98 protein-coding genes, 6 tRNA genes and 1 pseudogene (1 of these 105 running past the window's edge) are annotated in these 115,343 nt (G+C 64.0%); 67 read left to right on the top strand and 38 right to left on the bottom strand.

Annotated features, from left to right (window positions below; genetic code table 11):
* On the bottom strand, positions 1-308 hold the beginning of the coding sequence (locus tag J3489_RS20480; protein ID WP_207001060.1) for a cupin domain-containing protein. 928 nt of this gene lie to the left of the window's left edge; only the first 308 of its 1,236 coding nucleotides appear in the window; its start codon is at positions 306-308; its stop codon lies off the left edge, out of view.
* A 32-nt stretch (positions 309-340) separates the two neighbouring features.
* Here J3489_RS20480 and J3489_RS20475 point away from each other — a divergent pair, with 32 nt between their 5' ends.
* The gene (locus J3489_RS20475; RefSeq protein WP_207001058.1) at positions 341-880 is read left to right on the top strand and encodes an FKBP-type peptidyl-prolyl cis-trans isomerase; all 540 of its coding nucleotides are present in this window, start codon (positions 341-343) and stop codon (positions 878-880) included.
* Here the strand turns inward: J3489_RS20475 and J3489_RS20470 are convergent.
* The 4 genes from J3489_RS20470 to J3489_RS20455 form a co-directional block, all read right to left on the bottom strand.
* A complete protein-coding gene (locus tag J3489_RS20470; RefSeq protein WP_207001057.1) occupies positions 860-2,125 on the bottom strand; it encodes a hypothetical protein in 1,266 nt (421 codons plus the stop codon). The two genes, J3489_RS20475 and J3489_RS20470, sit on opposite strands and share 21 nt — an antisense overlap.
* A gap of 7 nt (positions 2,126-2,132) precedes the next feature.
* On the bottom strand, positions 2,133-4,805 hold the full coding sequence (gene mutS / locus J3489_RS20465) for a DNA mismatch repair protein MutS (RefSeq protein WP_207001056.1): 2,673 nt from the start codon (positions 4,803-4,805) through the stop codon (positions 2,133-2,135).
* Positions 4,806-4,947: 142 nt separating this feature from the next.
* On the bottom strand, positions 4,948-6,246 hold the full coding sequence (lplT, locus tag J3489_RS20460; protein ID WP_207001055.1) for a lysophospholipid transporter LplT: 1,299 nt from the start codon (positions 6,244-6,246) through the stop codon (positions 4,948-4,950).
* A 187-nt stretch (positions 6,247-6,433) separates the two neighbouring features.
* Complete coding sequence (locus J3489_RS20455) at positions 6,434-7,234, bottom strand: inositol monophosphatase family protein (protein WP_207001054.1); 801 nt, start codon at positions 7,232-7,234, stop codon at positions 6,434-6,436.
* A 402-nt stretch (positions 7,235-7,636) separates the two neighbouring features.
* Here J3489_RS20455 and J3489_RS20450 point away from each other — a divergent pair, with 402 nt between their 5' ends.
* Both J3489_RS20450 and cysE read left to right on the top strand, forming a co-directional pair.
* Positions 7,637-8,482: an RNA methyltransferase gene (locus J3489_RS20450; protein ID WP_207001053.1), complete on the top strand. Its 846-nt coding sequence runs from the start codon at positions 7,637-7,639 to the stop codon at positions 8,480-8,482.
* Between the two features lie 249 nt (positions 8,483-8,731).
* Positions 8,732-9,499, top strand: coding sequence for a serine O-acetyltransferase (gene cysE, locus J3489_RS20445; protein ID WP_207001052.1), 768 nt, complete (start codon positions 8,732-8,734; stop codon positions 9,497-9,499).
* A gap of 6 nt (positions 9,500-9,505) precedes the next feature.
* Here the strand turns inward: cysE and J3489_RS20440 are convergent, their stop codons facing one another.
* From J3489_RS20440 to J3489_RS20425, 4 genes are all read right to left on the bottom strand, one after another.
* The gene (locus tag J3489_RS20440; protein WP_207001051.1) at positions 9,506-10,345 is read right to left on the bottom strand and encodes a UDP-2,3-diacylglucosamine diphosphatase; all 840 of its coding nucleotides are present in this window, start codon (positions 10,343-10,345) and stop codon (positions 9,506-9,508) included.
* 2 nt (positions 10,346-10,347) lie between these two features.
* A complete protein-coding gene (locus J3489_RS20435) occupies positions 10,348-10,842 on the bottom strand; it encodes a peptidylprolyl isomerase (RefSeq protein WP_207001049.1) in 495 nt (164 codons plus the stop codon).
* Positions 10,843-10,944: 102 nt separating this feature from the next.
* Complete coding sequence (locus J3489_RS20430; protein WP_207001048.1) at positions 10,945-11,526, bottom strand: peptidylprolyl isomerase; 582 nt, start codon at positions 11,524-11,526, stop codon at positions 10,945-10,947.
* A 42-nt stretch (positions 11,527-11,568) separates the two neighbouring features.
* Positions 11,569-12,279 carry a tetratricopeptide repeat protein gene (locus tag J3489_RS20425; protein ID WP_207001047.1) on the bottom strand — a complete coding sequence of 237 codons (711 nt, stop codon included), beginning with the start codon at positions 12,277-12,279 and terminating at the stop codon, positions 11,569-11,571.
* A 239-nt stretch (positions 12,280-12,518) separates the two neighbouring features.
* Between J3489_RS20425 and cysS the strand changes: the two genes are divergently transcribed.
* The 7 genes from cysS to J3489_RS20390 all read left to right on the top strand — a co-directional run bounded on the left by cysS (position 12,519) and on the right by J3489_RS20390 (position 20,132).
* Positions 12,519-13,916, top strand: coding sequence for a cysteine--tRNA ligase (gene cysS / locus J3489_RS20420; RefSeq protein ID WP_207001046.1), 1,398 nt, complete (start codon positions 12,519-12,521; stop codon positions 13,914-13,916).
* A 47-nt stretch (positions 13,917-13,963) separates the two neighbouring features.
* Positions 13,964-14,962 (top strand): DNA-3-methyladenine glycosylase family protein, encoded by a 999-nt coding sequence (locus tag J3489_RS20415; RefSeq protein ID WP_207001045.1) that lies wholly within the window; start codon positions 13,964-13,966, stop codon positions 14,960-14,962.
* 111 nt (positions 14,963-15,073) lie between these two features.
* On the top strand, positions 15,074-16,045 hold the full coding sequence (locus J3489_RS20410; RefSeq protein WP_207001044.1) for an acetyl-CoA carboxylase carboxyltransferase subunit alpha: 972 nt from the start codon (positions 15,074-15,076) through the stop codon (positions 16,043-16,045).
* A 48-nt stretch (positions 16,046-16,093) separates the two neighbouring features.
* Positions 16,094-17,515: a tRNA lysidine(34) synthetase TilS gene (gene tilS, locus J3489_RS20405; protein WP_207001043.1), complete on the top strand. Its 1,422-nt coding sequence runs from the start codon at positions 16,094-16,096 to the stop codon at positions 17,513-17,515.
* Between the two features lie 402 nt (positions 17,516-17,917).
* Positions 17,918-19,168: an aspartate kinase gene (locus J3489_RS20400; RefSeq protein ID WP_207001042.1), complete on the top strand. Its 1,251-nt coding sequence runs from the start codon at positions 17,918-17,920 to the stop codon at positions 19,166-19,168.
* 150 nt (positions 19,169-19,318) lie between these two features.
* Positions 19,319-19,412: transfer RNA gene (locus tag J3489_RS20395), tRNA-Ser, on the top strand.
* Between the two features lie 366 nt (positions 19,413-19,778).
* Positions 19,779-20,132, top strand: a complete 354-nt coding sequence (locus tag J3489_RS20390) for a hypothetical protein (protein WP_207001041.1) — start codon at positions 19,779-19,781, stop codon at positions 20,130-20,132.
* A gap of 109 nt (positions 20,133-20,241) precedes the next feature.
* On the opposite strand, the gene fabI is transcribed toward J3489_RS20390, so the two are convergent.
* Positions 20,242-21,033 (bottom strand): enoyl-ACP reductase FabI, encoded by a 792-nt coding sequence (gene fabI, locus J3489_RS20385; RefSeq protein ID WP_207001038.1) that lies wholly within the window; start codon positions 21,031-21,033, stop codon positions 20,242-20,244.
* Positions 21,034-21,155: 122 nt separating this feature from the next.
* On the opposite strand from fabI, the gene J3489_RS20380 reads away from it, so the two are divergent.
* The 5 genes from J3489_RS20380 to J3489_RS20360 all read left to right on the top strand — a co-directional run bounded on the left by J3489_RS20380 (position 21,156) and on the right by J3489_RS20360 (position 28,033).
* Complete coding sequence (locus J3489_RS20380; protein WP_207001036.1) at positions 21,156-23,108, top strand: extracellular solute-binding protein; 1,953 nt, start codon at positions 21,156-21,158, stop codon at positions 23,106-23,108.
* Positions 23,109-23,184: 76 nt separating this feature from the next.
* A complete protein-coding gene (locus J3489_RS20375) occupies positions 23,185-24,225 on the top strand; it encodes a microcin C ABC transporter permease YejB (protein WP_207001034.1) in 1,041 nt (346 codons plus the stop codon).
* A gap of 246 nt (positions 24,226-24,471) precedes the next feature.
* Positions 24,472-25,584: an ABC transporter permease gene (locus J3489_RS20370; protein ID WP_207001033.1), complete on the top strand. Its 1,113-nt coding sequence runs from the start codon at positions 24,472-24,474 to the stop codon at positions 25,582-25,584.
* Positions 25,581-27,224 (top strand): ABC transporter ATP-binding protein, encoded by a 1,644-nt coding sequence (locus tag J3489_RS20365; protein WP_207001032.1) that lies wholly within the window; start codon positions 25,581-25,583, stop codon positions 27,222-27,224. The genes J3489_RS20370 and J3489_RS20365 overlap by 4 nt, the downstream gene beginning before the upstream one ends.
* A gap of 125 nt (positions 27,225-27,349) precedes the next feature.
* Positions 27,350-28,033: a C40 family peptidase gene (locus J3489_RS20360; RefSeq protein ID WP_207001031.1), complete on the top strand. Its 684-nt coding sequence runs from the start codon at positions 27,350-27,352 to the stop codon at positions 28,031-28,033.
* Between the two features lie 191 nt (positions 28,034-28,224).
* Here the strand turns inward: J3489_RS20360 and J3489_RS20355 are convergent, their stop codons facing one another.
* Entirely contained in the window at positions 28,225-29,199 is a 975-nt protein-coding gene (locus J3489_RS20355; protein ID WP_207001030.1) for a patatin-like phospholipase family protein, read from the bottom strand.
* A 379-nt stretch (positions 29,200-29,578) separates the two neighbouring features.
* Here J3489_RS20355 and gltX point away from each other — a divergent pair, with 379 nt between their 5' ends.
* The 7 genes from gltX to J3489_RS20320 all read left to right on the top strand — a co-directional run bounded on the left by gltX (position 29,579) and on the right by J3489_RS20320 (position 32,555).
* Positions 29,579-30,988: a glutamate--tRNA ligase gene (gltX, locus tag J3489_RS20350; RefSeq protein WP_207001029.1), complete on the top strand. Its 1,410-nt coding sequence runs from the start codon at positions 29,579-29,581 to the stop codon at positions 30,986-30,988.
* Positions 30,989-31,111: 123 nt separating this feature from the next.
* Positions 31,112-31,187, top strand: a tRNA-Ala gene (locus J3489_RS20345).
* A 140-nt stretch (positions 31,188-31,327) separates the two neighbouring features.
* Positions 31,328-31,403 (top strand) — tRNA-Glu (locus J3489_RS20340).
* 80 nt (positions 31,404-31,483) lie between these two features.
* A tRNA-Asp gene (locus tag J3489_RS20335) sits at positions 31,484-31,560 on the top strand.
* Between the two features lie 62 nt (positions 31,561-31,622).
* Positions 31,623-31,698, top strand: a tRNA-Glu gene (locus J3489_RS20330).
* Positions 31,699-31,776: 78 nt separating this feature from the next.
* Positions 31,777-31,853 (top strand) — tRNA-Asp (locus tag J3489_RS20325).
* A 237-nt stretch (positions 31,854-32,090) separates the two neighbouring features.
* A complete protein-coding gene (locus J3489_RS20320; RefSeq protein ID WP_207001028.1) occupies positions 32,091-32,555 on the top strand; it encodes a GNAT family N-acetyltransferase in 465 nt (154 codons plus the stop codon).
* A gap of 37 nt (positions 32,556-32,592) precedes the next feature.
* Here the strand turns inward: J3489_RS20320 and J3489_RS20315 are convergent, their stop codons facing one another.
* Positions 32,593-33,456, bottom strand: coding sequence for an AraC family transcriptional regulator (locus J3489_RS20315; RefSeq protein WP_207001027.1), 864 nt, complete (start codon positions 33,454-33,456; stop codon positions 32,593-32,595).
* A 248-nt stretch (positions 33,457-33,704) separates the two neighbouring features.
* Between J3489_RS20315 and rraA the strand changes: the two genes are divergently transcribed.
* Positions 33,705-34,199, top strand: a complete 495-nt coding sequence (rraA, locus tag J3489_RS20310; RefSeq protein ID WP_207001024.1) for a ribonuclease E activity regulator RraA — start codon at positions 33,705-33,707, stop codon at positions 34,197-34,199.
* 271 nt (positions 34,200-34,470) lie between these two features.
* On the opposite strand, the gene aceB is transcribed toward rraA, so the two are convergent.
* Both aceB and J3489_RS20300 read right to left on the bottom strand, forming a co-directional pair.
* Complete coding sequence (gene aceB, locus J3489_RS20305) at positions 34,471-36,063, bottom strand: malate synthase A (protein ID WP_207001022.1); 1,593 nt, start codon at positions 36,061-36,063, stop codon at positions 34,471-34,473.
* Positions 36,064-36,133: 70 nt separating this feature from the next.
* Positions 36,134-36,901 (bottom strand): haloacid dehalogenase type II, encoded by a 768-nt coding sequence (locus J3489_RS20300; RefSeq protein ID WP_207001020.1) that lies wholly within the window; start codon positions 36,899-36,901, stop codon positions 36,134-36,136.
* A 157-nt stretch (positions 36,902-37,058) separates the two neighbouring features.
* On the opposite strand from J3489_RS20300, the gene J3489_RS20295 reads away from it, so the two are divergent.
* Both J3489_RS20295 and J3489_RS20290 read left to right on the top strand, forming a co-directional pair.
* Positions 37,059-37,961, top strand: coding sequence for a LysR family transcriptional regulator (locus J3489_RS20295; protein WP_207001018.1), 903 nt, complete (start codon positions 37,059-37,061; stop codon positions 37,959-37,961).
* Between the two features lie 174 nt (positions 37,962-38,135).
* Positions 38,136-38,570, top strand: coding sequence for a universal stress protein (locus tag J3489_RS20290; protein ID WP_207001016.1), 435 nt, complete (start codon positions 38,136-38,138; stop codon positions 38,568-38,570).
* Between the two features lie 247 nt (positions 38,571-38,817).
* Here J3489_RS20290 and aceA read toward each other — a convergent pair whose 3' ends face one another.
* The 3 genes from aceA to J3489_RS20275 all read right to left on the bottom strand — a co-directional run bounded on the left by aceA (position 38,818) and on the right by J3489_RS20275 (position 42,766).
* Entirely contained in the window at positions 38,818-40,125 is a 1,308-nt protein-coding gene (gene aceA / locus J3489_RS20285; protein WP_207001014.1) for an isocitrate lyase, read from the bottom strand.
* 391 nt (positions 40,126-40,516) lie between these two features.
* Entirely contained in the window at positions 40,517-42,085 is a 1,569-nt protein-coding gene (locus tag J3489_RS20280) for a DEAD/DEAH box helicase (RefSeq protein ID WP_207001012.1), read from the bottom strand.
* Between the two features lie 411 nt (positions 42,086-42,496).
* Positions 42,497-42,766: an acyl-CoA-binding protein gene (locus J3489_RS20275; protein ID WP_207001151.1), complete on the bottom strand. Its 270-nt coding sequence runs from the start codon at positions 42,764-42,766 to the stop codon at positions 42,497-42,499.
* 308 nt (positions 42,767-43,074) lie between these two features.
* Here J3489_RS20275 and tsaB point away from each other — a divergent pair, with 308 nt between their 5' ends.
* From tsaB to J3489_RS20255, 4 genes are read left to right on the top strand one after another with little or no spacing between them, the layout of a single operon-like run.
* A complete protein-coding gene (tsaB, locus tag J3489_RS20270; RefSeq protein ID WP_207001150.1) occupies positions 43,075-43,839 on the top strand; it encodes a tRNA (adenosine(37)-N6)-threonylcarbamoyltransferase complex dimerization subunit type 1 TsaB in 765 nt (254 codons plus the stop codon).
* Positions 43,836-44,330, top strand: a complete 495-nt coding sequence (gene rimI / locus J3489_RS20265; protein WP_207001010.1) for a ribosomal protein S18-alanine N-acetyltransferase — start codon at positions 43,836-43,838, stop codon at positions 44,328-44,330. Before tsaB ends, rimI begins: the two co-directional genes overlap by 4 nt.
* On the top strand, positions 44,317-45,309 hold the full coding sequence (locus tag J3489_RS20260; protein WP_207001008.1) for a uracil-DNA glycosylase: 993 nt from the start codon (positions 44,317-44,319) through the stop codon (positions 45,307-45,309). The genes rimI and J3489_RS20260 overlap by 14 nt, the downstream gene beginning before the upstream one ends.
* Positions 45,306-46,298, top strand: a complete 993-nt coding sequence (locus tag J3489_RS20255; protein ID WP_207001006.1) for a DUF1853 family protein — start codon at positions 45,306-45,308, stop codon at positions 46,296-46,298. Before J3489_RS20260 ends, J3489_RS20255 begins: the two co-directional genes overlap by 4 nt.
* 74 nt (positions 46,299-46,372) lie before the next feature.
* On the opposite strand, the gene thiD is transcribed toward J3489_RS20255, so the two are convergent.
* Both thiD and lplT (J3489_RS20245) read right to left on the bottom strand, forming a co-directional pair.
* A complete protein-coding gene (gene thiD / locus J3489_RS20250) occupies positions 46,373-47,179 on the bottom strand; it encodes a bifunctional hydroxymethylpyrimidine kinase/phosphomethylpyrimidine kinase (RefSeq protein ID WP_207001004.1) in 807 nt (268 codons plus the stop codon).
* A gap of 121 nt (positions 47,180-47,300) precedes the next feature.
* Entirely contained in the window at positions 47,301-48,608 is a 1,308-nt protein-coding gene (lplT, locus tag J3489_RS20245; protein WP_207001002.1) for a lysophospholipid transporter LplT, read from the bottom strand.
* Between the two features lie 217 nt (positions 48,609-48,825).
* Here lplT (J3489_RS20245) and alr point away from each other — a divergent pair, with 217 nt between their 5' ends.
* From alr to J3489_RS20230, 3 genes are all read left to right on the top strand, one after another.
* On the top strand, positions 48,826-49,896 hold the full coding sequence (gene alr / locus J3489_RS20240) for an alanine racemase (RefSeq protein WP_207001000.1): 1,071 nt from the start codon (positions 48,826-48,828) through the stop codon (positions 49,894-49,896).
* Positions 49,897-49,945: 49 nt separating this feature from the next.
* Entirely contained in the window at positions 49,946-51,322 is a 1,377-nt protein-coding gene (gene radA / locus J3489_RS20235) for a DNA repair protein RadA (RefSeq protein ID WP_207000998.1), read from the top strand.
* Positions 51,323-51,465: 143 nt separating this feature from the next.
* Positions 51,466-51,732 (top strand): DUF2866 domain-containing protein, encoded by a 267-nt coding sequence (locus J3489_RS20230; RefSeq protein WP_207000996.1) that lies wholly within the window; start codon positions 51,466-51,468, stop codon positions 51,730-51,732.
* Positions 51,733-51,760: 28 nt separating this feature from the next.
* Here the strand turns inward: J3489_RS20230 and J3489_RS20225 are convergent, their stop codons facing one another.
* Together J3489_RS20225 and J3489_RS20220 are read right to left on the bottom strand one after the other, a co-directional pair.
* Complete coding sequence (locus J3489_RS20225; RefSeq protein ID WP_207000994.1) at positions 51,761-52,807, bottom strand: CaiB/BaiF CoA transferase family protein; 1,047 nt, start codon at positions 52,805-52,807, stop codon at positions 51,761-51,763.
* A gap of 52 nt (positions 52,808-52,859) precedes the next feature.
* Positions 52,860-54,809 carry an ATP-binding cassette domain-containing protein gene (locus J3489_RS20220; RefSeq protein WP_207000992.1) on the bottom strand — a complete coding sequence of 650 codons (1,950 nt, stop codon included), beginning with the start codon at positions 54,807-54,809 and terminating at the stop codon, positions 52,860-52,862.
* A gap of 124 nt (positions 54,810-54,933) precedes the next feature.
* On the opposite strand from J3489_RS20220, the gene J3489_RS20215 reads away from it, so the two are divergent.
* Positions 54,934-55,413, top strand: a complete 480-nt coding sequence (locus tag J3489_RS20215) for a glutathione peroxidase (RefSeq protein ID WP_207000990.1) — start codon at positions 54,934-54,936, stop codon at positions 55,411-55,413.
* A gap of 83 nt (positions 55,414-55,496) precedes the next feature.
* On the opposite strand, the gene cls is transcribed toward J3489_RS20215, so the two are convergent.
* The 7 genes from cls to dapC form a co-directional block, all read right to left on the bottom strand.
* Positions 55,497-56,936, bottom strand: a complete 1,440-nt coding sequence (cls, locus tag J3489_RS20210; RefSeq protein WP_207001148.1) for a cardiolipin synthase — start codon at positions 56,934-56,936, stop codon at positions 55,497-55,499.
* 187 nt (positions 56,937-57,123) lie between these two features.
* Positions 57,124-57,774, bottom strand: a complete 651-nt coding sequence (locus J3489_RS20205; protein ID WP_207001146.1) for a lysoplasmalogenase — start codon at positions 57,772-57,774, stop codon at positions 57,124-57,126.
* 20 nt (positions 57,775-57,794) lie between these two features.
* Complete coding sequence (gene prmB / locus J3489_RS20200; protein WP_207000988.1) at positions 57,795-58,679, bottom strand: 50S ribosomal protein L3 N(5)-glutamine methyltransferase; 885 nt, start codon at positions 58,677-58,679, stop codon at positions 57,795-57,797.
* An 18-nt stretch (positions 58,680-58,697) separates the two neighbouring features.
* Positions 58,698-59,846, bottom strand: coding sequence for a succinyl-diaminopimelate desuccinylase (gene dapE, locus J3489_RS20195; protein ID WP_207000986.1), 1,149 nt, complete (start codon positions 59,844-59,846; stop codon positions 58,698-58,700).
* Between the two features lie 188 nt (positions 59,847-60,034).
* Positions 60,035-60,400 carry an ArsC family reductase gene (locus J3489_RS20190; RefSeq protein ID WP_242540157.1) on the bottom strand — a complete coding sequence of 122 codons (366 nt, stop codon included), beginning with the start codon at positions 60,398-60,400 and terminating at the stop codon, positions 60,035-60,037.
* A gap of 77 nt (positions 60,401-60,477) precedes the next feature.
* Positions 60,478-61,305: a 2,3,4,5-tetrahydropyridine-2,6-dicarboxylate N-succinyltransferase gene (gene dapD, locus J3489_RS20185; RefSeq protein ID WP_207000982.1), complete on the bottom strand. Its 828-nt coding sequence runs from the start codon at positions 61,303-61,305 to the stop codon at positions 60,478-60,480.
* Between the two features lie 118 nt (positions 61,306-61,423).
* Positions 61,424-62,641, bottom strand: coding sequence for a succinyldiaminopimelate transaminase (dapC, locus tag J3489_RS20180; protein WP_207000979.1), 1,218 nt, complete (start codon positions 62,639-62,641; stop codon positions 61,424-61,426).
* A 342-nt stretch (positions 62,642-62,983) separates the two neighbouring features.
* On the opposite strand from dapC, the gene J3489_RS20175 reads away from it, so the two are divergent.
* The 3 genes from J3489_RS20175 to J3489_RS20165 all read left to right on the top strand — a co-directional run bounded on the left by J3489_RS20175 (position 62,984) and on the right by J3489_RS20165 (position 68,952).
* Positions 62,984-63,949 (top strand): DMT family transporter, encoded by a 966-nt coding sequence (locus tag J3489_RS20175; protein WP_207000977.1) that lies wholly within the window; start codon positions 62,984-62,986, stop codon positions 63,947-63,949.
* 158 nt (positions 63,950-64,107) lie between these two features.
* Positions 64,108-67,626 carry a chromosome segregation protein SMC gene (gene smc / locus J3489_RS20170; protein WP_207000976.1) on the top strand — a complete coding sequence of 1,173 codons (3,519 nt, stop codon included), beginning with the start codon at positions 64,108-64,110 and terminating at the stop codon, positions 67,624-67,626.
* A gap of 93 nt (positions 67,627-67,719) precedes the next feature.
* Positions 67,720-68,952 (top strand): cell division protein ZipA C-terminal FtsZ-binding domain-containing protein, encoded by a 1,233-nt coding sequence (locus J3489_RS20165; protein ID WP_207000974.1) that lies wholly within the window; start codon positions 67,720-67,722, stop codon positions 68,950-68,952.
* Between the two features lie 111 nt (positions 68,953-69,063).
* Here the strand turns inward: J3489_RS20165 and J3489_RS20160 are convergent, their stop codons facing one another.
* Positions 69,064-69,900: an alpha/beta fold hydrolase gene (locus J3489_RS20160; RefSeq protein ID WP_207000972.1), complete on the bottom strand. Its 837-nt coding sequence runs from the start codon at positions 69,898-69,900 to the stop codon at positions 69,064-69,066.
* Between the two features lie 254 nt (positions 69,901-70,154).
* Here J3489_RS20160 and ligA point away from each other — a divergent pair, with 254 nt between their 5' ends.
* Both ligA and def read left to right on the top strand, forming a co-directional pair.
* Positions 70,155-72,203: an NAD-dependent DNA ligase LigA gene (gene ligA, locus J3489_RS20155; protein WP_207000970.1), complete on the top strand. Its 2,049-nt coding sequence runs from the start codon at positions 70,155-70,157 to the stop codon at positions 72,201-72,203.
* Positions 72,200-72,733, top strand: coding sequence for a peptide deformylase (gene def / locus J3489_RS20150; protein ID WP_207000968.1), 534 nt, complete (start codon positions 72,200-72,202; stop codon positions 72,731-72,733). Before ligA ends, def begins: the two co-directional genes overlap by 4 nt.
* A gap of 108 nt (positions 72,734-72,841) precedes the next feature.
* Here the strand turns inward: def and J3489_RS20145 are convergent, their stop codons facing one another.
* From J3489_RS20145 to map, 3 genes are all read right to left on the bottom strand, one after another.
* Entirely contained in the window at positions 72,842-74,497 is a 1,656-nt protein-coding gene (locus J3489_RS20145) for a pseudouridine synthase (RefSeq protein ID WP_207000966.1), read from the bottom strand.
* An 84-nt stretch (positions 74,498-74,581) separates the two neighbouring features.
* On the bottom strand, positions 74,582-77,155 hold the full coding sequence (locus J3489_RS20140) for a [protein-PII] uridylyltransferase (RefSeq protein ID WP_207000964.1): 2,574 nt from the start codon (positions 77,153-77,155) through the stop codon (positions 74,582-74,584).
* A 77-nt stretch (positions 77,156-77,232) separates the two neighbouring features.
* Entirely contained in the window at positions 77,233-78,039 is an 807-nt protein-coding gene (gene map, locus J3489_RS20135; RefSeq protein ID WP_207000962.1) for a type I methionyl aminopeptidase, read from the bottom strand.
* Between the two features lie 484 nt (positions 78,040-78,523).
* Between map and rpsB the strand changes: the two genes are divergently transcribed.
* The 16 genes and pseudogenes from rpsB (at position 78,524) to J3489_RS20055 (ending at position 94,760) form a co-directional block, all read left to right on the top strand.
* A complete protein-coding gene (rpsB, locus tag J3489_RS20130; RefSeq protein WP_207000961.1) occupies positions 78,524-79,276 on the top strand; it encodes a 30S ribosomal protein S2 in 753 nt (250 codons plus the stop codon).
* Between the two features lie 172 nt (positions 79,277-79,448).
* Positions 79,449-80,330 carry a translation elongation factor Ts gene (gene tsf, locus J3489_RS20125; RefSeq protein WP_207001144.1) on the top strand — a complete coding sequence of 294 codons (882 nt, stop codon included), beginning with the start codon at positions 79,449-79,451 and terminating at the stop codon, positions 80,328-80,330.
* Between the two features lie 220 nt (positions 80,331-80,550).
* Complete coding sequence (gene pyrH / locus J3489_RS20120; RefSeq protein WP_207000960.1) at positions 80,551-81,264, top strand: UMP kinase; 714 nt, start codon at positions 80,551-80,553, stop codon at positions 81,262-81,264.
* Between the two features lie 91 nt (positions 81,265-81,355).
* Complete coding sequence (frr, locus tag J3489_RS20115; protein WP_137332151.1) at positions 81,356-81,916, top strand: ribosome recycling factor; 561 nt, start codon at positions 81,356-81,358, stop codon at positions 81,914-81,916.
* A gap of 61 nt (positions 81,917-81,977) precedes the next feature.
* Positions 81,978-82,760 carry an undecaprenyl pyrophosphate synthase gene (uppS, locus tag J3489_RS20110; protein ID WP_207000959.1) on the top strand — a complete coding sequence of 261 codons (783 nt, stop codon included), beginning with the start codon at positions 81,978-81,980 and terminating at the stop codon, positions 82,758-82,760.
* Positions 82,754-83,575, top strand: a complete 822-nt coding sequence (locus tag J3489_RS20105) for a phosphatidate cytidylyltransferase (protein WP_207000958.1) — start codon at positions 82,754-82,756, stop codon at positions 83,573-83,575. The genes uppS and J3489_RS20105 overlap by 7 nt, the downstream gene beginning before the upstream one ends.
* 10 nt (positions 83,576-83,585) lie before the next feature.
* Positions 83,586-84,791, top strand: a complete 1,206-nt coding sequence (locus J3489_RS20100) for a 1-deoxy-D-xylulose-5-phosphate reductoisomerase (RefSeq protein ID WP_207000957.1) — start codon at positions 83,586-83,588, stop codon at positions 84,789-84,791.
* 174 nt (positions 84,792-84,965) lie between these two features.
* The gene (gene rseP / locus J3489_RS20095; protein ID WP_207000956.1) at positions 84,966-86,393 is read left to right on the top strand and encodes an RIP metalloprotease RseP; all 1,428 of its coding nucleotides are present in this window, start codon (positions 84,966-84,968) and stop codon (positions 86,391-86,393) included.
* A 76-nt stretch (positions 86,394-86,469) separates the two neighbouring features.
* Positions 86,470-88,773 (top strand): outer membrane protein assembly factor BamA, encoded by a 2,304-nt coding sequence (gene bamA / locus J3489_RS20090; protein ID WP_207000955.1) that lies wholly within the window; start codon positions 86,470-86,472, stop codon positions 88,771-88,773.
* Positions 88,774-88,811: 38 nt separating this feature from the next.
* On the top strand, positions 88,812-89,345 hold the full coding sequence (locus J3489_RS20085) for an OmpH/Skp family outer membrane protein (protein WP_207000954.1): 534 nt from the start codon (positions 88,812-88,814) through the stop codon (positions 89,343-89,345).
* 20 nt (positions 89,346-89,365) lie between these two features.
* The gene (gene lpxD, locus J3489_RS20080; protein WP_207000952.1) at positions 89,366-90,436 is read left to right on the top strand and encodes a UDP-3-O-(3-hydroxymyristoyl)glucosamine N-acyltransferase; all 1,071 of its coding nucleotides are present in this window, start codon (positions 89,366-89,368) and stop codon (positions 90,434-90,436) included.
* 149 nt (positions 90,437-90,585) lie between these two features.
* Positions 90,586-91,041, top strand: a pseudogene (gene fabZ / locus J3489_RS20075) (3-hydroxyacyl-ACP dehydratase FabZ); the annotation flags it as partial.
* Between the two features lie 147 nt (positions 91,042-91,188).
* Complete coding sequence (gene lpxA, locus J3489_RS20070; protein ID WP_207000950.1) at positions 91,189-91,977, top strand: acyl-ACP--UDP-N-acetylglucosamine O-acyltransferase; 789 nt, start codon at positions 91,189-91,191, stop codon at positions 91,975-91,977.
* Between the two features lie 3 nt (positions 91,978-91,980).
* On the top strand, positions 91,981-93,150 hold the full coding sequence (lpxB, locus tag J3489_RS20065) for a lipid-A-disaccharide synthase (RefSeq protein ID WP_207000948.1): 1,170 nt from the start codon (positions 91,981-91,983) through the stop codon (positions 93,148-93,150).
* Positions 93,147-93,899: a ribonuclease HII gene (gene rnhB / locus J3489_RS20060; RefSeq protein WP_207000946.1), complete on the top strand. Its 753-nt coding sequence runs from the start codon at positions 93,147-93,149 to the stop codon at positions 93,897-93,899. Before lpxB ends, rnhB begins: the two co-directional genes overlap by 4 nt.
* 75 nt (positions 93,900-93,974) lie before the next feature.
* Positions 93,975-94,760, top strand: coding sequence for a TrmH family RNA methyltransferase (locus J3489_RS20055; RefSeq protein ID WP_207000944.1), 786 nt, complete (start codon positions 93,975-93,977; stop codon positions 94,758-94,760).
* Between the two features lie 80 nt (positions 94,761-94,840).
* On the opposite strand, the gene ppsR is transcribed toward J3489_RS20055, so the two are convergent.
* On the bottom strand, positions 94,841-95,656 hold the full coding sequence (gene ppsR / locus J3489_RS20050) for a posphoenolpyruvate synthetase regulatory kinase/phosphorylase PpsR (RefSeq protein WP_207000942.1): 816 nt from the start codon (positions 95,654-95,656) through the stop codon (positions 94,841-94,843).
* Positions 95,657-96,295: 639 nt separating this feature from the next.
* Here ppsR and ppsA point away from each other — a divergent pair.
* From ppsA to J3489_RS20035, 3 genes are all read left to right on the top strand, one after another.
* The gene (ppsA, locus tag J3489_RS20045) at positions 96,296-98,701 is read left to right on the top strand and encodes a phosphoenolpyruvate synthase (protein WP_207000940.1); all 2,406 of its coding nucleotides are present in this window, start codon (positions 96,296-96,298) and stop codon (positions 98,699-98,701) included.
* A 132-nt stretch (positions 98,702-98,833) separates the two neighbouring features.
* Positions 98,834-99,280 carry an NfeD family protein gene (locus J3489_RS20040; RefSeq protein ID WP_207000938.1) on the top strand — a complete coding sequence of 149 codons (447 nt, stop codon included), beginning with the start codon at positions 98,834-98,836 and terminating at the stop codon, positions 99,278-99,280.
* A 36-nt stretch (positions 99,281-99,316) separates the two neighbouring features.
* On the top strand, positions 99,317-100,255 hold the full coding sequence (locus tag J3489_RS20035; protein WP_207000936.1) for an SPFH domain-containing protein: 939 nt from the start codon (positions 99,317-99,319) through the stop codon (positions 100,253-100,255).
* Positions 100,256-100,270: 15 nt separating this feature from the next.
* Here the strand turns inward: J3489_RS20035 and smpB are convergent, their stop codons facing one another.
* Positions 100,271-100,717 carry an SsrA-binding protein SmpB gene (smpB, locus tag J3489_RS20030; RefSeq protein WP_207000934.1) on the bottom strand — a complete coding sequence of 149 codons (447 nt, stop codon included), beginning with the start codon at positions 100,715-100,717 and terminating at the stop codon, positions 100,271-100,273.
* A 108-nt stretch (positions 100,718-100,825) separates the two neighbouring features.
* Between smpB and J3489_RS20025 the strand changes: the two genes are divergently transcribed.
* Both J3489_RS20025 and J3489_RS20020 read left to right on the top strand, forming a co-directional pair.
* The gene (locus J3489_RS20025; RefSeq protein WP_207000932.1) at positions 100,826-101,263 is read left to right on the top strand and encodes a type II toxin-antitoxin system RatA family toxin; all 438 of its coding nucleotides are present in this window, start codon (positions 100,826-100,828) and stop codon (positions 101,261-101,263) included.
* A gap of 5 nt (positions 101,264-101,268) precedes the next feature.
* Complete coding sequence (locus J3489_RS20020) at positions 101,269-101,592, top strand: RnfH family protein (RefSeq protein ID WP_207001142.1); 324 nt, start codon at positions 101,269-101,271, stop codon at positions 101,590-101,592.
* A gap of 87 nt (positions 101,593-101,679) precedes the next feature.
* Here the strand turns inward: J3489_RS20020 and J3489_RS20015 are convergent, their stop codons facing one another.
* Positions 101,680-102,654, bottom strand: a complete 975-nt coding sequence (locus J3489_RS20015) for a DMT family transporter (protein WP_207000930.1) — start codon at positions 102,652-102,654, stop codon at positions 101,680-101,682.
* A gap of 353 nt (positions 102,655-103,007) precedes the next feature.
* Here J3489_RS20015 and guaB point away from each other — a divergent pair, with 353 nt between their 5' ends.
* The 4 genes from guaB to J3489_RS19995 all read left to right on the top strand — a co-directional run bounded on the left by guaB (position 103,008) and on the right by J3489_RS19995 (position 108,409).
* Complete coding sequence (gene guaB, locus J3489_RS20010; protein ID WP_207000928.1) at positions 103,008-104,468, top strand: IMP dehydrogenase; 1,461 nt, start codon at positions 103,008-103,010, stop codon at positions 104,466-104,468.
* Between the two features lie 6 nt (positions 104,469-104,474).
* The gene (locus tag J3489_RS20005; protein ID WP_207000926.1) at positions 104,475-105,194 is read left to right on the top strand and encodes a hypothetical protein; all 720 of its coding nucleotides are present in this window, start codon (positions 104,475-104,477) and stop codon (positions 105,192-105,194) included.
* A 194-nt stretch (positions 105,195-105,388) separates the two neighbouring features.
* Positions 105,389-106,972 carry a glutamine-hydrolyzing GMP synthase gene (gene guaA, locus J3489_RS20000; protein ID WP_207000924.1) on the top strand — a complete coding sequence of 528 codons (1,584 nt, stop codon included), beginning with the start codon at positions 105,389-105,391 and terminating at the stop codon, positions 106,970-106,972.
* Positions 106,973-107,263: 291 nt separating this feature from the next.
* Positions 107,264-108,409: a hypothetical protein gene (locus J3489_RS19995; protein ID WP_242540155.1), complete on the top strand. Its 1,146-nt coding sequence runs from the start codon at positions 107,264-107,266 to the stop codon at positions 108,407-108,409.
* Between the two features lie 111 nt (positions 108,410-108,520).
* On the opposite strand, the gene J3489_RS19990 is transcribed toward J3489_RS19995, so the two are convergent.
* Positions 108,521-108,709 (bottom strand): cupin domain-containing protein, encoded by a 189-nt coding sequence (locus tag J3489_RS19990; protein ID WP_207000922.1) that lies wholly within the window; start codon positions 108,707-108,709, stop codon positions 108,521-108,523.
* A complete protein-coding gene (locus J3489_RS19985) occupies positions 108,706-109,686 on the bottom strand; it encodes an AraC family transcriptional regulator (protein WP_207000920.1) in 981 nt (326 codons plus the stop codon). The genes J3489_RS19990 and J3489_RS19985 overlap by 4 nt, the downstream gene beginning before the upstream one ends.
* Before the next feature lie 88 nt (positions 109,687-109,774).
* Between J3489_RS19985 and J3489_RS19980 the strand changes: the two genes are divergently transcribed.
* Positions 109,775-110,080 carry a carboxymuconolactone decarboxylase family protein gene (locus J3489_RS19980; protein ID WP_207000918.1) on the top strand — a complete coding sequence of 102 codons (306 nt, stop codon included), beginning with the start codon at positions 109,775-109,777 and terminating at the stop codon, positions 110,078-110,080.
* 143 nt (positions 110,081-110,223) lie between these two features.
* Here the strand turns inward: J3489_RS19980 and J3489_RS19975 are convergent, their stop codons facing one another.
* Positions 110,224-111,861: a sigma-54 interaction domain-containing protein gene (locus tag J3489_RS19975; protein WP_242540154.1), complete on the bottom strand. Its 1,638-nt coding sequence runs from the start codon at positions 111,859-111,861 to the stop codon at positions 110,224-110,226.
* Between the two features lie 397 nt (positions 111,862-112,258).
* On the opposite strand from J3489_RS19975, the gene J3489_RS19970 reads away from it, so the two are divergent.
* The 3 genes from J3489_RS19970 to J3489_RS19960 all read left to right on the top strand — a co-directional run bounded on the left by J3489_RS19970 (position 112,259) and on the right by J3489_RS19960 (position 114,933).
* Positions 112,259-112,642 carry a DUF485 domain-containing protein gene (locus J3489_RS19970; RefSeq protein WP_207000914.1) on the top strand — a complete coding sequence of 128 codons (384 nt, stop codon included), beginning with the start codon at positions 112,259-112,261 and terminating at the stop codon, positions 112,640-112,642.
* Positions 112,639-114,174 (top strand): solute symporter family protein, encoded by a 1,536-nt coding sequence (locus tag J3489_RS19965; protein WP_207000912.1) that lies wholly within the window; start codon positions 112,639-112,641, stop codon positions 114,172-114,174. The genes J3489_RS19970 and J3489_RS19965 overlap by 4 nt, the downstream gene beginning before the upstream one ends.
* 72 nt (positions 114,175-114,246) lie before the next feature.
* A complete protein-coding gene (locus J3489_RS19960; protein ID WP_207000910.1) occupies positions 114,247-114,933 on the top strand; it encodes a haloacid dehalogenase type II in 687 nt (228 codons plus the stop codon).
* The last annotated feature ends 410 nt before the right edge of the window (positions 114,934-115,343 follow it).

Below are 115,343 nucleotides of genomic sequence, written 5' to 3'. Positions count from 1 at the left end.
GGCAGATCGTGCGGCGCGAACGGCCCGTGCTTGAGTTGCCAGGCACCGCGGAAATGGGTGATCAGCCGGGATTCCACGTCGTCGCTGTCGGCCAACTCGAACAGTTCGTCGCGTGCCAGCGGAGGCACGATGCCGGGAACGGCTTGGCGGATCAGCAGCGGCTTTTTCTGCCAGTACCGGCGCATGAATTGCGACGGCGTAAGATTGCCCAGCAAAGGTGTAGGCACGTCGGCAAGCGGGGGCGAAACAGTTGTCTTGGCGGTGGCCGACGCGGTGCCGGCCAGGTGGTCTAGGGGCCGCTTGGGCATCGTATAATGGCAAACGTATTTTGGAGAATCGAATGAAAATCGCAAAGAACACCGTCGTATCGGTCGCTTACAAGCTGTCGGATGCACAGGGCAATCTGATTGAAGAAAGCGACGAGCCGATGGTCTATCTGCACGGCGGCTATGATGGCACGTTCCCTAAGATCGAGGAAGAACTCGACGGTCGCGAGCCCGGTTTCCAGACCCAGATCCAGCTCGAGCCGCAAGACGCCTTCGGCGAGTACGACCCGGATCTCGTGAAGGTCGAGCCGCGCAACCGTTTTCCCGAGCCGCTCGAAGTCGGCATGCAGTTCGAAGGCACGCCGGAAGAGGGCGATGAGGATGTCGATTCGCTGATCTACACCGTCACCGATGTCGCCGAGGATAAAGTCGTGCTCGACGGCAACCATCCGCTCGCCGGCATGGCGCTGCGTTTCGCGCTGACCGTCAAGGAAGTGCGCGAAGCCACCCAGGACGAGATCGAACACGAGCATGCGCACGGCGCGGACGGCCTCGAAGTCATCGACGAAGACGATGACGACGAGACCGGCGACTCACGGCCCACGTTGCACTGACGAACTTGCGGGCTCGGCGCTCTCAGGCGCCGAAGCCTGCGACGAAGGATGAGCGGGCGCCGGCAAGATGGGCGGCGCGCTTTGATTATCGTCTGGCAGGATCGGCGGCTCGGACATCGGCAGCGCCGGCATCAATCCTGACGCGTCGGGCACCGGCGGCACGGCCGGCTCTTCGCTCGGCACCGTCTGCGGCGCGATAGGCGCCGGTAGATTTCGCGGGGCATTCCTCACGCTTACCCTGAACGGCGGCTGCTTGCCGAAATCCGCGTCGATTTGAATCCATTGCGTCAGACGTTCGCGAGGTGCAATGGCGATGCGTGTCAGATTCATGACGCGTCCGCCCTTGTCGTTGTGAAGCGGCTGGTCGATCAGGAAGCCGCCCGCCAGGCGCCGGTCGTCGTAATGGACCAGCAGCACCGGTCCGCGAAACGTCTCCGCGAGTTTCACGAGGCTGCGCTTGAACTCCAGATAGCCGTCGCGCGGCCGCGCACGGCCAAACCGCAGCCACGGGAAGCGTTCCGGATGTTCGTACTGCTTCAGATCGGGGTCGCCCTGGATGAAAACGACTACCGCGCGCGCGTCACGGCGCTTCGCATATTCGGCCGCATGTTCTAGCCAGAACGCGGTCGCGACCGCGCGATCTTCAAATTCTCCGTTGCGTCCGCCCGCGCTCAGGTAGTGGTTGTTTTCGCCGGGCACGTTCAGGCCGATGAACACCGTATCGCCAATCTGCCAGCGGACATTCTCGCGGTAGGGGCGAAAGCGTGCGACTTCGCTTTCACGGGTGAGGGCAAGGGCGTTTTGGCCCATCGACGTCGAATCGGAAAGCAGCGTCTGCCGCAGAAAGTCGAGCCGTTCAACTGCGTCGTAGCCCCCCGCCTGCGGCTGGCTGCAGGCAACCCAGTCGTGCCCGCCCGGGATGAAGAAGAGCGGCGCCCGCGACGTTTCGAGCACTTGCTGCCGCGCTTCGTAGAGCGAGTCGCGGCACGCTTCTGACGCGCTTTTTAGGTTGCCGTCATAGACGATGAACGACATCTGCTTGTCGAGCCCGATCGCTTCGAGAAGACGCTGCGTCGGCGCTTCGTCGGCTGAGTCTTGCAACGTGCTGCCGACGACGGCGAACGTGTAGCGCGGTACGGCCGCGTCTGCTTGCCGAACCGGCGTCAGGCAGCACGCGAGCGCGACGGCAAGCGCCGCCGCGCTGTGCATCAGGGAGGGACGTCGGTGCCGTTCCTTGGCCCGCATGCGGCGCTTAGCGTTGCGCATCCTGCGCGGCGCTTGCGAGATCGTGCAGTTCGTAAAGCAGATCGAGCGCGTCGCGCGGTTTCAGATCGTTCGGATCGATCGAACGCAGCTTTTCGAGTGCGGGGTGCAGGTGCGCTGCGGGCGGGCCATCCTCGGTATCGTCCGGCGCGTCTTCCAAGTAGACGGGATCAGCGAACAAATCGAGCTGCGGCGTCGCGTGCCCCACCGATTGTTGTTCTAGATACGCGAGGTGTTTGCGCGCGGCGCGAATCACGGGCGACGGCACGCCGGCCAACTGCGCGACCTGCAAGCCGTAGCTCTGGCTCGCGGGACCTTCGTTGACGGCGTGCAGGAAAACGATCCCATGCCCGTGTTCGACGGCGGACAAGTGAACGTTCGCCGCGTGCGCGAATTCGGTTGGCAGCTGGGTCAACTCGAAATAGTGCGTAGCAAAGAGGGTGTAGCAGGCGTTGTGCGAGAGCAGGTGGCGCGCGATGGCCCACGCGAGCGCGAGGCCGTCGAATGTCGACGTGCCGCGGCCGATTTCGTCCATCAGCACGAGACTCTGCGGCGTCGCGTCGTTCAGGATCGCCGCGGCTTCCGTCATTTCGACCATGAACGTCGAGCGGCCGCCCGCCAAGTCGTCGGCGGCGCCGATGCGCGTGAAGATGCGGTCGATCGGACCGAAGCGCGCGCGCCGGGCGGGCACGTAGCTGCCGGCATAAGCCAGCAGCGTGATCAACGCGGTCTGGCGCATGAACGTCGATTTGCCGCCCATATTGGGGCCGGTGATCAACAGCAGCTTGCGATCGGTGGAGAGGCGGCAGTCGTTCGCGATGAACTGTTCGACTTGCGCTTCGACGACCGGATGCCGACCTTGCTCGATATCGATGCCGACCTCCGCGGAGAATTCCGGTGCGACCCAATCGAGCGCGCGGGCCCGCTCGGCAAGCGCGGCGAGCAGGTCGAGCTCGGCGAGCGCCGTGGCGACGCGCTGGCAATCGGCGATGAACGGCAGCAGCGATTGCAGCAGCGCGTCGAAGAGCGCGCGTTCGCGGGCGAGCGCACGCTCTTGTGCGGAGAGCGCCTTATCCTCGAAGGTCTTCAGCTCGGGCGTGATATAGCGCTCGGCGTTCTTGAGCGTCTGGCGGCGGCGATAGTCGTCCGGCACTTTGTCGGTCTGGCCGCGCGTGACTTCGATGTAGAACCCGTGGACCTTGTTGTACTCGACGCGCAAATTCGCGATCCCGGTGCGGGTGCGTTCGCGCGTTTCGAGGTCGATCAGGAATTGTCCGCAGTTCTCCGAAATATCGCGCAACGCGTCGAGATCCGCATCGTAGCCGCGGGCGATCACGCCGCCGTCGCGGACCATGGCCGCCGGTTCGGCGGCGACTGCGCGAGTCAACAATTCGACGCAGCCGGCCGGGGGCTCGAGCTCGGCGTCGACGCGCGCGAGGGCTGCGGCGTTCGCGACGACGGGCGCCAGTTTTGCGCGCAGCGCCGGCAGCGACACGAATGTATCGCGCAGGCTCGACAGGTCGCGCGGACGCGCCGACAACAGCGCAAGCCGCCCCGTGATCCGCTCCACATCCGCAATCTGACGCAACGCGCCGCGCAGCGCGTCGAGACTTGCGTCGATGGGCGCATCGAGCAGCGCGCCGATCGCCTGCTGTCGCGTTTGGGCGACCATCGCGTCGCGCGGCGGATGATGCAGCCAGTGACGCAGCAAGCGGCTGCCCATCGCCGTGCTGCAGGTGTCGAGGAGGGAGTACAACGTCGGCGATTCGGTGCCGCGCAATGTTTCCGTCAATTCGAGATTGCGGCGTGTCGCCGGATCGAGGCCGATGTATTCGGATTCGTACTCGACCTTGAGGCTGCGCACGTGGCGCAATTGCTGGCCTTGCGTTGCCGACGCGTAGAGCAGCAGGGCGCCCGCTGCGCCGCACGCGCTCGTCAGCGTTTGCGCGCCGAAGCCGTCGAGTCCCGCAACGCCCAGCTGGTCGCACAGGCGCTGTGTGCCCGATGCAACGTCGAAATGCCACACGGGCACCCGCGTCAGCGCGCCGGCCGCGCTGGCCGGCGTGAAGCCTGCGGGCGTGTCGGACACGAGGATTTCGGCCGGGCGAATGCGTTCGAGCGCGGCGCCGACTTGGTCGGGCGCGACTTCTGCGAGGCGGAGCGCGCCGCTCGCGAGGTTGAGCCACGCAAGGCCCACGTTCGTCACGACTCCGCGCTTGTTGTGGCCCGGAGAGAGCGCGAGCAGATAGACGTCGCTCTTGTCGGACAGCAGCGCGGCGTCCGTGAGCGTGCCCGGCGTGACGACGCGCACGACCTTGCGTTCGACCGGGCCCTTGGACGTTGCCGGGTCGCCGATCTGCTCGCAGATCGCGACCGATTCGCCGAGCTTCACGAGCTTCGCGAGGTACTGCTCGACCGCGTGATGCGGCACACCCGCCATCTTGATCGGGTTGCCTGCAGACGCGCCGCGCTGCGTGAGCGTCAGGTCGAGCAGGCGAGCGGCTTTTTCGGCGTCGTCGAAAAAGAGCTCATAGAAGTCGCCCATTCGATAAAAGACGAGCGTGCCGGGATGCTCCGCTTTAATGCGAAGGTACTGCTGCATCATCGGCGTGTGCTGCGCTACGTCGCTGGCAGCGCCGGCCGCTTCAATTGGATTGCCCATCGTGTTTGTTTGCTTTGGCTATATAGGGCGAGAGTTTAACCCGCGCACGTCGGGCACGAACCCTGGACGAATGGCCAACGCGAACGTTTCGCCAGACGTCCCGGGAAATCCGCAGCCGGGCTGCCGCGTCCCGCTCCGTCACTCATTCTTCGACGAGCGCGCGCAGATCCACCTTGCGCGCGTTGGCCGCGCTCTTGCGTTTCGCGAGCCAGATCATCAGGCAGATGAAGCTGCCGAAGATGACGATGATCCACTGCGCCGGCACCTTCGCGGTCAACAGCAGCGCGTAGGCGCCGAGCATCAGCAGCACGGCGAGATTCTGGTTGAAGTTCTGCACGGCGATCGAATGACCGGCCGAGAGCAGCGTAGCGCCGCGATGCTGCAAGAGCGCGTTCATCGGCACGATGAAGAATCCCGCCAGGCCGCCGAGGCCGATCATCAGCGGATACGCGAACACGATATAGAACGGCGCGAAAAGGCTGCCGAACCGCAAGCCCGCGCCAGGCGGGAAGAGCCCCTTGCTGTAGAACGCCATCCCGACGGCGACGAGTCCTGCGGCGATCCCCACCGGCAGCACCTTTAGCGAGCGTACGAGCGGAATCCAGGTCGCCGCGGCTGCCGCGCCGACCGCAATGCCGATGCCCGTCACGCCCTGCATCACTGCGGCCTTCGACAACGACAACCCCAAGTTCGACGCAGCCCACTTGAGGACGAGCAACTGCAGCGTGACGGCCGCGCCCCACATTAGCGTCGTGACCCATAGCGCGATCTGCGCAAGCTTGTCGAGCCACAGCACGTTGAAGCAGTGCACGAAGTCGCCGACGAGCTTGCCGGGCTCGCGCAGGCGGTTCGCGTAGCGCGCCCCGGTGTCGGGAATGTCGATGTTGATGAGTGCCGCCACCAAGTAAGTCAGCATGACGGCGAGCATCGCCAGGTCGGCGGCCGAATGCACGAACGGCCAATGCACGCGCGCGACGAAACGCTCGGCGAGGGGGCTGATCAGTGCGCCGCCCATCATCGTGCCGATGATCGTCGAGAGCACGGTGGCCGATTCGAGCCATGCGTTCGCCGCAATCAGCCGCTCGGGCGGCAGCAGCTCGGTGAGAATCCCGTATTTGGCGGGCGAATAGGCGGCGGCGCCGAACCCGACCACGCCATACGCGATCATCGGATGGACGCCCGCGATCATCAACAGGCAGCCGCACGCTTTCAGCGCGTTCGACGCGAACATGACGTGACGTTTTTGCAGCGCGTCGGCGAATGCGCCGACAAAAGGCGCCAGCAAGACGTAAGAGATCGTGAAGAAGATCTGCAACAGCGGCGTGACCCAGGCGGCAGCCTGCATCACGCTGAGCAATGCGATCGCAGCGATCAGCAACGCGTTATCGGCGAGCGACGACACGAACTGAGCGGCGATGATCGTATAGAAGCCTTTTTTCATGAAGCGCGGGACCCATGCTGTGTGCCGCCGCGGTTTTGGCCGCTGCGGCAAGCATCGAAATCGAAGCGTGCGCGAAGCATGCCGGCACCCTGGCTGGGGCAGCGAGGAGCGGGTAGCACGAGCGCGGGGACCTGCAACACGGTCTTGCAACAAAAAAAGCGGCCGGGGCCGCTTTCATTGCCTCGCGTCAGGCCGCTTGCCGGGTACGGCTGTAGGGGCTCAGGATCGGCACCATTTGTGCGTACACCTTCGGGTTCCCAGTGACGATTTCACCGAGATGCAGGAAGTCGGAGTCGCCCGTGTAGTTGCCGACGAGGCCGCCGGCTTCCGTAACCAGCAGGCTGCCGGCCGCCATGTCCCACGCGCTGATGCCTTGCTCGAAAAAGCCGTCCATGCGGCCAGCGGCGACGTTGGCGAGATCGAGTGCCGCAGCGCCGGGGCGGCGCAGGCCCGTGCACGCTTGGGTCATTTCGGCGAACAGGCGGCAATACGCGTCGAGGCCGTCCTTTTCGCGGAACGGAAAGCCCGTGCCGATCAGCGAGTCGGCAAGCCGATCGCGTCGCCCGACGCGGATGCGCCGATCGTTCAGGTAGGCGCCGCGGCCGCGCGATGCCGTGAAGAGATCGTTGCGCGTCGGGTCGTAGACGGCGGCCTGCGTGACGATGCCCTTGTGCGCAAGCGCGATCGAAACGCAGTAGTACTGGAAGCCGTGAATGAAATTGGTCGTGCCGTCGAGCGGATCGATGATCCACTGGTACTCGGATTCGTTCTCCGAGCGGCCGGATTCTTCGGCGAGGATGGCGTGGTCGGGGTAGGCAGTCTTCAGCGTATCAATGATTGCCGCTTCCGATGCCTTGTCGACCTCCGTGACGAAATCGTTGTGCTGCTTCTTGCTGACCTGGATCAGATCGAGATCGAGCGAGGCGCGGTTGATGATCTGTCCGGCGCGACGGGCGGCCTTGACGGCGATGTTGAGCATGGGATGCATGAGCCTGGTTCCTTGTGCCGGGAAGGCGCGAGCGCTGCCCGGTAATGAGCTAAACCGGCCGGAACGCGTGTACGGGCACGAATTCCGTCGACGGAGACGAATTGAAGAAGAGCAGGGCGCGGGCTGCGGGCCAATCGACGACGGCGTGCGGCGCGCGCGAACGGCGTGATTTTACCCGACTCGGGCGCATTCCGGCAGAGCGCCGCGCGCCCGAGGCACCCGGCCTTGACCGGTTCGGCTTGACTTCAGTCTGCGGGTACTCGTGTAACAGGCGCAACCTGGCCGAACAGCAGATTGGGTTCGTCTGAGGTTGGCGATACCATACTCACTTCATCGTCAATTCGGGCAGGTCCCCCGGCGAGCTTGCCGTTGGCTGCTTTTCACGGTTTTCATCGGGTCATCTTGAACCATTCAAACACACCGCATCATCGGCCCGGCAGCGAACCGTCGGGCGGCGCTCCGTCCTCGGCAACCGATTGCGCCGGCTCGCCGCGCGGCGGCTTTACCTCGACGCGCTTCGTGCTCGTCGAGCCGAGCCACCCCGGCAATGTCGGCGCCGCGGCGCGCGCGCTCAAGACAATGGGCTTTTCGCGGCTGGTGCTCGTCTCGCCGCGGGTTGCGCACGTGCAGAGCGATCCGGAAGCGATCGCGATGGCGAGCGGCGCCGACGATGTGCTCGCTTCCGTCCACGTCGTGCCCACGCTCGCCGATGCGCTGACGGGCGTGCACTGGTCGATTGCGCTCACGGCGCGGCTGCGCGAGTACGGTCCGCCGCAACTCGCGCCGCGCGCGGCCGCGATGGAGGCATGCCGGCACGCGGCGAACGGCGATATCGCGCTAGTGTTCGGCAATGAGCGCACGGGCCTTTCGAATGAAGACGTCGAGCGCTGCAGCGCGCTGGCGCATATCCCGGCCAATCCCGCCTATAGCTCGCTCAATCTCGCGCAAGCCGTCCAGGTCTTGTGCTACGAGCTGCGCATGGCGTATCTCGGCGAATCGGGCCTCGAGGCCCCGGCCCCCGCCGACACCGGTGGCCCGCGCGCGTCCAGCGACGAGATCGAGCGGATGTTCGTCCATTTGGAGAACGCGCTGATCGCGCTGGCGTTTCTCGATCCCGCGAATCCGAAGAAGCTGATGTCGAGATTGCGGCGGCTTTTCGCGCGCTCGGGGCTCGAGCGCGAGGAAGTGAACATCGTGCGCGGCATCGCCAAGCACATCTTGCTCAAGGCGCGCGGCACGGAGAAGTGATGGCGGGCGCGAGGACTTCGGAGCGCCGGTTTCAGCGATTTTCGCGCCATTGCGGTGCATCGCGCACTACGCCTTCCGGCTTGCGGCAGCGCCGAATACCCCCGCGCGCGTTGTGGCGAAAAAGGGCGGCCAGCACGTCCGCAGGCTTCGCCCTACAATCGGTCCGTTCGTCATAAGCAAATCTGCGGATCCGCTATTCCGTGCTTTCGCTGTCGCGCGCCGCGACCGTTTTACCTAACGATCACGATCATGTTCACGAGACTTCGCGAAGACATTGCCACGATCCGCGAGCGCGACCCCGCCGCTCGCAGCGCCTGGGAAGTACTCACGTGCTATCCGGGCCTGCACGCGCTGGTGCTGCACCGAGTCGCGCACACATGCTGGCGCGGCAAGCGCCGCTGGCTTGCACGCTTCGTTTCGCAGTTCGCGCGCTTCCTGACAGGCATCGAAATCCACCCCGGCGCGACGATCGGCCGGCGCGTATTCATCGATCACGGGATGGGCGTCGTGATCGGCGAGACGGCAGAAGTCGGCGACGACTGCACGATCTACCAAGGCGTGACGCTCGGCGGCACGTCGCTCACGCGCGGCGCCAAGCGTCACCCGACGCTCGCGCGCGGCGTGATTGTCGGCGCTGGCGCAAAGGTGCTGGGCGGCTTCACGATCGGCGCCGAAGCGAAAATCGGCTCGAACGCGGTCGTCGTGAAGCCTGTGCCGGCGGGCGGCACGGCGGTCGGCAATCCGGCGCGCGTCGTGATGCCCGCCGATACCAAGCGCACGCAGCACAGCATGGCGTTCTGCGCGTACGGCATCACGCCGAACGCGGACGACCCGGTGTCGCTGGCTTTGCACGGGCTGATCGATCACGCCGCGAAGGAGACGCAGCGAGTCGACGAAATCGTCGCTGCGCTCGAGCGGCTCGGCGCGCGTCTCGAGGCGCTGCAGGGCGCGGACGCGGCGCTCGTCGACTTGCGGCGCCTGTCGGCGGCGATCGGAGGGAAAGCGGTCGGGCAGTGATGCCCGTCAGTCGAGCGGAAACGCTCGAATGCCTTCGGCGTCGATGCGAAGGTAGCCGCCGCGCCGCTTGCCGTGGTCGAGATCCCAGTCCGGCAAGACCCAGCGCGTGCCGCCGTGTTCCTGATGGCGTGCGGGACGGTGCGTGTGGCCGTGAATCATGGTCGTCGTCCGGCTCGACTTGAAGAGCGTTTCCACCCCTTCACTCGTGACGTCGTAGAGCGGCGAAACCGGCCTGATGCGTCCTTCCTCGCTCGCGCTGCGCATCCGTTCGGCAAGCGCGCGGCGCCATTTGAACGGCCAGGCGAGAAAAAGCAGTTGCGCCGCGCGGCTGCGCGCAAAGCGGCGAAAAGTCTGATATTTGCGGTCTGAGGTGCAAAGTGCGTCGCCGTGTGCGAGCACGATGCGCGCGCCGAACGCGGTCATGACGAACGGATCGGGCAGCCAGATCGCGCCGGCCGCTTTCATAAAGCGCTTGCCGAGCAGGAAATCGCGGTTGCCGTGCATGATGTAGAGCGCGATACCGCGCTCGGACAGCGTGTGCATCAGCGTCGTCATGCGCGCGGCGAAAGGATCGGCCGCGAGCATGTCGTCGCCGATCCAATATTCGAACAGGTCGCCGAGAATGAAGACAGAATCGGCGTTGTCGGCCGTCACGCGGACGAAGTGATCGAACGCGGCGACCGTGCGCGGGATCGCCTCGCTCAAATGGAGGTCGGAGATAAAGAGGAGCGGGCGCGGCGCGTGCGGACGCGTGTGACCGACTTCGCCCGGCACGCCCGCCGCGACGCTACGTGGCGTATCCTGCCGCCCCGCAACGCTCTTCTCCCGTAAGAGAGTCGTGCTCAATCTCAATCGACGATGACAGCCTTTTCGATCACGACATCGTCAACGGGCACGTCCTGATGAAAGCCCTTCGAGCCCGTTTTCACCTTCTTGATCTTGTCGACGACGTCGAGCCCTTCGACGACTTTGCCGAACACCGCGTAGCCCCAGCCTTGCGGCGTCGGTGACGAGTGGTTCAGGAAGTCGTTGTCGTTCACGTTGATGAAAAATTGTGCCGTAGCCGAATGCGGATCGTTCGTGCGCGCCATCGCAATCGATCCCGTCACGTTCTTCAGGCCGTTGTTCGCTTCGTTGTCGATCGGTGCGTCGGTCTGCTTTTGCTTCATGCCCGGCTCGAAGCCGCCGCCTTGAATCATGAAGCCGTCGATCACGCGGTGAAACACCGTATTGTCGTAGTGGCCTTTTTTCACGTAGTTCAGGAAGTTCTCGACCGACTTCGGCGCCTTCTCGGCGTCCAGTTCGAGCTTGATGATGCCGTGGTTCGTATGCAGTTCGACCATGATTCGATCCTTGAGTAGGGGGTGAGGGAGCGGGCGGGGCCGCGCGAACTACGCCATATTTCACTAAGTTAGCGCGTTCCCGCCGGTTGCGTTAGCTGACGCTTATTTTGAAACGACGCTGGCCGATTCGATCACGATCTGGGTTTGCGGGACGTCGGACATCGGGCCGCGCGTCGCGGTCGGCGTGCCCTCGATCTTCTTGACGACATCCATGCCGGAGATCACCTTGCCGAACACCGCGTAGCCGTTGCCGTCCGGGTTCGGATAGTCGAGGCCGGCGTTGTCGACGGTATTGATGAAGAACTGCGCGGTGGCCGAGTTCGGGTCGCTCGTGCGGGCCATCGCGATCGTGCCGGCCGTATTCTTCAGCCCGTTCTTGCTTTCGAGCGGAATCGGCGCGCGCGTCGGCTTCTCGGCGTAGCTCGCCGTGTAGCCGCCACCCTGGATCATGAAGCCGGGAATCACGCGGTGGAAGATCGTGCCGCTGTATTGGCCGGATTTCACGTAGTCGAGGAAGTTGGCGACGGTCTTCGGCGCCTTCTCGGGGTACAGCTCGACGCGGATGTCGCCGTCCGTCGTCTTGATGAGGACGGTCGGATGCGCGGCGGGCGCGGCCGTTTGCGCAAAGGCGGGAGCGTTCGCGATCAGAGCGGCGCTGCCGAGCGCCAACAACAAGCTTTTCATGAAATTCCTCAGGGTGGAGAAAATGGGAGCCGCGTGCGTCGCTTATTGCGACGGCGCGACGTAAGGCGGCAAGGCCAGCGACCCGTTCGAGCCGGCGCCGTACTGGAACGACGGCGAGGAGGTGACCGGGAACGTCGGCGTGGGAGCCGAAACCGGCGCTGCCGCTTTCGCAGTCTTCTTCGCCGACGCAGGCGGAGAGATCACTTTCTGGAGGTCGGCAAGGCGTTGCGCGGTCGCGCCGCTCGCATGGCCGAACGACTGGGCGCGCTTGTACGACTCGGCGGCAAGCCGCAGGTACAAGTCGCCGAGATTTTCGTACGCGAGGCCGTAGCTTGGGTTGGCTTTGACGGCCGTCACGAGCGCGGCGCGTGCATCGTCGTAGCGGCCTTCCTTTGCGTAAAGCGCCGCCAGGTTGTTGTAGGGCTCGGGCAGTTCCGGATAGGTTTGCGTCAACTCGACGAATTGCTGGATCGCTTCGTCGTCGCGATTCAGCTGCGCGAGCACGGTGCCGCGCTTGAACTTCGCCTGCGCGTCGCGCGGGTTCGTCTTGATGCGTGCGTCGAGCTGGGAAAGTGCCTCATTCCAGTTCTGGCCGGCGATCAACGCGTCGATCTGGGGCGTGCCGTCGGCTACCGCCGTCGACACTTGTTGCGCGTGCGCGGCGATGCCCGGCAGCGCAGTCAGAGCAATGCCGCACAGCATGGCCGCGGCAAGGGTCGCAGCGCGGGGCGCGCGGCCGCTGGAAGGTTTCATAGGCTCAAGTCGGGATGTTATACTGCGGCCCATTCTAACAAAACGTCCGCCAGTTTCCTCGAACGGCAGACTGTCTATCGCCACTCGTGGTCGTCTCCGCCTCGATCGCAGTTTGACCGCAGCTTCAAGCGTTCACGCTCGCGCACCGGTTCTGTCACATGCGCCGCGCCCGCCATGTGCTTCGAATGCGCGGCGTGCGGCGCCAAGTGCGGATATCTCTCGGCCTTCGCATCGTCTCTATGGAATCTCTGCGCATCTACAACACGCTCGCGCGTGACAAGCAACTATTCGTTCCGCGCCGCGCGGGCGAGGTGCGGATGTACGTCTGCGGGATGACGGTGTACGACTATTGCCACGTCGGCCACGCGCGCGTGATGGTCGTGTTCGACATCGTGCAGCGGTGGCTGCGCGCCCTGGGCTATCAAGTCACTTACGTGCGCAACATCACCGATGTCGACGATAAGATCATTCGCCGCGCTGTCGAGAACGGCGAGACGATCAAGGCGCTGACCGACCGGTTCATCGCCGCGATGCACGAAGACGCGGATGCGCTCGGCATCGAGCGTCCTGACATCGAGCCGCGTGCAACCGATTTCATCCCGCAGATGCTTGGCATGATCGAGCGGCTCGAAGCAAACGGTTATGCGTATCGGGCCAAAGACGGCGATGTCAATTATGCAGTGCGCAAGTTCGCGAACTACGGCAAGCTGTCGGGCAAGTCGCTCGAAGATTTGCGCGCGGGCGAGCGAGTGGCGGCGAATGACGCAAAGGAAGATCCGCTCGATTTCGTGCTGTGGAAAAGCGCGAAACCCGACGAGCCGGCCGATACGATCTGGGAGTCGCCATACGGACGCGGCCGTCCCGGCTGGCATATCGAATGCTCGGCGATGAGCTGCACGCTGCTCGGCGAGCATTTCGACTTGCACGGCGGCGGCCAGGACCTGCAGTTTCCGCACCATGAGAACGAAATAGCGCAGAGCGAAGGCGCGACGAATCAAACCTTCGTCAGTTATTGGATGCACAACGGTTTCGTTCAGATCGACAATGAAAAGATGTCGAAATCGCTCGGCAACTTCTTCACGATCCGCGACGTGCTCGCGAAATACGATGCGGAAGTCGTGCGTTTCTTCATCGCACGTGCGCATTATCGTTCGCCGCTCAACTATAGCGATGTGCACCTCGACGACGCTCGCGCAGCGCTTACGCGTCTATATGTTGCTTTGAAAGAGGCGGGTGCCGACGATAGGCCGCTCGACTGGACCGAAGCGCATGCGCAGCGGTTCCGCGCGGCGATGAACGATGACTTCAATACGCCGGTAGCGGTGTCGGTGCTGTTCGAATTGGCGGGTGAGGTGAATCGCACGCGCGACGCAGCGCTTGCGCGTCAGTTGAAGGGGCTTGCGCAAGTCGTCGGCCTGCTTGGCCGCGATCCGCGCGCGTTCCTGCAGCAGGCGGGCGGCAGCGCGAACGAAGCGTCGCTCGACGTCGCCGCGATCGAAGCGCAGATCGCCGCGCGCGTCGCCGCGAAGCAGGCGAAGAACTATGCCGAAGCAGACCGGATTCGCAATGCATTGCTCGAAGCCGGAATTGCGCTTGAAGACAAACCGGGCGGGTTGACCGAGTGGCGCCGCGTATGAGCGCGCATCGGAAATCCCTCTGATCGACTCGCCAGGCAGGAGGCAAGATGGCAACGGCCAGGAAGGCGCCGGCTAAACGGGCGGCGCCGCAACAATCCGCGGCAGCAGTCAAGACGGCACGCGCGCGCAAGACGGGCGTGTCGAAGGCATCGCCGGACGACGGCAGTCAGGTGCCCCCCCTAAAGAAGGCGGTGGCCAAAACGGCAGCCGCTAAACGTTTGCTCAATGGCAGCGCCGGGCGTGCGACGAAGTCGGCGCGCGCATCGAAGGGGAAAGCGGGCAAGCCCAACGGTTCGGCAGGCTCTGCCGAGGTTCAGGAATTCGCACGCGATAACGCGCACGACGGCGAGGTCGTACGCAAGACCCGTGCGGGCTCGACGCCGGAAGCGGCCGTGCCGGTGCAGATCAGCGGCCTGACTCCGGCCGTCACGCGTCCTCCGTACTGGGACGGCGCTTGCGCAGACCTCGTCAAGCGCGATCGCATTCTCAAGAAGCTGATTCCGAAGTTCGGGCCGGTGCATCTCATCAACGGCGGCGATCCGTTCGTCACGCTCGCGCGGTCGGTCGTCGGCCAGCAGATTTCCGTGCAGGCGGCGCAGGCCGTGTGGGAGCGCATCGAAGCGGTCTGCCCGAAGCTTGCGCCGCAGCAGTTCATCAAGCTCGGCCAGGAACAGCTGGCCGGTTGCGGCCTGTCGAAGCGCAAATCCGAATACATTCTCGATCTTGCACAGCACTTCGTATCGGGCGCTCTGCACGTCGACAAATGGATGTCGATGGAAGACGAGGCGGTCATTGCCGAGCTCACGCAAATTCGCGGCATCGGCCGCTGGACCGCGGAGATGTTCCTGATCTTCAACCTGTCGCGGCCCGACGTTTTGCCGCTCGACGACCTTGGCCTCATTCGCGCGATCAGCGTCAACTATTTCAGCGGAGAACCGGTCACGCGCAGCGAGGCGCGTGAAGTTGCCGCGAATTGGGAGCCGTGGCGCACGGTTGCGACCTGGTATATGTGGCGCAGCCTCGATCCGCTCGCGAATCGCGAATGACGCGCCTGCACCGGCTATCGATATCTTATAATTGATAGTTGCGATCTGATCTTGACGCTGGCGGGCGCGGTTAGAATACGCGCTGCCCGGCAAGTCCAAGGATTCGAACAAATGAAAACTACATTTCTGGATTTCGAACAGCCTATCGCTGAACTCGAAGCGAAGATTGAAGAATTGCGCTTCGTGCAGGACGATTCCGCTGTCGATATTTCGGAAGAAATCGAGCGGCTGTCGAAGAAAAGCCAGCAGCTCACGAAGGACCTCTACGCGAGCCTGACGCCCTGGCAGGTTTCGCAAATCGCGCGTCATCCGCAGCGTCCCTACACGCTCGACTACGTCAATGAGCTGTTCACCGATTTTCATGAACTGCACGGGGACCGCTCGTATGCGGACGATTTGTCGATCATCGGCGGTCTCGCGCGTTTCAACGGCCATCCGTGCATGGTGATCGGCCAGCAGAAGGGCCGCGATACGAAGGAGCGCGCGGCGCGCAACTTCGGCATGCCGCGTCCGGAAGGCTATCGGAAGGCCGAGCGTCTCATGCGTCTTGCCGAGAAGTTCGGTTTGCCGATCTTCACGTTCATCGACACGCCGGGCGCGTATCCAGGCATCGGCGCGGAAGAGCGCGGGCAGTCGGAAGCGATCGGCCGCAATCTATATGTGATGGCCGAGCTCAAGACGCCGATCATGGCGACCGTGATCGGCGAGGGCGGCTCGGGCGGCGCGCTCGCAATCGCGGTAGCCGACAGCGTGCTGATGCTCCAGTTCTCGACCTACTCGGTGATTTCGCCGGAAGGCTGTGCGTCGATTTTGTGGAAGAGCGCGGCCAAGGCGCCGGAGGCCGCCGAGGCGCTGGGCTTGACCGCGCATCGTCTGAAGGCGCTCGGTCTCATCGACAAGATCGTCAACGAGCCGCTGGGCGGCGCGCATCGCGACCCGAAGGGTATGGCGGCGCTGCTGCGCCGCGCGCTCGCCGACACACTGCGCCAGTTCCAGGGCATGAGCACGCAAGACCTGCGTGAGCGCCGCTTCGAACGTCTGATGGCGTACGGCAAGTTCAAGGAAACGACGCCGGGCGCATGACGCGCACCGGCGGCTCGTTCTCGCTCGGGCGCTACGCGCCTTGCTGCCGTGACTTCCTCTGCTGACTCCGCTGCCGATCGCATCGTTCTCGAAGCGATCGGCAGTGCGCTTTCAGGGCTGCCCGATGACGCACGTATTGCGCTCGCGTACAGCGGCGGACTCGATTCGACGGTGCTGCTCGACGCAGCGGTGCGCGTGGCCGGTCCGGCGCGCTGTGTCGCGCTGCATGTCCACCACGGCCTCAGCCCGAATGCGGATCAATGGCTTGCACATTGCGAGGCGACGGCGCGCGCGCACGGCGTGAGCTTCGAGGCGCAGCACGTCGAAGTGGCGCGCGCCCCCGGCGAGAGTGTCGAAGCGATGGCGCGCGACGCGCGATATCGCGCGCTCGATGCCATGTGTGCGCATCATGGCGCCGTCGCGCTTTGGCTCGCCCAGCACGCCGACGATCAAGCCGAGACCGTGCTGCTGCAATTGCTGCGCGGCGCGGGCGTCGCCGGGCTCGCGGCGATGGCGCCGCAGCGCGTCGAGGGTGCGTCGACGGTGCCGCGTGTGCGGCCGCTGCTCTTTCTGCTGAGAGGACAGCTCGAGACCTATGCGCAGACGCACGGACTTCGCTGGATCGACGACGAATCGAACGCGGACACCCGCTACGCGCGCAATGCGCTACGCCACGAGGTCATTCCGGCGCTCGCCGTGCATTTCCCCGGTTTTCGCGATGCGCTCGCGCGCGCGGCGCGGCATGCGGCGAGCGCGCAGCGCCTGCTCGACGACCTTGCCGAACTCGACATGCAGACGGTTTCGTCCGATGAAGGCCGCGCTTTGTCGCGCGCTGCGCTGCTCGCGCTGGATGACGAGCGAGCGCTGAACGTCATCCGCTTTTGGATGCGCTCGCTCGGCATGCCGGCCGCCTCGACGGGGCGTCTCACCGATGCGTTGCGCCAGTTGCGCGACGCACGCGACGAGCATCGCTTGCGTGTCGATCACGCAGGGCAATGTCTGCGCTTGTATCGCGATCACGTCTATTGGGAAGCGGGGGATAGCGCGGATCCGGCCGACGAAACCGCAATCGAGGCCAGGGCGCCAAGCGAGTTGATCTGGCGAGGCGAGGAGGTCTGGCGTTTGCCGCTCTGGCGCGGCTCGCTTGTTTTTGTGCCCGTCGCGGACGACGACCCTGGCGCCGTCCCTGAAGCGCTGCTTGCGCACGCGCCGTTGTCGGCTCGCTCGCGAGCGGGTGGTGAGCGCATGCGCGTGGCGCCGCACGGCCGGACGCGCACGCTGAAGAACCTGTTCCAGGAACTCGGCGTGCCGGCGTGGAAGCGGGACGTACCGGTTGTCTACTGCGGCGGCCAACTGCTCTTCGTCCCGCTGATCGGCGTGAACCGCGAAGCGCTGCGCGGCCAACCGCCGCTACTGACGGGTCAGCCGCGCCGGCGTATCGAATGGCGCCCCGATTTGCTGATCACTTGATGAGAAGGCGGCATTGGGGCCGCGTTTCCCACGGCGGGCGGCGATACCCCTCGAATGCGTGCAAATCCTTTGCGCACAAGCCTTTGGGCGCGTTTTTCCGCGGCGTCCGGCTTGTCTTTTCGGCGTCGATCGAGTACGCTCAATCGTTTGCTCAATCCGCTTTTGCTGCCGCCCGCGCATCATTTTTGCGTATTTAGCGGCCCTTTGCGGTCTCTTGCATCTATTTAACGAGCAAACCCGCGCATGCCCAGCGGCAACTCGTGCATGCCTTCGCCGCCACCCTTCGTCGTCGTCCTAAGCTCACAAGGCGTGTGACCGAACGGCGGTCTTGCGGTCCGTTGAGCGCATTCAGCACGTTCAGCACATGAAGCGGCGCGGTCACTCTTCCAGTTCAGAACGACAATGGCACTCATCGTACATAAATACGGCGGCACCTCGATGGGCTCGGTCGAGCGCATCAAGAACGTCGCCAAGCGCGTCGCGAAATGGCACAAGGCCGGCCACCAGATGGTCGTCGTGCCGTCGGCGATGTCCGGCGAAACCAACCGTCTCCTCGGCCTCGCGAAAGAGATCACGAGCCAGCCGAGCCCGCGCGAACTCGACATGATTGCGGCCACCGGCGAACAGGTCAGCGTCGGCCTCCTGTCGATCGCGTTACAAGAACTCGGCGTCGAAGCCGTGAGCTACGCCGGCTGGCAGGTCCCGATCAAAACCGACAGCTCCTTCACGAAAGCCCGCATTCACACGATCGACGACGAGCGCGTAATGCGCGATCTCAACGACGGCAAAGTGGTCGTCATCACGGGCTTCCAGGGTGTCGATCCCGAAGGCCACATCACGACGCTCGGCCGCGGTGGTTCCGATACCTCGGCGGTCGCGGTCGCGGCCGCTTTGAAGGCGGACGAATGCCTGATCTATACCGACGTCGACGGCGTCTATACGACGGACCCCCGCGTCGTCGACTGCGCGCGCCGGCTCGATCGCGTGACGTTTGAAGAAATGCTGGAAATGGCAAGCCTGGGTTCGAAGGTCTTGCAGATCCGCTCGGTGGAATTCGCCGGCAAATACCAGGTGAAGACGCGCGTGCTGTCGAGCCTGACCGATCCGCAGATCTCGCTCGAAGAGGAAATGACGTCGGGCACCCTGATCACTTTTGAAGAAGACGAGACCATGGAAAAAGCAGTCATCTCCGGAATCGCGTTCCAGCGCGACGAAGCCCGCATCGCGGTGATGGGCGTGCCCGACAAGCCGGGCATCGCGTATCAGATTCTCGGCCCGGTGGCGGATGCGAATATCGATGTCGACATGATCATCCAGAACCAGAGCGTCGAAGGCAAAACCGACTTCACGTTCACGGTCGGCCGCGGCGACTACCAGCGCGCGATGGACATTCTCGTCAATCAAGTGAAGGGCCACGTGAACGCCGAACAGGTGCTGGGCGATCCGAAGGTGTCGAAGGTGTCGGTGGTGGGCGTGGGCATGCGCTCGCACGTCGGCATTGCGAGCACGATGTTCCGCACGCTGTCGGAAGAGGGCATCAACATCCAGATGATCTCGACCTCCGAAATCAAGATCTCGGTGCTGATCGACGAGAAGTACATGGAGCTCGCCGTGCGTGCGCTGCATAAGGCATTCGAACTCGATCAGGCGTAACACAAACGAGGCAGGCGGCGGTGTGCGCAACACCTGCGAAGCGGATCGTCAAACCTGGCGGTAAAATTGCGCCATAAGTTTGACCTTCGTTCGCGAACCCGCTATCATCTTGGCTTCGTCGCGCTGACTCCCTGCGCGAGCGAAGGTTTGGGAGACGTGGCCGAGAGGTCGAAGGCACTCCCCTGCTAAGGGAGCATCTGGGCCAAAACCTGGATCGAGGGTTCGAATCCCTCCGTCTCCGCCAGCAATGGCGGCGAAACCCCGTAGAACTGCTGTTCTACGGGGTTTTGTTTTTTTGGAGCGCGGAATTTCCCTCCGTGTTTCGTTAGCCGCTTCATATTCATTTTTTTAATTCGGATAGCCAATCAAATACCTCCTCGATGAAGGAAGTGGAAAGATGCGCGAGGGGCCAGTCGGCGGCATGTTATCCATGTTCGGTCTGCCTTCGCGCGAGTAGTTTGGTTTGAAAACCACACCGTGTAACGAAACGTAACGCCAATTGGCTGCGGCGATCTTGTGCATCAGTAGTTACAAGTTTGAAATACGCCGGCCTGGGTCGGTACGCTATATTGCACTCAGCAACACCACATTTCGCACAAAAGGTGAGTTCATGAAATCCGCACGCATTCTTTCGCTGCTCGTCGGGGGTTTGGCAATTGGCGTTTCGAGCGCCGCCATGGCGCATGTGGACGTCGGCATCAATATCGGCATTCCGGCGCCGGTGTATGTCGCGCCTGCTCCGGTTTATGCACCGCCGCCCCCGCCGCCGGTCGTCTATCAGCCGGCGCCCGTGTATGCCGCGCCGGTCTATGGCGGCCCGGCGATCGTGATCGGCTGGCATGGCGACCGCTACTGGGATGGTCGTCGCTATTGGGATCGCGACGATTGGTATCGCCATCATGGTGGCCCGGGCTACGGCTGGCATGGTGATCATGACCGCGGCCACGGCTGGCACCGAGATTGACGCGGCTCCGGTGTCGCCCGCGTGAGACGAAAAAACCGCCCCTTCATTCAGGGCGGTTTTTTTTGTGGTGCCGACGAGAATTCTTCAAACACCGTCGGCGATTTTGCGTTTATTCGCCGGCTGCGGCCATCCCGCCGACCACCGCGCTGAAGCCGCTATCGACGTGCATGATCTCGGCCGTCACGCCGCTCGCCAAATCCGACAGCAGGAATGCGCTTGCGTTGCCGACTTGTTCGATCGTCACGTTGCGCTTGAGCGGCGCGCTCTCTTCGACGAACTCGAGGATCTTGCCGAAACCCTTGATGCCGCTCGCCGCGAGCGTCTTGATCGGGCCGGCCGAGATCGCGTTCACGCGAATGCCTTTCTTGCCGAGCGAAACGGCGAGGTAACGCACGCTCGCTTCGAGTGCGGCTTTCGCCATGCCCATCGTGTTGTAGTTCGGAATCGCCTTTTCGGCGCCGAGGTAGGAGAGGGTCAGCAATGCGGCATTTTCCGAGAGCATCGGCAATGCGGCTTTTGCGAGTGCCGGGAAGCTGTACGCGGAGATGTCGTGTGCGATGCGGAAATTCTCGCGCGTCATGCCGTCGAGGAAATCGCCCGCGATCGCTTCGCGCGGCGCAAAGCCGATCGAGTGAACGAGGCCGTCGAGGCTCGGCCAATGGTCCTTGAGCGACGCGAAGAGCGCGTCGATCTGCGCATCGTCCGCGACATCGCACGGGAACACGAGATTGCTGCCGAACTCGGCGGCGAATTCGGTGATGCGATCCTTGAAGCGATCGCCGACGTACGTGAACGCCAACTCGGCGCCTTCGCGTTTGCAGGCCTGCGCGATGCCGTAAGCGATCGAACGGTTCGACAGCAGTCCTGTCAGCAAAATGCGTTTACCAGCGAGAAAGCCCATGAATTCTCCTAATGAAGTCGGCGCGCCGTGCCGTCGCGCGAAAGGGTGCGTCCGGCCGGCCGGTGCGGGATTTTGGTTAGAATTCTCTCATATTGCAATCGCCAACTGACCAATAAACCAATATGACGACTGGCTCGCGCGGGGCCTCTCCACGACGCGTGCAACGGCGCGCGCTCTTCGGCGCGTGTTTGCGCGCCCGCCTTTTGCATCGCACACACGCGCTTGCGGCACGTTTTCTGATCGCCGTCTGTTCGTCGTTTGCGCTGTTCGTGCCGCATGCGGCGCACGCCGTCTACGCGATCGCGCAATATGGCGAGCCGAAATATCCGCCGGACTTCAAGCACTTCGATTACGTGAATCCGGGCGCGCCGAAAGGCGGCACGCTGGTGCTCGCGAACCCGGACCGGCTCACGAGCTTCGACAAATTCAATCCGTTCACGATGCGCGGCAATCCGGCGCCCGGCATCGGCATGCTGTTCGAAAGCCTGACGACCGGCAGCTCCGATGAGGTCGCTTCCGCGTACGGCCTGCTTGCCGACGACATCCGAATCGCGCCGGACCGCATGTCGGTCACGTACCATATCAATCCGCGCGCGCGCTTTTCGAACGGCGACACGGTGACGGCGAACGACGTCAAATTTTCGTTCGATACGTTGACGAGCCCGCAAGCCGCGCCGCAATTCTCGGCCTTCTTCGCGGATATCAAACGCGCGGTGGTCGTCGATCCGGCGACGATCCGCTTCGAGTTCCGCCAGCCCAACCGCGAGTTGCCGCTGATTGCGGGCGGCATGCCGGTGTTTTCGCACAAATGGGGGTTGAAGCCCGACGGCAGCCGCACTCCGTTCGATCAGCTTGCGTTTCAAAAGCCGCTCGGCAGCGGGCCGTACTTGATCGAAAGCTACTCGAACGCGCGGACGATCACCTATCGGCGCGATCCCTCCTATTGGGGGGCGTCGCTGCCCGTGCGCGTCGGCACCAATAATTTCGAGCGCATCACCTACAAGCTCTACTCGGACAGCACGGCGCGGCTTGAAGCGTTCAAGGCGGGTGAGTACGACGCGCTCGTCGAATATATTGCGCGCAACTGGGTGCGGCGCGACGTCGGCAAGCGCTTCGACGACGGCGAGCTGATCAAGCGCGAATTCCGGCATCACAACGGCGCCGGCATGCAGGGCTTCTTCATGAACCTGCGTCGGCCGCTCTTCCAGGACGTGCGCGTACGCAAAGCACTCGATCTCGCGTTCGACTTTGAGTGGCTTAACCGCCAGCTGTTCTTCGGCGGCTATACGCGGCTCGACAGCTACTTTGCCGATAGCGACATGCAGGCGACAGGCATGCCGAGCGCCGGAGAATTGGCGCTGCTCAATCCGTTGCGCGCGCAACTGGATCCCGCCGTGTTCGGCCCGATGACCCTCCAGCCGGATACGGACCCGCCCGATTCCCTGCGGGCGAACTTGCTGAAGGCGCGCGCGTTGTTGGCGGAGGCCGGCTGGACCTACCGCGACGGTGCGTTGCGAAATGCGAAAGGGCAGCCGTTCACGTTCGAGATTCTCGACGACAGCGGCTCGGGCGGCGCCTTCGAGCCCGTGGTGACGGCGTACACCCGCAATCTGGCCAAGCTCGGGATCACGGTGAACTTCCGCACCGTCGATTTCGCGCTGATCCAAAAGCGCTACGACGCTTTCGACTACGACATGACGACGATCCGCTGGCCGGGCACTCCCGTGCCGGGGCAGGAGCAGGTCAGCCGCTTCGGCAGCAAGTCCGCCGACGAGCAAGGCTCGGACAACATGCTGGGCCTCAAGTCGCCCGCAGTCGACAAGCTTCTCTCCGCGCTGGTCCATGCACAGACGCGCGAGCAACTGACCGATGCCGCTCGTGCGCTCGACCGTGTGCTCATGCATGGCTACTATGTGGTGCCGCACTGGTACAGCACGACGCACCGGATCGCGTACAAGCGCGAGCTCGCGTATCCGAAGACGTTGCCGCTGTACTATGAGGCGAACGACTGGATCATATCGACGTGGTGGTTTGCGCGGCCGTCGTCCACGCAGGCGGCGGACGAGGCGCATTGATATCTGCGCGTCTGCTGAAACTTCCGATCCTGCTTAACGTTATTGCTCGTTTATTGCCTGTTCAGGGTGGCCGTCCATGTGGAGCTACATTCTCAAACGCGTGCTGCTGATGATCCCGACGCTGCTCGGCGTGTTGACCGTCACGTTCGTCGTGATCCAGTTCGTGCCGGGCGGCCCCGTCGAGCAGGCGACCTATGAGTTGCGCAAGGGCCAAGCGGAAGGGCACGCGCCTTTCGGGCTGCGCTCGCACACGGGCGTCGACGCTCAACAGATCGCGCAGTTGAAAGCGCTTTACGGTTTCGATAAGCCGCCGCTCGAACGCTATTGGCTGATGCTCTCGCGCTTCGCGCGCTTCGATCTCGGCCAGAGTTATTTTCACCACCAGAGCGTGTGGTCGTTGATCGTGTCGAAGCTGCCGGTGTCGATCAGCATCGGCTTATGGACTTTTTTTCTCACGTACCTGATATCGGTGCCGCTCGGCATCGCGAAAGCCGTGCGCAACGGTTCGTCGTTCGACCTCGTGTCGAGCCTCATCGTGCTCATCGGTTACGCGATTCCGGGTTTCGTGCTCGGCGTGCTGCTGCTCGTGCTGTTTGGCGGCGGGTCGTTCCTGCAGTTGTTTCCCTTGCGCGGCCTTACGTCCGATAACTTCGCGCAGTTCAGTTTGGGCGGCAAGATCGCTGACTATCTGTGGCACATCACGCTGCCGATCACGGCTTCGGTGGTCGGCAGCTTTGCGGTCGTCACGATGCTGACGAAGAACGCCTTTCTCGACGAGATCCACAAGCAGTACGTGCTGACTGCGCGCGCGAAGGGTCTCTCCGAGCGCCGTGTGCTTTGGAAACACGTGTTTCGCAATGCGATGCTGCCGCTGATCGTCGGTTTTCCGGCGGCGTTCATCGGCGCGTTCTTCACCGGGAGCCTGTTGATCGAAACGCTTTTTTCGCTCGACGGCCTTGGCTTGCTGTCGTACGAATCGGTGGTGCGGCGCGACTATCCGGTCGTGCTCGGCACGCTCTATCTCTTCACGCTGATCGGGCTCGCGACGAAGCTCATCTCCGATCTCTGCTACGTCTGGGTCGATCCGCGAATTCAATTCGAACAATTGGAGCGATGAAATGACACAGCCCTCACGCCCACTTCGTACGCTGCCCCCTCCCCCAATCCCCCAATTCCCCAATCCCCCAATCCCCCAAGGGGACTTCCTACGGGGCGGAGGACTTCCTACGGGGCGGGGGACTTCCTACGGGGCGGGGGACTTCCTGCGCCCCGAAGCAAGTGGCCTTGGGCCGCGGGGCGGGAGACTTCCTTCGGGCCGCGAGGGGGGCGTCGGTACGCTTGGGGCGGCCCGGCGCGTACCGACATGAGCCGAGTCCGTCCCCGCAACGATAGCGACGCGCGAGTCCGCACCGAGCCCGCGCGCGCGTTTGTGTCGCCTTCGCCTGTGCGTCGCGTGTGGCTGCGCTTCAAGCGGCAGCGCCTCGGCTACTGGAGCCTCATCATCTTCGTCGTCGCGTTTATCGCGAGCCTGGCAGGCCCGCTGTGGTCGAACGACAAGCCGCTCGTCGTCCGCTATGACAGGCACCTTTATTTCCCGATCGTCAGGACGTACGCGGAGACGACCTTCGGCGGCGATTTTCCGACGCCGGCCGACTATCTCGATCCCTATGTCCGGCACCGGTTCGATGCGCCCGGCAACTACGCGATCTACCCGCCGAATCACTACTACTACGACACGCTCAACTACTTCTCGAACCAGCCGAACCCGGCGCCGCCGTCGCGCGAGAACTGGCTCGGCACCGATGCGCAGGGGCGCGATCTGTTCGCGCGGCTACTGTATGGCTTTCGCGTTTCGGTCGAGTTCGGCCTCGTGTTGACGTTCATCGGCACGGTGGTCGGCATTCTTGCGGGCGCGGTGCAGGGGTACTTCGGCGGACGAATCGATATCGTCGGGCAACGGTTGATCGAGATTTGGAGCTCGCTGCCCGAGCTCTATCTGCTGATCATCTTTGCGTCGATCTTCGAGCCGAGCTTCCTGCTGCTGATCGTGCTGCTGTCGCTGTTCGGATGGATCGGCTTGTCGGACTACGTGCGCGCGGAGTTCCTGCGCAACCGCACGCAGGATTACGTGCGTGCGGCGCGCGCGATGGGCCTGTCGAACTGGCAGATCATCTGGCGCCATGTGCTGCCCAACAGTCTCACGCCCGTCATCACGTTTCTGCCGTTCCGGATGAGCGGGTCGATTCTTGCGCTGACGAGCCTCGATTTCCTCGGCCTCGGCGTGCCGCCGCCGACGCCGAGCCTCGGCGAATTGCTCGCCCAGGGCAAGGCGAATCTCGACGCATGGTGGATCTCGCTCTCGACGTTCGGCGTGCTCGTCGCGACGCTGCTCTTGCTGACGTTCATGGGCGACGCTTTGCGCAATGCGCTCGATACGCGGATCGCCGACGCGATGCGCGCCGGAGGTAATCAATGAGCGCGCCGATCACACCGGACGCGAATTCGAACGCCGCCGCCGCAGGCGAGCCGTTGCTCTCGCTCGAGGGCTTGCGCGTGAGCTTCGGCGACACGCTCGCCGTCAACGATGTGACGCTGGCGATCGGGCGCGGCGAGCGCGTCGCCCTCGTGGGCGAGTCGGGCTCGGGCAAGAGCGTGACGGCGCTCGCCATCCTGCGTCTCTTGCGCGACGCCGAAGTGAGCGGTTCGATCCGTTTTGCGGGACAGGACCTGACGCAAAAGAGCGAGCGCCAGATGCGCGGCCTGCGCGGCTCCGATATCGCGATGATCTTCCAGGAGCCGATGACGGCGCTCAACCCGCTCTACACGATCGGCGACCAGATCGCGGAGACGATCGTGCTGCACGACGGCGTGTCGCAAGCGGAAGCGAAGAAGCGGGCGATCGCGCTGCTGGCGCGCACCGGTATCGCCGAGCCGGAAAAGCGTGTGAACAGCTACGCGCACCAGTTGTCGGGTGGCCAGCGGCAGCGCGCGATGATCGCGATGGCGCTCGCGTGCCGTCCGCGTCTCCTGCTCGCCGACGAGCCGACGACGGCGCTCGACGTCACGATCCGCGCGCAGATCGTCGACCTGCTGCTGGAGCTGCAGCGCGACGAGGCTGAAAAGCGCGGGATGGCCGTGCTGCTGATCACGCACGACCTCAACCTCGTGCGCCGCTTCGCGCACCGGGTGGCGGTGATGGAGCGGGGCGTGCTGGTCGAGAGCGGTCCGGTCGAGCAGATCTTTTCCGAGCCCCAACATCCCTACACGCAGCGCCTTCTGAACAGCCGGCCGCAGCGCGCGGTCGAGCCGGTCCTGCCGATCGCACCGGTCCTGCTCGCAGCACGCGGCGTTTCGGTCGCGTTTCGCACGAAGCTGCCGGGTTTTAGCGGCTGGTTTCGCTCCGGACGGTTCACCGCTGTCGCGAACGCGAACGTGACGGTGAAGCAAGGGGAGACGCTCGGGATCGTCGGCGAATCGGGCTCGGGCAAATCGACGCTCGCGATGGCGCTGCTCGGCTTGCAACGTACGTCGGAAGGCGAGGTCGAGTTTCAAGGCCGGCCGCTCGCGAGCTATCGCGGACGCGAGCAAACGGTGTTGCGCTCGAATATGCAGGTCGTATTTCAGGACCCATTCAGCTCGCTGTCGCCGCGGCAGACCATCGAGCGGATCGTCGGCGAAGGCCTCGCGCTGCACCGTCCGCAGCTCGACGCCGCCGCGCGGCGCGAAAAAATCATCGCGGTGCTGCGAGAAGTGGGGATGGATCGTACGGCGCTCTCGCGCTATCCGCATGAATTTTCCGGCGGGCAGCGTCAGCGGATCGCGATTGCGCGGGCGCTGGTGCTCGAACCGCGCATCCTGATTCTCGACGAGCCGACGAGCGCGCTCGACGTGTCGATCCAGCAGCAAGTGCTGAAGTTACTTGCCAATCTGCAGAACAAATACAACCTCGGTTTCGTGTTCATCAGCCACGATCTCGAGGTGATCGGCGCGATGGCGCATCGCGTGATGGTCATGCAGGATGGATTGATCGTCGAAAGCGGGGATGTCGAAAAAATCTTCTCCGCTCCGGCGCATCCTTACACGCGAAAGCTACTGAAAGCGGCATTGCAAGCCTGATTTGTCCCAATGACCGGGTTATCTCAATTGTATTTTTTAATTTGTTTTGACATTTCTATACTTGCTGGCTAGTATCGTCCAAACTTTTCGCTGTCCACTGATTCTTAAGCAAAATCTACCGACCAATGCAGCACCGATACCTAGCCCAGGTTTGTACGCGAGCCGTGACCGGGATGTTCATCGGCGTACTGATGGCCGCAGCTCCCGGCGCGTTTGCCGACGAAGTAAGCAGTTTCAATCAGAATGCCGCAAATTTGACTCAGACCGGGTCGCATTCGCAGTCTCCCGATCCTTCCCTCAATTTCCAAGCGGACACCGCGGCTCCTTCGGCCGGCGGTGCGAAGTCGTTTCTGTCGGGCATGGCCGGCAAGGCTGGCGACGTCGTCGTCGGCGCGCTGAACATGATCGGCGTGCGCTACCGCTGGGGCGGCAATACGCCTGATTCCGGCCTCGATTGCAGCGGCTTCGTGCGCTACGTGTTCCAGGACACGCTCGGCCTTGCCCTGCCGCGCCGCGCCGAGGAAATGAGCCGCGTCGGCGAAAAGGTCCGTATGAGCGACCTGAAGCCGGGCGATCTCGTGTTCTTCAACACGATGCGCCGCACGTTCTCGCACGTGGGCATCTACATCGGCGACAACAAGTTCGTGCATTCGCCGTCCACTGGCAGCACGGTCCGCGTCGACGATATGGACGACGGCTACTGGGAAAAGCGTTTCACGGGCGCGCGCCGCATCGAGACGCAGTTTCAGGTGAAGCCCGACGATTTGCGCCAGCGTGTGAATGCGGCGCTCGGCGGGAACGGCAACTAAGGCTGCGCTAACGGTCGGTTTTGCGTGACCGCCAGCTCGTTTGATTGCGGCTGAATCGAAAAAGCCTGCTTCGATTGAAGCAGGCTTTTTGTGTGTCGACCCGAGTTAGCGCTTTAGCGGTTACTCGGGTCCCATGCAAGGCGTTTTGCTCGGGTTCGACTTGAGATCGCTCGCGGCCCTCTCGCGGCCCGTTACGCGGCCGCTGCGCGGCTCGCAGCCAGCTTGCGCTGCAGCTCCGGGAAACTTTTCGCAACCGCTTCCTCGCCCGCCAGAATGGCCGCATTGCGCTGGCCAAAATCGCTGCCCCCCATCGCCGCGAGATTCGGGCGAATCACGAAGTCGGCATACTTTTCGAGCTCGTAGGTCTTGATCGTCTGCCCCATGATCGTGAAGGTCTGGAGCAGGACGTCGAACGAGCTTTGCGTGAGTGCGGATTCGGGGCGCGCCGAGATGTCCACGGCGATCACGAAGTCCGCGCCCATCTTGCGCGCGAACGATGCCGGCACGGGGCTCACCAGGCCGCCGTCGACATACTCGTGTCCGCCGATCTTCACCGGCTCGAATATCGACGGCACGCTGCACGACGCCCGTACCGCGATGCCCGTGTTGCCGCGCTGGAACAGGATCGGCTGGCCGGTCCTCAAATCGGTCGCGACGATGCCGAGCGGCTTGACCATCTTCTCGATCGGACGGTTATTGAGCGTCGTGTTCAGGTAGCTCTGCAGGGCGACGCCTTGCAGAAAACCGCGCGCGCGAAACGGCATTGCCCAGTCGCTGATCGACGCTTCATCCATCGTCAGCGCGAGCTTGTTGATCGCGATCCCGCTCATGCCGGACGCGTACAGCGCGCCGACGACCGAGCCCGCGCTCGTGCCGCACACAATGTCGACCTGGACGTTGCGTGCTTCGAGGGCCTTGATCACGCCGATATGCGCAAAGCCGCGCGCCGCGCCGCCACCGAGCGCAAGCGCGACGCGAATCGGGCGCTCGCGCGTCGTAGCGGCCGGCTGCGGAACTGCTGGCTGCGCGGCGGTCGTGTTGTTGGACGCCGTGGCGGCCGATTCGCCGTTGGTCTTGGTGGCGGTCGAGGCGCAGGCGGACAATACCGCCGATGCGCATGCAAGCGAGAACGTGCGGCGGGTGAGGCGAGGGGACGAAGGCTTCAACGATTTCTCCAGCGGCGGCGCGCAGCCCGGAGTTCGATCCGGGCGGACGTTCGGCAGTTACCGCATTGGCGCCGCGATCAAGCAAACATGGCCGCGTGTCAGTTGGCGGCGCTATCGCGCCGGGCACGTGACGCGGCGCGCGCACATCATAAAACAAAGCGCGGCACGCGGATCGCGACATGGAGAAAAGAGGCTGCCGGTTATAATTGTCGTTTGTTTTTGAATCGGTTCGTTGCGCGCCACCGACGGTATTTGCCGGTGGCTTTGTCGATCGATGAGTCGACCAATGCGTCGATCAATGAGTCGATGAACGACCCAGGCAGCGCGCAACGGCATTCGCACGCTTTCACGCGTCTCGCTTTCGAGTTTCAAATCGCCTATGACCACATCCGTTCGCACCCGCTTTGCACCGAGCCCAACCGGCTTCATCCATTTGGGCAACATCCGATCTGCGCTGTACCCATGGGCGTTCGCGCGCAAGATGAAGGGGGCGTTCGTGCTGCGGATCGAAGATACGGATGTCGAGCGTTCGACGTCCGAGGCCGTCGATGCGATCCTCGAGGGGATGGCGTGGCTCGGCCTGGACATCGACGAAGGTCCGTTCTATCAGATGCAGCGCATGGACCGATATCGCGAAGTGCTCAAGCAGATGGTCGATCAAGGGCTTGCGTACCCGTGCTACATGTCAACGGAAGAGCTCGATGCGCTGCGCGAGCGTCAGCGTGCTGCCGGCGAGAAGCCGCGCTACGACGGCACCTGGCGTCCGGAGCCGGGCAAGACGCTGCCGGCGCCGCCTGCGGGCGTCGAGCCCGTGCTGCGTTTCAAGAACCCGCTGACGGGCGTCGTCGCGTGGGACGATGCGGTGAAGGGCCGTGTCGAAATCTCGAACGAAGAACTCGACGACCTCGTGATCGCCCGGCCGGACGGCACGCCGACCTACAACTTCTGCGTGGTCGTCGACGATCTCGACATGCGCATCACCCACGTGATTCGCGGCGACGACCACGTGAACAATACGCCGCGCCAGATCAACATCTTGCGCGCGCTCGGCGGGGAGGTGCCCGTCTACGCACACCTGCCGACCGTGCTCAACGAGCAGGGCGAAAAGATGAGCAAGCGCCATGGTGCGATGAGCGTGATGGGCTATCGCGATGCGGGCTATCTGCCCGAAGCGGTGCTCAACTATCTGGCGCGCCTCGGCTGGTCGCACGGCGACGCCGAAGTGTTTTCGCGCGAGCAGTTCATCGAGTGGTTCGATCTCGATCATCTCGGCAAGTCGCCGGCGCAATACGATCAGGACAAGCTCAACTGGCTCAACAATCACTACATCAAGGAAGCGGACAACCCGCGTCTTGCCGAACTGGCTAAACCGTTCTTCACGCAACTCGGGATCGATGACGCCACGCTCGCAAACGGCCCGGACCTGATCGGCGTCGTCGAGTTGATGAAGGATCGTGCAACGACGATCAAGGAGATCGCGGACAACGCCGCAATGTTCTATCGCGCTTCTGCTCCGGACGCCGAGGCGCTCGCGCAGCATGTGACCGACGCCGCGCGTCCGGCGCTTGCCGAACTCGCGGCGGCACTGCGCTCGGCCGAGTGGACGAAGGAAGGCATCTCGGCCGCATTGAAGGCGACGTTGGCTGCGCACAAGCTGAAGATGCCGCAACTGGCGATGCCAGTGCGTTTGCTCGTCGCGGGCACGACGCATACGCCGTCGATCGATGCGGTGTTGATGTTGTTCGGGCGCGATGTCGTCGTGAGCCGGATCGAGAAGGGGCTCGCGTAAGCGTTATCGCGGGAGATTCATGCAGGCTGGAAAAAGCTGCATGCAAAAAATTTCGCATCGGAAGCGAAGCGGGGTATTTACAAAATAGAAATCGGTCTCTACAATCTCGCTTCTGTTCTGCGAGGGGGTATAGCTCAGCTGGGAGAGCGCTTGCATGGCATGCAAGAGGTCAGCGGTTCGATCCCGCTTACCTCCACCATCTGAACACGTGAAGTCGTTTTGCAAAGCAGTATGCGGCGGTAAAAAGGACTTCACAAGCAGTATTTAAGCAGTTAGAATGGCGTTCTTCGCAGTTGACGGAAGTTAGCGGCGAAAACGAGGCAGATCTGCAAAGATTTTGTCCCCTTCGTCTAGAGGCCTAGGACATCACCCTTTCACGGTGAGTACAGGGGTTCGAATCCCCTAGGGGACGCCAAAACATCGGCGTCGCTTCGGAAGAGAAGCAGCGCAGCTTGTGAGAATCGACCGACGCTCACAAGCCATGGTGTCAAGACTGGAGTGGTAGTTCAGTCGGTTAGAATACCGGCCTGTCACGCCGGGGGTCGCGGGTTCGAGTCCCGTCCACTCCGCCAGACAAAGCCCGTTCAGGTTACGCTTGAACGGGCTTTTTCGTTAAAGGTGTAAGCAGTACGTTGTCCCCTTCGTCTAGAGGCCTAGGACATCACCCTTTCACGGTGAGTACAGGGGTTCGAATCCCCTAGGGGACGCCAGAACATCGGCGTCGCTTCGATAAGAAGCAGCGCAGCTTGTGAGAACAGACCGACGCTCGCAAGCCACGGTGCAAAACTGGAGCGGTAGTTCAGTTGGTTAGAATACCGGCCTGTCACGCCGGGGGTCGCGGGTTCGAGTCCCGTCCGCTCCGCCAAATAAGAAACCCGTTCAAGCCCAAGCTTGAGCGGGTTTTTTGTCGACCCGAGTTAGCGCTTTAGCTGTCGGCCGGAGTTAGTGCTTCAGCACTTACTCCGGCCCCATGCAGAGCACTTACTCGGGTCCCATGCAACGCCGTTGCGGCGCATGCCCTCAGTCCGGGACAAACCGCACTTGCCAGCGCGTGCGGGCTGCCTTAACGTGGGCTGCGTAACGTCTTCCGTTTGCTGCAGCGATGCTCGATCCGACCGACGTCCCGTTACCGTTCCATCTGCGTGAAGCCTCGCCCGACGATTTCGAATTCGCCGAGGCGCTGACGCGCAACAACATGGGCGGCTATTACAAGCGCCATCATCTGATTTGGCGTGCCGACCTTTTTCTGGCGAGCTGGCGCGAGTCGGAGAACTTCATCCTGGAAGAGAACGGCGAGCCGATCGGCGTGCTGCGCATTACCGAGGAAGGCGACTCGCTGCATATCCGTGATGTGCAAATCGCCGAAGGGCATCGGCGCCAGGGCGCTGGCACCTATCTCCTCGATACCTCGCATCGCTGGGCGCGCGCGCGCGGCTTGCGCGAGTCGCAGTTGCGCGTGTTCGTCGACAACCCCGCGGCGCGGCTCTATCTGCGCATGGGGTATCGGGTCGCGGGCCCGCGGCTGGCGCAGTTGGGGGCGATCCGGCATATGGTGCGGCGCGTTTGACGCGTTGCGTTGGATGCGTGCGATCCCGAGTGCGCGATTACGTGTCGTCGTCGGCTGGATCGCCGATCCGGCGCTCGGTGCCGCGCATCATGAACGCGCGTGGGCTTTCGCCGAACGCCCGCCGGAACATCGCCGAGAACGCGCTCTGGCTTTGATAACCCAATTCCTGCGAGACGTGCGACAGCGCCCGCCCTTGATGCAAGAGCGGTATCGCGCGCGCCAGCACGGCTTGCTGACGCCATTGCGAAAAGCTCATTCCCAGTTCGTTGCGAAAGAGTCGCGCGATCGTGCGCGTGCTGGCGCCGACGCTCGACGCCCAGCGCTCGAGCGGGTCCGCATTCGCGGGATTGGCGAGCAGCGCTTCGCACAGCGCGCGAAGGCGTTTTTCGCTCGGCATCGGCACCGATAGCGGCAGCGGCACCGAGCGCGTCAGCTCGTCGAGTGCGAGCGCGCCGAGAAGGCGCTCGCGCGCCGCTGGCAATTCACGCGTATCGAGCGCGGCGATGACCTCGCGCAGCAACCCCGACACTTCGACGACACGGCACGCGTTGAGCCCCGGCGGAACGGCCGACTCGTCGATATAGAGCGTGCGCAGGTACGCATCCTCGACGATCACGACTTCGTGGTTGATGCGCGGCGGCACGAAGATCGCGCGCGACGGCGGGACCATCCAGGTGCTGTCCGCGACGCCGAGTCGCAACACGCCTCGCGACGCATAAGCGAGCTGCCCCCACGAGTGGGTGTGCTGGGCGATCTGCTCGCCGGCAGGCAGCGGACGCGAGCGCACGCGGATCGGATGCTCGAGCGTAGGGGCGAACTCGGGCGGGATGTCCGCGAAGTGAACGCGCGTCGAAGGGCCGGCGGGGGCGGGGTGGGTGGACGAGGCAGCGGACTGAATCATGGTCGTCGCAGATAGCCGGATGGATCGGCCGAAATTCGCGGCGAGCGGCGCGCCGCAACACACGAAGATGAAAGCCTGCCGGCATTGGGCCGCAGGCTCGTGATGTACGTCGACTGGCGCGTATATTGTATGTGGATTGTCCGGGCCGTGCGGCCCGGTTCATCTGTCGACGAAACCGGTCCGTAAGCCTGCGGCCGAAGCAGCGGGGCATAATCGGTTTGACGCAGTCCATTCGAATGGAGAAGCGCATGACGTTTGCAACGACGGATCTTTGCGACGCGCACGAGGATCGACTGGCATCGGGCGCGCTGCGTGTGCTCGAACCGGTGTTCCGTTCCTTCGGGCGCGCGCAGGTTTTTGGCGGCCGGGCTGTCACGCTGAAATTGTTCGAAGACAATTCGCTCGTGCGCTCGACGCTCGAGCAACCGGGGCATGGGCGCGTGCTCGTTGTCGACGGAGGGGGGAGCCTGCGTTGCGCGCTGGTCGGTGGCAATCTCGCGCAAATCGGGGAGACGAATGGCTGGGCCGGTGTCGTGGTCTACGGCTGCGTGCGCGATACGCTGGAACTGAACGCCTGCAACATCGGCATCCGCGCGCTCGCGGCGCATCCGCAGCGCAGCCAGAAGCGCGGCGCGGGCGAGCGCGACGTCCCGGTGTGGCTGCCGGGCTCGGTCGTGCGGCCGGGGGATTGGGTGTACGCGGATATCGACGGCGTGCTGATCAGCGACGCGCCGCTCACATAATCGACTGGGACGAGAATTGCGGCGCGAACAGCGCTGCGGTCTCCCCAATCGCTGAACCAACGGCTGGCCGCAAGGCCATTTCGCGAACCGCACGCGAATCGAATCCGGCGACTGGGTCGAATACCGGCTCGCACGCGACGCGTCGTCCGGCCTCAAATACGGAAGCTGAAAAGAACAAGGCGCCGCGACTGAGCGGCGCCTTTTCACTTCCGGCTCGTGCCGCTCGACGCTGCGGAGGGACGCGCGAAATGCGGCGTCCCTTCGCCGTCGGTCAAATTTCTTCGTAAAGCGGCAGCGTCAGGAATTCGGTGAAGTGTTCCGACGTCGACATCTTCTGGAAGATGACGGCCGCGCGCTCGTACGGCTTCGTATCGCCGCCGACGGTCTTCTTCACGTTCTCCAGTTCGATCTGGGTCAGCTCGCTCACGAGTTCGGCCGTGACCTTGCGGCCGTCTTCGAGCTTGCCCTTCGGCGAGCGGATCCATTGCCAGACTTGCGAGCGCGAGATTTCAGCCGTGGCCGCATCTTCCATCAGGTTGTGGATCGGCACGCAGCCGTTGCCTGCGAGCCATGAGCCGAGGTAGTGAATCCCGACGTTGATGTTGTTGCGCAGGCCCGCTTCGGTGATCGGCGCTTCCGGACGGAAGTCGAGCAGATCCTTGCCCGCCACCAGCACGTCGTCGCGCTGCTTGGCGATCTGGTTCGGCTTGCCGCTGAGCACCTTGACGAACTCTTCCATTGCGATCGGCACGAGGCCCGGGTGCGCGACCCAGCCGCCGTCGTAGCCGTCGCCGGCGTCACGCGCCTTGTCGGAACGCACGCCGGCCATTGCCTTCTCGTTGGCCTGCTCGTCGCTTTTGATCGGGATCAGCGCGCTCATGCCGCCGATCGCCGGCGCATGGCGCTTGTGGCAGGTCTTCAAGAGAAGCAGCGCATAGGCGCGCATGAACGGTACCGTCATCGTGATCTGCACGCGGTCGGCCAGGCAGAAATTCGTGTCGTTCTTGAACTTCTTGATCGCCGAGAAAATGTAGTCCCAGCGGCCCGCGTTCAGGCCCGAGCTGTGCTCGCGCAGCTCATACAGGATTTCGTCCATTTCGAACGCGGCGACGATCGTCTCGATCAGCACCGTCGCGCGGATCGTGCCGCGCGCAATGCCCACGGCCTCCTGCGCCATCACGAAGATGTCGTTCCACAGGCGCGCTTCGACGTGGCTTTCCATCTTCGGCAGATAGAAGTAGGGCGCCGTGCCGCGTGCGAGCTGTTCCTTCGCGTTATGAAACAGGAACAGCGCGAAGTCGAACACGCCGCCCGACACGCGCTGGCCGTCGACCGTCACGTGCTTTTCGTCGAGGTGCCAGCCCCGCGGACGCACGATCAGCGTGGCGATCTTGTCGTTGAGCTTGTACGACTTGCCGTTCTGCTCGAGCGAGATCGTGCGGCGCACGGCGTCCTTCAGGTTCAACTGGCCGGTGATCTGGTTGTCCCAGTTCGGCGTGTTCGAATCCTCGAAGTCGGTCATGTAAGCGTCCGCGCCCGAGTTCAGCGCGTTAATGATCATCTTGCGCTCCACCGGACCGGTGATTTCGACGCGGCGGCATTCGAGATCCTTCGGCAGCGGCGCGATCTTCCAGTCGCCGTCGCGGATCGCCTGCGTTTCCTTGAGGAAATCGGGGCGCTCGCCGGCATCGAGCCGCTTCGTGCGCTCGGCGCGCACCTTCAAGAGCGCCTGTCGGCGCGGCTCGAACGCGCGGTGCAGCTTGGCGACGAGTTCGAGCGCGTCGCGCGTCAGGATCGTTTCAAAACCGGGCTGGATCGCACCGGTGATTTCCATGCCTTGCGGCAACGACAGCGTGTTCGCCATGGGATGCTCCTTGGTCGGTCAGATGACAAAGTACGGATAAAAATTGCGCGGATGCTCGCTTCGAGTCGACTCAACCGCCAGGGCTGTGGCGGCTGCGGCCGGGACTCTTGTCGGGCGGCGCAAGGTTTTCGATGAAATCGAGCAGGTCGGCCATGCCGCCGCCCGTGCCGTGGGGAATCACCCCCAACTCTTCGGCGGGCGCGCCCGCGCGATTGATCCAGAAAGTGGTGTAGCCGAACCAGCCCGCACCGGCGGCGTCCCAGCCGTTCGATGATACGAACACGATGTCGCGCGCCGTCGCGCCGAACGCCAGCGGACCGAGCGCATACGCGGCGGGAGCCGGCTTGTACGCGCGCACCGCATCGACGGACAGCACACGGTCGAAGAGGCCCGTCATGCCGGCGCTCTTCACGGCGATGTCGAGCATCTGCGGATTCCCGTTGGACAGGATCGCCAGTCCGATGCGCTCGCCGCCCGGGCGCATCTCGCGCAGCCGGCGCAACACGGGCACGGTGTCGGGATAGGCGGACAGGCACGCGTATTCGTCCATCAGGCGCTTTTCGCCTGGCATGTCGAGATCGAGGCCGAGCTTGCGTGCGGCGTAGCGCAACGCGTCGAGCGTGATGTTCCAGAACGGCTGATAGCGGGCGCCCGCCGGATCGGCCAGCGTGCGCAACTGCGTGTATTCGATTTGCTTTTGCCGCCACAACTGCGAGAGCGCGTCGCCGTGGCCGGGAAACATCTGCTCCGCCGCAGCGACGACCGAGTGCACGTCGAACAACGTGCCGTAGGCGTCGAAAATCACTGCTTTGGGGAGGGGTGTCGTTGTGGCCGACATTGCCATGCGCTCCTATCAGAGGTCGAGACGAATTGTATTAGTGATCGCTTGCACTTAAAAAGCGCGGAAACATCACTTGATCTTTTACTTTTACCACCCTAATCTGTTCATCGACATTTTTATGTAACTATTTTTTGGACCGCCGCAGTCCCCGCCCATGCCTCGTTTCAAGCAGATCGAAACCTTCGTCGCCGTTGCCGCCAAGGGTAGCCTTTCCGCCGCCGCGCAGGCCGAGGGCGTCGCACCGGCGATCATCGGCCGGCGGCTCGACGCGCTCGAGGAGCGGCTCGGCGTGAAGCTCTTCGTGCGCACGACGCGCAAGCTCACGCTGACCTTCGAAGGCTCGGCCTTCCTCGAAGACTGCCAGCGCATCATCCACGACATGCAGAACGCGGAGGCGAGCGTCTCCGCGGGCGGCGTGAAGGCAAGCGGCCATTTGCGCGTGTCGGCGCCGGCCGGATTCGGGCGCAAGCATGTCGCGCCGCTCGTGCCGGCGTTCACGCTCGCGCATCCGGACGTGTCGATTACGCTCGATCTGTCCGACCGGACGGTCGATCTCGTCAACGAGGGCTTCGACTGCGCCGTGCGGCTCGGCGAATTGCCGGACTCGTCGCTGGTGTCGCTTCGGCTCGGGGAGAACCGGCGCGTGTGCGTGGCGTCGCCGCAGTATCTGGCGCGGCGCGGCATGCCCGAAACGCTTGCCGATCTCGCCCGCCACAATTGCCTCGCGCTCGGCGCGAGCGCCAATCAGCAGCGCGGCTGGGTGTTCCAGCAGGACGGCAAGGTCGTGTCGATCAAGGTATCGGGCACGATGGAATGCTCCGATGGCGCGGTGCTGCACGAATGGTGCCTCGAAGGCCACGGGCTCGCGTGGCGCTCCTGGTGGGAGGTCGGCGCGGATATTGCCGCAGGAAGGCTCGTCAGCGTGCTCGACGCGTTTGCCGCGCCGCCGATCGGCATCCACGCCGTGTTTCCGCAACGGCGCCATTTGCCGTTGCGCGTGCGCTTGTTTCTCGATTTCCTCAAACACACGTACGAGCATTCCAGCTACTGGCAATGACGCTTCATGGCCGCGAGCGGCCACGGGTTTCCGATATGCGGACTGACCCGCAAACCCGCCTTGAGGCGTTTTTCGGCGCACTACAATCGGTTTGAAGGGCCGCGCGAACGCGCGTATGACCGCGGATGCAGCCGCGCGAGCCGATAGCGAGGACAGCCGACGACGGAGAGCGCCATGTTCAAGCACATCCTGGTTCCGACCGATGGTTCCGACCTGTCGCAAAAGGCAATCGACGGCGCGATCGACTTGGCGCAATCGGTCGGCGCGCGGATTACCGCTTATGCGTGCTTGCCGCAATATCCGTACTCGCCGTTTTCCGAGGTCGTGATCGAGCCGCCCGCCGATTTCCAGGAGCGCAGCGAGCGCGAAGCGCGCCAGCACTTGCAGGATGTCGAGGAGGCGGCGCGGCGTGCCGGCGTGGCCTGCGAGAGCCAGACGAGCGTGCATCCGTCGCCGTATCTCGGCATCATCGAAGCGGCGGAGCACGGCGGCTGCGACGTGATCTTCATGGCGTCGCACGGACGGCGCGGGCTCGGCAGCCTCTTGATCGGCAGTGAGACCCAGCGCGTGCTGACCCATACGAAAATCCCGGTGATCGTGTATCGCTGATGAGCGAGGTGGCGCATTTCGTGCGTCGCATTCTTGCTTTTGAACCAAGGACCCGCTGCTCCGTAAAGAAGCGCGCCGGCGGATGTGCCGGCGCGTTCCCTTTCTGTCGACCCGAGTTAGCGCTTTAGCTGTCGGCCGGAGTTAGTGCTTCAGCACTGACTCCGGCCCCATGCAGAGCGCTTACTCGAGTCCCATGCAACGCCGCAGGCAGCGCTGCCCGCATTCGATCGCTTGCGTCAAGCGTCAATCAAGCGACCTTCTTGCTGTCGAAGAACTGCTCGTCTTCGGTCGAGCCGTGCAGGGCGGTCGTCGACGCTTCGCGCTCGACCGTCTGCGTCACCGCGTCGAAGTACCCGGTGCCGACTTCGCGCTGGTGCTTCACGGCTGTGAAGCCCCTTTCGGCCGCCGCGAATTCCGCCTGCTGCAGCTCGACGAACGCGCTCATCTGCTGGCGGGCATAGCCGTGCGCGAGGTTGAACATCGAGTAGTTCAGCGCGTGGAAGCCGGCCAGCGTGATGAACTGGAACTTGTAGCCCATCGCGCCGAGCTCCTTCTGGAACTTGGCGATCGTCGCGTCGTCGAGGTTCTTCTTCCAGTTGAACGACGGCGAGCAGTTGTACGACAGCAGCTTGCCCGGGAACTGCTTGTGGATCGCTTCGGCGAATTTCTTCGCGTATTCGAGGTCGGGCTTGCCGGTTTCGCACCAGATCATGTCGGCGTACGGCGCATAGGCGAGACCGCGCGACACCGCTTGCCCGAGGCCCGGCTTCGTGCGGAAGAAGCCTTCGACCGTGCGCTCGCCTGTGAGGAACGGCTTGTCGTTGTCGTCGACGTCGGACGTGATGAGGTCGGCGGCTTCGGCGTCGGTGCGCGCGATCAGCACGGTGGGCGTGCCGCAGACGTCGGCGGCGAGCCGCGCCGCGGTCAGCTTCGCGACGTTCTCACGCGTCGGTACGAGCACCTTGCCGCCCATGTGGCCGCATTTCTTGACTGAGGCGAGCTGGTCTTCGAAGTGCACGCCCGATGCGCCCGCTTCGATCATCGCTTTCATCAGCTCGAACGCATTGAGCACGCCGCCGAAGCCGGCTTCGGCATCGGCCACGATCGGCGCGAAGTAGTCGATGTAGCCTTCGTCGCCCGGGTTCTTGCCTTCGGACCATTGGATCTGGTCGGCGCGCGTCAGCGTGTTGTTGATGCGCTTGACGACGAGCGGCACCGAGTTCGCCGGATACAGCGACTGGTCCGGGTACATTTCGCCGGCGACGTTCGCGTCGCCCGCCACCTGCCAGCCGGACAGATAGATTGCCTTCAAGCCGGCCTTCACTTGCTGCATTGCCTGATTGCCGGTCAGCGCGCCGAGCGCGTTGACGAACGGCTCGCTATTGACCGCGGCCCACAGCTTTTCGGCGCCGCGCTTGGCGATGGTGTGCTCGACTTGCAGCGAACCGCGCAGGCGCACCACGTCTTCGGCGGTGTAGCCGCGCTTGATGCCTTTCCAGCGCGGATCGGTTTCCCATTGCTGATGGAGTTGCTGTGCTTGCTGTTGACGTGACATGGTGGGCTCCTTGGTTTGCCATAGAGGTGAATCGTCGGAAATCTGTTTGCGGCGAAACTCGGCGGGGGCGCTTCGTTCCGATCAGTCTTATATAAGAGTCTAGGCAAATCGCTGGAGGCGCCATAGCGGCCGACTATACTTTGTCCGATATTTTTATTTCTTTAAAATCAATTGCTTATGTTTTTTATTTCACATTGAGAAATAAGGTTTTCTATCTTGCAATTGGGGCCGTTGTGCCACGCAGCACGATTTTTTACAACTTAAAAAATTTTTTCATATTGTGAAATATGGGTCGGGGCGAAAAAAAACCGGTGCGCTAACACCGGCTTTTCGTCAGACGAAGGCGAATCGATGAGCCGAACGCCTCGTCAATAGGGCTTCATACGGGCAATCAGCTGCCGCGGCGCGCGCCGCGCGGGCCGTCGCCGCGGCGCGCGCTGTAGCCGTCGCGCGAACCGCCAAAACCTTCGCGCGAGCCGCCCGACGGCTTGCCGCTCCAGCCATTGCCGCCGCGCGAGCCGCCGTTGCCCGGCTTGCCGTCGCGATTGCCGCTAAGGCGCCGGCCGTCGCCGCTGCCCGGACGGCCGCGGCCGCCGCCGAAACCGCCGCGGCCGTTCGCCGGCGGCGCTTTGCGCGGCTCGAAGCCTTCGATCACATTGACCGGCAGCGGCGCGCGCACAAAGCGCTCGATGCGCTTCAACGCGCCTTGCTCGGCGTGATGCACGAGGCTCACTGCGATGCCCGAGCGGCCCGCGCGGCCGGTACGGCCGATGCGGTGCACGTAGTCTTCGGCGAACTTCGGCAGATCGTAGTTGAAGACGTGCGTGATGCCGGGGATGTCGATGCCGCGGGCGGCGACGTCGGTCGCCACGAGCACGCGCACGCGCCGCTCGCGCAGTGCGCGGATCGTGCGGTTGCGCGCACCTTGCGGCAGGTCGCCGTGCAGCGCGGCCGATTCGAAGCCCGCGTCGGCGAGCTTGCCGGCGAGCTGGTCGGCGTCGCTCTTGGTCGCCGTGAACACGATCGCCTGGTCGAGGCCGGCGTCGCGCAGCAGATGGTCGAGCAGGCGGTCCTTGTGGTCGCGGTCGTCGACGTAATGCACGGTCTGGGCGATGTTCGTGCGGGATTCCAGGCGCTGCTGGATCTCGATGCGCTCCGGGTCCTTCAAGAGACGGTTCGTTAGCGAGCCGATCTTGCCGTCGAGCGTCGCGGAGAACAGCATCGTCTGGCGCGTGGCGGGCGTCGCTGCAACGATCGTCTCGATGTCGTCGATGAAGCCCATGTCGAGCATGCGGTCGGCTTCGTCGAGCACGAGCATCTGCAGTTGCGAAAGGTCGATGCGGCCGCGCTCCAGGTGGTCGAGGAGACGCCCCGGCGTCGCGACGAGAATTTCAGGGTTCTTGGCGAGCAGCATCAATTGCTGGCCGTAGGCCACGCCGCCGAGGATGCTGACCGTGCGCAGACGCCGCAAGTGCTTGCCGTAAGTCGAGGCGGCGGTCGTCACTTGCATCGCGAGTTCGCGGGTCGGCGTGAGGACGAGGAGGCCCGGGCGTGCGGCGGGCTGCGGACGGCGGCCGCGGCGGTCGCCGTTGGGGTCGCGCGGCTCGCGCGGTTGCGAAGCCTGGGTTTTTTGAAGCTGCGCGAAACGCTCGATCGCGGGCAGCATGAAGGCAGCGGTTTTGCCGGAGCCCGTCGGGCTCGACACCAGCAGGTCGCGTCCGGCGATGCCGGCGGGAATCGCGCGCTGCTGGACCGGCGTCGGCGCCGAATAACCGGCGGCGGTCAGCGCCGAGCAGATTTCCGGCGACAGCCCAAGCGACTCGAAGGTCGGGCCGGCAGGCGCGGCGGAATCGGCAGGAGCGGCAGGCATCGCGGAAGCGGCGGCAGCGAGAGGGGTATCCAAACCGAAGACCTGATCAGCGATGGCGTTCAACGGGCTGGAAGTATTGCTCGAAGTCATGTGAATCCTTGAAACACAGGGTTAGGAACGTCGGCGCCAATCGGCATTACCCAAGTCGTCGGATTCAGCGAGCCAGAGAGCCGCGAGCAAATCGAAAAACGGGGGCAGCTCGCGATAATGAAGGCGAGCTTTCGTTAGAAGCTGTATCGGATGCGTCAACGCCGGTAGTGGCATTGCCGCCAAGCCTGGTACAAGACGGCCCGTTGGGCCTAGGCAGAAGGGGACAGGTTCTAAACTAGATTGGAGCAAAACGCTACGAGGCGCTGCACGACAGCCTCAAAACTCGACCCGTCAGTGAAGCGCAGCTGCATTATAAGGACTTTTGCTGCGGCGCGCCACTAATTTGGGACATGTCTTAGCCGCATTGGGCGTGGCCAAGACATGTGGGTCAGACGGTTCGCCAGGCCAGTCTTAGCTCTGCTCGCCGTTTTTCAGCGAGTCGACGAGTTCCGCGTATTGCTGCTTTGCCGTGTCCCGGGCCGTGCCTTTGAGCGATGCCCATGCCTCGTACTTGTATTTGCCGACGATGTCGGCGAAACCCGGTTTGTCGCCGTGCACGTCGCCTTCGGTTGCCTGCTTGAAGAGGGCGTACAGACGCAGGAGCGTCATGTTGCCGGGCTTTTCGGGCAGTTCCTGTACGTCCGACTGGGCTTGTGAAAAGCGTGCGTCGATATTGCTCATGATGCCTTCCGCAGGGCCGCCCCCAGGGGGCAGCGAACGTGTCGATCCGGAGTAGCGCTTTAGCAGGTACTCCGGTCCCATGCAAAGCAAGTGAGCGTGGGGGTGGTTCATTGCGCCTCCGTGACAAAAGATGGAATCGAGGCGGCCGATCATAGCAAGCAGGCCGGGGCGCCGGCTCGAGCGATTCTTCCAAACGCCAGGGCCCGCGCGACGCTCGATCGTCTGTCAGGGCTGCGCCGCGGCTGCGGGTATTCCCGCGAGCCTCGGCCGAATGGACCAGGTTCGGCTGAGCGGGGCGCCGCATTACAATATCGGGCATGACTCGAACTGTGCTGCTTGCTCTCGATACGTCGACCGAATACTGCTCGGTCGCTCTGCTTTGTTCCGACTCGCCCGCCGATGCTTCGGCCGAGGAACTCCGCACCTGGGTGCGCCATGAAGAAACGGGGGCGGTGTCGAGTACCCGCGTGCTGCCCGCCGTGCGCGAATTGTTCGACGAAGCCGGACTCACGCTCGCCGATTGCGACGCAATTGCGTTCGGCGCCGGGCCCGGATCGTTCACCGGCCTGCGCACTGCGACCGGTGTCGCGCAGGGGCTGGCGTTCGGCCTCGATCTGCCCGTCGTGCCCATCGGCACGTTGCTCGCTTGCGCGGAAGGCGCGCGCCTGCACCGCCCGTCGGTGACGCGCGTCCTGGCCGCGCTCGATGCGCGGATGGAGGAGGTCTATTGGGCCGATTACGCGTGGGATGCGGGCGAGTGGCGCGTGGTGGTACCGCCGTCGCTAGGCACGCCCGATACGGTCGTGGCACCCGACGCCCTGTTCACGCTCGCCGGCAATGCGGCTGCGGTGTTCGGCGAGAGGCTCGGCGTGGCTGCTCGTGCGGAAATCGTCGACGGCGCCGCACTGCCGCACGCGCTGCCGGTTGCGCTCGCGGCATTGCGCGCGTATCGCGCGGGACGCACCGTGCCTGCCGAACTGGCCGCCCCCGACTACGTGCGCGACAAGGTCGCGCAAACCACGACCGAGCGGCTCGCCGCACGGACTGCCCAAAGCGGCGAGGGCGCGCGATGAGCGGCGTGTTGATGGCGGATCGCTATTTGTCGCCGATGACCGACGCCGATCTCGACGAAGTCGTGTTCGTCGAGCGCAACGCCTACGAGTTTCCTTGGACGCGCGGCAATTTCGAAGACTCGCTGCGCAACGGCTATTTCGGACTGTGCATGCGGCACGTCACGGGCGCGCTGATCGGCTATTGCGTGCTGATGCCCGTCGTCGACGAGATGCATTTGCTGAATCTGTGCGTCGCGCCGCAGGCGCAGGGGGCGGGCGCGGGGCTGGCCCTCTTGCGCGAAGCCGTGCGCATCACGCAGCACGAGAAGCTGTCGGGCTTGTTGCTGGAAGTGCGGCCTTCGAATCTGCGGGCGATTCACCTGTACGAGCGCTTTGGCTTCGTTTCGATCGGCCGGCGCAAAAATTATTATCCGGCGCGGCATCGCAGCCGGGAGGACGCGATCGTGATGCGTTTCTTGTTTGCCAAGGAGGGCGCATATGGCGCTTCATGAATCCGCGCTCGACGAACTTGGGCTCGCGCCGATGTGGGTACGGCGCGCTGTCGGCGCAACGGCGGCGGACGAGGCTGCATCCAGTGTGGTCGTGGCGGATCGGGTTGCGGCAGACACCGGGTCGAAGGACGTCGATTTCAAGGACGCCGATGTCAAGGTCGCCGAGGTGGAGGGCGCCGATAAAACGCCAGCAATTCCCGCCACAGTTCTCGAGGCCGAGATCCAGCCTGCGGTCAAGGCGCCGAGCGTAGCCGTGCCGCCAGCCGATCCATTTGGGGGCGACGAGCCGCCGCCGCTCACCGAAGACGACTTCCCTTGGCTCGACGCACAGCCGGTTCCCGCGTTCGAGCCGAACGGGCGGGCCGAGGCCGGCGGGCTTCCGCTCGTGCACAGCCTGGATTGGGACGCGCTCGCCGCACGGGTCGCAAGCTGCGAGCGTTGCGGCTTGTGCGAAAAGCGCACGAACACGGTGTTCGGCGTCGGCGACCGCAACGCCGACTGGATGCTGATCGGCGAAGCGCCGGGCGAGAACGAAGACAAGCAGGGCGAGCCGTTCGTCGGGCAGGCGGGCAAGCTGCTCGACAACATGCTGCAATCGCTCACGCTTGCGCGCGGTACGAATGTCTATATCGCAAACGTCATCAAATGCCGCCCGCCCGGCAATCGCAATCCCGAGCCCGACGAGGTCGCGCGCTGCGAGCCGTATTTGCAGCGCCAGGTCGCGCTCGTCAAGCCGAAGCTGATCATCGCGCTTGGCCGGTTCGCGGCGCAAAGCCTCTTGAAGACGGACGCCAGCATCTCGTCCCTGCGCGGCCGCGTGCACCAGTACGAGGGCGTGCCGGTCATCGTCACGTATCACCCCGCGTACCTGCTGCGCAGTTTGTCCGACAAGTCGAAAGCGTGGGCGGACCTGTGTCTTGCGCGCGATACCTATCGGCACGCCGTGCAGGCGGCCACTTCGCAGGCGAGCCAACCGTGAAAACGCTCGAGCCGGCCGCCAATGCTGCTGCCGCGCTCGACGCGCTGCTCGACTCGCTTGTCGATTCCGCCGTGCGGGACCTCGCATGGCTCATCTTCAGTCCCGATTTGTTGCGCGCGCAACCTCCTGCGGGGATGCTGGCGAGTCCGTTCGAATCGGCAGGCGAGGCATCGGCTACGGTTGCGTGGCTGCTCGCGCTCGATCAGGACGCTCACGATCTGCATCAGAGTCTCGTCGACGCTCATGTGACGCGGCTCGGCCGCTACGCCGAGTGTCTGCTTGGCTACTTTCTGCGCCATGGGCCGGCTGCCCGGCTGGTCGCGGCCAACGTCGCGCTGCGCCGCGCGGGGCGCACGCTCGGCGAATGCGATTTTCTGGTCGAGACCGCGAGCGGCAAGCGCCTGCATTGGGAGCTGGCCGTCAAATGCTATCTGCACGCGGGCGGCGCGCGGGCGTCGATGGCGGATTATGTCGGCCCGAACCTTCAGGATCGGTTCGATCTCAAGTTCACTCATTTGCTCGACCACCAATTGCCGTTGAGCGCGCGCGAGGAATTTGCGTCGCTCGGGCACGGCGGCCCATGGGACGCGCAGATGTTCGTCAAGGGCTGGCTGTTTTACCGGTGGAGCAATGCGCCCGATGCGGCGGTGCAGGTGCCTGCCGAGGTTCATCCGGCGCACGCGCGCGGCTGGTGGCTCGCGCGCAGCGATCTGCCGCGCTTCGCCTCCGGCCACGCCGACGCGTGGGCGGTGCTGCCGCGTTTGGCGTGGCTTGCGCCGCGGCACCGCGCGCCGGTCGATGACGGCGCTGGCGTGGCGGCGCGCCTGCTAGGCTCGGACGCGCTCGCCGAGCAGTTGGCGCAGCAAAGCGGTCCGGCGATGGTAGCCGCTTTCGCGCGCGATGGCGGCGAGTACTGGTTTGAACGTTCGCGCGGTTTCGTCGTGCCGAACGATTGGCCGGAGCGTGCGCTGACGTTTGCTCAGCAGTGAGCGCGGCGGCCGGGAGTCTGGCGAAGAGCGCGTTGCGGCTCACCTCGATAATCGGACTAAGCCGCCAGGCCCGCCTACCACCAGCGATAGAAATGATGAACCGGCCCGACGCCGCTGCCGACATTAAGCCGCGTGCTTTGCTCGAGCGCACCGGTCAAGTAGACCTTCGCATCCGTTACCGCGCTCGCGAGATCGGCCCGCTGAGGAATCAGTGCAGCAATGGCGGACGACAGCGTGCATCCCGTGCCGTGCGTGTTCTTGACCGGGACGCGCGGTCCGCCCAAGCGCAGCGCGCCGCTTGCCTGAACGAGCCAGTCGGGGCTGTCGGCCGACGCCAAGTGTCCGCCTTTCATCAACACGGCCTGTGCGCCGAGCCGAAGCAATGCTTCGCCTTGACGAAGCATTGCCGGCTCGTCGGCGGCCAGCTCGACGCCGAGCAGTGCCGCCGCCTCGGGCAGATTCGGCGTCAATACGCTCGCGAGCGGCAGCAGTTCGTCACGCAGTGCGGCGACCGCGTCCGGTGCGAGCAGCGCGTGGTTGCTCTTCGAGATCATCACCGTGTCGAGCACGACGTGGGGCGGCCGATACTGCCTAAGCGCCGCCGCCACTGCGCGCACGATAGGCGCGTTCGCGAGCATGCCGATTTTCACGGCGTCGATGTGGATGTCGCCGAAGACCGCGTCGAGCTGAGCCGCGACGAATGCGGCGTCCGGCGCATGGATCGCGGTTACGCCGCGCGTGTTTTGCGCCGTGAGCGCCGTGATGACACTCGCGCCATACGCGCCGAGCGCCGAGAACGTTTTCAGGTCGGCCTGAATACCGGCGCCGCCGCCGGAATCGGAGCCGGCGATCGTCAGCACGTTGGGAATCGTCGATGTCATGGCAAGGAAGATCAGGATGGCGCGAACGGCCGATGCGCTTGCACGAAAGGATGTTAGCAGCGGCCGGGGAGGGTGTGCCGCCAGTGCTCCCGGCAAGGCGGCGATGGGCGGCGCCCCGCGCTCAGTGCTTGACTTCGCCGATCAGCGCGACGGAGTCGAAAGAGCGCTGATTCGCCTGATGACGGCGCATTACGAGCCACATCATGACGCAGACGAAGGTGCCGAACAGCACGATCACCGCGGTGACCGGCACGTCGAGCCAGACGAGGACCGCGTACAGGCACAGCATCACGAGCACTGACAGGTTCTCGTTGAAATTCTGCACCGCGATCGAATGTCCCGCCGACAGCAGCACGTGCCCGCGGTGCTGCAGCAGCGCGTTCATCGGCACGACGAAGAAGCCCGACAAGCCGCCGACAAAAATCAGGAACACGTACGCGATGAGCAGGTAGCCGGAGACATGCATGTGGCCGAAGTAGAGGCCCCAGTGCGCCGGGAACAGGTCGCGCGTGTAGAACGCCATCAGCATGACGGCGATGCCCATCGCGATGCCGACCGGCAGCACGGAAAGCGAGCGCTTGAGCGGCACCTTGGCCGCGGCGATCATCGCGCCCGCCGCGACGCCGACCGCGACCACGGCCTGCAGGATCGCCCCTTCGGAAAGCGACATGCCGAGCGACACTTCGGCCCATTTCAGCACGATGAATTGCAGCGTCGCGCCCGCGCCCCAGAAAAGCGTCGTGACGGCGAGCGAAATTTGCCCGAGCTTGTCGTGCCAGAGGATCTGAAAGCAATCGGCAAATTCGGTGATGAGCTTGATCGGCCCGTGCTGCTGCCTCGGATAGCGCGCGCCGGTGTCGGGAATGCGCAGGTTGAAGAGCGCCGCGACCACGTAGATGCCCATGATGAAGAGCATCGCCGCTTCGGCGGGCGTCTCGATGAACGGGATGTTGTGCTTGAGGATATGGGCGGCGATATGCGGGCTGATCAGCGCGCCGCCGAGCACGGTGCCGAGAATGATCGAGCCGACGGTCGTGCCTTCGATCCAGCCGTTGGCGGCGACGAGGCGGTCGGGCGGCAGGAGTTCGGTGAGGATGCCATACTTGGCGGGCGAATAAGCCGCGGCGCCGAATCCGACGATGCCGTAGGCGATAAGCGGGTGCGCCCCGACCAGCATGACCACGCAGCCGACCACTTTGATCGTGTTGGTTACGAACATCACGCGGCCTTTCGGGCGGGAATCTGCGAAGGCGCCGACGAAGGCGGCGAGCACGACGTACGACAGCACAAAAAACAGCTTGAGCAGCGGCGTCATCCAGTTCGGAGCGTGAAGATCTTTCAGCAGTGCGATTGCAGCGATCAGAAGGGCATTGTCGGCCAGCGACGAAAAAAACTGCGCGGCCATGATGGTGTAAAAACCTTTTTTCATCTGATGCGGTGCTGTCCTCGCTGCGGTCGTCCGCCCCGCCCGCGGGTTACGCGTTCGGACTTATTCCGTTCGAAATGGGTTGTGCGCACGGCTTTATATCACGAAAATAGATGTTTTCGGACTAGCGCATCCTCGGTGGTGCTCCCCAGCGGGCCTTTACGGGCATTGAAAACGCACTGTAAGGTCCTGATTTGCAAGTGTCTTCACGAAAAAACTCATGCCGCGCCCCCTTCTAGCCACCATCCATACCGCCGCTCTCGCCAACAATCTCGCCGTTGCCCGCCGTTACGCACCCAATTCGAAGATTTGGGCCGTGGTCAAGGCCAATGCCTACGGGCACGGGCTCGCGCGCGCGTTCCCGGGGCTGCGCGCCACGGACGGCTTTGGCCTGCTCGATCTCGAAGAGGCCGCGAAGCTGCGCGAACTGGGCTGGGCGGGGCCGATTCTGCTGCTGGAAGGCTTTTTCCGGCCGACCGACATCGACGTGATCGACCGCTATAGCCTCACGACGGCGCTGCACAGCGACGAGCAGTTGCGGATGCTGGAGATGGCGCGACTGTCGAAGCCGGTCAATATCCAGTTGAAGATGAACAGCGGCATGAACCGGCTCGGCTATGCGCCCGAGAAGTTCCGCGCGGCCTGGGAACGGGCGCGCGCCTGTCCGGGTGTCGGTCAGATTACGCTGATGACCCACTTCTCCGACGCCGACAGCGAGCGCGGCATCGCGTATCAGCTCGAAATGTTCGAACGCGGCGCGGAGGGGATCGCGGGGGCACGCAGTCTCGCGAATTCGGCGGCGACGCTTTGGCATCCGTCGTCGCACTACGACTGGGTGCGGCCGGGCATCATCCTGTATGGCGCGTCGCCGTCGGGCGTCACGTCCGCTATCGACGGCACCGGATTGCAGCCGGCCATGACGCTCACCTCGGAGCTGATCGCCGTGCAGACGATCGCCAAGGGCGAAACCGTCGGCTACGGCTCGACTTTCACCGCGCCGGCGCCGATGCGCATCGGCGTCGTCGCATGCGGTTATGCGGACGGCTATCCGCGCATCGCGCCGGAAGGCACGCCGATCATCGTCGACGGCGTGCGTACGCGGGTGGCCGGCCGGGTGTCGATGGACATGATCACCGTCGACCTCACGCCGTGCCCGACCGCCAACGTCGGCTCGCGCGTCGAGCTGTGGGGCGCCAATCTGCCGATCGACGACGTGGCGCGCGCCTGCGGCACGATCGGCTATGAGCTGATGTGCGCGGTGGCGCCGCGCGTGCCGATGCGCGCCGAATGAGCGGCGCGCCCGTTTTCCGGAACGACTAAGAAGAAAGCAAAGGCGGCGCGTGGCGAAGCAAAAGACGTTGTACATCTGCACCGAATGTGGTGGGCAGGCTCCGAAGTGGCAAGGGCAGTGCCCCGCGTGCAACGCGTGGAACACGCTCGTCGAGACCGTCGCCGAATCCCCGCATGCACACCGCTTCCAGTCGCTCGCGAAGAGCGCGCCGGTGCAGCGGCTTGCCGATATCGAAGCGGCTGACGTGCCGCGCTTCTCGACCGGCATCGGCGAGTTCGACCGCGTGCTGGGCGGGGGGCTGGTCACCGGCGGCGTCGTGCTGATCGGCGGTGACCCCGGGATCGGTAAATCGACGCTGCTGCTGCAGTCGCTCGCGGGCATCGCGAACGAGCGGCGCGCGCTCTATGTCAGCGGCGAAGAGTCGGCCGCGCAGATCGGCTTGCGCGCACAGCGTCTCGCGTTGCTCGAGCCTGGCGCGAAAGCGGCCGATCTCCAGTTGCTCGCGGAAATCCAGCTCGAGAAGATCCAGGCGGCGATCGAAGCCGAGCGCCCGGACGTCGCCGTGATCGACTCGATCCAGACAATCTACTCCGAAGCGTTGACGTCGGCGCCGGGTTCGGTCGCGCAGGTTCGCGAGTGCGCCGCGCAGTTGACGCGCATCGCTAAGCAGTCGGGTACCGCGATCATCATGGTCGGGCACGTCACGAAAGAGGGCAATTTGGCCGGCCCGCGCGTGCTCGAGCACATCGTCGACACCGTCTTGTACTTCGAGGGCGACACGCACTCGTCATTCAGGCTCGTGCGCGCGTTCAAGAACCGCTTCGGCGCCGTCAACGAACTTGGCGTGTTCGCGATGACCGAGCGCGGCTTGCGCGGCGTCGCAAACCCGTCGGCGCTGTTCCTTTCGCAGCACGAGCAAATCGTGCCCGGTTCGTGCGTGCTGGTCACGCAGGAAGGCTCGCGGCCGCTGCTCGTCGAAATCCAGGCGCTCGTCGATACGGCGCACGTGCCGAATCCGCGCCGGCTTGCGGTCGGGCTCGAGCAGAACCGGCTCGCGATGCTGCTTGCCGTGCTGCATCGCCACGCGGGCATCGCGTGCTTCGATCAAGACGTGTTTCTGAACGCCGTCGGCGGCGTGAAGATTGCTGAGCCTGCTGCCGATCTTGCCGTGCTGCTCGCGATCCATTCGTCGATGCGCAACAAGCCGCTGCCGAAGGGGCTGTTCGTGTTCGGCGAGGTTGGTTTGGCCGGCGAGATCCGGCCATCGCCGCGCGGACAGGAGCGCCTCAAGGAGGCGGCGAAGCTCGGTTTCACCGCGGCGCTGATTCCGAAGGCGAACGCGCCGAAGCAGCCGATCGACGGCTTGCAGGTGCTCGCGGTGGAACGGATCGAGCAGGCGATCGACCGCGTCAAGGAACTCGAATAGACGCGCATCGCCGCCGCAAGCCACCATCCATACAAGTGTAATTCCGGGTAACCAACGCTAAATTTGCTGTAACCCAAGCAGCACGGCGTTTGCCTATTCTTTGCGCACGTGCAATCCGTTTTGCACGGTAAAAGGATGGCGCCTTGAAACAATCTCAAGAAACGGCGGCTGCCCGCACGTTCGACCACCTGCGCGGCTGCCGGGTATCGGACCCCATTCCGCGGCCTTGGGGCGGCGGATGCCGGATCGTCGAGTGGATCGACCCGGAAGGGCGAATTTCGCGGCGCGTGGTCGCCGAAGATGTAACGGCGGCAGAGGTGATCGCGACGATCAAACGTCACGTGGAAGGACGCAAGCACGTGATGTTTGACGACGAGCGCGCGCCGCGGCAAACGCTGCCACGGCGTTGATACGGGGACGCCGGCGGTCTACACGGCCTTATTCGCGGTCCACATGGAAGAGCGCGTGAGTCGCCGCTTCGGCGGCGCTCAGCACCGGCGAAACGCAGCAATCAAGCGGTTCGAGCAGCGCGACCCAATCGTCGAGCGGATGCTCCACGATGATGTCGGCCAGTTCCTGGGTGAGCGCGGCGGCATCGGGGCCGCCGATCGCTTGCCCCAGGCTCCAGTGACGGCTTGCCCAATCGTTGCGATTGAGCGCCCGGCAAAGCCTCTCCCAGAATTTGAGCTCGAGCGCGCCGACCGCGAGCCAGCGGTCGTCCGCGGTGCGGTACAGGTTGTAGCAGGGCACGCCGCCGTTGAGCAGGCCAGCGCCCGCTTGCGGCGTGGCAGGGTCGCCGGTATCTTTGCTCGCTTCGGCCAGGGCGGTTCGCGCGACGATGTTGTTCGCATGTACCGAGTGCGTCATCGACACGTCGATAAAGGCGCCATCGCCCCCACGTGCCACCTTCCACAACGCCGCCAGGATCTGCGTCACGGCGGATAGTGCGCCGCCGAGCAAGTCGGCGATCTGGATGTTCGGGATGGCCGGCGTGCCGTCGCGCGTCTTGATCTGATCGAGCACGCCCGCATAGGCGAGATAGTTGAGGTCGTGCCCCGGCCGCTGCGAGAACGGGCTCTCGTAGCCGTAACCGGTGATCGCGCAATAGACCAGCTTTGGATTGAGAGCGCAAAGCGTTTCGTAGCCGAGCCCCAGGCGCTTCATCACGCCGGGCCGGAAGCTCTCGACGAGCACGTCCGCTTCGCGCACGAGCGCGCACAGCACGGTCAGCCCGGTCTCCGATTTCAAGTCGAGCCGCGTCTCGCGCTTGCCGCGGTTGACGATCTTATAGAACGTGCTCGGCTGGCCGGCGGCCTTGTCCGCCGTGCTTTGCATGATCGCCCGGGCATAGTCGCCGGCGCCGGGTTCTTCGATCTTGAGCACGTCGGCGCCCAGTTCCGCGAGGCGCAGCGTCGCGACCGGGCCGGGCAACAGGCGCGTCAGATCGACGACGCGCAAGCCTTGCAGCGGAGCATGAAGCGTCAAGAGCCACCTCTTGTCGGTCGGTGCCGGCTTGGGCCTGACCAGCGAGGCCCGTCTAGCCGATTTGTTCGAGTTCCTCGTGCGCGTCGAGCCATTCCGCTTCGAGCGTTTCGAGGCGCGCGGTCACATCCGCCTGACGTCTGATCGCATCGGTCAGCTTGGCCTTCATCGCGGGCTCGTAGCTCGCGGTATCGGCGACGAAGGCATCGAGTGTAGCTTTTTCCGCATTCAGCGCGTCCATTTCCTTTTCGATCTTCGCGATTCGCGATTGCAGCGGTTTTTTCAGTTGCGAGAGCTTCTGGCGCGTCTCGGCTTCCTGGCGGCGCTGTTCCTTGCGATTTGCGGCGGAGTCGGCGCTGCCGCTGCCGTTCGACGCCTCCGCGCTCGTCGCAGCCTTGGCGGCCGCGCGCTGCTCGGCGGCGTGCTGCAACAGCCAGTCGCGGTAGTCGTCGAGATCGCCGTCGAACGGCTGCAGGCGGTGCTTCGCGACCAGCATGAACTGATCGGTGGTGGCGCGCAGCAAGTGGCGGTCGTGCGACACGAGGATCAGCGTGCCCTCGAATTGCGCGAGCGCCATCGTCAGCGCGTGGCGCGTTTCCAGGTCGAGGTGGTTGGTCGGTTCGTCGAGCAGCAGCAGATTCGGTTTCTGCCAGATGATCAGCGCGAGCGCGAGGCGCGCCTTTTCGCCACCGGAGAACGGCGCGATCGCCGCGGTCGCCATGTCGCCAGAGAAGTTGAAGCCGCCGAGGAAGTCGCGCAGTTCCTGCTCGCGCGTATCGGGCGCGAGGCGCCCGAGGTGCTCAAGCGCAGAGTCGTCGGGGCGCAGCGTTTCGAGCTGGTGCTGAGCAAAGTAGCCGATACGCAAGCCGCGGCCTTCGCGCGTGTGCCCGGAAAGCGGCGCGAGCGTGCCCGCGAGCGTTTTGATGAGCGTCGACTTGCCTTGGCCGTTCGCGCCGAGAAGGCCGATGCGCTGCCCGTTCTGGATCGACAGCGTAACGCCGCCGACAATCGGAATCTCGCCCGTGCCATCTTCCGTGCGGTAACCGCAGCGCACGTCTTCCATCACCATCATCGGGTTCGGCGCGGCGTCGGGCGTGCGGAATTCGAACGTGAACGGCGATGCGATGTGCGCCGGCGCGATCAGCTCCATCTTTTCGAGCGCTTTCATCCGGCTTTGGGCCTGTCGGGCCTTGGTGGCCTTCGCCTTGAAGCGGTTGATGAAGCTATGCAGATGCTCGATCGTCTTCTGCTGCTTTTCGTACGCGCTTTGCTGCAGCGCGAGCTGCTGGGCGCGCAGGACTTCGAACTGGGAGTAGTTGCCGCCGTAGCGCTTCACTTGGCGGTTCTCGAGATGCAGCGTGACGTTGCACACCGAATCGAGGAATTCGCGATCGTGCGAGATCACGACGAGCGTGCCGGGATAGCGGTGCAGCCAGTCTTCGAGCCAGACGATCGCGTCGAGATCGAGGTGGTTGGTCGGCTCGTCGAGCAGCAGCAAGTCGGACCGGCACATCAACGCCTGTGCGAGATTCAGGCGCATCCGCCAGCCGCCGGAAAAGCTCGCGACGCTCTCGCGCGTTTGTTCGAGCGTGAAACCGAGACCGAGCAGCAGCGCTTCGGCGCGCGCGGGCGCGGTATAGCCGTCGGCATCGGCGAACGCGGCGTGCGCTTCGGCCTCGGCCGCGCCGTCATGGGCCGCCGAGGCCGAAGCGATGCGCGCCTCGATCGCGCGCAACGCGGCATCGCCGTCGAGCGTGTAGTCGAGCGCGGTTTTATCGACCGCAGGCGTTTCTTGCGCGACATGCGCGATCTGCCACGACGGCGGCATCGAAAAATCGCCTGCGTCCGCGTGGAGCTCGCCGCGCAGCACGGCGAAGAGCGTCGACTTGCCGGCGCCGTTCGCGCCGACCAGGCCGGCCTTCTCGCCCGGGTTGAGCGCAAGCGAGGTCGCGTCGAAAAGCGCCTTGGTACCGCGCGCGAGGCTGAACTGATTGAAACGGATCACGGCAGAAGCGGCCTTGCAAAAAGCGCTATTTTAGACCGTGGCGCCTTTATCGGGCATTGGCCGTTCGGAAGAGTCCCAGTCACCGCCTTTTCGCATAGACTGCTGTTTTTCCGAGGGGGGGCGTATGGGGGAGATCTACCAGTTCACCGCGCGCACGCTCGGCGGCGAGACGATCGGGCTCGGCCGCTATCGCGACAAGGTGCTCTTGATCGTCAACACGGCGAGCGAATGCGGCTTCACCCCGCAGTACGAGGGGCTCCAGAAGCTGCATCAGCAGTACGCGGCGCGCGGCTTCGAAGTGCTCGGCTTTCCGTGCAATCAGTTCGGCAAGCAGGAGCCGGGCGACGCGGCGCAAATCGGCAGCTTCTGCGAGAAGAACTTCGGCGTGACGTTTCCGATGTTCGACAAGATCGACGTGAAAGGGCCGAACGCGCACCCGCTCTATCGCTATCTGACCGGCAAGGCGCCCGGGTTTCTCGGCCTCGAGGCCATCAAGTGGAATTTCACGAAGTTTCTCGTCGACCGCAAAGGCGGCGTCGTGAAGCGCTACGCGCCCAGGACGAAGCCGGAGGCGATCGAGAAGGATATCGAGGCGCTGCTATAACGCGTTCTCGTGCGTGGCTGCGACGGCGGCCATGTGGCGCGGTGCATGCCTCGCGGCGCGTGATCTTTTGGCGCTATTGGGCGCTAGAGAATCGGCGAAAAGAGCCGGGCCACGTGCATGGTGACGCGACGCAACGCCGGCGCTTTCCGGTATTCGCTTTGGTCCACCTCGAAGGCAACGGTTAAGTCGCGTGCCAGCATCTTTTCGACTTCGTCGGCAAACGCGCGGTCGATCGTCAGCACCATGATCTCGAAGTTCAGGCGGAACGAGCGGTTATCGAGGTTCGCGCTGCCGATAGCCGCGGCAACGCTGTCGATCAGCACCACTTTCTGGTGCAGGAAGCCCGGGCGATAGCGGAAGATTCTCACCCCGGCGCGCACCAGGTCGTACGCATACAGCTTCGACGCCTCGAACACCACGTAGTGATCGCGCCGGCTCGGAATCAGGATCCGCACGTCGACGCCGCGCATGACGGCCAGTGTCAATGCCGAGAACACGGCTTCATCGGGTACGAGATAGGGCGTCGTGATCCAGACGCGCTCGCGCGCCGCATTGATCGCTTCGACGAAGAAGAGCGAGCCGGTTTCCTGCTTGTCGGCGGGGCCGGTCGCCATCACGAGGCAGTGCATGTCGTCGGCCGGCGGTTCGGCCGGCGGCGGGTCGAAGTGCGGCAGTTGCTGGGTCGCCCAGTGCCAGTCTTCGATGAACACGAACTGGACACTCTGCACGATCGGCCCGCGCATCTCGATGTGGGTATCGCGCCACGGCGACAGGCGCGGAATGCCGCCCAGATATTCGACGCCCACGTTGTGCCCGCCGACGAATGCGCGCAAGCCGTCGACGACGACGATCTTGCGGTGGTTGCGGAAATTGAGCTGGAAGCGGTTGACGAAACGGCGGTTCGTCGCGAACGGATGGATGTCCACGCCGCCTGCGAGCAGCGCCGAGACATAGCTGTGCGGCAGATCGAAACTGCCGATGCTGTCGTAGAGAAAATGGATACGCACGCCTTGCGCGGCCTTTGCGAGCAGCAGCTCCTTGAGCATTTGGCCGAGCTCGTCGTCGCGCACGACGAAGAACTGAACCAGCACGTAGTGCTTCGCGCTTTCGATCGCATCGAGAATCGCGGCGAACGTCGCATCGCCGTTCACGAGCGTACGCACCGAGTTGCCGGGCAGGAACGGCATGCCGCCGAGCTTCGTCAGCGACCGGACGACCGCTTCGCCGAACTCCTCGGTGGCCCGCCCGCTGGAGGCTGTGCTCGTGTCCCACACAGGCGGGTGCGCGCGCGTGCGCAGCAATTCGTTTTCGAGCCGGCGCGCGTCGACGTAGCCCGAGAACTTGCTTCGTCCGAGGAAGAGGTAAGGAATCAGCGTGAAGTAGGGCATCGCCGTTAGCGACACCGCCCAGGCAATCGCCCCCTGCGACGTGCGGGTGTTGAGGATGGCGTGGCATGCCGCGATCACGCCGAGCACGTGAGCGATGACGATGAGACTGCCGAGATGTAGCCAGTCGAATTGCATGAGGCGCGAGAGATTGCGGATTCCTGAAAGTGGCCAGTAGGACCGTGAACGCACGATCCCTATGCATCTTACCGAAGCCGGAGGAATAAGGGCACGGTCGCAGTGAGGCTAGTCGCGCAGCGGGGCTGCGGAGTCTTCAGCGCGCGCCGTAGCCGGGCTCGCGCTTTCGCGCGAGGCTTTCAAGGCCTCAATGGCGCGAAAGAACGCCCGCCGTGATCAGCAATTGCGCCACCGCATACGCGAACCAGATCGCGTACACGCTACCGCTGAATGGTTCGAGGAAGCGGTCGATGCCGATCATCGCGTCGGATGTGACGAACACGAGGCCGCCGAGCGCGGTGGCCGCGCTCGGCAGTTGTGCGGCGAGCGCCAAGCTCGCCATCAGGCACAGCACGAGCGTGTAGGCGCCTACCGGCGCGGCCAGTTCGCGCAATTGCGGGAAAAATACGGCGTACATGACCGCCGCGGCCGCCCACATGAGCGGCAGCGCGAGGCGGCGCCATCCGGCCGGCCTGCCGCAGAGCGGTGCGAGCAACGCGCAATAAGAGAGATGCGCCACAAGGAAAGCGCCCAGGCCGCCGATAAACGAGGCGGGCAGGTCTTGCATCGCGAGCAGCGCATCACCGGCACCGGATGCGGCAAGCGCGGCGCACAGCCAGACGCGTTCGCGGGGGCGCGCGTGATGCAGGGCCGCGAGCGCCAGGAAGCCGCACATCAGCACTTTGGCGATGGCCTGATCGGGATAAGGCGCGTCGCGCAGCGATATTCCGTAGGCCAACGCCGCGCCGGCCGCGACACCCCACAGCCGGCGCACTTCCGAAGGCATGCCGGCGAGCATTGGCCAATCGGTGCCTGGCTTCACGACGGCAGGTCGGCGGCCTGGACCAGGAACACGCTGTCGTCCCCGCCGCTCGTCGAGAGCCAGACGAGATCGAGCCCGCCGAACGCCGCCTCGACATTGGCGCGCTCGTTGCCGATCTCGACGACGAGCACACCGTCGTCGGTCAGCCAGTTGCGCGCTTCCTTGAGAATGCGGCGCACGACGTCCATGCCGTCTTCGCCGCCTGCCAGCGCCATTTCGGGCTCGTGCTTGTATTCGGCCGGCAGCGCGCGCATCGATTCGGCGTTGACGTAGGGCGGATTCGTGATGATCACGTCGTAGCGCCGCTCGGGCAGCGGGGCGAACAGGTCGCCTTCGAAGAGCGCGACGCGATGGTCGAGCCCGTAGTCGCTGACGTTGATCTGCGCGACTTCGAGCGCCTGAGGCGACAGGTCGACCGCATCGACGTCGGCGTTCAGAAACGCACGCGCGGCGAGAATCGCGAGGCACCCCGAGCCGGTGCACAGTTCGAGCACGGCGCCGACCTCGTCCGGATCGGCCACATACGGCTGCAGGCCGTCGTCGAGCAGTTCACCGATGAACGAGCGCGGCACGATCACGCGTTCGTCGACGTGAAAGCGGCAGCCGTGCATCCACGCTTCCTGCGTGATGTAGGCGGCCGGAATGCGCTCGGCCGTGCGGCGCTCGATCACCTTGAGCACGGCGTCGATCTCGGTATCGAGCAGGCGCGCGTCGAGAAACGGATCGAGCGTGTCGAGCGGCAGGTGCAGCGTATGCAGCACCAGGTAAGCCGCCTCGTCGTACGCGTTCGCCGAGCCGTGACCGAAGGCGAGCTGCGCCTCGTTGAAGCGCGACACCGCGTAGCGCAGCAGATCGCGGATGGTGGAAAAGGACGTCGTCATGAGGGGTCTCCGCGGGAATCAGGCGATCAGTTGTTCGAGCACGCGCCGGTAGACGTTCTTGAGCGGCTCGATGAACGCAACGTCGATATGCTCGTCGATCTTGTGAATGCTGCCGTTCGGCGGCCCGAACTCGACGACCTGCTTGCAGATGCGCGCGATGAAGCGGCCGTCGGAGGTGCCGCCTGTCGTCGACAGCTCGGCGGCGACGCCGGTTTCGTCCTTGATCGCTTGTTCGAGCGCGTTCGACAGCTCGCCGCGCGGTGTCAGGAACGGCAGGCCGCTGACGGTCCAGGTAAGGTCGTAGTCGAGGCCGTGCTTGTCGAGGATTGCGTGCACGCGGCTTTGCAGCCCTTCCACCGTGCTCGCCGTCGAGAAGCGGAAGTTGAACAGCAGATCGGCGTGGCCCGGGATCACGTTGCTCGCGCCGGTGCCGCTGTGCAGGTTCGACACCTGCCAGGTGGTCGGCGGGAAGTACGCGTTGCCGTCGTCCCACTTTTCGGCGACGAGTTCGGCCAGCGCGGGCGCGAGCAGATGCACGGGGTTCTTCGCCAGATGCGGGTACGCGATGTGACCTTGCATGCCCTTGACGACGAGCTTGCCCGACATCGAGCCGCGCCGGCCGTTCTTGACGACGTCGCCGAGCGCCGCAGTCGACGTCGGCTCGCCGACGATGCAGTAGTCGAGCGTTTCGCCACGCTTCTCGAGCGCTTCGACGACCTTGACGGTGCCGTCGGTGGCGGGGCCTTCTTCGTCGCTTGTGATCAGAAAACCGATCGAGCCGCGGTGCTGCGGGTGCGCGGCGACGAACTCTTCGCTCGCGACGATGAAGCCCGCGAGCGACGTTTTCATGTCGGCCGCGCCGCGCCCGTAAAGCTTGCCGTCTCGGCGGGTCGGCACGAAGGGCTGCGACGCCCATTGCTCGAGCGGGCCGGTCGGCACGACGTCGGTGTGGCCGGCAAAGACCAGCAGCTTGCCGCGCGAGCCGTCGGGGGCGCCGGTGCCGCGCTTGACCGCCCACAGGTTCGTCACGCCGTGCGACTCGATCGTCTCGCATTCGAAGCCGATCGCTGCGAGCCGCTCGATCATCAATTGTTGGCAATGCTGGTCGTCGGGCGTGACGGACGCGCGCGCGATCAGCTGTTCGGTAAGGGCAAGGGTGGCGGACATGGATTCAGACCACTGACGATCGAAAGATCGACGGATTAGATTAAAAAATGCCGGTGCGCGGGCCGGCAACTGCATGTCGGCGCGCGCCGGGCCGCCCCAAACGCGCTGACATGCCCCTGCTGGGGGCAGCGACCGCAGTGAGCGTGGGGGCGGTTTAATCTCAGGCTACGCGGCCGAACACCACGGCGCTATGCAAAGAGCGTCGCATATTGGTCGGCGGAGAAACCGAGCGTCTTGACGCCGCCGTTCACGACGACGACCGGCCGCTTGATGACCGAGGGTTTGTCGATCATCAGTGCGATCGCGCCGGCTTCCGTTTCGGCCGAGGCCTTGACGTCGTCGGGCAGCGCGCGCCACGTCGTGCCGCGCCGGTTCACGAGCGCGTCGAGCGACACGTCCTTCAGCCAGGTTTTTACGAGCGCAGCTGTGACGCCGGCCTTCTTGAAGTCGTGGAACTCGAACGGCACGCCGTTCTCTTCGAGCCAGACGCGTGCTTTCTTGACCGTGTCGCAGTTCGGAATGCCGTAGACGATCGTCTTCGCCGAACGCTCCAAGGAAGCGCCGGCCCGTCCCAAATTTTCTTGGGCCCCTCGGGGGGCCTGACGCGAAGCGTCAGGTTTGGGGGCACTCATCAATCACCCCGCAGCAGCTCGTTCAAGCCGACCTTCGCGCGCGTCTTTGCATCGACCTTCTTCACGATGACGGCGCAGTAGAGGCTGTGCGAACCGTCTTTCGACGGCAGGTTGCCCGACACGACGACCGAGCCCGCCGGAATGCGGCCGTAGGTGACTTCACCGGTTTCGCGGTCGTAGATCTTCGTGCTCTGGCCGAGGTAGACGCCCATCGAGATCACCGAGTTCTCTTCGACGATGACGCCTTCCACGACTTCCGAGCGCGCGCCGATGAAGCAGTTGTCTTCGATGATGACGGGGTTGGCCTGCAGCGGCTCCAGCACGCCGCCGATGCCGACGCCGCCCGACAGGTGCACGTTCTTGCCGATCTGCGCGCACGAGCCGACGGTGGCCCACGTGTCGACCATCGTGCCTTCGTCGACATAGGCGCCGATGTTCGTGTACGACGGCATCAGCACGACGTTCTTGGCGATGAACGAGCCGCGGCGCGCGATGGCGGGCGGCACGACGCGAAAGCCGCCGGCGGCGAAGTCTTCGGCGCTGTAGTTCGCGAACTTCGACGGCACTTTGTCGTAGAACTGCGAGTAGCCGCCCGCGGCCATCGGTGCGTTGTCTTCCAGGCGGAACGACAGCAGCACGGCCTTCTTCAGCCATTGATTGACGATCCACTCGCCGTCTTGCTTTTCGGCGACGCGCAGCATGCCTTTGTCGAGCTGTTCGATCGCGTGCGCGACGGCATCGCGCACTTCGGCCGGGGCGGCCTTCGGCGACAGCTCGGCGCGGTTTTCCCAGGCGGTGTCGATGATCTGCTGAAGTTGTTGCGACATAGGCGTAGTTCTCTGGTTGAAGACTGAGGAAAGAGGGAATGCGAAACGGCGGGCCTGGCTGGTCTCGCAAAGGCGGCGGCGCCGATCGGCGCCCGTCCGCCTTGCCCGTCGGCTCGGGTCAGCTTTCGACGCCGCGGCAGAAATCGACGATGCGTTTGGCGCCTTCGATGCACTCGTTCACGTCGGCAACGAGGGCCACGCGGACAAAATTGCGGCCCGGGTTCATGTCGTGCGCCGTGCGCGCCAGATAGGAGCCGGGCAGAACCGTCACATTATAGTCGGCGTAAAGGCGCCGGGCGAACTCGGTGTCCGTGAGGCCCGTGCGCTCGACATTCGCCCACAGGTAGAACGCGGCATCGGGCAGCCGCACGTCGAGCACGTCGGCGAGCATCGGCGTGACGGTGGCGAACTTCTGCACGTACTTCGCGCGGTTCTCGCGCACGTGCGCCTCGTCGTTCCAGGCTGCGATGCTCGCAGCTTGATAGACGGTCGACAAGGCCGCGCCGTGGTATGTCCGGTATAGCAGGAATCGCTTCAGAATCGCGGCGTCGCCGGCAACGAACCCCGAGCGCATGCCCGGCACGTTCGAGCGCTTCGACAGGCTCGACAGCATGACGAGCCGCTCGAAGCCGCGTCCGAGCTTGTGCGCGGCCTCGAGCCCGCCTAGCGGCGGGTTCGCTTCGTCGAAATAGATCTCCGAATAGCATTCGTCGGACGCAATCACGAAGCCGTAGCGGTCCGACAAGGCGAAGAGTTCGCGCCAGTCGTCGAGCGTGAGCACGGCGCCCGTCGGGTTGCCCGGAGAGCAGACGTAGAGCAGTTGCGTGCGTGCCCAGATGTCCTCCGGAACGGCGCTGTAGTCGCACGCGAAATTGCGCGCGGGATCGCTGTTCGCGAAGTGGGGCTGCGCGCCCGCCAAAAGAGCGGCGCCCTCGTAGATTTGATAGAACGGGTTCGGGCAGAGTACGATCGCGCTCTTGCCGTCGCTTCTCGGCGTGCCGTCGATCACTGTCTGTGCGAGCGCGAAAAGCGCCTCGCGCGAGCCCGAAACCGGCAGCACCTGGGTGGCCGGATCGACCGCCGGCAGCCCGTAGCGCTTCGTGACCCATTGCGCGATCGCCTGGCGCAGCGCTTCCGAGCCGATCGTCGCCGGATACGCCGACAGGCCGTTCAACGAGGCGACCACTGCGTCGCGGATCAGCGCCGGGGTCGGATGCTTCGGCTCGCCGATGCCGAAGCTGATGTGCGGCAAGTCGGCGGGTGGCGTCGCGTCCTTGAGGAGCGCGCGGAGTTTTTCGAACGGATAGGGCTGGAGGCTGTCGAGGAGCGGATTCACTTGGCTTGGCGAAAAAACGCGGGTAGGAACGTCGGCGAAAACTGAGCGGATTGACGACGCATGCGTACAAGCCGTGCGCTCGTGCCCGCGCGATGATGGCGGCCGACGGATTGCGCCGCTGCCGGCGCCATCGGGAGGGCAGGCGGCTTTCGCTCGGCGCCCTGGCGCTTGGCGGATGAACGGCAGATTATAGCGTGGCCGAGCGGGCTTCGCGCTTGCCGCCAAAGGCGTTTCGGCGCGGTCCGGGCCTTGCCGGGAGCAAGTTCGGATGCGAGGCGCCGCTTGGCTCGTCGAACGCCTCCGCAAACGCGAACGCGCACCATGGACAAAGGAATGGATTGAATGAACGATCGGATTCGCAACGGCTGGCCGACGCTTGCGATCATGCTGGGCGCCTCGGTATGGGGCTTCGTCTGGTATCCGCTGCGCCTCTTGGCGGCGCTCGGTGTCACCGGCACCGCGGCGAGCGCGCTGACGAGCGCTGCGGCCTGCGGTTTCGTGCTGATCGTGCGGCGCAAGGCGATTGCGACGATCCGCTGGCATTGGGTGCTGCCCGCGCTGGCGCTGGCCGCGGGCGTGACGAATCTCGGCTTCGTCTGGGGCACGATCCACGGCGAGGTGATGCGAGTGCTGCTGCTCTTCTACCTGACCCCCGCCTGGACCGCGCTTTTCGCACATTTCGTTTTGCATGAGCGGCTGACCTGGACGGGCGCCGCGCTCGCCGCGCTGTCGCTGATGGGCGCGATGCTGATGCTGTGGTCGCCGCAGCTCGGTCTGCCGCTGCCGGGCAATCTCGCCGAATGGGCGGGGCTGGCCGCCGGCATGAGCTTCGCGATGAGCAATGTGTTGATCTTGAAGGCGAGCCGCGTGCTGCCCGGCATGAAGCCGGAAATGCGCACCGCGACGATCTTCGGCGGCGCGGCGATCTTCAGCTCGGTTGCGTCGCTGTTCGAGGCGATGCCGGCGCCGCCCGCAGGCGCGCACTTGGGCGTCGCCGCGCTCCTCGTGCTCGGACTTGGGTTCGCGCTCGCATCGAACAACATGCTCGTCCAATACGGACTTGCCCGGGTAGCCGCCAATCGCGCGTCGATCATCATGCTGTTCGAGATTGTGGTGACGGCGCTGTCCGCGTGGCTGCTCGCGGGCGAAGTCCCCGGCGCGCGCGAATGGGCGGGCGGCGGGTGCATCGTCCTAGCATCGGCGCTCTCGAGCTGGCTTCATCGCGGCAAGCCGGCTGCCGGGCAAGACTCCGAGCGGGGTCCCGGCGACGACTCCAAGCGCCAGGATGGGCAACGCGCGATGGTATGATTGCCACTGCTCGCGGGCTGCGCTTCGATTTCGATCGAAGGCGGCCCCAAGTTTTAAGCGTCGCGGCCCAGTCCTGAGTTCTCGCTTTTTTTGCGGCAACAACGGGTCAAGCGCCGCGATCCGTTTTTATTTTTCCCTTTTCAATCAGCGATATCGCCGTGCGTCTGACCTCGATCAAACTCGCTGGCTTCAAGTCTTTCGTCGATCCCACGCATTTCCAGGTACCGGGCCAGCTTGTCGGCGTGGTCGGTCCCAATGGCTGCGGCAAGTCCAACATCATCGATGCGGTGCGCTGGGTGCTCGGCGAATCGCGCGCCTCCGAGCTGCGCGGCGAATCGATGCAGGACGTGATCTTCAACGGCTCGACCGCACGCAAACCGGGCAGCCGCGCGAGCGTCGAGCTCGTGTTCGACAACGCCGACGGGCGCGCCGCGGGCCAGTGGGGCCAATATGCGGAAATCGCCGTCAAGCGCGTGCTGACGCGCGACGGCACCTCGAGCTACTACATCAATAACCTGCCGGCGCGCCGCCGCGACATCCAGGACATCTTCCTCGGCACAGGCCTCGGGCCGCGCGCGTACGCGATCATCGGGCAGGGCATGATCGCGCGGATCATCGAGGCGAAGCCCGAGGAGCTGCGCGTGTTCCTCGAAGAGGCCGCGGGTGTCTCGAAGTACAAGGAGCGCCGCCGCGAGACCGAGAACCGCCTGCACGACACGCGTGAGAACCTGACGCGCGTCGAAGACATCGTCCGCGAGCTCGGCGCGAATCTCGAGAAGCTCGAAGCGCAGGCGATCGTCGCGACCAAGTTCAAGGATTTGCAGGCCGAGGGCGAGGAAAAGCAGCGCCTCTTGTGGCTCTTGCGCAAGAACGAAGCGGCGGGCGAGCAGGAGAAGCAGCAGCGCGCGATCGGCGCGGCGCAGATCGACCTCGAAGCGCAGACCGCGAAGCTGCGCGAAGTCGAATTGCAGCTCGAGACGCTGCGGGTCGCCCATTACTCGGCGAGCGACGCGATGCAGGGCGCGCAAGGCGCGCTCTATGAGGCGAACTCGGAGGTGAGCCGTCTCGAAGCCGAGATCAAGTTCATCGTCGAATCGCGCAACCGCGTGCAGGCGCAGATCGCTGCGCTGAACGCGCAGCGCGAGCAATGGCAGATGCAGGCCGAGAAGGCCCGCGGCGACATCGAGGACGCCGAGGAGCAGCTCGCGATCGCCGAAGAAAAGGCGGCGCTGGCCGAAGAGGAAGCGGCCGCCAAGCACGACGCGATGCCGGCGCTCGAAACGCGTTGGCGCGACGCGCAGAGCCAATTGAACGACGAGCGCGCCGGAATCGCCCAAACCGAGCAATCGCTCAAGCTCGAAGCGGCGCATCAACGCAACGCCGACCAGCAGCTGCAGCAATTGCAGCAGCGCCACGAACGCCTGAAGGCGGAAGCGGGCGGGCTGGATGCGCCGGACGAAGCACAGCTCGAAGAGCTGCGCATGCAGCTCGCGGAACACGAAGAGATCGTGAACGACTCGCAAGCGCGCCTTGCCGATGCACAGGAAACGCTGCCGCGGCTCGACGCCGAGCGCCGCGCGGCGCAGGAGCGCGTGCAGGCCGAAGGCGCGCAGATCCACCAGCTCGAAGCACGTCTTACCGCACTCAAGCAGCTGCAGGAGAACGTGCAGACCGAAGGCAAGATCCAGCCGTGGCTCGACAAGCATGAGCTGGGCGCGCTGCCGCGTCTGTGGAAGAAGTTGCACGTCGAAGCAGGCTGGGAAACGGCGCTCGAATCCGTGCTGCGTGAGCGGCTGGCCGCGCTCGAAGTCTCCAACCTCGATTGGGTGAAGGCGTTCGCGAGCGACGCGCCACCCGCCAAGCTCGCGTTCTACGCGCCTCCGGCAGCCGCGCTGCCGCGCGAGACGCCCGCTTCGCTGCGACCGTTGCTGTCGCTCGTGCGCATCGACGACGCCGGCATACGCGCCGTGCTGAACGAATGGCTCGGCCAGGCGTTCATCGCCGACGATCTCGCGCAGGCGCTTGCGATGCGCTCGCAACTGCCCGACGGCGCGACGTTCGTCGTGAAGGCCGGGCACCTCGTGACGCGCGTCGGCGTGCAGCTCTACGCAGCCGATTCCGAGCAGGCCGGCATGCTCGCGCGCCAGCAGGAAATCGAAAACCTGACGCGCCAGGTGCGCGCCCAGGCCTTGCTCGCCGACGAAGCGAGGGTTGCCGCGATCCGCGCGGAAGCGGCGCATACGCAGGCGTCGCAAGCGCTTGCCGATGTGCGTGGAGAAGCCGAGCGCGCCACGCAGCGCGTGCACGCGCTGCAAATGGACGTGCTCAAGCTCACGCAGGCGTACGAGCGCTACACGCAGCGCAGCACGCAGATTCGCGACGAGCTCGAAGAAATCGGCGCGCAGATCGAAGAGCAGCGCGCTCAGCGCGCCGAATCGGAAGCGAATTTCGAACGTTACGACGGCCGGCTCGCCGAGCTTCAAGCGCGTTTCGAAGACAATCAACTGGCGTTCGAAGCGCTCGACGAAGCGCTGACCGTCGCGCGAGGTCAGTCGCGCGATCTCGATCGCGCCGCCACCGATGCGCGCTTCGCCGTTCGCAATATGGCGAACCGCATCGACGAATTGAAGCGCAGCATCCAGGTCGCGCACGAGCAGAGCGAGCGCGTCGCCGCCTCGCTCGAAGACGCGCGCGCGGAGCTCGAGACGATCAACGAACAAACGGCGCACACCGGTTTGCAGGATGCGCTCGAAATCCGCGCGGTAAAGGAAGAAGCGCTGCACGCAGCCCGCCTCGAACTCGACGATCTGACGGCGAAGCTGCGCCAGGCGGACGAGATGCGCCTGAGCGCCGAGCGCTCGCTGCAACCGCTGCGCGACCGGATCAACGAGCTGCAGTTGAAGGAGCAGGCCGCACGCATCAACGGCGAACAGTTCATTGAACAGCTGAGCGCGGCAGGCGTCGACGAGGCCGAACTGCAGGCGAAGCTCACGCCGGACATGAAGCCGTCGTACCTGCAAGGCGAAGTCACGCGCATCAACAACGCGGTCGCGGCGCTCGGCCCGGTGAACATGGCGGCGCTCGAAGAGCTGGCTGCCGCGAGCGCACGCAAGACCTTCCTCGACGCTCAATCGGCCGACCTGACGAGCGCGATCGAAACGCTAGAGGACGCGATCCGCAAGATCGACCAGGAAACGCGCACGCTCTTGCAAGGCACGTTCGACGAAGTGAACCGCCATTTCGGCGAGCTGTTCCCGCGTCTTTTCGGCGGCGGGCAGGCGAAGCTCATCATGACCGGCGACGAGATTCTCGATGCCGGCGTGCAAGTGATGGCGCAGCCGCCCGGCAAGAAGAACTCGACGATTCACCTGCTCTCGGGCGGGGAAAAGGCGCTGACCGCGACGGCGCTCGTGTTCGCGATGTTCCAGCTCAATCCGGCGCCGTTCTGCTTGCTCGACGAAGTGGACGCGCCGCTCGACGATGCGAACACCGAACGTTTCGCGAACCTTGTGCGGGCGATGTCGGACAAAACACAGTTCCTGTTCATTTCCCACAACAAGATCGCGATGGAGATGGCGCAGCAGTTGATCGGTGTGACAATGCAGGAGCAAGGTGTGTCCCGCATCGTGGCCGTCGACATGGAAACGGCCGCAGGCTTTGTACAGAATACGGTTTGAACCGCGTACGCAGCGCTCGTCGCAGCGGCTCTTTGCCGCGCGATGTTTCGAACGCTTGCGTGTCGCACAGAAAGAATTGCTGATGGAGCGTGCATGGACGAGTTGACACTCGGGTTGATCGGCGCAGGGGCCGTGGTGGTGGGGGGCGTGGTCGTGTACAACGCCTGGCAAGGCGCAAAGGTGCGCCGCAGGATGCCAAGACCGATGCCGCCCGAGGCCGCCGAGACGCTCGCGCGCCAGGATCACGAAGAAGAGCGGCCGTTCATCGAATCTGCGCGGGCGAGCGCACGCCGCGAGCCGTCGCTTTCGGATGCACCGGAAGGCGCGGGTGCCGCGCGCGTCGAGCCGAGCTTCGGCGGCGTGGCGCCGCTCGATACGCCGGCCGATATCCAGGCCGAAACCACGACGCCTAACGGGTTCCCGGAAGAGGCGGCGGTCGAACCGGCTATCGCGGAGGAGCGCGAGGAGCCGATCCTGCCCGCTGCGACGACAATTTCGGCGGCTCCGCCGCATATCGTCGATCGCCGTATCGATTGCATCGTGCCGATTCGCCTGGGCGGCCCGCTCGCCGGCGAAAAAGTCATTCCGCTCGCACAGCGTTTGCGCCGCGCAGGCAGTAAGCCGGTGTATATCGAAGGCAAGCCCGAGGGCGGCAACGGCTGGGAGCTGCTGCAAAACGGCGTGCGTTACGAGGAGTTGCGCGCGGCCGCGCAATTGGCCAATCGCAGCGGTCCGTTGAACGAGCTCGAGTTTTCCGAGTTCGTGTCAGGCGTGCAGCAATTCGCGGACGCGATCGACGGCGCGCCCGAATTCCCCGACATGCTCGAGACCGTATCGATGGCGCGTGAGCTCGACACCTTCGCGGCCCAATGCGACGCACAGTTGTCGATCAACGTGCTCTCCGATGGCGCACCGTGGTCGGCGAATTACGTGCAGGCGGTGGCGTCGCAGGACGGCCTCTTGCTGTCGCGCGACGGCACGCGCTTCGTGAAGCTCGATGCGAAGCAAAGCCCGGTGTTCATGCTGCAGTTCGGCGACACGAACTTTCTGCGCGACGACCTCACGTACAAGGGCGGCCAGATGATCACGCTGATTCTCGACGTTCCGGTCGCCGACGAAGACATCCTGCCGTTCAGGCTCATGTGCGACTACGCGAAGTCGCTGTCGGAGCGCATCGGCGCACGGGTTGTCGACGATCAGCGGCGTCCGTTGCCCGAGGCTGCGCTGCTGTCGATTGAAAAGCAGCTCATGACCTTGTACGCGAAGCTCGAGGAAGCGGGGATTCCGGCCGGCTCGCCAGCTACGCGGCGCCTTTTCAGCCAGTAAGCCGAGCGGGCTGCAATTGCGTTCGAGGAAGCGAGGCCCGTCTGAAGACGGGCTTTTCGTTTGAGTGCGAGAATGTCTCGCGCAGTGGGTCCGAGCGGGTCATTGCCGTGCTCAATCCACTTCTTTCGGCCACGCACCGCCGACGATCCACGCCTTGATTGCCGCTACGACCGCTTGGTCCTGGCCATAAAAGCCATGGTGCCCCTTTGCGTTACATGGGTTGCCGTGTGCCATGCCGCCGCGAGCCGTAATGAAGTCGTGTCCCGCCGCGATTTGCTGGGCGGCGTGATATGAGCACAGGAAGCACCCGTCGTCCTCGTGATGAACGAACAACTGGCGCGGCCGGATCGACCCATAGTCGAACTCGGCGAGCGGCAATGCTTGTCCGCGCGATGGGCTGCTCAATGTCGACGTATGCACGACGGCATCCCAAACATCCGGCAGGGCGCGCCCGACGAAGGCCGACGAAATCGTGCCGCGGCTCGTGCCGATCAGCACGAGCTTGGCGGAAGGGAACCGCTGACGCAGATCCGCCGCGACTCTCTCCAGGTCCTGAGCATGGCGCGGCGAAGCTCTGAACTCGTCGGAGTAACCGCCGGGCTGGTCGGACGGCGCGTCGACGATTGCGGTGGCGAACCCGTCGACGGCAAAAAGCGTACGGGTGCGTACGAGGAAATTCCCCTGTTCGGCGAGACGGATCGCACCGTCGGCGCTTTGCGACAACTGCAGTTCGCCTTCGCCGCCGGGAAACATCACGAGCACCCACTGCGGTGCGCTCGCGTCCTGCTGCGTGAGCAGATAGGAGATCGTCGCGCCATTGGCAACCGGCACGGAGACCACCTGCTCGGCCGCGAAGGCGGCGTCAGCCAGCGTGAGCGCTGCGCAGGCCAGCAAGCAGGCCATCGCTCGAAGCCGCATTGCTTGCAAGAACAGAGCAATTCGCCGCATCGATTGCCTCCGAGTCGGTCGCAGCGCAGCAGCCTGGGAACGGGCCGCGCGGCGTGAAGGGGTTGAGGTGGCCGCAACAGTCGCATTGCGCCGCGCGCGTGTCAATCGAGCGAGGCGGACGTTGGCCGAACGGCATATCCAAACGCTTGGCCACGTGTGCGCCTCCTCGCGTTATTGGCCATTCGGCCGATGCCACGCCGCACGCTTCCTGAGATAATCTGGGGTCTGATTTTTCTCCGAGATTGCGCCACAGCATGGCACGAACGACCGTTGAACCGTCCTCCGGCAAACCGGCAGAGCGCGCCGCGTGGCTGCGGACCGAGCTCGAACGCGCGAACCACGCGTACTACGTGCTCGACCAGCCGGATTTGCCCGACGCGGAATACGACCGGCTCTTCAAGGAGCTCGCGCACATCGAGTCGGAGCATCCCGACCTGATCACGCCGGAATCGCCGACGCAGCGCGTCGGCGGTCAGGTCGCGAGCGGCTTCGAGCCCGTCCTTCATGCGATGCCGATGCTGTCGCTGAACAACGGCTTCGCCGACGAAGACATCCTCGCGTTCGATAAGCGCGTCTCCGATACGCTTGGCAAATCGCCAGTCGGCTACGCGTGCGAACTCAAGTTCGATGGCCTGGCGATCTCGCTGCGCTACGAGGACGGCCGTTTCAGGCAAGCCGCCACGCGCGGCGACGGCGCGGCGGGCGAAGACGTCACGCAAAACATCCGTACTGTCCGCTCGATTCCGCTCAAGCTCAAGGGCGAGCGAATCCCGCGCGTGCTCGAAGTGCGCGGTGAAGTGCTGATGTTCAAGCGCGATTTCGAACGCTTGAACGCGCGGCAGCGGGAGGCGGAGCAGCGCGAGTTCGCGAACCCGCGCAATGCGGCGGCCGGCAGCCTGCGCCAGCTCGATCCGAAGATCACGGCGCAGCGGCCTCTGTCGTTCTTCGCGTATGGGATCGGGGTGCTCGAAGGCATGGAGATGCCGGCGACGCACAGCGAATTGCTCGATTGGTACGGCGAACTGGGCTTGCCGGTCTGCGCCGAGCGCGCGGTCGTGCAAGGCGCGCAGGGATTGCTCGATTTCTTCCGCCGCGTCGGCGAAAAGCGCGATGCGCTGCCGTACGACATCGACGGCGTGGTGTACAAGGTGAACCGTCGCGACGAGCAAGACGTGCTCGGCTTCGTCTCGCGTGCGCCGCGCTTTGCGCTCGCGCACAAATTCCCGGCGCAAGAAGCGCTGACGAAGCTCCTCGCGATCGACGTGCAAGTCGGCCGTACCGGCGCGATCACGCCGGTGGCGCGCCTCGAGCCGATCTTCGTCGGCGGGGCGACGGTGACGAACGCGACGCTGCACAATGAGGAGGAAGTGCGCCGCAAGGACATTCGAATTGGCGATACCGTGATCGTGCGCCGCGCGGGCGACGTGATTCCGGAAGTCGTTTCCGCCGTGCCGGACCGGCGCCCGGAAGACGCACGCGAATTCGTGATGCCGACCGAATGCCCGGTGTGCGGCTCGCGCATCGAGCGGCTGCCCGACGAAGCGATCGCGCGCTGCACGGGCGGCCTGTTCTGCCCGGCGCAGCGCAAGCAGGCGCTGTGGCACTTTGCGCAACGCCGCGCGCTCGATATCGACGGCCTCGGCGAAAAAATCATCGACCAGCTCGTCGAGCAAAATCTCGTACGCACACCTGCCGACCTGTTCAATCTCGGGTTCTCGACGCTCGCGGCGCTCGACCGTTTTGCAGACAAATCGGCGCAAAACCTGCTCGATTCGCTCGAAAAGGCCAAGAGCACGACGCTCGCGCGCTTTATCTACGCGCTCGGTATCCGGCACGTCGGCGAATCGACGGCTAAAGACCTCGCCAAATATTTCGGTTCGCTCGATCCAATCATGGACGCGTCCGTCGAGCAGCTCCTCGAGGTCAACGACGTCGGCCCGATCGTCGCTGAAGCGATCCATCAGTTCTTCGCGGAAGAGCACAACCGCACGGTCATCGAGCAGTTGCGCGCACCCGGCAAGGTGACCTGGCCCGAAGGGCCGCCCGCGCCGAAGGCGCCGCAAGGCGTGCTCGCGGGCAAGACGATCGTGCTGACGGGCACGTTGCCATCGCTCGCGCGCGAGGAAGCCAAGGAAATGCTGGAGGCGGCGGGGGCGAAAGTCGCCGGCTCCGTTTCGAAGAAGACCGACTACGTGGTCGCGGGCGCGGAAGCTGGCAGCAAGCTCGCGAAGGCCGAGGAACTCGGCATCCCCGTGCTCGACGAAGATGGCATGCGCAAGCTTCTGGAGGGCCACATCCAATGATTCGCGAAATTCTCAAAATGGGCGATCCGCGCCTTTTGCAAATCGCTCAACCCGTCGACCATTTCGATACCCTCGAGCTGCATGCGCTCATCAAGGACATGTTCGAGACGATGCACGACGCGAATGGCGCGGGTCTCGCCGCACCGCAGATCGGTGTCGATCTGCAGGTTGTGATCTTCGGCTTCGCGCACAACGAACGCTATCCCGACGCGCCGCCGGTGCCCGAAACGGTGCTCATCAATCCAACCATTACGCCGGTTTCGAAGGACATGGAGGAGGGGTGGGAAGGCTGTCTGTCGGTGCCGGGCATGCGGGGCATGGTCAACCGCTTTTCGATGATTCGGTACCATGGCTTCGATCAGTACGGCGATCCGATCGATCGCGTCGCGGAAGGGTTTCACGCGCGCGTCGTCCAACACGAGTGCGACCACTTGATCGGCAAGCTGTATCCGATGCGGATCACCGACTTCTCGAAGTTCGGCTTCACAGAAGTCCTGTTCCCCGACCTCGAACCCAATAACGACGACTGACGAACGCCACCCCTCGAGCAATAAAAGAAACGCCCGCATCGATTCGACGCGGGCGTTTCTTTTTCCGGCGCGCACAAGGGCGCGCCCAGGCCGCACGCGGGACGAAGATCAGAACGCCTCATCCGGCATCAGATAGCGCCATTGTCCCTGCGGCAGCGAGCCGAGCGGAATACGGCCCATCCGGATGCGCTTCAAGCCGACCACCTGCAGGCCGACCAGTTCGCACATGCGGCGGATCTGGCGCTTCTTGCCTTCGCGCAGGACGAATCGCAACTGTTCGCCGTTTTGCCAACTGACCTTGGCCGGCCTCAGCGGGACGTTGTCGAGCGACAGGCCGTGCCGGAGCTTCGCAACCCGCTCCGCCGGGAAATGCTGGTCGAGGTCCGTCGTGCGCTCGCCGTAGGCCACGCGCACCAGATACTCCTTTTCGATCGGCGAGTGGATGCCGATCAGATTCTTCGCGACGCGGCCGTCCTGTGTCAGCACCAGAAGGCCGGTCGAATCGATGTCGAGACGCCCCGCCGGCGCAAGCTGGCGCAGATGGCTCGTGGAAAACTGAATGTTCGAGCGGTCGCCGTCCCAATGGTTGGCGGGGGTGATCAGTGTGATGGCCGGCTGGTAGCCGTCTTCGGCTTGACCGGAGACGTAGCCCACCGGCTTGTGCAGCAGGATCGTCACCTGCTTGGCCTGGGCCGCGCGTGCGTTCGCGACGATCTCGATGTGCTGCCCTGCATGGACCTTGGCCCCAAGCGTATCGATCCGCTCGCCGTCCACGAACACCCAGCCCTTCTCGATCCATTCGTCCGCTTCCCGGCGCGAACAGAGGCCGAGTTCGGACATTCGCTTCGACAAGCGCATCATGCCGGCTTCGTCGGCATGGGATTCCGTCTCGGTGCGGCTTGCGGCGGTGTGTCCGGGGCCGGCGGCGGGCGTATGAGCGCGCGCACCGGAGGCAGGCTTGCGGCCGGCGTCGTCCCTTCGCGCCGGGCGCTTGGCGAATTGGCGAGCGCTCGGGCCGTCCGAATCGGCGCGGCTTGCGCGCTCGCGCGGCGCGCCGTCGCGGCGCGCGTTCCGCTCGCCGGGAGAGCGCTTGGCCGAAGCCTCGGATGCCCGATCGTCGCGCTCGCCGAAGGAGCGCTTGATCGGGCTCCCGACCTTGAGGCCGCCGCGCGCGGAACCGCCCGCCGGGCGGCTCGCTGCGCCTTGGCGGGATTTATCCGACGGGCGGCCTTCGCCGTAACCGCCGCGGGTCCGTTCGGACGCATCGCGGCGCGCTCCAGCAGGGCGCTCGCTCGCCGCGTAGCCGTGTTCGCCGCCGGCTCGCGCCGGGCGCTTGGCGGGCGCTCGATCGCTGCGCGTATCGCCGTCGCGCCGCCATTCGGCGCGCGCTCCGGCCGGCCGTTTGGCGTCCGCGGGCGCGGCATCGCGACGTGCCGGGCGTTCTGCGTAGGGCCGCTTGCCGGTTTCCGCGCCAGCGCGTGCGGGCTTGCTGGGACGCGCCGCGCCACTGTCTTTCTTCGAGGCTCCCGCGGACGCAGCTCGCTTAGCGGGCATCTGCGACGGGCGAGCCTTGCCGCCTGTGCGGCCGCCGCCGCTCGTTGCCCCCGAAGCGGGCGCGCGCGCCGGCCCGGCAGGCCGCTCGGTATTGGCCGCGGCCGGACGAGCCGGCCGCGCGGGCTTGCGTGCCGACGCGCTGCCGGAACGGACGGGGGCGCGATCCGGCGCTGCCGGTCGCGGGTGCTTGGCTGTCAATTTGACGCGCATAAACTCTCTCAACAAAACACCGGACCGCTTCGCGTTTTCCCGATTGCTGCGGGATAGGGCGCGAAGCGGCAAATTAGGGGGTTTTCAGACGGCAATCGCGCGCAGCAGCTCGGTTTCGACCTGGATTTGCAGGCGGTTGTCCGAGAGGCCGCCTCCGTCCAGCAGGAACACGTCCTCGACGCGCTCGCCGAGCGTATTGATCCGCGCCGCACGGACGCCCACCCGGTGCTCGGCCAGGACGCGCGCGATCGAATAAAGAAGGCCCGGCCGGTCGTTGGCCGACACGGACAGGATGTAGTACTGGCCGCGCTCGTCGGCCCGCAGGTCGACGCGCGGCGTGACGGGGAACGTGCGCGACAGCCTCGACAGGCGTCCCTTCGACGGTTCGGGCAGCAGCGCCTCGACCGCGAGCCGCGCCGCGAGCTGCTGCTCGACGAGATTGGCGATGTCGCGGTAATGCACGTCGTCCTCGGCGTGCGCGACGAGGAAGTTGTCGAGCGCATAGCCGTGGCGCGTCGTGCTCACGCGCGCGTCGAGCACCGAGAGGCCGTTGCGGTCGAAATAGGCGCAGATGCCGGCGAACAGGTCGGAGCGGTCCTCCACGTACACGAGCACCTGCAGCGCTTCGCCGATCGGCGACGGACGCGCCCGCACGATGGCCGCTTGCGTGCGCACATGGCGGTACAGCACGCGCGTCTGCCACGCGATGTCGGCGGCGTCGTGGCGCAGGAAATAGCCGACGTCGAGCTGCTCCCACAGCGCGAGATGCGCGTTCTCGGGCACGGTTTCGAGCCGCAGCAGCGCCAGCGCTTCCTCTTGCCGCAGCTTGAGCTCCGAATGTGCATCGGGCCGGGCGCCGCCGAGCACCGCGAGCGTCGCGCGGTACAGGTCCTCGAGCAGCTTGCCTTTCCAGTTGTTCCAGACCTTCGGGCTCGTGCCGCGGATATCGGCGACCGTCAGCAGATAGAGCGCCGTCAGGCGGCGTTCGGTGCCGACCAGCTCGGCGAATTGCTTGATGACCTCGGGGTCGCTCGTGTCCTGTTTCTGCGCGACGTGGCTCATCGTCAGATGGTGCTGGACCAGCCAGACGACGAGGTCGCCGTCGGCGCCCGTGATGCCGTGATCGCGGCAAAAGCGCCGGGCGTCGGCCATGCCGAGCGTCGAGTGATCGCCGCCTCGGCCCTTCGCGATGTCATGGAACAGCGCCGCGACGTACAGCACCCACGGACGCTCGAAATTCGCGATCAACTGGCTGCAGAACGGATATTCGTGCGCATGCTCGGCGATCGCGAAGCGGCGCAGATTGCGCAGCACCATCAAGATGTGCTGGTCGACCGTGTAGACGTGATACAGGTCGTGCTGCATTTGCCCGACGATGCGCCGGAAGTTCAACAGGTAGCGTCCGAGCACGCTCGTCTGGTTCATGAGCCGCAGCGCATGCGTGATGCCTTGCGGCTGCTTGAGGATCTCCATGAACAAGCGCCGGTTTTCCGGGTCGCGCCGCCAGTGCAGGTTCATGATGTCGCGCGCGTTGTACAGTGCGCGCAGCGTGCGCGCCGACAGCCCTTTGATGCCGGGCGTCGCTTCATAAAGCAGGAAGGCTTCTAGAATCGCGTTCGGCGAGCGCTCGAACACGTCGTCGCTGCCGATTTCGATCATGCCTTGCTTCTCGACGAAGCGGTCCGACAGCACGCGCGTGATGCCGCTCGTCTTCGGGAAGAGCTGCGCCTCGATGTTCTGGATCAGGATCGTCGCGAGCTGCGTGACGGCTTTGGCGGCCCAGTAGTAGCGGCGCATCAGCTGTTCGCTCGCGCGCTTGGTCTGCGTCGCCTTGAAGCCGAAGCTCTCAGCGGCCGCGGTCTGCAAATCGAACAGCAGAATGTCCTGGCGGCGCCCGGCAATCACGTGCAAACGGGCGCGCAGCGCTTTCAGGAAGCCTTCGTTGCGCCGCAGTTCGCGCGCCTCGCGATCGGTGATGAGCCCGCGCGCGTCCAGCTCTTTCCAACTGCTGCCGAAGCCCGCTGCGCGCGTGATCCACAGAATCAGTTGCAGGTCGCGCAACCCCCCCGGGCTTTCCTTGACGTTGGGCTCGAGGCTGTATGGCGAGTCCTGAAACTTCGCGTGCCGCTGGCGCATTTCGAGCATCTTCGCCTGGAAGAACGCACGCGGATCGAGCGTCTCGTTGTAGCGCAGCGTGAACGCCTCGAAGAGCGCCGTACTGCCGACGATGCGCCGCGCTTCGAGCAGCGACGTGCGCACCGTCACGTCGTTCGACGCTTCCTCGATGCATTGCGCGACCGTGCGCACGCTGCTGCCGAGCTCGAGCCCGAGATCCCAGGCCATGCCGATGAAGCGCTCGATGCATGCTTCGATATGCGGCGGCGCTTCTTCCGGCAGCAGGACGAGGATGTCGACGTCCGAATACGGCGCGAGCTCGCCGCGGCCGTAGCCGCCGACGGCCAGTAGCGCGAGCGTCGCGGCCAGCTCGCACGCTTCCCAGGCGCCGCGCAGGGCGTCGTCGGTGGTGCGGGCGAGCGAGCGCATCAGCGAATCGACGTTGGCCGATGTCTTGAAGCGCTCCAGCAGTTCGGTTTTGACCACTTTGTAGTCCGCTTTGAGCGACAGGGCGTGGGGAAGGGCGGCGGCGGGAGCGCTCATGGGCGGCGTGTCGGCATGATGGGGCGCGGTGGGCTCGTGGGCGTTTGACGACAAACAGCGCAGGCGCGGCCGCGGGCTTACGCGGCCACCGCGATCTGCGGCTTCGCGGGTGTGCCCGCCGATACCGTCAACACTTCATGGCCGGAATCGGTGACGAGCACCGTGTGCTCCCATTGCGCCGAAAGGCTGCGGTCGCGCGTCTTGACGGTCCACTGGTCGGGCATCGTGCGGATTTCGCGGCGCCCGGCGTTGATCATCGGCTCGATCGTGAAGATCATGCCGGGCTGCAATTCCAGGCCGGTGCCCGGGCGTCCGTAATGCAGGATCTGCGGATCTTCATGGAACACGGTGCCGATGCCGTGGCCGCAATATTCGCGCACGACGCTGTAGCCTTGCGCCTCCGCGTGCCGCTGGATCGCGTGGCCGATGTCGCCGAGAAACGCGCCCGGGCGCACCTGTTCGATGCCGAGCCACATGCATTCGTAGGTGGTCTGCACGAGGCGCTTGGCGAGGATCGAGCCTTCGCCGACGATGAACATCCGGCTCGTGTCGCCGAAATAGCCGTTCTTGATGACGGTGATGTCGATATTGAGCGCGTCGCCGTTCTTGACGATCTTGTCGCCGGGGATACCGTGGCAGATCACGTCGTTGACCGAGATGCAGGTCGCCTTCGGGTAGGGCGGATAGCCGGGCGGCTGGTAATTGAGCGGCGCCGGCACGGTGCCCTGGACGTCGAGCATGAAGTTGTGGCACAGGCGGTCGAGCTCACCCGTGGTGACGCCGGCCTTGACGAACGGCGTGATGTAGTCGAGCACTTCGCTGGCGAGGCGGCAAGCCACGCGCATTTGCGCGATATCGTGATCGTTTTTGAGGGTAATAGGCATGAGTCTGGGTCTGAAATGCGTTGATTGCGCGATTATCGCACCATATTAGGCACGTCGCAGGCCTTTAAAATAAGCGCAAAAAGCCCGGCGAGTCTTGCCGCGCCCCGCTTCGGCGGAAATCCGGCATCTCCGGCCGATGCGTCAAATCAAATCGCGGCTTGAGACGGGTAACACGCGCGTGCTATACTCTTCGGCTAAGTCGTTATCGGGTGTTGCGCATATTCTCAGGTCCTCGCGAAGGGCGGGGAATATGGGGTAGTAGCAAAAGCGAGCAAAAGCGGGGCCGTAGCGCCGCACAAACCCCTGCAAAACTCGTAGCGGCTTGATCGTGGTGCGCCTCATCGGCTATGTCGGCCTTTCAGCGCGCGCCCATTCGCAAGCCGGCGCACCCAGGGTGTCGACGGCGTCGCGTTCCGCGAATCGAAGCGGTGCGGCGCAGGCGATACGGCAGCCGGCTTTAGACCCAACCCTCGCGGAGATTTTCATGGCAATTACCATGCGTCAAATGCTGGAAGCCGGTGTCCACTTCGGCCACCAAACGCGCTTCTGGAACCCCAAGATGGCCCCGTTCATTTTCGGTCATCGCAACAAGATTCACATCATCAACCTCGAAAAGACGCTGCCGATGTACAACGACGCGCTGAAGTACGTGCGTCAACTGGCAGCGAACCGCGGCACGATCCTGTTCGTCGGCACGAAGCGTCAATCGCGTGACACGATCGCCGAGGAAGCGCAACGCGCCGGCATGCCGTTCGTCAACGCGCGCTGGCTCGGCGGCATGCTCACCAACTTCAAGACGCTGAAGGTGTCGATCAAGCGCCTGAAGGACATGGAAACGGCCGTGGAAGCGGGCGAACTCGAGCGCATGAGCAAGAAGGAAGCGCTGTTGTTCGAACGCGAAATCGCCAAGCTGCAAAAGTCGATCGGCGGCGTGAAGGACATGGGCGGCATTCCTGACGCGATCTTCGTCGTCGACGTCGGCTATCACAAGATTGCCGTGACCGAAGCGAACAAGCTCGGCGTGCCGGTCATCGCCGTGGTCGATACGAACCACTCGCCGGAAGGCATCGACTACGTGATCCCGGGCAACGACGACGCGAGCAAGGCCGTAGCGCTCTACGCGCAAGGCGTGGCTGACGCGATCCTCGAAGGCCGTGCGAACGCAGTGAACGAAGTGGTCCAGGCCGTGCGCGGCAACGACGGCGACGAGTTCGTCGAGGTCAACGGGGAAGCGTAAAGCTGCCCCGCGGCCGGCAAAAAAGGGGGCTCTCCATAGGCCCCCTTTTTTTAAGTTTTGACCGGCAAAAGCGATGGGTGCGTTTATTTTTGAGCGCCCGCCGGAAACGAATTCCTGCCGCCCGCGTCGAAAGCGCGGCGGCGTGTGACAGACAAGACCCAAGGAGCTGATGATGGCGGCAATTACCGCAAGCATGGTTGCAGAACTGCGCGCGAAAACCGATGCGCCGATGATGGAATGCAAGAAGGCGCTGACGGAAGCCGACGGCGACATGGCGCGCGCCGAAGAGCTGCTGCGCGTGAAGCTCGGCAACAAGGCGAGCAAGGCGGCTTCGCGCGTGACGGCTGAAGGCGTCGTCGCATCGTTCATCGGCGGCAACGCCGGCGCGCTCGTCGAGCTGAATTGCGAAACCGACTTCGTCGCGAAGAACGACGATTTCCTCGGGTTCGCGAAGACCGTCGCCGAACTCGTCGCCACGCAGAATCCGGCCGACGTGGCCGCGCTGTCGGCGCTGCCGCTGGAAGGCTCGACGGTCGACGCCGTGCGCCTCGCGCTCGTCGGCAAGATCGGCGAAAACCTGTCGATCCGCCGCTTCGAGCGTTTCGAAACCGCGAACAAGCTGGCTGCGTACCTGCACGGCACGCGCATCGGCGTGCTCGTCGAGTACATGGGCGCGGACGAGCAAGTCGGCAAGGACGTCGCGATGCACATCGCCGCGATGAAGCCGGTGTCGCTCTCGGCCGACGACGTGCCGGCCGAGCTGATCGCCAAGGAGCGCAGCATCGCCGAGCAGAAGGCCGCCGAATCGGGCAAGCCGGCTGAAATCATCGCGAAGATGGTCGACGGCAGCGTGCAGAAGTACCTCAAGGAAGTGTCGTTGCTGAACCAGCCGTTCGTGAAGAACGACAAGCAGTCGATCGAGCAGATGCTGAAGGCGGCAGGCACGACGGTGCAGCAGTTCGCGCTCTTCGTCGTCGGCGAGGGCATCGAGAAGCGTCAGGACGACTTCGCCGCCGAAGTGGCCGCGCAAGTTGCCGCAGCCAAGCAATCGTAAGCATCGGCAGTACGTTGTACCCGCGGCGGCTAAGTCAGCCCGCCGCGGCCGGGCAGCGCCGACGGGCTGCTGGCGGGTCCGCCCGCTTCCAGCCCGTCGGCGGCCGCCGAACCAGCCGAATCCGAGCGGTTTGGTGAATTTGGCGGCGCTTGCCCGAACCAGCATTTCACCCCTACAGTTCTACGTTGTTGTCATCCTCTTGGCGCGATCGGATACCTCTATGCCCACTGCCTATAAACGCGTTCTTCTCAAACTCTCCGGCGAAGCTCTGATGGGCGACGATGCCTTCGGCATCAATCGCGCGACGATCGAAAGAATGGTGGCAGACGTTGCGGAAGTCGTCCGGTTGGGCACCCAGCTCGCGGTCGTGATCGGCGGCGGCAATATCTTCCGTGGCGTGGCAGGGGGCGCCGCGGGCATGGACCGCGCGACGGCCGACTACATGGGGATGCTCGCGACGATGATGAACGCGCTCGCATTGCAGGATGCGATGCGTCACGCCGGGATCGAAGCGCGCGTGCAGTCGGCGCTGCGCATGGACCAGGTGGTGGAGCCGTACATCCGTCCGCGCGCGATCCGCCAGCTCGAAGAGGGCAAGGTCGTAATCTTCGCGGCCGGCACCGGCAACCCGTTCTTCACGACCGATACGGCCGCCGCGCTGCGCGGCTCGGAAATCGGCGCGGAAGTCGTGCTGAAGGCGACCAAAGTCGACGGCGTATACTCCGCAGACCCGAAGAAAGATTCCACGGCCACGCGCTATTCGACGATCAGCTTCGATGAGGCGATCGGACGCAATCTGCAGGTGATGGATGCGACGGCCTTTGCGCTGTGCCGCGACCAGAAGCTGCCGATTCGCGTGTTTTCGATCGTCAAGCCCGGCGCGCTCAAGCGTATCGTTCAAGGTGAGGACGAGGGCACGCTCGTCCACGTGTAAACTCTCGCAGGACGCGGTTTGCGCTGCGGGCTGCGGCGGGTTCCGCTCCTAGCGAGCGGACCGGCACTGTTATGAAGGTTCGGAGGTTTAAATGAGTGTGGCAGATATCAAAAAAGGCGCCGAGCAGAAGATGCAGCGCTCGATCGACGCGTTCAAGAACGATCTGGCAAAAATCCGTACAGGCCGCGCGCATACCGGCTTGCTCGACCACATCCAGGTCGACTACTACGGTTCGGCCGTGCCCATTTCGCAGGTTGCCAACCTGACTCTCGTCGATGCGCGCACGATCGGCGTGCAGCCGTGGGAAAAGAAGATGGTCGCGGTCGTCGAGAAGGCGATTCGCGAGTCGGACCTCGGCCTGAACCCGGCGACGCAGGGCGACCTGATCCGCGTGCCGATGCCCGCGCTGACCGAAGAGCGCCGCAAGGAGCTGACCAAGGTCGTCAAGAGCGAAGGCGAAACGGCGAAGGTGGCCGTGCGCAATTTGCGCCGCGATGCGAACGAGCAGCTCAAGAAACTCGTCAAAGATAAAGAGATATCGGAAGACGACGAGCGCCGCGCCGGCGACGACGTGCAAAAGCTCACCGACAAGTACGTCGCGGAAATCGACAAGCTCGTCCAGAGCAAGGAAGCGGAAATCATGACGGTTTGAGGCCGTCCGGTCTCAAGCTTTCAGTCTCACTTCTTTTTTTGCAGTCACAGTCCCAGCGGCCATGACCTATACCAGCTCTACCGTTCGCGTGCCTGACGTCGCGGGCGTGCCGCGCCACATCGCGATCATCATGGACGGCAACGGCCGTTGGGCGACGCAGCGGCGCTTGCCGCGCGTGGCGGGCCATTCGCGCGGCGTCGATGCGGTGCGTTCTGCCGTCGAGGCGTGCGCGCGCGCTGGCGTCGAATATCTGACCCTGTTCGCATTCAGTTCCGAGAACTGGCGCCGTCCGACCGAGGAAGTCTCGTTCCTGATGCGTCTTTTCGTGACCGCGCTCGAGCGCGAAGTCGGCAAGCTCCACGCGAACGGCATCCGTTTGCGCGTGGTCGGCGACCTCTCGCAGTTCGACGCCCGCATTCAAGACCTGATCCGGCGCGCGGAGACGAAGACCGCGCGCAACACGCGTCTCACGCTCACGATCGCCGCGAACTACGGCGGCCGCTGGGACATCCTCCAGGCCGCGAGGAAACTCGCCGAGCAATCGGCGCAGACGGGGCGCACGGCGGAAGTCAACGAGGAGACGTTTGCCCAGCATCTGGCGATGGCTTATGCGCCGGAGCCCGACCTCTTCATCCGCACGGGCGGCGAGACGCGCATCAGCAATTTCCTGCTCTGGCAGCTTGCCTATACCGAGTTCTATTTCACCGAGACCTTCTGGCCTGACTTCGACGCGCACGCGCTCTCTGACGCCATCGCCTCGTATGCGCGGCGTGAGCGCCGCTTCGGCCGCACCAGCGCCCAACTCGAACCGCAATCGCAGAACGCCGATTCGCTTCCATGCTAAAAACCCGTGTTATCACGGCGGTCGTCCTGCTGGCAGTCTTCTTGCCCGTGACGCTGTTCGCGCCGGTCGGCGCGTTCGGCGCGCTGATCGCGTTCGTTCTCGTCTTTGCCGCTTGGGAATGGGCGCGCCTGCTCAAAATGAACGGGGCCGGTCCGGTCGTGTATGCGCTTGTCGCGGCGGTCGCGCTGGTCGCGAGCACGCGGCTTGGCGTCGGCCTCAAGCCGCCTCGGCCGCTATTTCAGGCGGCGGCGGTATTCTGGGTGCTGGCGGGCCCGTTCGTGCTGATGCGCAAGCCCGTACTGGCCCATGGCGCGTGGCGCCTGTTCCTGTTTCTGGCGGGAATCATCGTGTTCGTCGCGTGCTGGCATGCACTTGTGGCGGCGCGTATCGAAGGCGTGCCGTTTGTTTTGTCCCTGTTATTAGTGGTCTGGCTTGCCGACATCGGTGCATACTTTGCGGGTAAGGCGTTCGGAAAGCATAAACTGGCGCCCGCCATCAGTCCGGGCAAAACCTGGGAAGGTGCCGCTGGCGGGTGGCTGGCAGTGATCGCGGTCGCGATTGCGGCCGTCGCCACCCATGCGCTTGCGCCGACACTGTTTTCCGACCTGGCGCTGCGACTCGGCACGCCGCGTGCGTTTGTCGCGTTGACGTTGCTGGTCGCCTTCAGCGTGGTCGGCGATTTGTTCGAATCCATGCTGAAGCGCCAGGCCGGTGTGAAGGACTCCAGCGGTCTGCTGCCGGGCCACGGCGGCGTGCTCGACCGCATTGACGCGTTGTTGCCGGTGCTGCCGCTTGCGATGCTGCTGCTCGGCTAGAGAAAGAGATATGAAAAAACGTCTGACACTGCTCGGTTCAACGGGCTCGATTGGCGAGAGCACGCTCGATGTGGTCGCGCGCCATCCCGACCGCTTCTCGGTCTATGCGCTGACCGCGCATCGCAACGGCGACAAGCTCGTCGAGCAATGCCTGCGCTTTCACCCTGAAGTGGCGGTGGTCGGCGATGCCGAGGCGGCTGCTCGCGTCGCCGCGCAGTTGCGCGATGCCGGTTGCAAGACCGAAGTCGCGTACGGCCCGCAAGCGCTCGTCGACGTGTCGCGAAGCGCGCAATGCGACACGGTGGTCGCGGCAATCGTCGGCGCTGCCGGCCTCGCGCCGACGCTGGCTGCCGCACGCGCCGGCAAGCGCATCCTGCTCGCAAACAAGGAGGCGCTCGTGATGTCGGGCGCGATCTTCATGGACGCCGTGCGCGACCATCACGCGACGCTGCTCCCAGTCGACAGCGAGCACAACGCGATTTTCCAATGCCTGCCGAGCGAAGCCTCGGCGCATGGCGGGGTATCGAAGATCATCCTGACCGCGTCGGGCGGACCGTTCCGAACGCGCGAGCCGTCCACGCTCGTCGATGTCACGCCCGACGAAGCCTGCAAGCATCCGAACTGGGTCATGGGCCGCAAGATCTCGGTCGACTCGGCGACGATGATGAACAAGGGCCTCGAAGTCATCGAAGCGCATTGGCTGTTCGATCTGCCCGGCGAGCGCATCGAGGTGCTGATCCATCCGCAAAGCGTGATCCATTCGCTCGTGTCGTACGTCGACGGCTCCGTGCTCGCGCAGCTCGGCAATCCCGACATGCGCACGCCGATCGCGCACGCGCTCGCGTTCCCGGAGCGCATCGATTCGGGTGTCGCGCAGCTCGACCTCGTGCAGATCGCGTCGCTCAGTTTTGAGAAGCCCGATTACGCGCGCTTCCCGTGCCTCGCGCTCGCGATGAAGGCACTGGAAGAAGGCGGTGTCGCGAGCGCGGCGCTCAATGCGGCGAACGAGATCGCTGTCGACGCGTTCCTGTCGCGCAAGATCGGTTTCATGGCGATTGCGCAGACCGTGGACGCGGTGCTGAACGCGCTTTCGAACCGCACGCCAAGCGGCCTCGACGACGTGCTCGAAGCAGACGCCGCGGCGCGCCGCGCGGCCACGGCCTTCATCGACAGCCATCTCGCCGGCGCGCGCCAGATGGACCGCACGGTCCAGTGAGGCGGAAATGAAACAGCCCCCACGCTCACTTCGTTCGCTGCCCCCCGAGGGGGCGGTCAGTGCGCTTGGGGGCGGCCCGGCGCGCACTGACATGAAACAGCCCCCACGCTCACTTCGTTCGCTGCCCCCCGAGGGGGCAGTCAGTGTGCTTGGGGCGGCCCGGCGCACACGGACATGAACCTGCTGATCGAAATCGCTTCGTTCATCGTGGCGATCGGCGTGCTCGTCGTCGTGCACGAGTACGGCCACTATCGCATCGCGCGTCTGTGCGGTGTGAAGGTGCTGCGCTTTTCGATCGGCTTTGGCAAGCCGCTTTGGCAGCGGGTCAGCAAGAAGACCGGCACCGAGTGGACGATCGCCGCGCTGCCGCTCGGCGGCTACGTGAAGATGCTCGACGAGCGCGATCCCGGGCCGGGCATTCCGCCCGCCGACTTGCCGTATGCCTTTAACCGGCAGTCTGTGGGCAAACGCATTGCGATTGTGATCGCGGGGCCAGTGGCCAATTTCCTGCTCGCGATCGCGCTGTTTTCGGTCGTGTTCGCGACCGGCATCACCGAGCCGGCGGCGATCGTTGCGGCCCCGCCGGCAGGGAGCGTCGCGGCGAAGGCGGGCTTCGCCGGCGGCGAAACCGTGCTCGCGATCCGCAATGAACGCGGCAGCGATGCCGAGGCCGTGCGCTCATGGTCCGATCTGCGCTGGAAGCTGCTCGATGCGGCGTTCGATCATCGCCGCGTGGTGCTGCGTGCTAAGGGCGGTCACGGCACATTCGACTATCAAGTCGACCTGCGCAACATCTCGGACAAGGAAGTCGACGACGACTTCATGTCGAAGCTCGGCTTCGAGCCGGGCGGCGGCATGTTGACGGTCGCGGGCGTCGAGCCGGGCAGCGCCGCGCAGCGCGCCGGGCTGCAGCCCAGCGATACGCTGCGGGAAATGAACGGTAAGCGTGTGGACAGTGCGACCGCGTTTATTGATTTCATCAAATCGCACGCCGGCCGGGCGGTCGCGCTGGAGATCGAGCGCGGCGGCTCGGCAGCAGGCGCGGCAAGCGGTGCAGCAGCGGATGCGGCAACTGCCGCGCCCGGCGCACTGCAAACGCTCACGATCACTCCCGACACGCGCCGCGATCCCGATACGGGCGCCGACATCGGCCGCATCGGCGCGGCGCTCGCAACACAAGTGCCGAGCGTCGAGGTCCGCTACGGCCCGCTCGAAAGCCTCGAGCTCGGCGTGCGCCGCACGTGGGACATCTCGGATTATTCGCTGCGGATGTTCGGCCGGATGATTACCGGCGAGGCGTCGCTCAAGAATTTGTCCGGCCCCGTCACGATCGCCGACTATGCCGGCAAGAGCGCGCGACTCGGCCTGGGGCCGTTCCTGTCGTTTCTCGCCCTCGTCAGTATCAGTCTGGGTGTGCTGAACTTGTTACCGATTCCGGTATTGGACGGGGGGCATCTGTTATATTATTTGGTTGAAGCCGCGACAGGAAAAGCGGTATCGGAACGTTGGCAACTTGTTCTGCAAAGGGCCGGGCTCGTCTGCATCGTCGCATTGTCGGCGATTGCGCTTTTCAACGATCTGGCTCGGTTAATCCATTTTTAAATTGTCGAGCGGCTCCTTAAGGGCACCTTAAGCCAGCCGCGGGGACTGACGCAGCTAAAAACACTGGGGAAGCACGTTGTTCAAACCTCATCGCTTTGTTCCTAAAACGATTGCAGCCGCGGCACTCGCCGCGCATGGGCTGGTGGCTCACGCGACGACGCCTTTCGTGGTGCAAGACATCCGGATCGAGGGATTGCAACGCATCGAACCTGGTTCTGTTTTCGCCTACCTGCCGATCAAGAAGGGCGACACCTTCACCGACGACAAGGCCTCCGACGCCATCCGCGCGCTGTACGCCACCGGCTTCTTCAGCGACGTGCGCATCGCCACGGAAGGCAGCGTCGTGGTCGTGGACGTGGTCGAGCGTCCGGCCATCGCGACGATCGATTTCGCGGGCCTCCACGAATTCGACAAAGACAACCTCACCAAGGCACTCAATTCCGTCGGCTTGTCGCCGGGCCGGTACTACGACAAGGCGCTCGTCGATCGCGCCGAGCAGGAGCTGAAGCGTCAGTATTTGACGCGTGGCTTCTACGCCGCCGAAGTGACGACGACCGTCACGCCGATCGACCGCAACCGCGTATCGGTTCTGTTCTCGGTGGCCGAAGGCCCGAGCGCAAAGATTCGCCAGGTCAACTTCATCGGCAACAAGGTGTTCAGCACGAGCACGCTGCGCGACGAAATGCAGCTCTCCACGCCGAACTGGTTCTCGTGGTACACGAAGAACGACTTGTACTCGAAGGAAAAGCTCACGGGCGACCTCGAGAACGTCCGCTCCTACTATTTGAACCGCGGCTACCTCGAGTTCAACATCGAATCGACACAGGTGTCGATTTCGCCGGACAAGAAGGACATGTACCTCACGCTGACGGTGCATGAAGGCGAGCCGTACACGATTTCGAGCATCCAGCTCGCGGGCAATCTGCTGGACCGTCAGGCCGAGCTGCAGAAGCTCATCACGATCAAACCGGGCCAGCGCTTCTCGGCGGAAAAGCTGAAGGCCACCACCAAGGCCATCGTCGACAAGCTCGGCGAATACGGCTACGCGTTCGCGACCGTGAACGCCGTGCCGCAGATCGACCAGGAGCATCATACGGTCGCACTGACGCTGCAAGTCGATCCGAGCCGCCGCGTCTACGTGCGTCGCATCAACATCACGGGCAACACGCGTACGCGCGACGAAGTCGTGCGCCGCGAAATGCGCCAGCTCGAAAGCTCGTGGTTCGATTCGAGCCGCCTTGCATTGTCGAAGGACCGCATCAACCGTCTTGGCTACTTCACCGATGTCGACGTGACGACGGTGCCGGTCGAAGGCACGCAGGACCAGGTCGACGTCGACGTGAAAGTCACCGAAAAGCCGACGGGCGCGATCACGCTGGGCGCGGGCTTCTCGTCGACGGACAAGGTGGTGCTGTCGGCAGGCGTGTCGCAGGACAACGTGTTCGGTTCCGGCACGAGTCTCTCGGTGAACGTCAATACGGCGAAGACGTACCGCACGCTGACCGTGACGCAAGTCGACCCGTACTTCACGGTCGACGGCATCAAGCGGATCACCGACGTCTACTACCGCACGACCGAGCCGCTGTACTACTCGACCACGTCGAGCTTCCGCATCATCACCGCGGGCGCGGACCTCAAGTTCGGCATTCCGTTCTCCGAAGTGGATACCGTCTACTTCGGCACGGGCCTCGAGCAGAACCGCCTCGATGTCGATTCGAACACTCCGCAAAGCTATATCGACTACGTGAACAACTTCGGCCGCGTGTCGAACAACGTGCCGCTCACGATCGGCTGGTCGCGCGACAGCCGCGACAGCGCGCTGGTGCCGAGCCGCGGCTACTACACGCAGGCGAACGCCGAATACGGCACGCCGATCGGCGCGACGCAGTACTATAAGGCCGACTTGCAGGCCCAGTACTATTACTCGTTCGCGCGCGGCTTCGTGCTCGGGTTGAACTTCCAGGGCGGCTACGGCAACGGCTTGGGCGGCAAGCCGTACCCGATCTTCAAGAACTACTTCGCGGGCGGTATCGGTTCGGTGCGCGGCTATGAGCCGAGCTCGCTGGGTCCGCGCGATGCGACGACGAACGACCCGATCGGCGGTTCGAGGATGGTGGTCGGCAACATCGAACTTACGTTCCCGCTGCCGGGCACGGGCTACGACCGGACGCTGCGCGTGTTCACGTTCTTCGACGGCGGCAACGTCTGGGGCAACGAGGGCAACAGCATCGGCGCCAACGGCTTGCGTTACGGCTACGGTCTCGGTCTCGCATGGATTTCGCCGATCGGCCCCCTCAAGATCAGCTTGGGCTTCCCGGTCACCAAGCATACGGGCGACCAGTATCAGAAGTTCCAATTCCAGATCGGGACGGCATTCTGACGAAACGCCGAGACCTTTACAGTATCGAGAGGAAGACTTTGCGAAACGGTATGTTTTCGAAACGCGCGATGTGCGCGGCTGCGCTCACGATGGCGCTCGGCGTCAGCGCTGCTCATGCTCAGGAGGCCCGCATCGCGGCGGTCAATTCGGATCGTATCCTGCGCGAGTCGGCGGCGGCGAAGAGCGCCCAAACGAAGCTCGAGGCCGAGTTCGCAAAGCGCGACAAGGATCTGCAGGACATGGCGCAGAAGCTGAAGTCGATGTCCGATGCGCTCGACAAGAACGGCGCGTCGATGGCCCCCGCCGATCGCGCGCAAAAGCAGCGCGACATCTCCCAGCTCGACATGGACTTCCAGCGCAAGCAACGCGAGTTTCGCGAAGACCTGAACCAGCGCCGCAATGAAGAACTGGCCGCGGTGCTCGACAAGGCGAACAAGGTCATCAAGCAGATCGCCGAACAACAGCACTACGACTTGATCGTGCAAGAGGCGGTCTACGTGAGCCCGCGCATCGACATCACCGATCAAGTGCTGAAGGCGCTTGCCGCTTCGAGCCCGAGCGCCACGAACTGAACCACAGGAGTTGTACCCGCATGGCATTGACGCTCGAGGAACTCGTCCGGCGCTTCGGCGGCGAAGTGGTCGGCGACCGGGCACACCAAGTCGGCAGCCTCGCGCCGCTCGATCAGGCAGGACCGCTGCAGCTTGCGTTTCTCGCCAACCCCAAATACCTGTCGCAAGTCGAAACGACGAACGCCGGCGCGGTGCTGATCGCGCCTGCGCACCTGGACAAGCTCGGTTCGCGCGAGGGGCGTAACTTCATCGTTACGCCGAATCCTTACGCTTATTTTGCGCGGGTCGCGCAAATGTTCATCGATCTCGCTGCGCCGAAGGCGCCGGCGGGCGTCCATCCGAGCGCGGTCGTCGATCCGGCGGCGAAGGTCGCGGCCAGCGCCGTGATCGGTCCCCATGTGGTGGTCGAGGCGGGCGCGGTGATCGGCGAGAACGTGCGGCTCGATGCGAACGTGGTGATCGGCCGCGGCACGCAGATCGGCGAGGGCTCGCACCTGTACCCGAACGTCAGCGTCTACTACGGCTGCAAGATCGGCCCGCGCGTGATCATCCATTCGGGTGCCGTGATCGGTTCGGACGGTTTCGGTTTTGCTCCCGATTTTGTCGGCGAGGGCGACGCGCGCACCGGAAGCTGGGTCAAGATTCCGCAGGTCGGCGGCGTGTCGATCGGGCCGGACGTGGAAATCGGGGCGAATACGACTATCGACCGAGGGGCAATGGCCGATACGATCGTCGAGGAATGCGTGAAGATCGACAACCTCGTGCAGATCGCCCACAACTGCAAGATCGGTGCGTATACCGTTATCGCCGGATGCGCCGGGATTGCGGGCAGCACGACGATCGGGCGGCATTGCATGATCGGCGGGGCGGTCGGCATCGCGGGTCACGTGACGCTTGCCGATTACGTCATCGTCACCGCGAAATCGGGCGTGTCGAAGTCGTTGTTGAAACCCGGCATGTACACGAGCGCATTCCCGGCCGTCGAGCATGCCGACTGGAACAAGAGCGCCGCGCTGGTGCGCAATCTCGACAAGTTGCGAGACCGTATCAAGGCGCTCGAAGCCTCTGCCGCAGAAAGCGGCAAAGCGTAAAGCGGCGGGTGCCGTCATGCCGCGGGCAGGGTGCCGCTAGCCAAGCGGCGCCTGCGAACGGCGGCATGCCGGCGCCAGGCAATCACGAAGCTGCCGGCACCCGCATCCGCAGTCACCATCCGCACAGTCAATGCGTGAGCAGAAACACCATGAGCACCGAAAAGATCAAATTCGACATCCATCAGATCCTCACGCAGTTGCCGCATCGCTATCCGATCCTGCTGGTGGATCGCGTGCTCGAACTCGAACCGCACAAGAGCATCAAGGCGCTGAAGAATGTGTCGATCAACGAGCCGTACTTCACGGGGCATTTTCCGCAGCGCCCGGTGATGCCTGGCGTGCTGATCCTCGAAGCGCTTGCCCAGACGGCGGCGCTTCTGACGTTCGCGGAAGAGCCGCACGATCCGAAGACGCTTTACTACTTCGTTGGCATCGATAACGCGCGCTTCAAGCGGGTCGTGGAGCCGGGTGATCAGTTGATGCTGAACGTGACGTTCGACCGCTACAAGCGCGGCATCTGGAAGTTCAAGGCGCGTGCAGAAGTGGAGGGCGTCGTGGCTGCGGAAGCGGACCTGATGTGCACGGTCAAGCACACCCAGGACGATGACGTCGGAATCGCGTCGGGGCCCAACCAGGACCGGGCCGGAACGGCAGCGAGGGGCGGCTGAGCCCTCGAAGAACGAACAGCGCTCGCCGCGCCGGCAATTGCCGCAGCAGCGAGCGGAGCGCAACAGAATGAAAGGCGAACGCGCATGAGCAGGATTCATCCCACTGCGATCATCGAACCAGGCGCCGAGATCGGCGAAGACGTCGAAATCGGGCCGTACGCGGTCATCGGCGCACACGTGACGATCGGCGCGCGGACGACGATCGGTTCGCACAGCGTCATCGAAGGACACACGACGCTCGGCGTCGACAATCGAATCGGTCACTACGCATCGGTCGGCGGCCGTCCGCAGGACATGAAGTATCAAGGCGAGCCCACGCGTCTCGTGATCGGCGAGCGCAACACGATTCGCGAATTCACGACGATTCATACGGGTACCGTGCAGGACACCGGCGTGACGACGCTCGGCGACGACAACTGGATCATGGCGTACGTGCATATCGGCCACGATTGCCGCATCGGCAGCCACGTGATTCTGTCGAGCAACGCGCAGATGGCCGGGCACGTGACGGTCGGGGACTGGGCGATCATCGGCGGCATGTCGGGCGTGCACCAGTTCGTGCGTATCGGCGAGCATTCGATGCTCGGCGGCGCCTCGGCACTCGTGCAGGACGTTCCGCCGTTCGTCGTCGCGGCGGGCAACAAAGCGGAGCCGCATGGCGTGAACGTCGAGGGCCTGCGCCGGCGCGGCTTCTCGCCCGATGCGATCTCGGCGCTCCGCAGTGCTTATCGGCTGCTTTACAAGAACGGTTTGTCGCTCGAAGAGGCCAAGGTCCAATTGCGCGAACTGGCCTCGGCAGGCGGTGACGGCGACGCGCCCGTCAAGGCGCTGGTCGATTTCGTCGAAGCGTCGCAGCGCGGGATCATTCGCTAAGCGATGGCGCTGCAACCCAGTCCGCTGCGGCTTGCGCTGGTTGCCGGCGAGCCGTCGGGCGACTTGCTCGCGGCGTCGTTGCTCGGCGGGCTCGCCGAGCGTCTGCCGGCCTCCACGCAGTATTTCGGCATCGGCGGCCCGCGCATGAGCGCGCAGGGGTTCGATGCGCATTGGCCAATGGACACGCTGACGGTGCGCGGCCTCGTGGAGCCGCTGACGCGCCTTCCCGACATCCTTCGTGTCCGCAGCGAACTCAAGCATCAGTTGCTGGCGGACCCGCCGCACGCGTTCATCGGCATCGATTCCTCCGGATTCAACTTCAGCGTCGAACCCGCGCTGCGCGAAGCGGGGATTCCGACGATCCACTTCAACTGTCCGACGATCTGGGCGTGGCGAGGCTGGCGGATCAAGAAGATCGCCAAGGCGGTCGACCACATGCTGTGCCTGTATCCGTTCGAGACGGCGATCCTCGAAAAGGCGGGCGTGTCGGCATCGTACGTTGGGCATCCGCTTGCCGACGAGATTCCGCTCGAGCCGGATGTGCCCGGCGCGCGCGCCGCGCTCGGCTTGCCCGCGGGCGGTCCGATCATCGCGGTGCTGCCGGGCAGCCGCCGCTCCGAAATCAGGCTGATCGGCCCGACGTTCTTCAAGGCGATGGAATTGATGCAGGCGCGCGAGCCGGGCGTCCGCTTCGTGATGCCAGCTGCCACGCCGGCGCTTCGCGAGATGCTGCAGCCGCTCGTCGATGCTCATCCGAATCTCGCGCTGACGATCGTCGACGGCCAGGCGCAGCTTGCGATGACCGCGGCCGATGCGTTGCTCGTCAAGAGCGGCACCGTGACGCTCGAAGCGGCGCTCTTGAAGAAGCCGATGGTGATCTCGTACAGGGTGCCCTGGCTCGAAGGCCAGATCATGCGGCACATGGGTTATTTGCCTTATGTCGGTCTGCCGAACATCCTCGCCGGACGTTTCGTCGTGCCGGAGATCCTGCAGCACTTCGCGACGCCCGAAGCGCTCGCCGACGCCACGCTGACCCAGTTGCGCGACGAGGCCAATCGGCGCACGCTCACGGAAATTTTCACCGAGATGCACCACGCGCTGCGGCAGAACACGGCGCAGCGCGCGGCGGAAGCAGTCGTACGCGTCATCGAATCGAGGAAGCTGCGTCCATGACGGCAACCAAGACACCGCGCCGCAAACCGGCTGCTGCCGCTGCGGGTGAGCCCGCGCAATCCGGGTTCGATTTCGGCTCGCCGCAGGATATCGTCTGCGGCGTCGACGAAGCCGGCCGCGGGCCGCTCGCCGGGCCGGTGGTCGCGGCGGCGGTGATTCTCGATCCGAAGCGCCGGATCCGCGGTCTCGACGATTCGAAAGCCTTGAGCGCAAAAAAACGCGAGGAGCTGTACGAGAAGATCGTCGAGCGCTCACTCGCCTATTGCGTGGCCTCGGCGAGCGTCGAGGAAATCGATGCGCTCAATATCCTGCACGCGACGATGCTCGCGATGCGGCGCGCGGTCGAGGGCCTCGCTATCATGCCGACGCTCGTCAAGATCGACGGCAACCGGTGTCCGGTTCTGCCGATGCGCAGCGAGGCGATCGTCGGCGGCGACGCGCTTGTGTCGTGCATCTCCGCGGCGTCGATTCTCGCGAAAGTGACCCGCGACCGCATGCTGCTCGACTTGCACCAAGACTTTCCGATGTACGGCTTCAACGCGCACGCGGGCTACGGTACGCCGCAGCATCTTGCAGCGCTCTTCGAGCACGGCCCATGCGAACATCATCGGCGCACGTTTGCGCCGGTGCGCGAAGCGCAGGCCAAGCGCGGCCTGCGCGTGAAGCTGCCGGGCGACAGTCCGGTGCGCGCGCGGGGAGCGCTCGACGACGCGTTTTCCGAGCCATTCGGCGATCAGCTCGCGGACTGAGGCAAGCACGTTTGCCGTGCCGGTCTTGGCGCGTCTTCTCCACGCCGTCCGTTTCGCTATTTTCTTTTCTTGCCCGTGAAAGCCATCACTTCGCGCGACAACCCGCTCTATAAGCGCCTCAAGGCGCTGGCGGGCTCGACTCACCAGCAGCGCAAGAGCGGCCATGCGCTGCTCGAAGGCCTGCATCTGGCGCGCGCCTATCTCGACGTCGCGGGGCAGCCCGAGACCTGCGTCGTCACGGATGGGGCGCTGCGCCACGCAGAAACGCAGGCGATCGTCAGCCGGATCGACGAGCATCGCATCGTCACGCTGCCTGATGCGCTGTTTGGCCAGCTATCGAACGTGGTCAACGGAGTCGGCGTTCTGCTGCTCGTGCCGAAGCTCGAGGTGGCTTTGCCCGAGCGTGTGAAGACTTCGTGCGTCGTGCTCGACGGCGTGCAGGACGCGGGCAATGTCGGCTCCATCCTGCGCAGCGCGGCGGCGGCCGGTATCGCGCACGTATTCTGCGCACCGGGGACGGCGTATGCGTGGTCGTCGAAGGTCCTGCGCTCCGGGATGGGCGCACATTTCTTGCTGAAGATCTTTGAAGATGTGAACGCGAACGCGCTGATCGAGCGCCTCGCGATGCCGGTCGCGATCACCGATTCGCACGCGGCAGAGGCGCTCTACGATTGCGACCTGACGGGACCGCTCGCGTGGGTGTTCGGCAACGAAGGGGCGGGTGTATCCCAGGTCTGGCGCGACGCTGTCACGCATCGCCTGACGATTCCGCAACCGGGCGGCATGGAGTCGTTGAACGTGGCGGCTGCAGCCGCCGTATGCCTCTTCGAGCAATGCCGCCAGCAGCGCGCGCGAGGCTGAGCGCGGCCGGGCTCGCGGGTCGCCTCATGCGCTTCGCCGGATGGTCGTCCCCGGATGCCCGCCGCCGGATGGCCGTCCCCTCAATACGATGGGCGGTCGAGCTTGATTTCCTGCAGGATCGTCGTTGCGATTTCTTCGATCGACTTGTGCGTCGACGACAGCCACTTGATCCCTTCACGCCGCATCATTGCCTCGGCCTCGTTGATCTCATAGCGGCAGTTTTCCGGCGCCGCGTACTTGCTGCCCGGCCGCCGCTCGTTGCGGATCTCGGAGAGCCGCTGCGGATCGATCGACAAGCCGAACATCTTGTTGCGATGCGCGTATAGCGCGCTCGGCAGCTTGCCGCGCTCGAAGTCTTCCGGAATCAGCGGATAGTTGGCCGCTTTGACGCCGTATTGCATCGCGAGGTAGAGGCTCGTCGGTGTTTTGCCGCTGCGCGACACGCCGATCAAGATCACGTCGGCATCGGCGAGATTGCGGTTCGACTGGCCGTCGTCGTGCGCGAGCGAGAAGTTGATGGCCTCGATGCGCGTCTTGTACTCGTCGGTATCGGCATTTTGGTGGCCCCGGCCAATCGCGTGCGTCGACTTCATCTCCAGTTCCTGCTCGAGCGGCTCGACGAACTGCTGGAAGATGTCGAGCACGAGCGCATTCGAATTCTTGACGATTGCGTTCGACGCGCTATCGACGAGCGTCGTGAACACGATCGGCCGGCGGCCGTCGAGCTGGGCGGCTTCGGCGATCTTTTCGACCGTTGCGTAGGCCTTGTCGGCGGAGTCGACGAACGGTACGCGCACGAGACGGAATTTCTGGTCGAACTGGGACAGGATCGAGTGCGCGAAGGTCTCGGCAGTGATCCCGGTACCGTCGGAGACGATGAATACGGTAGGCGGCATCAATAGGGCACGGAGCGTGCAAAAAAAGTAACAGCGAAGGCAACAGCGGGAACGAATGCAGGGTGACGCGCGTTTCGAGGCGCAATTCGGGTCAGTGCGCGCCGGGCCGCCCCAAGCGCACTGACCGCCCCCTCGGGGGGCAGCGAACCAAGTGAGCGTGGGGGCTATTTCAGTGCGCGCCGGGCCGCCCCAAGCGCACTGACCGCCCCCCCGGGGGGCAGCGAACCAAGTGAGCGTGGGGGCTATTTCAGCGCGCGCCGGGCCGCCCCAAGCGCACTGACCGCCCCCCCCGGGGGGCAGCGAACCCAGTGAGCGTGGGGGCTGTTTCAATTCAGACCGTCACACTTCGACGGTCGGCACGGTAGAATAGCGGCAACCTGTTGGATAAGCAATTGCGGGCGGATCGCATCGAAATCCGCGTCGTTGCGGGAGAGATTGCTGAATATTGCGGCAAACTCGAGGAATTCTCCGCTTCGTCGGGCTTCTTCCCCGTATTTTTGAGGGCATCCGTGAACGCGGGCGCGTCGGCGATGGCTTCTCCAACAGGTTGTACAAGGCGCGATGTTTCGCTTCCTATGAGCGACTCGCGCCCAAGCCCACTTGTACAGCCGAGAATTTCTTTCACACTTAGGGGCTTGTATGACTAACGCAGTTAACGTCGCAAAGGATCAGGCGTATGTAGTTCCGTTCGAGCAGTTGCGGATGACCGATGTGGAGATTGTGGGCGGCAAGAACGCGTCGCTCGGCGAGATGATCAGCCAGCTCGCCGAAGCAGGGGTTCGGGTGCCCACCGGCTTCGCCACCACGGCACTCGCATTCCGCGATTTCCTCCATCACAACACTCTCACCGAACGCATTGCCAAACGTCTCGAGTCGCTCGACGTCGACGACGTGAAGGCGCTCGCCGACGCGGGCAAAGAGATCCGTCAATGGATCGTCGACGCGCCGCTGCAGCCGCGCCTCGAAGCGGAGATCCGTGCCGGCTTCGATACGCTGCAAAAGAGCTCGCCTGAAGAGCTGTCGTTCGCGGTGCGCTCGTCGGCGACGGCTGAAGACTTGCCTGACGCGTCGTTCGCAGGCCAGCAGGAAAGCTACCTGAACGTGGTGGGCATCGATGACGTGCTCGATCGCATGAAGCACGTGTTCGCGTCGCTCTATAACGATCGCGCGATCTCCTATCGTGTCCACAAGGGCTTTACGCACGCCGAAGTCGCGCTGTCGGCCGGCGTGCAGCGCATGGTCCGCTCGGACGTGGGCGCGGCCGGCGTGATGTTCACGCTCGATACCGAGTCGGGCTTCAAGGACGCCGTGTTCATCACGTCGAGCTATGGTCTCGGCGAAACCGTCGTGCAAGGCGCGGTGAATCCGGACGAGTTCTACGTCTTCAAGACCACGCTCGCGCAAGGCAAGTACCCGATCATCCGACGCTCGATCGGCTCGAAGCTCATCAAGATGGAATTCACGAAGCCGGGCGAGCCGGGCCGCGTGAAGACGGTCGACGTTGCGCACGAGCAGCGCAACCGCTTCTCGATCACCGACGAAGACGTGATCGAGCTCGCGAAGTACGCGGTCATCATCGAGAAGCACTACCAGCGCCCGATGGACATCGAGTGGGGCAAGGACGGCCGCGACGGGAAGATCTTCATCCTGCAGGCGCGTCCCGAGACCGTGAAGAGCCAGGCCGCGGGCAAGGCCGAGCAGCGCTTCAAGCTCAAGGGCCAGTCGCAGGTGATCGCAACCGGCCGTGCGATCGGCCAGAAGATCGGCGCGGGCCCGGTGCGCGTGATTCACGATCCGTCGGAGATGGAACGTGTGCAGCCGGGCGACGTGCTGGTTGCCGACATGACCGACCCGAACTGGGAGCCGGTGATGAAGCGCGCCGCGGCGATCGTCACGAACCGCGGCGGCCGCACCTGCCACGCGGCGATCATCGCGCGTGAGCTGGGTGTGCCGGCGGTGGTCGGCTGCGGCGACGCCACGGACGTTTTGAAGGACGGCTCGCTCGTCACGGTGTCGTGCGCGGAAGGCGACGAAGGCAAGATCTACGACGGCCTGCTCGAAACCGAAATCACCGAAGTGCAGCGCGGCGAGCTGCCGCCGGTGCCGGTGAAGATCATGATGAACGTCGGCAACCCGCAGCTCGCATTCGATTTCTCGCAACTGCCGAATTCCGGCGTCGGTCTTGCGCGTCTCGAGTTCATCATCAACAACAACATCGGCGTGCACCCGAAGGCGATTCTCGAGTACCCGAACGTCGATGCGGACTTGAAGAAGGCGGTCGAGAGCGTTGCGCGCGGGCATGCGTCGCCGCGTGCGTTCTATGTCGACAAGCTGACCGAAGGCATCGCGACGATCGCGGCTGCGTTCTATCCGCGTCCGGTGATCGTGCGTCTGTCGGACTTCAAGTCGAACGAGTACAAGAAGCTGATCGGCGGTTCGCGCTACGAGCCGGACGAAGAGAACCCGATGCTCGGTTTCCGCGGCGCATCGCGCTACATTGCGGAAGACTTCGCGCAAGCGTTCGAAATGGAATGCGTGGCGCTCAAGCGCGTGCGTGAAGAGATGGGCCTCGACAACGTCGAGATCATGGTGCCGTTCGTGCGTACGCTGAAGCAGGCGGAGCGCGTGGTGGGCCTGCTCGCTAAGTTCGGCTTGAGGCGCGGCGAGAAGGGTCTGCGTCTCATCATGATGTGCGAGATTCCGTCGAACGCGATCCTCGCGGAGCAGTTCCTGCAGCACTTCGACGGCTTCTCGATCGGTTCGAACGATCTGACGCAATTGACGCTCGGCCTCGACCGCGACTCCGGCATGGAACTGCTCGCCGCCGATTTCGACGAGCGCGACGAAGCGGTCAAGTTCCTGCTCAAGCGCGCGATCGAAACGTGCCTCCGCATGAACAAGTACGTCGGCATCTGCGGCCAAGGCCCATCGGATCATCCGGATTTCGCGCAATGGCTGACCGACGAAGGCATCGAGTCGATCTCGTTGAACCCCGACACCATCATCGATACGTGGCAGGCGCTCGCGCAGTCGCACAAGCAGTAAGCGCCAAGGCGCGCGTCTCGAACGATTAGGCGGGAGCCAGCCGGTCGAGACGCTCCTTAGTACACGAAATTGATGAGGTTCGTGCTATAACACCCCGGTATATCCGGGGTGTTTTGTTTCGGGGGGACGACAATGAGGTCGGGCGAACTGTTCTGGTGGATTGCCGTGGGGGTGCTGGTCGTCGCGGAGTTGATGACGGGGACGTTCTATCTGCTGATGATCGCGCTCGGGTTCATTGCGGGCGCGCTGGCGCATCTGTTCGGCGTGAGCCTCGAGGTGCAGCTCGCACTGGCTGCCGTCGTGGCGCTCGCGGCGGTGATCCTGCTGCGCCGTTCCCGCTTTGGCCGTCGCGCGCAGCGGCGCGACGCATCGGTCAACCCCGATGTGAATCTCGATATCGGCACGACGCTGACCGTCGAAGCGTGGCAGGACCGCCACGCTCGCACCCAGTATCGCGGCGCTGACTGGGATGTCGAGCTCGCGCCTGGCGAACGCGAGGACGCGCGTGTCTATGTGATCGCCGCCGTGCGCGGAAGCTGCTTGATCCTTGCCGCGAAAAAGCAGCCGGCACACGCCTGACTACAAGAATCAGCCGTTAAAAAAAGGAGTGTAAAGATGGATATGACTATTGTCGGGGTGGTGTTTCTTGTGATCGTCGTCGTGCTGGTGGCGCAGACGATCAAGATCGTGCCGCAGCAGCACGCGTGGGTGCTCGAACGCTTCGGCCGCTATCACGCGACGTTGACGCCGGGGCTGAATATCGTGCTGCCGTTCGTCGATCGTGTTGCGTACAAGCATCTGCTCAAGGAGATTCCGCTCGACGTGCCGGGACAGATCTGTATCACGCGCGACAACACACAATTGCAAGTGGATGGCGTGCTGTATTTCCAGGTCACCGACGCGATGAAGGCGTCGTATGGGTCGAGCAACTTCGTACAGGCGATCACACAGCTCTCGCAAACGACGTTGCGTTCGGTAATCGGCAAGCTGGAACTCGACAAGACCTTCGAGGAGCGCGACCTGATCAACCACAGCGTCGTATCCGCGCTCGATCAGGCCGCGACGAACTGGGGCGTCAAGGTGCTGCGCTACGAAATCAAGGATCTCACGCCGCCCAAGGAAATCCTGCACGCGATGCAGGCGCAAATCACGGCCGAGCGGGAGAAGCGCGCGCTGATCGCCGCGTCGGAAGGGCGCAAGCAGGAGCAGATCAATATCGCGGCCGGCGGGCGCGAGGCGGCGATCCAGAAGTCCGAGGGCGAGCGGCAGGCGGCGATCAACCAGGCGCAAGGGCAGGCCGCGGCGATTCTCGCAGTGGCCGAAGCCAACGCGCAGGCGATCCAGAAGATCGCGGCGGCGATTCAGTCGCAAGGCGGTTGGGATGCGGTGAACCTGAAGGTTGCCGAGCAGTATGTGAACGCGTTCGCCAATCTGGCGAAGACCAGCAACACGCTGATCGTACCGGGCAATATGTCGGATATGAGTTCGATGATCGCGTCGGCGCTGGCAATCGTGAATCGCGGCAAGGGCACGGCGATGAACGACGTGCGCTGATCCGGCCCGTGCCGCTTAAGTTGCCGAGCGCATGATCCGCGCTTTCTCGCGCTCCCAATCGCGCTTCTTTTCGGTCTCGCGTTTGTCGTGCATCTTTTTGCCCTTGGCGAGGCCGATTTCGCATTTGACGCGGCCGCCCTTGTAGTGGAAGTTCAGCGGCACGAGCGTGTAGCCGCGCTGCTCGACCTTGCCGATCAGCTTCTTGATCTCTTCGGAATGCAGCAGCAGCTTGCGTGTGCGGACCGGGTCCGGCGTGATGTGCGTCGAGGCTTCGGGAAGCGGGCTGATGTGCGTGCCGATCAGAAAGATCTCGCCGTTGCGCACGACCACGTAGCCTTCCTTGATCTGGCCGCGCCCGGCGCGCAGCGCCTTGACTTCCCATCCTTCAAGCACGAGCCCCGCCTCGTAGCGCTCCTCGATGAAGTAATCGAAGAATGCTTTTCTGTTGTCGATGATGCTCATGAATGGAAAGTGCCCAACTCGTTTAAAATTACGATTTTAGCAAAGCGGCGCAATGAAAGCGAAAGCCCGCCGTGCTCCTCCATACCCTCGCCGCGCGTTGTGCAATCTATGGCAGATGTCCAGAAAACCGTGTTGATCCGCCACTCGGCGGAACAAATGTTCGATCTCGTCACCGACGTCGCAGACTACCCCAATTTCCTGCCGTGGTGCGGCGGCGTCGAGATTCGTCGGGAGGACGAAAACGGCATGGAGGCGAAGATCGACATCAACTTCAAGGGCATCAAGCAGCATTTCGCGACTCATAACACCCAGGAGCGGCCCACGCGCATCGATATGGATTTCACCGACGGTCCGTTTCGCAAGTTCACAGGCTACTGGCGCTTCACGGCGCTGCGCGCGGACGCGTGCAAGATTGAATTCGCGCTGCACTACGAGTTTGCAAGTGTGATTCTCGAGAAGATCATCGGGCCGGTGTTCAACCATATCGCGAACACGTTCGTCGAATCGTTCGTGAAGCGCGCGGACCAGCGGTACGGCAAGCCATGAGCACGATGCTTGCCGTTGAAGTCTGCTATGCGCTGCCCGGCGCGCAGACGTTGCTTGCTGTCGATATGCCCGCCGGCGCCACCGTGCGGCAGGCGATCGACGCGAGCGGCATCTTGAAGAAGCACCCCGAGATCGATCTGTCGACGCAGAAGGTCGGCATTTACGGCAAGGTCAAGCCGCTCGATGCGCCGCTTGCCGACCATGATCGCGTCGAGATTTATCGTCCGCTGATTGTCGATCCGAAGATGGCGCGGCAGCGGCGCGTCGACAAAACCCGCCGGGAAGGTTCGATAGAAGGGCGCAAGTGGCTGCCGAAGGATTCGCGATAGCGCATCGCGCTCCGTCGCAGCTTCGACGCGGCGCCGGCTGGCGCATCGCGCCGCTTTCGCGGCCGTCCTGCCAAAAGCATCGCCATCTCAATGCACCGACGCCTGCGCGCGCTCTTCGAGCGGCGGTTCCGCAGGCCGGTCGCTGCCATGCCGACGCACCGACCACATCACGCCCGCAAACAGAAGCGCGATCGCGGCGATCTCCAGCGGGCGCGGCATCCGGTGGTCGTACAGGAAGCCGTAGAGCAGCGCAAAGAGCGTTTCGAACACGATCATCTGGCCCGACAGCGTGAGCGGCAGGCGTTTGGACGCCGCGTTCCAGAGCCCATTGCCGAGCCACGACGCGCCGATTGCGAGCGCGAGATTCAGCACCCAGAAGAGCTGCCAGCGCTCGCCGCTGACCGCCGTCTGCACGACGCCCGGCGGAAAGGCCGCGGTACCGAGCCAAAGCGCCGCGCCGAGCAGCCCCGTGACGACGCCCCACAGCACCGACCACTCATTGCCGTCGAAATGGCCATTGCGCTGAAGATAGCGGGCGTTCTCGACGGCAAACCAGGTCCAGCTCGCGAGTGCGCCGAGCGCGCAAAGCACGCCGAGCAGGCGATTCAGCATGCTGACGGGGTGCGCCGGGTCGCCGGCGAACACGTCGACGTTGATGCAGGCGATCCCCGCGACGACCAATGCCAGCGGCCACGCGAGCCTGGCGAGCGGCACGGCGCCGTGGTCGCGCCGGCCGGCGAGCGTCACGGTGACGGGCAGCACGCCGACGATCAGCGATGACGGCGCGATGCCGACGAGGTGCACGGCGGCCGTGAGCAGGATGTAGTAGGCGACGTTGCCGACGAGCGCGAGCTTCACTAGCGCGCCGAAATCCTCGCGCGTGAGTTTCGCAGCGAGGCGCCGCGCCATCGGCAGCGCCGCGGCCAGCGACACGACGCCGTACATCAGGTAGCGGCCCGAGCTGAGCAGGAACGGCGAGAAATCGGGCAGCAGTCGGGGCACGAGAAACACCATGCCCCATAACGCCCCGGCCATCATCCCGTATGCCACACCACGCTGCATGCTTCGCCACTCCATCGATTTTCCGAACAGGCGCGCAGGTTACGCGGCATTCGCGGGGCTGTCTTGTTCGATCCTGCACTTCAGCAGCAGACTCGAGACTTTGTGGTGAGGATTTCTTTAGAACTTTTCTTCGCACCGAATCGGCTGGCGGGGAGTCTTCCGGCCGCTCGCGCGCGCTTTCAGGGTGCTATCCGAGCAAACGAAATCCGATCGAACATCAGTCGAAAGCGAATCCGAAATTCTTCCCGCGCCCGCGCGCCCGAAGCGGCAAGAAATTCGCTAAGTCGCTGTTCGTGCAGTGAAAACCAGGGTGGTATCGCGTATAATTCGGTTTTGCGCCTATAGGATTTGCCATGCGTCTGATCCAAAAAGCACTCACGTTCGATGACGTGCTCCTCGTCCCGGCCTTCTCCGACGTTCTGCCGCGCGACACCAGCCTCAAGACCCAGCTGACCCGCAATATCTCCCTGAACATGCCGCTCGTGTCCGCCGCCATGGACACCGTCACCGAAGCCCGTCTCGCGATCGCAATGGCGCAACAAGGTGGCGTCGGCATCGTCCACAAGAACCTCACGCCGGCCGAGCAGGCTCGCGAAGTCGCGAAGGTGAAGCGCTTCGAATCGGGCGTGGTGCGCGACCCGATCACGGTGCCGCCGCAGATGAAAGTGCGCGACGTGATCGCGCTGTCGCAGCAGCATGGCATTTCTGGCTTCCCGGTGGTGGAGGGCGCGCAGTTGATCGGTATCGTCACGAACCGCGACCTGCGTTTCGAAACGCGTCTCGACGAACCCGTGCGCACGATCATGACGCCGCGCGAGCGCCTCGTCACCGTCAAGGAAGGCACGCCGCTCGCCGAAGCGAAGTCGCTGATGCACAGCCACCGCCTCGAGCGTGTGCTCGTCATCAACGACGCCTTCGAGCTGCGCGGCCTGATGACGGTGAAGGACATCTTCAAGCAGACCGAATACCCGGACGCGTGCAAGGACGAGGACGGCAAGCTGCGCGTCGGCGCGGCGGTCGGCGTCGGCCCGGATAACGAAGAGCGCGTGTCGCTGCTCGTGCAGGCGGGCGCCGACGTGATCGTCGTCGATACCGCGCACGGCCACAGCAAGGGCGTGCTCGAGCGCGTGCGCTGGGTCAAGAAGAACTTCCCGCAGGTCGAAGTGATCGGCGGCAACATCGCCACCGCCGACGCGGCCCGCGCGCTCGTCGAATACGGCGCGGACGCCGTGAAGGTCGGCATCGGCCCGGGCTCGATCTGCACGACACGGATCGTCGCGGGCGTGGGCGTGCCGCAGATCAGCGCGATCGCGAACGTGTCCGAAGCGCTGCGCGGCACGGGTGTGCCGGCGATCGCCGACGGCGGCGTCCGCTTCTCGGGCGACGTGAGCAAGGCGCTTGCGGCAGGCGCGAATGCCGTGATGATGGGCAGCATGTTCGCGGGCACCGAAGAATCGCCGGGCGACGTGTTCCTCTACCAAGGCCGGCAGTACAAGTCGTACCGCGGCATGGGTTCGGTCGGCGCGATGAAGGACGGCGCGGCAGACCGCTACTTCCAGGACAACTCAGCGAACATCGACAAGCTCGTGCCGGAAGGCATCGAAGGGCGCGTCGCGTACAAGGGCTCGGTCAACGCGATCCTGTTCCAGCTGATCGGCGGCGTGCGTGCGAGCATGGGCTACTGCGGCTGCCGTTCGATCGCGGAACTGCACGACAAGGCGCAGTTCGTCCAAATCACTGCCGCAGGCATGCGCGAATCGCACGTGCACGACGTGCAGATCACGAAGGAAGCCCCGAACTACCACCAGGACTAGTCGCCGATGAAACCATTGCTGCGCGCTGTGCTTGTCGTTTACACGTTGCTGTATCTGATCGTCGGCTTGCTGTACCTGGCGACTCCGTGGACATCGCTGCACCGCGCGCTGCAACTGGCCGTCATCGAGCCGGCCATGGCCGGGCAACTGCTAGGCCTCGCGCTGTTCGGGCTCGCGTCGCTATCGTTTCAAGGCGTGATCAACGGGGCGATGACGACGGGCGTCGCCCGAGTCGTCGGGCATCTGACCTGGCTCGCAGGCGCGCTGATCCTGGTTTGGTTGATCGCGTTCAGTACGTCGCTGTCGCCGGGGTATGGCGCGATCTTCAACGCGCTGGGCGGCGTGGCGTTGCTGATCGTCGGCTTCGGCGGCGTGCGCTTGTCGCGCGTGGTGCGGCGTAACGAAAGGACGGTGAAGGCTGCTGATCGCGAGTATGCGGAACAGCGTGCCGCGCCCTCGCGCACCGAGGCGGCGCGCGCGGCCGAACCGGCGCCAAGGCCCGCGCCCGCTGCGCCGGTCGCCGAGCCTGCCGCGCGAGCGCCCGAACCGGCGGTGCGTTACCGGATCGACATTCCGGTGGCCGGCACTCCGGTGGCGGGCACTCCGGCGACGGGCACTCCCGTGCCGCAGCCGTCGCCGAGCCCGAACGAAAAGGCCGCACGCGATGCGGCACGTGATGACGCCGCCGACTTGCCGGGCAGTCCCCGGCCGCCGTTTCATGGCTGATGCGCGGGCGGCCTTGTCGCCAGCTCGTATCGACGCTGCCGCCTGCCCGTTCGGCACTTCGTACGCGCCCGCCGCAAATAGGGCGCCGTGCGCGAGGCTCGTAGCAGCGTTGCCGCACCATTCGAAACCAGCTTCTTCGCAGCGCGCCAGGCGCTGCTTTTTGTATCCGTTCACTACTACTTTCGTCCGCTGCCATGCATGACAAGATCCTGATCCTCGACTTCGGTTCGCAAGTCACCCAACTGATCGCGCGCCGCATTCGTGAAGCGCACGTCTATTCCGAAATCCATCCGTACGACGTCGACGATGCGTTCATCCGCGAGTTCGCGCCGAAGGGCGTGATCCTGTCGGGCGGCCCGAACTCGGTCACCGAAACCGACACGCCGCGCGCGCCGCAAGCGGTGTTCGAGCTGGGCGTGCCGGTGCTCGGCATTTGCTACGGCATGCAGACGATGGCCGAGCAGCTCGGCGGCAAAGTCGACGGCGGCCATGTGCGCGAGTTCGGCTACGCGGAAGTGCGCGCGCGCAACCATACGAGCTTGCTCGAAGGCATCGAGGATTTCTGCACGGCGGAAGGCCACGGCATGCTGAAGGTCTGGATGAGCCACGGCGACAAGGTGACGGAAATGCCGCCGGGTTTCTCGCTGATGGCGTCGACCGAATCGTGCCCGATCGCGGCGATGGCCGACGAGGCGCGCCACTTCTACGGACTGCAGTGGCACCCGGAAGTCACGCATACGGTGCAGGGCCGGGCGATGCTCGAGCGCTTCGTGCTGAAGATCTGCGGCGCGAAAGCCGACTGGGAAATGGGGCATTACATCGACGAAGCCGTCGCGAAGATTCGCGAGCAGGTCGGCGATGAACACGTGATTCTCGGGTTGTCGGGCGGCGTCGATTCGTCGGTGGCGGCGGCGTTGCTGCATCGCGCGATCGGCGATCAGCTCACTTGCGTATTCGTCGATCATGGCCTGCTGCGTCTGAACGAGGCCGAGCAGGTGATGGCGACGTTCGCGGATCACCTCGGCGTCAAGGTGATTCACGTCGACGCGAGCGAAGCGTTTCTGTCGAAGCTCGCGGGCGTCACGGACCCGGAGCAAAAGCGCAAGATCATCGGCGCGGAATTCGTCGAAGTGTTCCAGGCCGAGGCTGGCAAGCTGACCGACGCGAAGTGGCTCGCGCAGGGCACGATCTATCCGGACGTGATCGAGTCCGCCGGCAAGGGCAAGAAGGCGGCGCACACGATCAAGAGCCATCACAACGTGGGCGGCCTGCCCGAGACGCTCAATCTGAAGCTGCTCGAGCCGTTGCGCGAACTCTTCAAAGACGAAGTGCGCGAGCTGGGCGTGAAGCTCGGCCTGCCGCACGAGATGGTCTATCGCCATCCGTTCCCGGGCCCGGGCCTCGGCGTGCGGATTCTCGGCGAAGTGCGCCGCGATTTCGCGGACCTGCTGCGCCGCGCCGACGCGATCTTCATCGAAACGCTGCGCAACACCGTCGACAAGGAAACCGGCAAGACCTGGTATGACCTGACGAGCCAGGCGTTCGCGGTGTTCCTGCCGGTCAAGAGCGTCGGCGTGATGGGCGACGGGCGCACGTACGAGTACGTGGTCGCGCTGCGTGCGGTGCAGACGCTCGATTTCATGACCGCGCATTGGGCGCACCTGCCGCATGAGCTGCTCGGGCACGTGTCGAATCGGATCATCAACGAAGTGCGCGGCATCAACCGGGTTGTCTATGACATTTCGGGCAAGCCGCCTGCGACCATCGAGTGGGAGTAGGGTGGATAAAAATTCTCTTCTGACGGTCTATGCGGGCAGCCCGCGGAGCGGCCCGCTTGGTACCGTCAGAGGTGTCAACGGTACCTGAGACGGTATCTGGAACAGTGTGATAAGCGCTTGACCGTCGCTTCTCGCCAGCCTTTCTGCCCCAGCCAATCTGGCGTCCAGGGCGGAGCATGCAGCCGAAAGCCCATTCGGCTATAGTCTCGAATCCGTAGGGTGTCCCACAGGCGTTGCCTTCCTTCCAGGCATAAGCAGAGTGCGCGCACCCTTTCTCACTGCGGAGAAGCGATGAATCCGACACATACAAGCCCACTCAATGCCAAAGTCGGCCCTGCGGATGCTTCGACAACTCAATCCGACCAGCAAAGCGCTGCCGTGCCGCAAGGAAAGCGGCCGCAGAGAATTTTTTTGCACACTGGATGGAGGAGCGGGGGGACCTGGGTGTGGTCGCGATTCCGCGCGCTGGAATCGGTGAGCGCCCTCTACGAACCGCTGGGCGCACTGCTCGGAGAGTTGAGCCTAGACGATATTCCTGACTTCCGGCCCGATTACACCTCTGGTCACCCACCGTTGCGTTCACCCTACTACGAAGAGTACCGGCCGTTCGTGCAAAAGACCGGGCGCGGTGTGAACGGATACCGGAAGAATTTCGGGATCGATCGCTTTGGAGACGCGGCAGGCGACGATTTTCCGGCCTTGTGCTCATATTTGAAAAATCTCTGCGACTTCTCGACGGGGAATGGCAAGGTCCCTGTCCTCAAGTTCTGCCGCTCTCAAGGGCGGACACCCTGGCTCAAGCGCGCGTTTCCCGACGTCATGCACGCGGGTATCCTGCGCAACCCCGCTTCGCAGTTTGCTTCCGGCTGGATGCTGAGGCAGGAATGGCGCAATCCCTTTTTCGTTGCAGCGCCGTTTCGCGTGCTGGGCCTTAACCAGGGCGAGCCGATCGTAAGGCAAGTAATCGCCATGTGCGGCGTGAAAGTGCCGCCTGTTGAAACAGCCTCGGAGGAGGCGTACACAGTCGCTTGCACCCGTTACGCACAGACGGCTGAAGGAGTCGAAGCCTATCGGGCATTCGTCGCATTGTGGATTCTCTGCGCCTGGAGGATGCTCAACGACGTGGATCTCCTGCTTGACACGGATCGACTCGGACAGTCGCCGGCGTACGCGGCCGGATTACGTTCCGAGTTTCAAGCGGCCACCGGCGTGGCACCGGACTTCAGTGCCGCGAGAAATCTGGTCGATGAGGCGACGCGAAATGTTCGACGGATGTCGGAAATTGACGGTCGGCTGCTGCGACCAATCAATTTTTCGGCGCGAAAGTTTCTGCTCGCGCAGATAGAAGCATCGGGAGGCTCGCAGAGCCCAATCGCTGAGATCGTTCGGCAGAAGCTTTCGCTTGCCGATGAAATATCCGGACAGTGGCGCTACTAGACCCTGTGACTGAAACAGGGGAGGCGGTAGCCGGAGACCCTGCGACGATGGCGAGGATCATCCGGTTCCTGCTGCCCATTCGCATTCGGAGCGGCTCAAAATTTCCCCCAGTTATCTTGCATTCCTAAGTATTGCGTCAGGCACATTTTCCGTGCCCAGGTTCTGAACCACGAGGTGGAATTGGGCGGCCTTGCCGTAGGCCGGTGCGCCGATCGCAAACGGCGGCGAAAAGTCGGGGCGAAAGTAAAGGGCGCCTTCCAACTCGATGGTGTCCACGATGTCGCTAAAGACGTCTTTCATACGGTCACTCTACGCTGCGGCGCGGCCCAGGCTATTTTTGACTTCGACCATTGTCGGAACGTTGTTGGGTCCATGCCGTGAAACTTGTGGAACGCCTGCGAGAAATTGCTACGGCTCGAGAAGCCCACCGCTTTGGCGACTTCCGAAACCTGTAGCGTGGTGGTTGCCAGAAGCTCACTCGCTTTGCGAAGCCTGACAACCTTCAACATCGCCATCGGTGGTTGGCCAAAAGTACTTTCGAACCGGGCAGCAAACGACGATCGACTCATTCCAGCGATATCGGCAAGTCGTTGCACGGACAAAGCCGATTGAGGGCGCTCGAAAATTGCCTCGAGCGCGCGCGAGAGGCGTTGATCGGCGATGCCGGCCGTCCAGGGCAAGTTCGTGCCGCCATCGTCGATCTGGCGTCTGAGCACCAACACCAGGCACTGCTTGAGGAGCGCTTCGACGAGCACCCTCGATCCGAGCCCGGGCCGGGCGCATTCTGCCAACAGCAAAACGAACTGGTCCCGCAAGCCGGATGGCCCTTCAAATCGCGCGACGAGCGGGCGGCTCATGGCTCTGAACGGATCAACCCCTGCGCCAGTATCGAAATCCAATTCGCCGCATGCTGTAACGACACCCTCGCTGCATTCGCCGACCGTGACCGTCGGGACCGTCTCACGCGAAGACCACGCGCCCAGACGCTCTCGATCGACCGTATTTGCCAGCGACGAATTGGCGCTCTCGATCCGGTAGCAGACACCCGGCGGCAGCATCACAAAACTGTTTGAGTCCAGCGTGATGCGTTCGCCGTCTTGTACCACCAACGCACCGCTTCCCGCCATGCAGTAGTGAAGGCTGGCAGTCTTGCAGGCATCGAAGCGCACGCTCCAGCCGTCCCGTATGTCGCAGAGCGTGAAATTGGCCACGCCGATGTCGAGCGCGGCCAGAAGGTGATCAAGGACGGGGTGAAGCGCAGGGGAATGTTGAGTCATTGGACGAATTCGAACCAAATCAAGACCACATGGAACCCGGGCATCACTACCATGTGCTGGGCAGTCCCTTGATTACCGGAGAAATTCCATGTTTGACATGAAACATCTTACTCGACTGAAGACGTTGGATGAAAAAGCACCCGAAGCCATGAAAAGCTTCTGGGCGTTCGACAAGGCCGCGTTTGCCGAGGGTGCGCTTACGGGGCAACAGAAGCAGCTAATTGCTGTAGCCGTGGCGCTGACGACCCAGTGCCCCTACTGCATCGAACTGCACACGAAGGCCGCGCGCGATGCCGGTGCCAACGACGAGCAATTGGCCGAAGCCGCGCTCGTTGCGGCGGCGATCCGCGCGGGCGGTGCAGTGACTCACGCAACGCACCTGTTCAAGGACTGAAACGGCGCGTGACGACCGACCCGAGAAGCTGCATCGCGTGCGGACGCTGATACGGAGGCGGCACACGATAGAAGGCCGAAGACGCGCGAATCGATGTTTTCGGCCTCGGAAAAAATTCGGCATGATGCTTGCCGGGCCGCATTTCATTTTCCCAGTCTGAGCCTGCGTACGACGCTGGACTGACTGAGTCCCATGGCTTTGGCGACTTCTCGCGTATTGCCGTGCTTGCGCATTGCGTCCTCGATCAACCGCCGCTCGAACCGCTCGACTCGCTGACGGAACGTGCTCGGCTCTTCGTCGAGCACTTCGCTCGGCAGCACGCCATCCAGAAACTCCGGCCCGATCATATCGGCTTCGCTCGTCACGATCGCCCGCTCCACGACATTCCTCAGCTCGCGAATGTTGCCCGGCCAATCGTGGGCGAGCATCAGCGCCATCGCCTGCTCGGAAAACGTCCGTGTGAGGCCGTAGCGTGCGTTGAACTCCCTAGCGAATTGCAGCACGAGAGGTGAGATGTCATCCTTGTGCGCAGCCAGCGGCGGCACAGCAATCGGTACGACGTTGAGTCGATAAAAGAGGTCATCGCGAAACGTGCGTTCGGCCACCATCGACTTCAGGTCACGGTTCGTCGCGGCGATCACACGAACGTCGACCGATAGCGGCTGAGTCCCCCCTAGCCGAACGATGACGCGGTCCTGCAGCACCTGAAGGAGCTTCACCTGCAAGTCGAGCGGAAGATCGCCGATTTCGTCGAGAAACAGCGTGCCGCGATGCGCGAGCTCGATCAGTCCGGGTTTGCCCTGCTTTTGCGCCCCTGTGAATGCGCCCGGCTCGTATCCGAACAACTCCGATTCGAGCAGATCGCGCGGAAGCGCGCCGCAGTTGATCTTGATCAGTGGGCCGTTCGCGCGCGGACTTTCTCGATGAATGAGACGCGTAATCACATCTTTGCCGACTCCGGAGTGCCCCGTTATCAGCACCGTCGCATCGACCTTTGCCACACGCGCGGCAAGGCTCGCGATGCGCTGCATCGGCTCGCTATGCAGAACGAGACCGTCGACCTTGAGATTTTGCAACCGCAATGCCTCGATCTCGGCGTCGACGCGCTGCAGATCAGCCTGCGCCTGCGCAAGCGCATCCTGCAGCTGCAGCAGCTCGGTCGTATCCCGGGAATTGATGATGACCTTGCGCACTTTGCCGACGGCGTCGAACAGCGGAATGCCGGTGACCATGATGGTCTTGCCCGTGTGCGTGCGCTGCGTCGTGGAAATGCGCTGGCCCGTACGCGCGACCTGCTGTGCGACCACCGGGCGGATCAGGCCTTTTTGCTCGAATTCGGACACATGGCGACCGATCATGTCCGCAGCCTTGAGGTCGTAGTTCCGCTCGCAACCTTCGTTGACCATCAAGGTCACGCCGCTTCCGTCGGCGACGAAAATACCGTCGAATGAGTGACGAAAGATCTCCTCGAGGTCGAAGCTGAGCTGGCGCAATCGCGCCAGCTCAGGAAACACCGTCGCGCAATCACGCTCCGGAATCAGCAGCACCACCGTCGCCTCGGGCGACGAATGCACGGCGGGGAAGTAGTTTTCGCCGCAGAAAAGGAAAGTCGACGGAACGGAGCCCGGCTCGCTGGCATGTGTCCGCGCGAGCTCGATAAACGCCGCGCGAATCTCCTCGGGGTGCCGTTCATCACGCGAGAGTCCGTCGCGGACCAGAGCGTTTTGCCACTCGATGCCCGTCTCGTTAAGCAGAACAATGCCGACTGGGAGCTCGTCCAATGTCTCCAGTAAAACCCTGTGATTCATGACTCGTCCATTCTCGAGAATACGGCGAGGATACACCAGCGATACCGGTGCATTCGTGGGGCGATCTAAGGGTTATCCCAGCTCGCCTGCCGAGTCAGAAATGAATCAGCCGCCGTCAGGACCGGTTCGGGCATCCACATCACCCATCGAGCCGTACAAGCACAGACCGTGCGTCATTACCGACTCGATCGCGGCGCAAACCCTTGAGAACACAGGGCCTCGACGGATCGTGGCACATCACGTCACCCGCTTGGCGCGAACCTTGCTCACAGAGCGCTCGCAGCAAACGGTCGGTCGCGCGGCATGCTCGGGCAAACGCACGGCATCCAGTAGGTACAAAGCCCCGGTGTGGGCAGACAAGGAGACACACATGATCGAACTCTCGCAGCAAGGACGGCTGGCGCAAGCACAAACGTCCTCGCCGCCCCACACTGGCGACGATGCCACGTCCCGCGTCAATCCGGCGTTGAACGCCAGCTTCAAGAAACTCATCGGCATAAAAGTCCGCTTTGTCGCGCCCGTCCTCGGCCTCAGTTGCGTCTTCATACTCGGCACGGCGTTGCTCTTGGGCTTCGATCGCCCCTTGATGGCGGAGAAAATAGCAGGCGCTTTCAATATCGGATACCTGCTCGTTGTGTTGATGTACTGCCTGAGTTGGGCCGCGGCAGCCTGGTATGTCCACGTCGCCAACCGTCGATTCGACGCGCAAGCCGAACGTGCGATCCTGGAAGCCTGCACGGAGGCGCAATCATGAGAGTGCTCACCGTTATTATCTTCCTGCTTATTCTGGCGGTAACAATGGCGATCACGTGGTGGGCGGCGCGGCGCACGCGAACCACGAGCGAGTTTTATGCGGCGGGCGGCAACCTCTCGGCCCGTGCCAATGGTTTTGCATTGGCCGGCGATTGGATGAGCGCTGCGGCTTTTCTCGGATTCTCCGGCCTCGTATCGCTGTACGGCATGGACGGCTCGCTCTACGCCGTCGCTGCGCTGGTGGCGTTTCTCGTCGTCTTGATGCTCGTGGCGGAGCCCGTTCGCAATACCGGACGGTTCACGTTTGGCGATGTCATCGACGAGAGGATGCGCAGCCGTCACGCACGACTCGCAGCGGTGCTCGGCACAGTGGTCGTCAATCTTGCTTACATGGTCCCGCAAATGGCGGGGGCCGGCGCGTTGATCAAGCTTCTGCTCGGCGTCCCCTATGATGTCGCCGTCGTTCTTGTCGGCGTCGGCATGATCATTTATGTGCTGTTCGGAGGCATGATCGCGACCACATGGGTGCAGATCGTGAAGGCTTTGCTGCTGTTGGTTGCGGCGATCGTCCTCGTGGCGATGCTGCTCGCAGCCGTGCATTTCGATGCACTCTCTCTCTTCGCATCCGTCGAACGCTTGTACGGCCCCGGCATGCTCACGGCGGGCGGCTATTTCAAGCATCCGCTCGATCCCCTTTCGCTGTTTTTGTCGTTCATGTTCGGCGTCGCCGGATTGCCGCACATCATGACGCGCTTTTACACGGTGCCGGATGCACGCGCGGCAAGAAAGTCCGTCCTGTGGCTGATGTTTCTCGCCGGCAGCTTCTTCCTCGTCACGACACTGATCGGCTTCGCATCGGCAACATTCGTCGGACAGACAACGATCCGCGCAGCCGACAAGGGTGGGAATCTCGCGCTGCCGCTGCTTGCCCAATACCTCGGGGGCGGGCCGGGTACGTTAGGCGGTCAGATCTTCCTCGCGGCGATCTGCGCAATCGCATTCGCAGCCATCTTGGCTGTCGTGGCTGGCCTGACGCTCGCGTCGTCAGGAGCGATTGCACATGATCTTTACGTGAACGTCATACGTTCAGGAAAGGTCTCCGAACACGAACAGGTTCGCGTCGCGAGGATTGCAACTCTGGTGGTCGGCGTACTCGCCGTCCTCTTTGGGCTGCTGGCGCAAGGCATCAATGTCGGCGTGCTTGTCATCCTTGCGATCGCGATCGCAGCCTCCTCCAATTTCCCGGTCATCCTGCTGTCGATATTCTGGCGCCGGTTCAACACCGCCGGCGTCATTGGCGGCGTGCTGGCCGGGTTGGTGTCGTCGATGGTCCTCGCATTCATCGGGCCCGCCATTTTGAAGGGTCACGCCATCTTCCCGATCGTGAACCCGACCATACTCAGCATGCCTATCGGCTTTCTCGGCGCATGGCTCGGCACGTTGCTCGGCGGCCGGGATCCGGAAAACGAAGCACGGTTCGATGCGTTCGTCTTCAAGACTCACACCGGTTTCAACCTCGACGAGCGCCGCTGACCAGCAGCCGCGACGTCTTCTATTGCAATTCGGCCTCTCAACCGACCACGCACACTTCTCTGGAGACATCAGATGAAAAACATCAAGGGTATCGTTTTTGATCTTTACGGAACGCTGTACGACGTTCATTCCGTTGCGGGACGCTGCAGCGAATACTTTCCCGGGCGCGGATTGGAAATCAGCATGGTATGGCGGCAAAAGCAGCTCGAATACACGTGGCTGCGCAGCTTGATGGGACACTACCTTTCCTTCGAAGAAGCAACGGAGCATGCATTGCTGTACACCTGCAATCATTTGAAACTGACGCTGAATGACGAAGCGCGACGCACGCTCAGCGACGCGTATCTGAAGATCCAGCCGTTCCCCGAGGTGCCTGCCGCGCTCGCCGAACTCCAGTCGATGGATCTGCCGCTCGCGATTCTCTCGAACGGATCCGTGAATTCGATCCGGCACGTGGTCGGCCATTCGGGATTGACATCGCGCTTCGCGCATCTCATCAGCGTCGAGTCCGTCGAAGTCTTCAAACCACACCCGAACGTCTACCACTTGGCGGAGAAAGCGTTCGATCGACACCGCTCGCAAATCCTGTTCGTCTCCTCGAACGCATGGGACGCATCGGGTGCACGACATTTTGGTTTTCCAGTCTGCTGGATCAACCGCACAGACAATACGTTCGATGAACTTGGCCAATCGCCGGATCACATCATCAAAAGTCTCGATCAGTTGCCGGGCTTGTTGAAGCAGATGCACGTCGCCTGAGCCACAACCGCGCGGTTTGCTTCAAGCGCGACCCATTGACGGGTCGATAGTGCCCGCAAGTCGGTTACAAGTCGATCGAGTCGAGCCTCGTTAGCAAGGAGAACCGCCCCGCGTTCGGGTCCACGAGAACGCGGGGCGGATAACCAAGGCGGCTGGCCTTGGTACCGCTTCGGCTACGACAGGGGTTGGGACGCTTTCAATGTCCTTCGACATGAAGCGCCACCGTCATGCACGCCTCCCGCTCCCCGATCTTAATGTCTTCGTGGATGGACGCATAGATGGCGCCTAAATGCCAGGAGGGCCCATTTAATCAAACTTGCCGCCCGTACAGGCGGAAAGGAACGCGGTTCCTAGACGTCGGCCAGTGTTTCCGGCCTCATCCCGAGCGCAGCAAAAAAAATTTTCACGGC

The sequence above is a fragment of the Trinickia mobilis genome (assembly GCF_017315705.1).
Lineage (GTDB): Bacteria > Pseudomonadota > Gammaproteobacteria > Burkholderiales > Burkholderiaceae > Trinickia_A > Trinickia_A mobilis.
This window is presented reverse-complemented; position numbering and strand designations above follow the sequence as displayed.

Bases quoted from the DNA above. Each gene is read 5' to 3' on its own strand.
- smpB (WP_207000934.1), bottom strand. From the start codon at position 100,717: ATGAGCATCATCGACAACAGAAAAGCATTCTTCGATTACTTCATCGAG.
- J3489_RS19960 (WP_207000910.1), top strand. From the start codon at position 114,247: ATGAAAAACATCAAGGGTATCGTTTTTGATCTTTACGGAACGCTGTAC.
- J3489_RS20105 (WP_207000958.1), top strand. From the start codon at position 82,754: ATGCTAAAAACCCGTGTTATCACGGCGGTCGTCCTGCTGGCAGTCTTC.
- J3489_RS20215 (WP_207000990.1), top strand. From the start codon at position 54,934: ATGGGGGAGATCTACCAGTTCACCGCGCGCACGCTCGGCGGCGAGACG.
- dapE (WP_207000986.1), bottom strand. From the start codon at position 59,846: ATGTCCGCCACCCTTGCCCTTACCGAACAGCTGATCGCGCGCGCGTCC.
- J3489_RS20015 (WP_207000930.1), bottom strand. From the start codon at position 102,654: ATGCAGCGTGGTGTGGCATACGGGATGATGGCCGGGGCGTTATGGGGC.
- cysS (WP_207001046.1), top strand. From the start codon at position 12,519: ATGGAATCTCTGCGCATCTACAACACGCTCGCGCGTGACAAGCAACTA.
- tsf (WP_207001144.1), top strand. From the start codon at position 79,449: ATGGCGGCAATTACCGCAAGCATGGTTGCAGAACTGCGCGCGAAAACC.
- J3489_RS20415 (WP_207001045.1), top strand. From the start codon at position 13,964: ATGGCAACGGCCAGGAAGGCGCCGGCTAAACGGGCGGCGCCGCAACAA.
- guaB (WP_207000928.1), top strand. From the start codon at position 103,008: ATGCGTCTGATCCAAAAAGCACTCACGTTCGATGACGTGCTCCTCGTC.
- J3489_RS19990 (WP_207000922.1), bottom strand. From the start codon at position 108,709: ATGAAAGACGTCTTTAGCGACATCGTGGACACCATCGAGTTGGAAGGC.
- J3489_RS20300 (WP_207001020.1), bottom strand. From the start codon at position 36,901: ATGTCGGCCACAACGACACCCCTCCCCAAAGCAGTGATTTTCGACGCC.
- J3489_RS20145 (WP_207000966.1), bottom strand. From the start codon at position 74,497: ATGCGCGTCAAATTGACAGCCAAGCACCCGCGACCGGCAGCGCCGGAT.
- J3489_RS20360 (WP_207001031.1), top strand. From the start codon at position 27,350: ATGCAGCACCGATACCTAGCCCAGGTTTGTACGCGAGCCGTGACCGGG.
- J3489_RS20005 (WP_207000926.1), top strand. From the start codon at position 104,475: ATGAAACCATTGCTGCGCGCTGTGCTTGTCGTTTACACGTTGCTGTAT.
- gltX (WP_207001029.1), top strand. From the start codon at position 29,579: ATGACCACATCCGTTCGCACCCGCTTTGCACCGAGCCCAACCGGCTTC.
- cls (WP_207001148.1), bottom strand. From the start codon at position 56,936: ATGCAATTCGACTGGCTACATCTCGGCAGTCTCATCGTCATCGCTCAC.
- J3489_RS20100 (WP_207000957.1), top strand. From the start codon at position 83,586: ATGAAAAAACGTCTGACACTGCTCGGTTCAACGGGCTCGATTGGCGAG.
- J3489_RS20475 (WP_207001058.1), top strand. From the start codon at position 341: ATGAAAATCGCAAAGAACACCGTCGTATCGGTCGCTTACAAGCTGTCG.
- mutS (WP_207001056.1), bottom strand. From the start codon at position 4,805: ATGGGCAATCCAATTGAAGCGGCCGGCGCTGCCAGCGACGTAGCGCAG.
- J3489_RS20295 (WP_207001018.1), top strand. From the start codon at position 37,059: ATGCCTCGTTTCAAGCAGATCGAAACCTTCGTCGCCGTTGCCGCCAAG.
- J3489_RS20140 (WP_207000964.1), bottom strand. From the start codon at position 77,155: ATGAGCGCTCCCGCCGCCGCCCTTCCCCACGCCCTGTCGCTCAAAGCG.
- alr (WP_207001000.1), top strand. From the start codon at position 48,826: ATGCCGCGCCCCCTTCTAGCCACCATCCATACCGCCGCTCTCGCCAAC.
- J3489_RS20175 (WP_207000977.1), top strand. From the start codon at position 62,984: ATGAACGATCGGATTCGCAACGGCTGGCCGACGCTTGCGATCATGCTG.
- lpxA (WP_207000950.1), top strand. From the start codon at position 91,189: ATGAGCAGGATTCATCCCACTGCGATCATCGAACCAGGCGCCGAGATC.
- J3489_RS20410 (WP_207001044.1), top strand. From the start codon at position 15,074: ATGAAAACTACATTTCTGGATTTCGAACAGCCTATCGCTGAACTCGAA.
- aceA (WP_207001014.1), bottom strand. From the start codon at position 40,125: ATGTCACGTCAACAGCAAGCACAGCAACTCCATCAGCAATGGGAAACC.
- J3489_RS20425 (WP_207001047.1), bottom strand. From the start codon at position 12,279: ATGAAACCTTCCAGCGGCCGCGCGCCCCGCGCTGCGACCCTTGCCGCG.
- rimI (WP_207001010.1), top strand. From the start codon at position 43,836: ATGAGCGGCGTGTTGATGGCGGATCGCTATTTGTCGCCGATGACCGAC.
- rraA (WP_207001024.1), top strand. From the start codon at position 33,705: ATGACGTTTGCAACGACGGATCTTTGCGACGCGCACGAGGATCGACTG.
- J3489_RS20035 (WP_207000936.1), top strand. From the start codon at position 99,317: ATGGATATGACTATTGTCGGGGTGGTGTTTCTTGTGATCGTCGTCGTG.
- fabI (WP_207001038.1), bottom strand. From the start codon at position 21,033: ATGGGCTTTCTCGCTGGTAAACGCATTTTGCTGACAGGACTGCTGTCG.
- ligA (WP_207000970.1), top strand. From the start codon at position 70,155: ATGGCACGAACGACCGTTGAACCGTCCTCCGGCAAACCGGCAGAGCGC.
- guaA (WP_207000924.1), top strand. From the start codon at position 105,389: ATGCATGACAAGATCCTGATCCTCGACTTCGGTTCGCAAGTCACCCAA.
- cysE (WP_207001052.1), top strand. From the start codon at position 8,732: ATGTTCACGAGACTTCGCGAAGACATTGCCACGATCCGCGAGCGCGAC.
- J3489_RS20430 (WP_207001048.1), bottom strand. From the start codon at position 11,526: ATGAAAAGCTTGTTGTTGGCGCTCGGCAGCGCCGCTCTGATCGCGAAC.
- rpsB (WP_207000961.1), top strand. From the start codon at position 78,524: ATGGCAATTACCATGCGTCAAATGCTGGAAGCCGGTGTCCACTTCGGC.
- ppsA (WP_207000940.1), top strand. From the start codon at position 96,296: ATGACTAACGCAGTTAACGTCGCAAAGGATCAGGCGTATGTAGTTCCG.
- J3489_RS20380 (WP_207001036.1), top strand. From the start codon at position 21,156: ATGACGACTGGCTCGCGCGGGGCCTCTCCACGACGCGTGCAACGGCGC.
- J3489_RS20280 (WP_207001012.1), bottom strand. From the start codon at position 42,085: ATGACTTCGAGCAATACTTCCAGCCCGTTGAACGCCATCGCTGATCAG.
- J3489_RS20165 (WP_207000974.1), top strand. From the start codon at position 67,720: ATGGACGAGTTGACACTCGGGTTGATCGGCGCAGGGGCCGTGGTGGTG.
- map (WP_207000962.1), bottom strand. From the start codon at position 78,039: ATGCCTATTACCCTCAAAAACGATCACGATATCGCGCAAATGCGCGTG.
- thiD (WP_207001004.1), bottom strand. From the start codon at position 47,179: ATGACATCGACGATTCCCAACGTGCTGACGATCGCCGGCTCCGATTCC.
- J3489_RS20455 (WP_207001054.1), bottom strand. From the start codon at position 7,234: ATGCATCCCATGCTCAACATCGCCGTCAAGGCCGCCCGTCGCGCCGGA.
- J3489_RS20025 (WP_207000932.1), top strand. From the start codon at position 100,826: ATGGCAGATGTCCAGAAAACCGTGTTGATCCGCCACTCGGCGGAACAA.
- J3489_RS20390 (WP_207001041.1), top strand. From the start codon at position 19,779: ATGAAATCCGCACGCATTCTTTCGCTGCTCGTCGGGGGTTTGGCAATT.
- lpxB (WP_207000948.1), top strand. From the start codon at position 91,981: ATGGCGCTGCAACCCAGTCCGCTGCGGCTTGCGCTGGTTGCCGGCGAG.
- rnhB (WP_207000946.1), top strand. From the start codon at position 93,147: ATGACGGCAACCAAGACACCGCGCCGCAAACCGGCTGCTGCCGCTGCG.
- frr (WP_137332151.1), top strand. From the start codon at position 81,356: ATGAGTGTGGCAGATATCAAAAAAGGCGCCGAGCAGAAGATGCAGCGC.
- J3489_RS20275 (WP_207001151.1), bottom strand. From the start codon at position 42,766: ATGAGCAATATCGACGCACGCTTTTCACAAGCCCAGTCGGACGTACAG.
- J3489_RS20020 (WP_207001142.1), top strand. From the start codon at position 101,269: ATGCTTGCCGTTGAAGTCTGCTATGCGCTGCCCGGCGCGCAGACGTTG.
- ppsR (WP_207000942.1), bottom strand. From the start codon at position 95,656: ATGCCGCCTACCGTATTCATCGTCTCCGACGGTACCGGGATCACTGCC.
- def (WP_207000968.1), top strand. From the start codon at position 72,200: ATGATTCGCGAAATTCTCAAAATGGGCGATCCGCGCCTTTTGCAAATC.
- J3489_RS19995 (WP_242540155.1), top strand. From the start codon at position 107,264: ATGAATCCGACACATACAAGCCCACTCAATGCCAAAGTCGGCCCTGCG.
- J3489_RS20375 (WP_207001034.1), top strand. From the start codon at position 23,185: ATGTGGAGCTACATTCTCAAACGCGTGCTGCTGATGATCCCGACGCTG.
- J3489_RS20400 (WP_207001042.1), top strand. From the start codon at position 17,918: ATGGCACTCATCGTACATAAATACGGCGGCACCTCGATGGGCTCGGTC.
- J3489_RS20320 (WP_207001028.1), top strand. From the start codon at position 32,091: ATGCTCGATCCGACCGACGTCCCGTTACCGTTCCATCTGCGTGAAGCC.
- lpxD (WP_207000952.1), top strand. From the start codon at position 89,366: ATGGCATTGACGCTCGAGGAACTCGTCCGGCGCTTCGGCGGCGAAGTG.
- J3489_RS20470 (WP_207001057.1), bottom strand. From the start codon at position 2,125: ATGCGGGCCAAGGAACGGCACCGACGTCCCTCCCTGATGCACAGCGCG.
- rseP (WP_207000956.1), top strand. From the start codon at position 84,966: ATGAACCTGCTGATCGAAATCGCTTCGTTCATCGTGGCGATCGGCGTG.
- J3489_RS20205 (WP_207001146.1), bottom strand. From the start codon at position 57,774: ATGCTCGCCGGCATGCCTTCGGAAGTGCGCCGGCTGTGGGGTGTCGCG.
- J3489_RS19980 (WP_207000918.1), top strand. From the start codon at position 109,775: ATGTTTGACATGAAACATCTTACTCGACTGAAGACGTTGGATGAAAAA.
- J3489_RS20290 (WP_207001016.1), top strand. From the start codon at position 38,136: ATGTTCAAGCACATCCTGGTTCCGACCGATGGTTCCGACCTGTCGCAA.
- J3489_RS19965 (WP_207000912.1), top strand. From the start codon at position 112,639: ATGAGAGTGCTCACCGTTATTATCTTCCTGCTTATTCTGGCGGTAACA.
- lplT (WP_207001002.1), bottom strand. From the start codon at position 48,608: ATGAAAAAAGGTTTTTACACCATCATGGCCGCGCAGTTTTTTTCGTCG.
- J3489_RS20435 (WP_207001049.1), bottom strand. From the start codon at position 10,842: ATGGTCGAACTGCATACGAACCACGGCATCATCAAGCTCGAACTGGAC.
- aceB (WP_207001022.1), bottom strand. From the start codon at position 36,063: ATGGCGAACACGCTGTCGTTGCCGCAAGGCATGGAAATCACCGGTGCG.
- dapD (WP_207000982.1), bottom strand. From the start codon at position 61,305: ATGTCGCAACAACTTCAGCAGATCATCGACACCGCCTGGGAAAACCGC.
- prmB (WP_207000988.1), bottom strand. From the start codon at position 58,679: ATGACGACGTCCTTTTCCACCATCCGCGATCTGCTGCGCTACGCGGTG.
- lplT (WP_207001055.1), bottom strand. From the start codon at position 6,246: ATGAAAAAAGGCTTCTATACGATCATCGCCGCTCAGTTCGTGTCGTCG.
- uppS (WP_207000959.1), top strand. From the start codon at position 81,978: ATGACCTATACCAGCTCTACCGTTCGCGTGCCTGACGTCGCGGGCGTG.
- J3489_RS19970 (WP_207000914.1), top strand. From the start codon at position 112,259: ATGATCGAACTCTCGCAGCAAGGACGGCTGGCGCAAGCACAAACGTCC.
- J3489_RS20260 (WP_207001008.1), top strand. From the start codon at position 44,317: ATGGCGCTTCATGAATCCGCGCTCGACGAACTTGGGCTCGCGCCGATG.
- J3489_RS20365 (WP_207001032.1), top strand. From the start codon at position 25,581: ATGAGCGCGCCGATCACACCGGACGCGAATTCGAACGCCGCCGCCGCA.
- J3489_RS20315 (WP_207001027.1), bottom strand. From the start codon at position 33,456: ATGATTCAGTCCGCTGCCTCGTCCACCCACCCCGCCCCCGCCGGCCCT.
- J3489_RS20370 (WP_207001033.1), top strand. From the start codon at position 24,472: ATGAGCCGAGTCCGTCCCCGCAACGATAGCGACGCGCGAGTCCGCACC.
- J3489_RS19985 (WP_207000920.1), bottom strand. From the start codon at position 109,686: ATGACTCAACATTCCCCTGCGCTTCACCCCGTCCTTGATCACCTTCTG.
- J3489_RS20160 (WP_207000972.1), bottom strand. From the start codon at position 69,900: ATGCGGCGAATTGCTCTGTTCTTGCAAGCAATGCGGCTTCGAGCGATG.
- pyrH (WP_207000960.1), top strand. From the start codon at position 80,551: ATGCCCACTGCCTATAAACGCGTTCTTCTCAAACTCTCCGGCGAAGCT.
- J3489_RS20040 (WP_207000938.1), top strand. From the start codon at position 98,834: ATGAGGTCGGGCGAACTGTTCTGGTGGATTGCCGTGGGGGTGCTGGTC.